Annotated in this window: 95 protein-coding genes, 2 tRNA genes and 2 pseudogenes (1 of these 99 cut by a window edge); 56 read left to right on the top strand and 43 right to left on the bottom strand. The window is 68.9% G+C overall.

What is annotated here, in order from left to right:
* From CIW48_RS13045 to CIW48_RS13080, 8 genes are all read left to right on the top strand, one after another.
* On the top strand, positions 1 to 2156 hold the 3' portion of the coding sequence (locus CIW48_RS13045) for a DUF4132 domain-containing protein (RefSeq protein WP_149311163.1). Its footprint begins 1744 nt before the window's first position; the window shows 2156 of its 3900 coding nt (coding positions 1745-3900); its start codon lies beyond the left edge, outside the window; it ends in the stop codon at positions 2154 to 2156.
* A complete protein-coding gene (locus tag CIW48_RS13050; protein ID WP_149311164.1) occupies positions 2153 to 3283 on the top strand; it encodes a VWA domain-containing protein in 1131 nt (376 codons plus the stop codon). Before CIW48_RS13045 ends, CIW48_RS13050 begins: the two co-directional genes overlap by 4 nt.
* Before the next feature lie 9 nt (positions 3284 to 3292).
* On the top strand, positions 3293 to 5236 hold the full coding sequence (locus CIW48_RS13055; protein WP_149311165.1) for an SWIM zinc finger family protein: 1944 nt from the start codon (positions 3293 to 3295) through the stop codon (positions 5234 to 5236).
* Between the two features lie 186 nt (positions 5237 to 5422).
* Positions 5423 to 8548 (top strand): hypothetical protein, encoded by a 3126-nt coding sequence (locus CIW48_RS13060; protein ID WP_149311166.1) that lies wholly within the window; start codon positions 5423 to 5425, stop codon positions 8546 to 8548.
* On the top strand, positions 8545 to 10209 hold the full coding sequence (locus CIW48_RS13065; RefSeq protein WP_149311167.1) for an SWIM zinc finger family protein: 1665 nt from the start codon (positions 8545 to 8547) through the stop codon (positions 10207 to 10209). The genes CIW48_RS13060 and CIW48_RS13065 overlap by 4 nt, the downstream gene beginning before the upstream one ends.
* 313 nt (positions 10210 to 10522) lie before the next feature.
* Positions 10523 to 12394 (top strand): reverse transcriptase family protein, encoded by a 1872-nt coding sequence (locus CIW48_RS13070; RefSeq protein ID WP_149311168.1) that lies wholly within the window; start codon positions 10523 to 10525, stop codon positions 12392 to 12394.
* The gene (locus CIW48_RS13075) at positions 12391 to 13140 is read left to right on the top strand and encodes a hypothetical protein (protein WP_149311169.1); all 750 of its coding nucleotides are present in this window, start codon (positions 12391 to 12393) and stop codon (positions 13138 to 13140) included. The genes CIW48_RS13070 and CIW48_RS13075 overlap by 4 nt, the downstream gene beginning before the upstream one ends.
* On the top strand, positions 13137 to 13517 hold the full coding sequence (locus tag CIW48_RS13080) for a hypothetical protein (protein WP_149311170.1): 381 nt from the start codon (positions 13137 to 13139) through the stop codon (positions 13515 to 13517). Before CIW48_RS13075 ends, CIW48_RS13080 begins: the two co-directional genes overlap by 4 nt.
* Here the strand turns inward: CIW48_RS13080 and CIW48_RS13085 are convergent.
* The 3 genes from CIW48_RS13085 to CIW48_RS13095 all read right to left on the bottom strand — a co-directional run bounded on the left by CIW48_RS13085 (position 13514) and on the right by CIW48_RS13095 (position 15675).
* On the bottom strand, positions 13514 to 14617 hold the full coding sequence (locus CIW48_RS13085) for an adenylate/guanylate cyclase domain-containing protein (RefSeq protein WP_149311171.1): 1104 nt from the start codon (positions 14615 to 14617) through the stop codon (positions 13514 to 13516). The two genes, CIW48_RS13080 and CIW48_RS13085, sit on opposite strands and share 4 nt — an antisense overlap.
* Before the next feature lie 252 nt (positions 14618 to 14869).
* Positions 14870 to 14945, bottom strand: a tRNA-Ile gene (locus tag CIW48_RS13090).
* Positions 14946 to 14982: 37 nt separating this feature from the next.
* Positions 14983 to 15675, bottom strand: a complete 693-nt coding sequence (locus CIW48_RS13095) for a DNA-3-methyladenine glycosylase 2 family protein (RefSeq protein ID WP_149311172.1) — start codon at positions 15673 to 15675, stop codon at positions 14983 to 14985.
* Positions 15676 to 15856: 181 nt separating this feature from the next.
* On the opposite strand from CIW48_RS13095, the gene CIW48_RS13100 reads away from it, so the two are divergent.
* The 3 genes from CIW48_RS13100 to CIW48_RS13110 all read left to right on the top strand — a co-directional run bounded on the left by CIW48_RS13100 (position 15857) and on the right by CIW48_RS13110 (position 17127).
* Positions 15857 to 16414: a metallophosphoesterase gene (locus tag CIW48_RS13100; protein WP_149311173.1), complete on the top strand. Its 558-nt coding sequence runs from the start codon at positions 15857 to 15859 to the stop codon at positions 16412 to 16414.
* Positions 16415 to 16481: 67 nt separating this feature from the next.
* Complete coding sequence (locus CIW48_RS13105; RefSeq protein ID WP_149311174.1) at positions 16482 to 16784, top strand: hypothetical protein; 303 nt, start codon at positions 16482 to 16484, stop codon at positions 16782 to 16784.
* Positions 16777 to 17127, top strand: a complete 351-nt coding sequence (locus CIW48_RS13110) for a hypothetical protein (protein WP_246695225.1) — start codon at positions 16777 to 16779, stop codon at positions 17125 to 17127. The genes CIW48_RS13105 and CIW48_RS13110 overlap by 8 nt, the downstream gene beginning before the upstream one ends.
* A 238-nt stretch (positions 17128 to 17365) precedes the next feature.
* On the opposite strand, the gene CIW48_RS13115 is transcribed toward CIW48_RS13110, so the two are convergent.
* Both CIW48_RS13115 and CIW48_RS13120 read right to left on the bottom strand, forming a co-directional pair.
* On the bottom strand, positions 17366 to 18127 hold the full coding sequence (locus CIW48_RS13115; RefSeq protein WP_149311175.1) for a sigma-70 family RNA polymerase sigma factor: 762 nt from the start codon (positions 18125 to 18127) through the stop codon (positions 17366 to 17368).
* Positions 18128 to 18233: 106 nt separating this feature from the next.
* The gene (locus CIW48_RS13120) at positions 18234 to 19226 is read right to left on the bottom strand and encodes an SDR family oxidoreductase (protein ID WP_149311176.1); all 993 of its coding nucleotides are present in this window, start codon (positions 19224 to 19226) and stop codon (positions 18234 to 18236) included.
* A gap of 150 nt (positions 19227 to 19376) precedes the next feature.
* On the opposite strand from CIW48_RS13120, the gene CIW48_RS13125 reads away from it, so the two are divergent.
* The 6 genes from CIW48_RS13125 (at position 19377) to CIW48_RS13150 (ending at position 25821) form a co-directional block, all read left to right on the top strand.
* Complete coding sequence (locus tag CIW48_RS13125; RefSeq protein WP_149311177.1) at positions 19377 to 20549, top strand: YihY/virulence factor BrkB family protein; 1173 nt, start codon at positions 19377 to 19379, stop codon at positions 20547 to 20549.
* A gap of 456 nt (positions 20550 to 21005) precedes the next feature.
* Positions 21006 to 21716: a Crp/Fnr family transcriptional regulator gene (locus CIW48_RS13130; RefSeq protein WP_149311178.1), complete on the top strand. Its 711-nt coding sequence runs from the start codon at positions 21006 to 21008 to the stop codon at positions 21714 to 21716.
* Between the two features lie 110 nt (positions 21717 to 21826).
* A complete protein-coding gene (locus CIW48_RS13135) occupies positions 21827 to 23149 on the top strand; it encodes a LarC family nickel insertion protein (RefSeq protein ID WP_149311179.1) in 1323 nt (440 codons plus the stop codon).
* The gene (locus tag CIW48_RS13140; protein ID WP_149311180.1) at positions 23146 to 23964 is read left to right on the top strand and encodes an adenine nucleotide alpha hydrolase; all 819 of its coding nucleotides are present in this window, start codon (positions 23146 to 23148) and stop codon (positions 23962 to 23964) included. The genes CIW48_RS13135 and CIW48_RS13140 overlap by 4 nt, the downstream gene beginning before the upstream one ends.
* Complete coding sequence (gene larB, locus CIW48_RS13145; RefSeq protein WP_149311181.1) at positions 23961 to 24641, top strand: nickel pincer cofactor biosynthesis protein LarB; 681 nt, start codon at positions 23961 to 23963, stop codon at positions 24639 to 24641. Before CIW48_RS13140 ends, larB begins: the two co-directional genes overlap by 4 nt.
* A 55-nt stretch (positions 24642 to 24696) precedes the next feature.
* Entirely contained in the window at positions 24697 to 25821 is a 1125-nt protein-coding gene (locus CIW48_RS13150) for an aldo/keto reductase (protein ID WP_149311182.1), read from the top strand.
* A gap of 48 nt (positions 25822 to 25869) precedes the next feature.
* On the opposite strand, the gene CIW48_RS13155 is transcribed toward CIW48_RS13150, so the two are convergent.
* Both CIW48_RS13155 and CIW48_RS13160 read right to left on the bottom strand, forming a co-directional pair.
* Complete coding sequence (locus CIW48_RS13155) at positions 25870 to 28146, bottom strand: xanthine dehydrogenase family protein molybdopterin-binding subunit (RefSeq protein WP_149311254.1); 2277 nt, start codon at positions 28144 to 28146, stop codon at positions 25870 to 25872.
* Positions 28147 to 28332: 186 nt separating this feature from the next.
* Complete coding sequence (locus CIW48_RS13160; protein ID WP_149311183.1) at positions 28333 to 28902, bottom strand: PepSY domain-containing protein; 570 nt, start codon at positions 28900 to 28902, stop codon at positions 28333 to 28335.
* Positions 28903 to 29125: 223 nt separating this feature from the next.
* On the opposite strand from CIW48_RS13160, the gene CIW48_RS13165 reads away from it, so the two are divergent.
* Complete coding sequence (locus tag CIW48_RS13165; RefSeq protein WP_149311184.1) at positions 29126 to 29374, top strand: hypothetical protein; 249 nt, start codon at positions 29126 to 29128, stop codon at positions 29372 to 29374.
* A 6-nt stretch (positions 29375 to 29380) separates the two neighbouring features.
* Here the strand turns inward: CIW48_RS13165 and CIW48_RS13170 are convergent, their stop codons facing one another.
* On the bottom strand, positions 29381 to 30145 hold the full coding sequence (locus CIW48_RS13170) for a 3-hydroxyacyl-CoA dehydrogenase (RefSeq protein ID WP_244513974.1): 765 nt from the start codon (positions 30143 to 30145) through the stop codon (positions 29381 to 29383).
* A gap of 353 nt (positions 30146 to 30498) precedes the next feature.
* On the opposite strand from CIW48_RS13170, the gene CIW48_RS13175 reads away from it, so the two are divergent.
* Complete coding sequence (locus CIW48_RS13175; RefSeq protein ID WP_149311185.1) at positions 30499 to 31263, top strand: SGNH/GDSL hydrolase family protein; 765 nt, start codon at positions 30499 to 30501, stop codon at positions 31261 to 31263.
* The gene (locus CIW48_RS13180; RefSeq protein ID WP_149311186.1) at positions 31260 to 31577 is read left to right on the top strand and encodes a hypothetical protein; all 318 of its coding nucleotides are present in this window, start codon (positions 31260 to 31262) and stop codon (positions 31575 to 31577) included. The genes CIW48_RS13175 and CIW48_RS13180 overlap by 4 nt, the downstream gene beginning before the upstream one ends.
* Positions 31578 to 31588: 11 nt before the next feature.
* Here CIW48_RS13180 and CIW48_RS13185 read toward each other — a convergent pair whose 3' ends face one another.
* A complete protein-coding gene (locus CIW48_RS13185) occupies positions 31589 to 32362 on the bottom strand; it encodes a GNAT family N-acetyltransferase (protein ID WP_149311187.1) in 774 nt (257 codons plus the stop codon).
* A 355-nt stretch (positions 32363 to 32717) separates the two neighbouring features.
* Here CIW48_RS13185 and CIW48_RS13190 point away from each other — a divergent pair, with 355 nt between their 5' ends.
* Complete coding sequence (locus tag CIW48_RS13190; protein WP_246695227.1) at positions 32718 to 33761, top strand: GNAT family N-acetyltransferase; 1044 nt, start codon at positions 32718 to 32720, stop codon at positions 33759 to 33761.
* Here the strand turns inward: CIW48_RS13190 and CIW48_RS13195 are convergent.
* Positions 33758 to 34474, bottom strand: coding sequence for a sigma-70 family RNA polymerase sigma factor (locus CIW48_RS13195; RefSeq protein ID WP_149311188.1), 717 nt, complete (start codon positions 34472 to 34474; stop codon positions 33758 to 33760). The genes CIW48_RS13190 and CIW48_RS13195 overlap by 4 nt on opposite strands.
* Positions 34475 to 34810: 336 nt before the next feature.
* Between CIW48_RS13195 and CIW48_RS13200 the strand changes: the two genes are divergently transcribed.
* On the top strand, positions 34811 to 35206 hold the full coding sequence (locus CIW48_RS13200) for a DUF3307 domain-containing protein (protein WP_149311189.1): 396 nt from the start codon (positions 34811 to 34813) through the stop codon (positions 35204 to 35206).
* Positions 35207 to 35240: 34 nt separating this feature from the next.
* Here CIW48_RS13200 and CIW48_RS13205 read toward each other — a convergent pair whose 3' ends face one another.
* From CIW48_RS13205 to CIW48_RS33940, 15 genes are all read right to left on the bottom strand, one after another.
* Positions 35241 to 37496, bottom strand: coding sequence for a cyclic nucleotide-binding domain-containing protein (locus CIW48_RS13205; protein WP_149311190.1), 2256 nt, complete (start codon positions 37494 to 37496; stop codon positions 35241 to 35243).
* 653 nt (positions 37497 to 38149) lie between these two features.
* Complete coding sequence (locus tag CIW48_RS13210; RefSeq protein WP_091780851.1) at positions 38150 to 38419, bottom strand: hypothetical protein; 270 nt, start codon at positions 38417 to 38419, stop codon at positions 38150 to 38152.
* Positions 38420 to 38566: 147 nt separating this feature from the next.
* Positions 38567 to 39742: an FMNH2-dependent alkanesulfonate monooxygenase gene (ssuD, locus tag CIW48_RS13215; RefSeq protein WP_149311191.1), complete on the bottom strand. Its 1176-nt coding sequence runs from the start codon at positions 39740 to 39742 to the stop codon at positions 38567 to 38569.
* Between the two features lie 296 nt (positions 39743 to 40038).
* Positions 40039 to 40914: an ATP-binding cassette domain-containing protein gene (locus CIW48_RS13220; protein WP_091780688.1), complete on the bottom strand. Its 876-nt coding sequence runs from the start codon at positions 40912 to 40914 to the stop codon at positions 40039 to 40041.
* Positions 40914 to 41696 (bottom strand): aliphatic sulfonate ABC transporter permease SsuC, encoded by a 783-nt coding sequence (gene ssuC / locus CIW48_RS13225; protein ID WP_149311192.1) that lies wholly within the window; start codon positions 41694 to 41696, stop codon positions 40914 to 40916. The genes CIW48_RS13220 and ssuC overlap by 1 nt, the downstream gene beginning before the upstream one ends.
* Positions 41696 to 42733 (bottom strand): sulfonate ABC transporter substrate-binding protein, encoded by a 1038-nt coding sequence (locus tag CIW48_RS13230; RefSeq protein WP_149311193.1) that lies wholly within the window; start codon positions 42731 to 42733, stop codon positions 41696 to 41698. The genes ssuC and CIW48_RS13230 overlap by 1 nt, the downstream gene beginning before the upstream one ends.
* A gap of 18 nt (positions 42734 to 42751) precedes the next feature.
* The gene (locus CIW48_RS13235) at positions 42752 to 43711 is read right to left on the bottom strand and encodes an aliphatic sulfonate ABC transporter substrate-binding protein (protein WP_149311194.1); all 960 of its coding nucleotides are present in this window, start codon (positions 43709 to 43711) and stop codon (positions 42752 to 42754) included.
* Between the two features lie 8 nt (positions 43712 to 43719).
* Positions 43720 to 44307: an FMN reductase gene (gene msuE / locus CIW48_RS13240; protein WP_149311195.1), complete on the bottom strand. Its 588-nt coding sequence runs from the start codon at positions 44305 to 44307 to the stop codon at positions 43720 to 43722.
* A 448-nt stretch (positions 44308 to 44755) separates the two neighbouring features.
* The gene (locus CIW48_RS13245; protein WP_091780698.1) at positions 44756 to 45118 is read right to left on the bottom strand and encodes a hypothetical protein; all 363 of its coding nucleotides are present in this window, start codon (positions 45116 to 45118) and stop codon (positions 44756 to 44758) included.
* Between the two features lie 162 nt (positions 45119 to 45280).
* A complete protein-coding gene (locus CIW48_RS13250) occupies positions 45281 to 46321 on the bottom strand; it encodes a sensor histidine kinase (protein ID WP_149311196.1) in 1041 nt (346 codons plus the stop codon).
* A complete protein-coding gene (locus CIW48_RS13255; RefSeq protein WP_149311197.1) occupies positions 46314 to 47816 on the bottom strand; it encodes an ATPase domain-containing protein in 1503 nt (500 codons plus the stop codon). The genes CIW48_RS13250 and CIW48_RS13255 overlap by 8 nt, the downstream gene beginning before the upstream one ends.
* 269 nt (positions 47817 to 48085) lie before the next feature.
* Positions 48086 to 49612 (bottom strand): carbohydrate porin, encoded by a 1527-nt coding sequence (locus tag CIW48_RS13260; RefSeq protein WP_149311198.1) that lies wholly within the window; start codon positions 49610 to 49612, stop codon positions 48086 to 48088.
* A gap of 71 nt (positions 49613 to 49683) precedes the next feature.
* A complete protein-coding gene (locus CIW48_RS13265; protein ID WP_197739351.1) occupies positions 49684 to 50607 on the bottom strand; it encodes a Gfo/Idh/MocA family oxidoreductase in 924 nt (307 codons plus the stop codon).
* A 5-nt stretch (positions 50608 to 50612) separates the two neighbouring features.
* A complete protein-coding gene (araD1, locus tag CIW48_RS13270; RefSeq protein WP_246695236.1) occupies positions 50613 to 51536 on the bottom strand; it encodes an AraD1 family protein in 924 nt (307 codons plus the stop codon).
* Positions 51537 to 51662: 126 nt separating this feature from the next.
* Positions 51663 to 52076, bottom strand: a complete 414-nt coding sequence (locus CIW48_RS33940) for a hypothetical protein (protein ID WP_348645126.1) — start codon at positions 52074 to 52076, stop codon at positions 51663 to 51665.
* A 557-nt stretch (positions 52077 to 52633) separates the two neighbouring features.
* On the opposite strand from CIW48_RS33940, the pseudogene CIW48_RS34495 reads away from it, so the two are divergent.
* Positions 52634 to 53026: pseudogene (locus CIW48_RS34495) on the top strand (FCD domain-containing protein); the annotation flags it as partial.
* Between the two features lie 265 nt (positions 53027 to 53291).
* On the opposite strand, the gene CIW48_RS13285 reads toward CIW48_RS34495, so the two are convergent.
* Positions 53292 to 55091, bottom strand: a complete 1800-nt coding sequence (locus CIW48_RS13285; protein WP_149311201.1) for an IlvD/Edd family dehydratase — start codon at positions 55089 to 55091, stop codon at positions 53292 to 53294.
* Positions 55088 to 56251, bottom strand: a complete 1164-nt coding sequence (locus CIW48_RS13290; RefSeq protein WP_173009260.1) for an aldose epimerase family protein — start codon at positions 56249 to 56251, stop codon at positions 55088 to 55090. The genes CIW48_RS13285 and CIW48_RS13290 overlap by 4 nt, the downstream gene beginning before the upstream one ends.
* Before the next feature lie 160 nt (positions 56252 to 56411).
* On the opposite strand from CIW48_RS13290, the gene CIW48_RS13295 reads away from it, so the two are divergent.
* The 14 genes from CIW48_RS13295 (at position 56412) to CIW48_RS13360 (ending at position 71720) form a co-directional block, all read left to right on the top strand.
* A complete protein-coding gene (locus tag CIW48_RS13295; RefSeq protein WP_149311202.1) occupies positions 56412 to 57740 on the top strand; it encodes a sugar MFS transporter in 1329 nt (442 codons plus the stop codon).
* 27 nt (positions 57741 to 57767) lie between these two features.
* The gene (locus CIW48_RS13300) at positions 57768 to 58631 is read left to right on the top strand and encodes an SMP-30/gluconolactonase/LRE family protein (protein WP_149311203.1); all 864 of its coding nucleotides are present in this window, start codon (positions 57768 to 57770) and stop codon (positions 58629 to 58631) included.
* A 436-nt stretch (positions 58632 to 59067) separates the two neighbouring features.
* Entirely contained in the window at positions 59068 to 60180 is a 1113-nt protein-coding gene (locus CIW48_RS13305; protein WP_149311204.1) for an SDR family NAD(P)-dependent oxidoreductase, read from the top strand.
* Positions 60177 to 61241, top strand: a complete 1065-nt coding sequence (locus CIW48_RS13310) for an SDR family NAD(P)-dependent oxidoreductase (protein ID WP_149311205.1) — start codon at positions 60177 to 60179, stop codon at positions 61239 to 61241. The genes CIW48_RS13305 and CIW48_RS13310 overlap by 4 nt, the downstream gene beginning before the upstream one ends.
* Positions 61238 to 62575 carry a TIGR04295 family B12-binding domain-containing radical SAM protein gene (locus CIW48_RS13315; RefSeq protein WP_149311206.1) on the top strand — a complete coding sequence of 446 codons (1338 nt, stop codon included), beginning with the start codon at positions 61238 to 61240 and terminating at the stop codon, positions 62573 to 62575. The genes CIW48_RS13310 and CIW48_RS13315 overlap by 4 nt, the downstream gene beginning before the upstream one ends.
* On the top strand, positions 62560 to 63693 hold the full coding sequence (locus CIW48_RS13320; RefSeq protein WP_149311207.1) for a glycosyltransferase family 4 protein: 1134 nt from the start codon (positions 62560 to 62562) through the stop codon (positions 63691 to 63693). The genes CIW48_RS13315 and CIW48_RS13320 overlap by 16 nt, the downstream gene beginning before the upstream one ends.
* Entirely contained in the window at positions 63690 to 64802 is a 1113-nt protein-coding gene (locus CIW48_RS13325) for a glycosyltransferase (protein WP_149311208.1), read from the top strand. Before CIW48_RS13320 ends, CIW48_RS13325 begins: the two co-directional genes overlap by 4 nt.
* The gene (locus CIW48_RS13330; protein ID WP_149311209.1) at positions 64799 to 65914 is read left to right on the top strand and encodes a glycosyltransferase; all 1116 of its coding nucleotides are present in this window, start codon (positions 64799 to 64801) and stop codon (positions 65912 to 65914) included. The genes CIW48_RS13325 and CIW48_RS13330 overlap by 4 nt, the downstream gene beginning before the upstream one ends.
* Entirely contained in the window at positions 65911 to 67035 is a 1125-nt protein-coding gene (locus CIW48_RS13335; RefSeq protein ID WP_149311210.1) for a glycosyltransferase, read from the top strand. Before CIW48_RS13330 ends, CIW48_RS13335 begins: the two co-directional genes overlap by 4 nt.
* Positions 67036 to 67050: 15 nt before the next feature.
* A complete protein-coding gene (locus tag CIW48_RS13340) occupies positions 67051 to 68058 on the top strand; it encodes a UDP-glucuronic acid decarboxylase family protein (protein ID WP_149311211.1) in 1008 nt (335 codons plus the stop codon).
* 27 nt (positions 68059 to 68085) lie between these two features.
* Positions 68086 to 69168, top strand: a complete 1083-nt coding sequence (locus tag CIW48_RS13345) for an inositol-3-phosphate synthase (protein ID WP_149311212.1) — start codon at positions 68086 to 68088, stop codon at positions 69166 to 69168.
* Between the two features lie 271 nt (positions 69169 to 69439).
* Positions 69440 to 70042 (top strand): histidine phosphatase family protein, encoded by a 603-nt coding sequence (locus CIW48_RS13350; protein WP_149311213.1) that lies wholly within the window; start codon positions 69440 to 69442, stop codon positions 70040 to 70042.
* Complete coding sequence (locus CIW48_RS13355; protein WP_149311214.1) at positions 70039 to 70812, top strand: TIGR04290 family methyltransferase; 774 nt, start codon at positions 70039 to 70041, stop codon at positions 70810 to 70812. The genes CIW48_RS13350 and CIW48_RS13355 overlap by 4 nt, the downstream gene beginning before the upstream one ends.
* Entirely contained in the window at positions 70809 to 71720 is a 912-nt protein-coding gene (locus tag CIW48_RS13360; RefSeq protein ID WP_091780750.1) for a beta-xylosidase, read from the top strand. Before CIW48_RS13355 ends, CIW48_RS13360 begins: the two co-directional genes overlap by 4 nt.
* Positions 71721 to 71876: 156 nt before the next feature.
* Here CIW48_RS13360 and CIW48_RS13365 read toward each other — a convergent pair whose 3' ends face one another.
* Together CIW48_RS13365 and CIW48_RS13375 are read right to left on the bottom strand one after the other, a co-directional pair.
* The gene (locus CIW48_RS13365; RefSeq protein ID WP_091780753.1) at positions 71877 to 72098 is read right to left on the bottom strand and encodes a hypothetical protein; all 222 of its coding nucleotides are present in this window, start codon (positions 72096 to 72098) and stop codon (positions 71877 to 71879) included.
* A gap of 680 nt (positions 72099 to 72778) precedes the next feature.
* Positions 72779 to 73447 carry a DUF4142 domain-containing protein gene (locus CIW48_RS13375; RefSeq protein WP_149311257.1) on the bottom strand — a complete coding sequence of 223 codons (669 nt, stop codon included), beginning with the start codon at positions 73445 to 73447 and terminating at the stop codon, positions 72779 to 72781.
* 267 nt (positions 73448 to 73714) lie between these two features.
* On the opposite strand from CIW48_RS13375, the gene CIW48_RS13380 reads away from it, so the two are divergent.
* Complete coding sequence (locus tag CIW48_RS13380) at positions 73715 to 74833, top strand: LacI family DNA-binding transcriptional regulator (protein WP_246695228.1); 1119 nt, start codon at positions 73715 to 73717, stop codon at positions 74831 to 74833.
* 37 nt (positions 74834 to 74870) lie between these two features.
* Here CIW48_RS13380 and CIW48_RS13385 read toward each other — a convergent pair whose 3' ends face one another.
* From CIW48_RS13385 to CIW48_RS13395, 3 genes are read right to left on the bottom strand one after another with little or no spacing between them, the layout of a single operon-like run.
* Positions 74871 to 76622, bottom strand: a complete 1752-nt coding sequence (locus CIW48_RS13385; protein ID WP_149311215.1) for an ABC transporter ATP-binding protein — start codon at positions 76620 to 76622, stop codon at positions 74871 to 74873.
* Between the two features lie 11 nt (positions 76623 to 76633).
* A complete protein-coding gene (gene fhuF / locus CIW48_RS13390; RefSeq protein ID WP_149311216.1) occupies positions 76634 to 77386 on the bottom strand; it encodes a siderophore-iron reductase FhuF in 753 nt (250 codons plus the stop codon).
* Entirely contained in the window at positions 77383 to 78642 is a 1260-nt protein-coding gene (locus tag CIW48_RS13395; protein WP_149311217.1) for an MFS transporter, read from the bottom strand. Before CIW48_RS13395 ends, fhuF begins: the two co-directional genes overlap by 4 nt.
* A 224-nt stretch (positions 78643 to 78866) precedes the next feature.
* Between CIW48_RS13395 and CIW48_RS13400 the strand changes: the two genes are divergently transcribed.
* The 3 genes from CIW48_RS13400 to CIW48_RS13410 all read left to right on the top strand — a co-directional run bounded on the left by CIW48_RS13400 (position 78867) and on the right by CIW48_RS13410 (position 81312).
* Positions 78867 to 79085, top strand: a complete 219-nt coding sequence (locus tag CIW48_RS13400) for a hypothetical protein (protein ID WP_149311218.1) — start codon at positions 78867 to 78869, stop codon at positions 79083 to 79085.
* 118 nt (positions 79086 to 79203) lie between these two features.
* The gene (locus CIW48_RS13405) at positions 79204 to 79581 is read left to right on the top strand and encodes a response regulator (RefSeq protein ID WP_149311219.1); all 378 of its coding nucleotides are present in this window, start codon (positions 79204 to 79206) and stop codon (positions 79579 to 79581) included.
* A gap of 6 nt (positions 79582 to 79587) precedes the next feature.
* Positions 79588 to 81312 (top strand): HWE histidine kinase domain-containing protein, encoded by a 1725-nt coding sequence (locus CIW48_RS13410; protein WP_149311220.1) that lies wholly within the window; start codon positions 79588 to 79590, stop codon positions 81310 to 81312.
* 228 nt (positions 81313 to 81540) lie between these two features.
* Here CIW48_RS13410 and CIW48_RS13415 read toward each other — a convergent pair whose 3' ends face one another.
* From CIW48_RS13415 to CIW48_RS13425, 3 genes are all read right to left on the bottom strand, one after another.
* The gene (locus CIW48_RS13415) at positions 81541 to 81930 is read right to left on the bottom strand and encodes a phage holin family protein (RefSeq protein ID WP_149311221.1); all 390 of its coding nucleotides are present in this window, start codon (positions 81928 to 81930) and stop codon (positions 81541 to 81543) included.
* Between the two features lie 79 nt (positions 81931 to 82009).
* Positions 82010 to 82432 carry an RNA polymerase sigma factor region1.1 domain-containing protein gene (locus CIW48_RS13420; protein ID WP_149311222.1) on the bottom strand — a complete coding sequence of 141 codons (423 nt, stop codon included), beginning with the start codon at positions 82430 to 82432 and terminating at the stop codon, positions 82010 to 82012.
* Between the two features lie 86 nt (positions 82433 to 82518).
* A complete protein-coding gene (locus CIW48_RS13425) occupies positions 82519 to 83613 on the bottom strand; it encodes an acyltransferase (RefSeq protein WP_246695229.1) in 1095 nt (364 codons plus the stop codon).
* A 178-nt stretch (positions 83614 to 83791) separates the two neighbouring features.
* Here CIW48_RS13425 and CIW48_RS13430 point away from each other — a divergent pair.
* From CIW48_RS13430 to CIW48_RS13445, 4 genes are all read left to right on the top strand, one after another.
* A tRNA-Arg gene (locus CIW48_RS13430) sits at positions 83792 to 83868 on the top strand.
* A 632-nt stretch (positions 83869 to 84500) separates the two neighbouring features.
* The gene (locus tag CIW48_RS33950; protein ID WP_281407340.1) at positions 84501 to 84980 is read left to right on the top strand and encodes a site-specific integrase; all 480 of its coding nucleotides are present in this window, start codon (positions 84501 to 84503) and stop codon (positions 84978 to 84980) included.
* A gap of 350 nt (positions 84981 to 85330) precedes the next feature.
* Positions 85331 to 87472 carry a phage/plasmid primase, P4 family gene (locus tag CIW48_RS13440; protein ID WP_149311224.1) on the top strand — a complete coding sequence of 714 codons (2142 nt, stop codon included), beginning with the start codon at positions 85331 to 85333 and terminating at the stop codon, positions 87470 to 87472.
* 281 nt (positions 87473 to 87753) lie between these two features.
* A complete protein-coding gene (locus CIW48_RS13445) occupies positions 87754 to 88152 on the top strand; it encodes a hypothetical protein (protein WP_149311225.1) in 399 nt (132 codons plus the stop codon).
* Positions 88153 to 90334: 2182 nt separating this feature from the next.
* Here the strand turns inward: CIW48_RS13445 and CIW48_RS13455 are convergent.
* The gene (locus CIW48_RS13455) at positions 90335 to 91207 is read right to left on the bottom strand and encodes an ABC transporter substrate-binding protein (protein WP_173009261.1); all 873 of its coding nucleotides are present in this window, start codon (positions 91205 to 91207) and stop codon (positions 90335 to 90337) included.
* A gap of 353 nt (positions 91208 to 91560) precedes the next feature.
* Between CIW48_RS13455 and CIW48_RS13460 the strand changes: the two genes are divergently transcribed.
* From CIW48_RS13460 to CIW48_RS13480, 4 genes are all read left to right on the top strand, one after another.
* A complete protein-coding gene (locus CIW48_RS13460; protein WP_149311228.1) occupies positions 91561 to 93552 on the top strand; it encodes an adenylate/guanylate cyclase domain-containing protein in 1992 nt (663 codons plus the stop codon).
* 1042 nt (positions 93553 to 94594) lie between these two features.
* A complete protein-coding gene (locus CIW48_RS13470) occupies positions 94595 to 95377 on the top strand; it encodes a hypothetical protein (RefSeq protein ID WP_149311230.1) in 783 nt (260 codons plus the stop codon).
* A 554-nt stretch (positions 95378 to 95931) separates the two neighbouring features.
* The gene (locus CIW48_RS13475; protein WP_173009262.1) at positions 95932 to 97002 is read left to right on the top strand and encodes a dsDNA nuclease domain-containing protein; all 1071 of its coding nucleotides are present in this window, start codon (positions 95932 to 95934) and stop codon (positions 97000 to 97002) included.
* Positions 97003 to 97049: 47 nt separating this feature from the next.
* Positions 97050 to 98741 (top strand): hypothetical protein, encoded by a 1692-nt coding sequence (locus tag CIW48_RS13480; RefSeq protein ID WP_149311232.1) that lies wholly within the window; start codon positions 97050 to 97052, stop codon positions 98739 to 98741.
* Positions 98742 to 99718: 977 nt separating this feature from the next.
* Here CIW48_RS13480 and CIW48_RS13490 read toward each other — a convergent pair.
* Positions 99719 to 99928: pseudogene (locus CIW48_RS13490) on the bottom strand (transposase); the annotation flags it as partial.
* Positions 99929 to 100247: 319 nt separating this feature from the next.
* Here CIW48_RS13490 and CIW48_RS13495 point away from each other — a divergent pair.
* The gene (locus CIW48_RS13495; protein ID WP_149311233.1) at positions 100248 to 101225 is read left to right on the top strand and encodes a transporter; all 978 of its coding nucleotides are present in this window, start codon (positions 100248 to 100250) and stop codon (positions 101223 to 101225) included.
* A gap of 395 nt (positions 101226 to 101620) precedes the next feature.
* On the opposite strand, the gene CIW48_RS13500 is transcribed toward CIW48_RS13495, so the two are convergent.
* Positions 101621 to 102778: an FAD-dependent monooxygenase gene (locus CIW48_RS13500; RefSeq protein WP_149311234.1), complete on the bottom strand. Its 1158-nt coding sequence runs from the start codon at positions 102776 to 102778 to the stop codon at positions 101621 to 101623.
* 73 nt (positions 102779 to 102851) lie between these two features.
* Here CIW48_RS13500 and CIW48_RS13505 point away from each other — a divergent pair, with 73 nt between their 5' ends.
* Positions 102852 to 103490: a TetR/AcrR family transcriptional regulator gene (locus CIW48_RS13505; protein ID WP_149311235.1), complete on the top strand. Its 639-nt coding sequence runs from the start codon at positions 102852 to 102854 to the stop codon at positions 103488 to 103490.
* Between the two features lie 241 nt (positions 103491 to 103731).
* Here CIW48_RS13505 and CIW48_RS13510 read toward each other — a convergent pair whose 3' ends face one another.
* Positions 103732 to 104646, bottom strand: a complete 915-nt coding sequence (locus CIW48_RS13510; protein WP_149311236.1) for a LysR substrate-binding domain-containing protein — start codon at positions 104644 to 104646, stop codon at positions 103732 to 103734.
* A gap of 120 nt (positions 104647 to 104766) precedes the next feature.
* Here CIW48_RS13510 and CIW48_RS13515 point away from each other — a divergent pair, with 120 nt between their 5' ends.
* Genes CIW48_RS13515 through CIW48_RS13530 form a run of 4 tightly spaced genes read left to right on the top strand, consistent with a single transcriptional unit; the run spans position 104767 to position 108293 of the window.
* Positions 104767 to 105924, top strand: coding sequence for a DSD1 family PLP-dependent enzyme (locus CIW48_RS13515; protein WP_149311259.1), 1158 nt, complete (start codon positions 104767 to 104769; stop codon positions 105922 to 105924).
* 12 nt (positions 105925 to 105936) lie between these two features.
* Positions 105937 to 106329, top strand: coding sequence for a RidA family protein (locus tag CIW48_RS13520; RefSeq protein WP_149311237.1), 393 nt, complete (start codon positions 105937 to 105939; stop codon positions 106327 to 106329).
* 28 nt (positions 106330 to 106357) lie between these two features.
* A complete protein-coding gene (locus CIW48_RS13525) occupies positions 106358 to 107644 on the top strand; it encodes a dicarboxylate/amino acid:cation symporter (protein ID WP_149311238.1) in 1287 nt (428 codons plus the stop codon).
* Positions 107645 to 107651: 7 nt separating this feature from the next.
* A complete protein-coding gene (locus CIW48_RS13530; protein ID WP_246695231.1) occupies positions 107652 to 108293 on the top strand; it encodes an HAD-IA family hydrolase in 642 nt (213 codons plus the stop codon).
* Positions 108294 to 109219: 926 nt separating this feature from the next.
* On the opposite strand, the gene CIW48_RS13535 is transcribed toward CIW48_RS13530, so the two are convergent.
* Positions 109220 to 110107, bottom strand: a complete 888-nt coding sequence (locus CIW48_RS13535; RefSeq protein ID WP_149311239.1) for a LysR family transcriptional regulator — start codon at positions 110105 to 110107, stop codon at positions 109220 to 109222.
* A 105-nt stretch (positions 110108 to 110212) separates the two neighbouring features.
* Here CIW48_RS13535 and CIW48_RS13540 point away from each other — a divergent pair, with 105 nt between their 5' ends.
* Entirely contained in the window at positions 110213 to 111094 is an 882-nt protein-coding gene (locus CIW48_RS13540; protein WP_149311240.1) for an NmrA/HSCARG family protein, read from the top strand.
* Positions 111095 to 111237: 143 nt separating this feature from the next.
* Here CIW48_RS13540 and CIW48_RS13545 read toward each other — a convergent pair whose 3' ends face one another.
* Genes CIW48_RS13545 through CIW48_RS13555 form a run of 3 tightly spaced genes read right to left on the bottom strand, consistent with a single transcriptional unit; the run spans position 111238 to position 114334 of the window.
* Positions 111238 to 113004: an SDR family oxidoreductase gene (locus CIW48_RS13545; protein ID WP_246695232.1), complete on the bottom strand. Its 1767-nt coding sequence runs from the start codon at positions 113002 to 113004 to the stop codon at positions 111238 to 111240.
* A complete protein-coding gene (locus CIW48_RS13550) occupies positions 113001 to 113720 on the bottom strand; it encodes a DUF4166 domain-containing protein (RefSeq protein WP_246695233.1) in 720 nt (239 codons plus the stop codon). Before CIW48_RS13550 ends, CIW48_RS13545 begins: the two co-directional genes overlap by 4 nt.
* 56 nt (positions 113721 to 113776) lie before the next feature.
* Positions 113777 to 114334, bottom strand: coding sequence for a MarR family transcriptional regulator (locus CIW48_RS13555; protein WP_149311241.1), 558 nt, complete (start codon positions 114332 to 114334; stop codon positions 113777 to 113779).
* Positions 114335 to 114734: the final 400 nt, after the last annotated feature.

Raw genomic sequence — 114734 nt, forward strand, 5'->3', positions numbered from 1 at the left:
CACACCCGACGCAGGGCTGGAGCCGGATCCCGCCTCCGCTTTCCGAGCCGCCGCGCGACGACCTGCCGGCCCTGATCGACTGGGTGGCCACGCGTGTCGCCCAGATCGACGGGACCTGCCATTACTGGGCGAACTCGCCCTATCACAAGTTGGTCGGTAGCCTTGAGCGGCAGCCCGAGCCCCTCGCGCTTGCCCTCTGGGCCCAGTCCCGCGTCGTTGCGGGATGCTTCCATGTCTCGCAATGGCCGGAGATCGTGTGGGCGACGCTGTCGCGTTTCGGCGAGCGGGCAATGCCGGGCCTCGTCGACCTGGTCGAGACGGATCCGGTCGGGCTCCTGCCGGCGGTCCTGGTGGTGGACGATGCCCGCCTCGCCGTGCCCGCCGCCCGCGCCCTCACGAAGCTCAAGAAGGCCCGTGAGCCGGCCCTGGCGTGGCTGCGCCGCCATCCCGAGACCGCCCTCACCCGCCTGTTGCCCGACGCCGTGGGCCGGCCCGGATCGCTGCGCGACGCCGCCGAGCACGCCCTGCGCGTGCTGGCGCAGGACCGGGCGGACGGCCGCGCCATCATCGTGTCCGTGGCCGCGCGCTACGCGGACCAGGCACCGGAAGTGACCGAGGCGGTCGCGCAGGTGCTCGACCGTGACCCCCTCGCGCGGGTTCCCGCCAAGGTCGGCAAGCCGCCCGTCTGGCTCGTGCCGGCGATGCTGACCCGGCCGCGGCTGCGGGACGGGACCGCCCTGCCGGACGCCGCGATCCTCACCCTCTGCGAGATGCTGTCCTTCACCAATCCGGACGCCGTCTATGCCGGCGTGCCGATGGTCCGCGAGGCCTGCACCGAGGCGAGCCTCGCGGCCTTCGCGTGGGACCTGTTCTCCGCCTGGATCGCCGCCGGGACGCCCTCTAAGGATGGCTGGGCCTTGCGCGCGCTGGGCTGGTTCGGCACCGACGCCACGGCCCGCGACCTGACCCGCCTGATCCGCCGCTGGCCCGGCGAGGCCGCCCATGCCCGCGCGGTCACCGGCCTCGACGTGCTGGTCGATATCGGCACCGATGTCGCGCTGATGAACCTCAACGGCATCGCCGAGAAACTGAAGTTCAAGGGCCTTCAGGAGAAGGCCCGGCAGAAGATCGCCCAGCTCGCCGAGGCCCGCGGCCTCACTCCCGAGGAGCTAGCCGACCGGCTCGCCCCCGACCTCGACCTCGACGAGCGCGGCGGCCTCGATCTCGATTTCGGCCCCCGCGGGTTCCGGGTCGGGTTCGACGAGACCCTGAAGCCCTGGGTGCGGGACGCCGCCGGCCAGAGGCTCAAGGACCTGCCCAAGCCCGCCAAGGCCGACGATGCCGGCAAGGCCGCGGCGGCGGTGGCCCGCTGGGGTGCCCTGAAGAAGGACGCGCGGGCCGTGGCAAGCCTGCAGGTGGCCCGCCTGGAGGCGATGCTCGCCGGCGCCCGCCGGGTCCAGCCGACATTGTTCGGCCCCTGCTTCGCCGCCCATCCGCTCGTGCGCCACCTCGCCCAGCGCCTCGTCTGGGCGACCTTCGCGGATGCCGACCCGCGGACCGGCCCGGGGCTGACCTTCCGGGTGGCCGAGGACCTGACCTTCACGGATGCCGACGACGCGCCGCTCGACCTCGACCTGACCGGGGCGGCCCCGGGCCTGATCGGCCTCGTCCATCCCCTGCAGCTCGACGCCGGAGCGCTGGCCGCCTGGGGGGTGCTGTTCGGCGATTACGAGATCGTCCAGCCCTTCCCGCAGCTCGGCCGCGAGACCTACGCCTTCACGGAGGCCGAGGCGGCCGCCGCCACGACCGACCGCTTCGCCGGGACCGTGGTGGAGGCCAACCGGCTGCGCGGCATGGCCGCCCGCGGCTGGCCCCTCGGGGCGCCCCAAGATGGCGGGGTGGTGTGGTGGATCGAGCGCGCCGTGACCTTCCCGGGCGGCGCCACCGGCCAGGCGTCGCTGACCTTCTCGGAGGGCCTGTTCACCGGCGCGGTGGAGTTCGAGGACCGGGAGCAGACCCTCGGCGAGCTGACCCTCGGCTCGCCCTGGAGCAACCGGACGGATCCGGGCCAGCGGACCTTCGGCGCGCTCGCGCCGGTCACGGCGAGCGAGCTCCTGCGGGGACCGAGCCTCCTCGCCGGGACGCGGCTGCGGTGAGCCTCGACCCGGTCACGCGCTGGCGGCTCATCCTGGGCGAGGCGGCGGACTCGGCCTGCGCGGGGGCCGGCTGCGCCCTGTCGGGGGAGGCGGCCGCCATGGATCGGGCGCTCGACTGGCTCTACGGCCGCGACGCCGAGGGCGCGGCGCGGGGGGAGCGGCGCCAGGGCGGCCGCGAGGGCTCGACCCTGACGGTGCCGGGCTGGATCAACACGGTCCACACGCTCTTCCCCCGCGAGACGATCGAGCGGCTGGAGCGCGACGCGATCGAGCTCTACGCCATCGACGACGTGGTCACGAATCCCGAGGTGCTGGCCCGGGTCGAGCCGAACGAGACCCTGCTGAAGGCGGTCCTGCGCACCAAGCACCTGATGACGCCCGACGTGCTGGTGATGGCCCGCAAGCTCGTCCAGGAGGTGGTGCGGCGGCTGATGGAGCGGCTGGCCCGGGACCTCGCGGTGGCGTTCTCAGGGGTGCTCGACCGGCGGCGGCACACGCGCCTGCCCGGCGCCCGCGACCTCGACCTGAACCGGACGATCCGCGACAACCTGCGCCACTACGATCCCGAGAGCCGGCGGATCACCGTCGAGCGGCTGCACTTCTTCGCCCGGAACCGGCGGCAGATGCGGCCCTGGCAGGTGATCCTGCTCGTCGACCAGAGCGGCTCGATGCTCGATTCGGTGATCCACGCCTCGGTGATGGCCGCCTGCCTGTGGAAGCTCCCCGGCATCCGCACGCACCTCGTCGCCTTCGACACGGCGGTGGTGGACCTGACCCGCGACTGCGACGACGCCTGCGAGATGCTCATGAAGGTCCAGCTCGGTGGCGGCACCGATATCGGCGGTGCCGTGCGCTACGCGGCCGGCCTGATCGCGGCGCCGGAGCGGGCGATCGTGGTGCTGGTCTCCGACTTCTTCGAGGGCGCGAGCGAGGCCGCCCTGGTCGATCAGGTGCGGGCGCTCGCCGGCCAGCGGACCCGGGTGCTCGGCCTCGCGGCCCTCGATTCGGCGGCGCGGCCCGCCTACGACCGGGCGATGGCCCAGCGGCTCGTGGCGGCCGGCGCCGAGATCGGCGCGATGACGCCCGGCGAACTCGCCGGCTGGCTCGCCGCCGCGATCCGGAGCTGAGCGGCGTCGATGGCCCGCCCCGACCTCCGCGCCCTCACGGATGACGGCCTCGTCCAGCTCGCCAATGCCGGGCTGGTGAAGCGCGCGCTGCGCGAGGTGGCCGCCGGCGCGGGGCCGGACCTCGCGGAGGCCGAGGACGGCACCGTCGAGGCGCGCTTCGCCGACGGCACGGTCACGCGGCTCGGCTCCGGCCGGCCCCCCAATGAGGCCACCTGCACTTGCCCGGCGAGCGGGATGTGCCGCCACCGGGTCGCCCTCGTCGTCGCCTACCGCGCCGCTTCGGTCGCGGACGCGCCGGCCAACGGGACGGCCGCCCCGGCCGCGGGCGCGGTCGCCTGGGATCCCGGCACCCTCGACGGCGCCGCCTTGGAGGCAGGATTCGGCGGCGCGGCGGCGGCGGAGCTGCGGCGCCTCCTGGCGGCCGGGATCACGGTCGGGCTTGAGCGGGGCGCCGTCCCGGCCGCGCGGCTCCCGACCGCGACGGTGCGCTTCCTCGTGCCCGACGCGGTCGGCTACGCCCGCTGCGACTGCGCGGCCGGGGGCGGCTGCGCCCACGTCGCCCTGGCGATCCGCGCCTTCCGGGCGGCCGCGGGCGCCGCCGAAATCCGCCTGGGCGGCGCGGCGCCGGCCGGAGCGGCCACGGGAGCGGGGCCGGCGGAGGCGGGACTCGCGGAGGTCGCCGACCAGGTGGTCGCCGGCCTGCTGGAGGCCGGAGTCGTGTCTGGGCCGGAGGCCCACGACGCCGCTCTCGTCCGGCTGCGGCGGGCGGCCGAGGCGCGGGGCGCCACCCAGATCCTGCTGGCGGAGGCGGACCTCGCCGGGCAGCTCGCGGCCTATGCCGGGCGCCACGCCGCCTACGACGCGGCCGTCGTCCTGGCGCTCGCCACGGAACTCCTCGGCCGTGTCCGGGGCGGGGAAGCCGCCCTCGGCCTCGGCCAGCCCTACGAGACCGCCATGGGCAAGACCCGCCTCGTCTCCCTGGGCGCCCGGCTCCACGCCCGCGGGCGCGGCGCCAGTGTCCGGGTGGCCCTGGCCGACACCGATACCGGGGCGCTCTTGGCCCTGGAGCGCGATTTCGCGCCGGGCGAGACCGAGGCGGACGTCGTGGCCGGCCTGCCCGGGCGTCTCCTGAGCTCGGGCCTGTCCGTCTCGGGCACCGGCCAGGGCCAGATCCTGACCAGCGTCGCCCGGCGCCGGGCCGACGGGCTCCTCGCCCTCGGCCAGGGCGCGCGGGGCCGCACGGCGCTGCTGCCGCGGGACGCCCGCGTGAGCCTGCCGGCCCCCCTGGCGGCGCGGGACGTCCCGTCGATCCTGCACCGCCTCGCCGACCGGCCGCCTTCCTTCCTGCGCCCGCGGGACCGGCTGGAGGCCTTCCACGTCTTCCCCGTCGGCGCCGTGCTGGGCCAGGCCTGGGTGCCGGGCGCCCAGACGTGGCAGGCCGCCGTCGAACTGCCGGAGGCGGGCGGCACGCTGCATCTCGTCCGCGCCTACGATCCCGCCGCGCCGCACGCGCTGGACGCCCTCGCGGGCGCCTGCTCGGGGCGCTGGGGACCCGTGCGGCAGATTGCCGGTCCGGTGCGGATCGAGGACGGGGCCCTGGTCTGCGATCCCTGGTCGGTGTCGGTCGACCGGCTCGTCGTGCCCGACCTCGCCGCCCCGGACGACGCCGGCCACCCGATCCCGCCGGCGCCGGATCTGGGGCCGGCCTCGCTCGTCGACGAGGCCGCCGCGCTCCTGGCGAACGCCCTCCATGCCGGGCGGCGGGCCTACGCGGCGAACGCCCGCGCCGGCGGTGCCGATCTGGTCGCACGCCTCGCCGCGGCGGGGCATCCGGCCACCGCCGCGCGGCTCTCGGCCTTCCTCGCCGCCACCGGCGCGGAGCCCGGCCCCTTCGCCCAAGCCGCCCTCTGGATCGCCGCCATGCGGGACGATCCCGGGCCGGCGGAGACCTGATCACGGAATCGTGCGACTGCGGTTGCCCCCTCGGCCCCGCTGGGGCAGGTTGCCGCAGCTTCGGGCGCCGCGATTCGCCGGCCGGCCCGTCCCGGTCGTTTCGCGAGGAGCCCGGATGCCAGGACCCGTCGATTGTCGCGCGCGCGCGACGCACCCTCGCCCGGCCGCGCGTGCCGGCGTGGTGGCATGAGGGTCGTCCGCGCGGCGCGCCTCCACCTGCGGGACGCCACCTCAGACAAGGTCTACGACGTCGACCTGATCGAGAACGAGGCCCTCGGGACGCCCGAGCGCTACTTCGTCAACACGCGCTACGGCCGGCGCGGCGCGACCCTGCGCGAGGGCTCCAGGACGCCCGAGCCCCTGACCGCCGAGGCGGCGGCCCGGGTGTTCGACAGCGTGGTCGTGTCCAAGATCAACGGCGGCTACCGGCGGGTCGACGGACCGGAGACGTCCGCCGCGCCCGAGGCGACGGCCGACGGCCGTGCCGCGGTGCTGCGGGCGCGGCTCTCCGCCTGCCTGCACCAGAGCTGGGCCGAGCGCGACCGCGACCGCCTGCTCTGGCGCATCGGCGAGCTGCGGCTGGCCGCGGCCGCCCCGGACCTGATCGCCCTGGCGCGGGCCCTCGGCCCGGCGCGGGCGAGCTACGCCCTGGTCTGGGCGCTCGCCCGGGCGGCGGGCGCGGAGGCGGGGCCGGTCCTGGCGACGATCGCCGCCGACGCGCCGGGAAGCGTGGTCCGCGACCTCGCCCGCTTCGCTCTCGCCGCCCCGCTCACCGGAGCCTACCGCCCGCCGGAGACCGAGCCGGACCTGCCCGGCATGGTCGCCCGGCCGGCCGAGGCGGGCGACGTCGACGGCCTGTGCGGCGCGCTCGACGGCCTCGCCCGGCACGATCCCGGCCGGGTCGGGCCGACGCTGGTGGCGCTGGGCCGGCGGGCGCAGGGATCGCCCGGGCTGCACGCGACGCTCTGCGCCGCCCTCCTCCGGCTGCCGGCGCGGCCGCCCTACCTCATCGGCCTGCGGCGCCTGTTCAAGCACGCCGAGATGGCCGACGACCCTGCCCTGTTCGGCGCCACCGCGCGGCGCTTCGAGACCGCGCAGGCGATGTACCGGGCCGGCCGGAGTCACGCCTACGTCCCGGACCTCCGGCGCTACGTCGCGGTGGACTCGGCGCGCCGCGGACCGGAGGCGCGGCTCGGCCTGTCCACGGCCACCCGCGCCTACATGAAGCGGCGGATCTGGCGCGCCCTGCGCAAGCGCGGCGCCGCCGGCGACCCGGCCTTCGCCGCGCTGGCGACGGGCTTCCTGCTGGCCCTCGGGCCGGAGGATCTCGATTCCCCGACCCGCTGGACCGCCTGGGGGCGGCAGCCGGACGGGACCTGGGGCCGGCAGGCGCGGGCGCGGGGGCCGCTCGCCCGCAATTGGACGGCGAGCCAGCTCCTGTACCGCCACGCCCCGGAAGCGCGGCCGCGGGCGGGATCGCTGACCTTCCTGGAGACCGGCGCCATCGATCCCGACCGGCGCGACGAGGCCTTCCCGGATCTCTGGAGCGCCCGCCCGGATCTGGCGCTCCGCCTCGCCGCGGAGGGGCGGATCGAGCCGGTGGCACGGCTCGGCCTGCGGGTGCTGCGCGCGGATCCGCGGTCCTGCGCGGCCCTGAACGCCGCCGAGATCGGGCGCCTGCTGGCGGCGCCGCACGACCCCGTGCGGACCTTCGCATTCGGGATCGCGCAGGCCCGCCTCGCCGCCGGGATCGCCGATCCCGCGGAACTCGCGGCCCTGGTGGCGGCGCTGCTGGCCGCGGCGTTGCCGGAGGCGCGGGCGCTGGCCCTGCGGCGCCTCGCGGCCGGGGCGCCGGTCGGCTGGTCGAATCCCGACCTCGCCGCCGCGCTGCTCACGAGCCCGGAACCGGACGTGCAGGCGGCCCTCCCCGACCTCGCCCGGGCGCGGGCGCTGCCCCCCGGGCTCGCGGCGCCGCTGGTCGCGCGGCTGGTGGCGTGGCTGCGGGCGATGCCGCCGGAGCCCGACGCGGCCGCGACGGCCGCGATCCGAGGCCTGCGCGCCGCCCTGCCCCTCCTGTGGCCGGACCGCGACATGCCGGTCGCGTCCGAGACCGCCGCCGCCCTGATCGCCCACCCGGCCGCCGCGGTCAGGTCCGCCGGCCTCGCGCTCCTGGGGCAGTCCGAAGCCGGGGCCGCCGGCCTGCCGCCGGAGAGCTGGGACGCGCTGATCGGCGCTGAATCCGAGGACATCCGGATCGCCGCCCTCTTCCTGCTGGCGCGCCTCGACGACGCGCGGCTCGGGCCCTACGCGGACCGGGTCGTCGCCTTCGCCAGCGGGCCCGACAGCGCCGTCCGGCAGGCCGCCCGGCCCCTGGTCGCGCGCCTCGCGGCGGCGGATCCGGGTCTCGCCCCCCGCCTCGCCCGCGAGCTGATCGGCAGCCTGTTCCGCGCGGCGCCCGACGACGCCTACGCCGCCGACGTCGTGGCCCTGCTGCGTGAGGCCCTGCCGGGGGAATGCGCCGCCCTCGACGACGGCACCCTATGGCGCCTGCTGCAGGCCCGCGCCGACGGCGCCCGCCGCCTCGGCGCCGCCCTCCTGCTCGACCGGCGCGCCGAGGCCCTCAGCGTCCGCCAGATCGCCCGGCTCGGCGGCCACCCGTATCGGGCGGTGCGGGACTGGGCGATGGCGGCCTTCGCGGCCGATCCGGCCCGGTTCCAGGCCGCGGCGGCCGAGGCCGTGCTCCTCGTGGAGAGCGACTGGCCCGACACCCTCGCCTTCGCCCGCGGCCTGTTCGATTCCTGGCCGGACACCGCCTGGACGCCGGAGGCGCTCGCCGTCGTCACCGACAGCGTCAAGCCCGAGGTCCTGGCCTTCGCCCGCCACCTCCTGCGCGGCCGGCTCCGGCCCGAGGACGCGGAGGCGCAGGTCCTGCGCCTCCTGGAGCACCCCGCCCCATCGATGCACCTCCTGCTCACCGAACTCCTGACCGAGCAGGCCGTGGCGAGCGAGGCGGCCTTCGTACGGCTGATCCCCCTCGCCCGCATCGTGATGCTGCAGGTGCTGCGGGGCCGGGTCGCCAAGGACCGGATGGCCGCCTTCCTCCGGGCCGAGGCGCTGCGCAGCCGCGCCCGCGCCGAGGCGCTGCTGCCGCTCTTCGCCGACCTCACCCTGAGCGGCACGGCCCGGGACCGCAGCGCCGCGATCCTGGCCCTGCGCGACGTCGCCGACGCGCATCCTGGCCTCGCCGTGCCCCTCGTCTGGCGCCCGCCGGAGACGCGGGGAACCGTCTCCGTCTCGGAAGGGGCTCGATGAATTTCGTCCATCGCTACCTCGGCGAGAGTCGCGCCGTCTCGGACGCGGACGCGACCCGGCTCGGCTTCGTCCCCGATACCTTACGCGAGCCGACCTACTTCGCCGGGACGGTGGCGCGGCACCTGCCGTTTCGAGAGGCGATCTCGGCCCTGCACCACGTCGTCGTGTCGGACCTGCGCTTCAAGCCGAAGGACCGCACCGCCTATCTCGCGTGGCTCCAGACCCACGAGCAGGAACTCCTGGCCGAGGCCCTCGCCGAGAAGGACAGCCTGCGCGCCGAGATCGAGGCGCTGCGCGCCGAGAGCCGGGACATCGCGGCCCGCTCCGACGCCGTGATGCGGCCGTTCTACGACGCGCGGAAGCGGTACTTCGACTATCTCTACCGCGAGAACCTCGACGCCTGGATCGTGCTCGACCCAGTCATCACGGTCCATCCCGACGAGATCTTCTTCGAAGCGTTCAGCCTCGACGAATCGAGCTACGGGCGCCTGTCCTGCGACCACGACACGTTCGCGCGGATCGGCGACATGGCCTACGGCACGACCAATATCGACTACAGCCACGCCCTCTACGACGAGTTCCAGAAGATCCGCAGCTACCGCGACACCGAGCTGGCGATCGATCCGACCGGCTTCGCGGTGCAGACCTCCGGCGAGGCCGCCTATCGCGAGGACAAGATCGAGCTGCCCGATTCCTGGATGCGGGGCTTCCTGCAGGTGTCGAGCGCCATGGCGCAGCCCGCCCACGTGGTGGATCTGCACCCGGTCGACGTGCACGCGATCCTGACCCGCCTCGCCGCGCGCCGGGAGCGCCACGGCCCGCGTTCCCTGCGGTTCCTGCTCGAGCCCGACCGGCCGGTGAGCGTGCTGATCGAGCCCTGGAACGAGCGGCTGACCTTCCGGCGCTCGCTCTACCGCGGCACGCAGGGCGCGGAGATCCGCCTGTGGGGCCGGCGCCGCCTCGCGATCCTGGCCCGGACCCTGCCGCTCACCCGGTCGGTGCGGCTGCACCTCCTCGGCACCGGGCTACCGAGCTTCGCGGTGGTGGATTTCGGGGGTCTGCGCTTCACCCTCGGCCTGTCGGGCTGGACCGCCAACGACTGGTCCCGGGCCGGGCAGTTCGACCTGCTCGCCCCCCGGGCGGAGGTCGACGCCGACAGCGCGGCCCGCGTCTTCGCGGCGCTCCGGCGCCACCACGCCGCCGACACGGGGCATCTCGCCGCCAAGACCGGCCTCGACCGGGCGACCGTGGAGGCCGCGCTCGGCGGCTACGTGCAGGCCGGCCGCGCCATGTTCGACCTGGACAAGCGGGTCTACCGCCTGCGGGAGCTGACCCGGGAGCCCCTGGCGCCGGGCGCCCTGCGCTTCGCCTCCGAGCAGGAGGCCAAGGCCGACCGGTTCCTGGCGGCCGGGCTCGTCACCCTCGGGCCCGTCGAGCAGGCGGGCGACAGGCGGCGCCTGAGCGGGACCGTGCTGGACGACGGCCGGAGCCTGACGCCCGCGGTGGAACTCGATCTCGACGACCGCATGGTCGGGGGCACCTGCCAGTGCGGCTTCTACACCCATAACCGGCTGACCCGCGGCCCCTGCGAGCACATGCTGGCCGTGCGCCGCCTCGTCCACGCCCAGGTCGAGGGCAAGCCGACGCGGTGGCAGGCGTGAGCCGTTCCCGATTGATGCGGCCGCAAGCCTGGCCTATCCTGACCGCGACGAGGGGCGTCGGCCGGGGCGGACCTTGCATTTCGGGCGGCGATTCGCCGTCCCTGCACCCTGCCCGGCAAAGCGTCACTGGCCCACTCTTCACTGGGCCGGCACTGACCACCGGTGCGCGTTCGCGGTTTGGGTTCGCTGAACCCAAACGCGCACCGGTGGTCGTGCCGGCGTCGAGTGGACCGGGCCAGTCCCGAGACTTGACGAAGGCATCCCGGCCGACGTCCCCCGTCACGCCTCCCGCCGCCCGCGACGGAGGCCGCCGATGAGCCCGCAGCCCGGCAGCCTGACCCGCCAGCAGCTCTACGACCGGATCCGCGAGAGCTCGAAGGACGAGGTCATCCTCGAGGAGATGATCCGGCTCGGCTTCTGGCCGGACGGGGCGGCACAGCCCAACCCGCCTGACGACCTGATCCGCCGCCGCGGCGAGATCGCCCGCGCCCTCGCCGACCTGCACCGGCGGGAGGCGGCGTGGCGCGACCCGGAGGCCGCCCTCAAGGAGATGCACCGCCGCCGCAAGACGGCGGCGCTGGAGCGGCGGCGCGAGACGAAGCTGCGCAACGCCCGCGACCGCTACGCGCGGGCGCAGGCGTGGCACGCGCGCCGGGAGGCGGAGATCCTCCATCTCGGCGACGGCGTCTCGGCCGGCCTCGCGAACGCCGACATGCCCGCGCGGGGGCCCGCCCCCGGTCTCCCGGTCCTGGCGAGCCCGAAGGCGCTGGCCGAGGCCATGGGGATCGGCCTCGGCGAGCTGCGCTTCCTCGCCTACGACCGGGCGCTCAGTACGGTGAGTCATTACCGGCGCTTCACCATCCCCAAGAAGGCGGGCGGGCTGCGCAGCATCTCGGCGCCGATGCCGCGCCTAAAGCGGGCGCAGTACTGGATCCTCGACGCGCTCCTCGCCCACGCCCCCGTGCACGCGGCGGCTCACGGCTTCGTGCCCGGCCGCTCGATCGTCACCAACGCCGCCGCCCATGTCGGGCAGGAGGTCGTGGTCAATCTCGACCTCAAGGACTTCTTCCCGAGCCTCGACTACCGGCGGATCAAGGGGAAGTTCCGCGGCCTGGGCTACGCCGAGCCGGTGGCGACCGTGCTGGCGCTGCTCTGCACCGAGCCGGACGTGGACGCGGTCGAGATCGACGGCGCTTGCCTCTACGCCGCCCGGGGCCCCCGCCGGCTGCCGCAGGGCGCGCCGACGAGCCCCGCGCTTACCAACCTCGTCTGCACCCGGCTCGACGCCCGGCTCTCCGGCCTCGCCAGCAGCCTCGGCTTCACCTACACGCGCTACGCCGACGACCTGACCTTTTCGGCCTCCGGCGAGGCCGCCGGGAAGGTCGGCGCGCTGCTCAAGTACGTCCACGCCATCGTCGCCGGGGAGGGCTTCACCGTCCATCCGGATAAGACCCGGGTGATGCGCCGCGGCCGGCACCAGGAGGTGACCGGGCTGACCGTCAACGAGCGGGTCGGCGTCCCCCGCGAGACCCTGCGCCGCTTCCGCGCCCTCCTGCACGGGCTCGAGCGGCACGGGCCGGCCGGGCGCCGCTGGGGCGCAGCCGGCGAGGCGGGCGTGCTCCGCGCCGCGATCGGCTTCGCGCAGTTCGTCCGGATGGTCACGCCGGAGACCGGCGCGCCGCTGCTCGCGCAGGCCCGCGCCCTCGCGGAACGCCACGCGGATTCCCGCTCGGCCCGTCCTGAGGCCCGGCCGCTGCCGGATTTCCGCGCCCGGTCCGCTCGGGGCGAGGTGCCGCTCGCCCGCTGGTGGGCGCCGGCCTCCCGCCCCGCGCCCGCGCCGGACCCGATCCTGGCCGAGGCCGAGGCGGCCGCCGCGCGGGAGGCGGAGGCGGCCGCGGCCAAGGCTGCGGCCCGCGCGGCCGCGCCCGTGCCGGGCCGCAGCGGCGTGCCGGTCTCCGGCCGCCCGCGTCTCGGCGCCGAAACGGCTGCCTGCGCGGAGGCCGTGCCGGACCCGGGCGCCGCGTCCGACGACGCGCCGATGAAGCCCTGGAAGGTCGTCCTGGGGATCTTCGTCCTGTTCCAGGCGGCCGCCCTGTTGCACCCGGCGCTCGGGCTGCTCGTCCTCGCGGTCGCCCTGCTGCTCGGCCTCCGCCGCCTGCTGCGCCGCTGGCGCCGCCGCCGATGATCCCGGCCCGGCGCCTCGCCGGGTGCCTCCTGTCCTGCGGCGCCGCGGCCTTCGCGCTGCTGCCCGGACCGGCAGCGCCCCGGGCCGACGAGGCGCCTGCCGCCGCCCCGTTCAACGCCGCCGAGGCGGCCGCGTTCGCCGGGCCGCTGCGGCAGGACCTAGCGCTGCTGCGCAGCTTTGGGACCTGCCCGGCCGATACCTTCGCGCGGGAGCGCCCGTTCTGGCGGTGGGCGTTCGCGCCCCGGCGACCCACCGAGCGCCGCTGCGCGCGCGAGCCCGCGGCCTGCTTCGCGCTCTGCACCCGGTGGTCGAACGCGCCGGCCTGCTTCGACCTCGCCCTCGCCCTCGAGCACCACGCCCTCGACGTCGCCGACATCCTCGACAAGGAGCGCCTCTACGCCCTCGCCTGCGCGGGCGGGTTTCCGGCGGGCTGCACCAACCGGGCGGCCGGGATCCGCAACGGCGACTACGCGGGGGATCCCTTCCGCGCGGCGCCGCGCGCCGACACGGACGCCTGCCTGGCCCGGAGCTTCCGCCTCGATTGCGACCGCCGCGGCGCCTGGGGCTGCGCCATGCTCGGCCAGGCCCATCGCCTCGGCGAGGGCGTCGCCGCCGAGGCGTCCCGCGCCCGGGCGGCGTTCGAGATGGCCTGCGCGATCAACCCGGACTTCGCGGCCTGCGCCTTCGCCAAGCGGCAGCTGGCCGAGATGGACGCGCCGTCGGGCAGGGACGGCAACGCGCCGTGAGTTCCGGCGATTCCGGGCCGGATGCCGACGCCCTGCGGGCCCTCTACGGGCGGTTCGATCCGCGGCCGGACGGTCCCCCGGCCCCGGGCCTCCGGCGCGCCTGCCTCTGCGTGGACGTGGGCGACGCGGACGACGTCGCCGCCGCGGAGCGCTGGATGCTGGCCCATGCCGGCCAACTGACCTGCGTGCGTAGCACCGGATGCGGCTGCTGCGTGATCGGCTGGGACATCGAGGGGCCGACGGCGCTCATCGACACCCTGCCGGCGGCGCTCGGGGCGGCCTCCGACTGGTCCAGCCCGACCGCGGCCCCGCCGCGCGCGCCGATCGCGTGGTGCCGGCGCCTCTGGCGCCGCTGCGTCCGAGACGCGGGAGCCTAACGCGTTTCCGCGACGACCTCCGCGCGCTCCAGCGCCAGCGGCGCCGACCTCCGCTCCGGGATCAGCCGGTCCGGGACCACCGAGCCGCGCTCGAGGGTGGCGACCGCCAGGGGGGCGCCCCGGCCGCGCAGGGCGTGTGTCCCCAGCGAGCGCGCGCGGACGCCGTCGGGCAGTCGGTCCAGCCGGTCGAGAAGATCCTGTGAGATCAGGATGTCGACGCCGAGGGGGCGGCACAGGGCCTCGATCCGCGCGGTGACGTTCACGGCGTCGCCGAAATACGCGATCTTGTGGCGGTCGACCCCGACTTCGGCCGTGACCACCGGGCCGCCGTGCAGCGCCGCCCGCAGCCGCGGCACCGTCCCGAACCGCGCGGTCCAGGCCGCGGCGTGCGCGTCGATCCGGTCGAGCACCTCGAACACGCAGGTCACGCAGCGCGCATCCTTCAGGCCGCGCTTCATCGGCCACGTGATCATCGCGAGGTCGCCGATGAAGTCGTCCGTGGAGCCGGCATTGCGCCGCACCGGTTCGGCCAGAGTCGCGAAGACGGCGCTGAGATAGTCCTGCGCGCGCAGGTCGCCGTGGGTCTCCGCGAAGGCGGTGGAGCCGACGACGTCGAGGAACAGGAAGATCCGCTCCTCCTGCACCGGCCTGTGGTAGCGCCCGATCATGAAGTTCACGAACACCTCGCCGCCGATCAGGTCGCGCATGCGCATGACGAAGACCAGCAGGGCCGAAACGGCCAGCGAGTAGGCGAGGAACCGCGGCGTGATCCGCACCGCCGTGGACAGGCTGTCGCCGGTGAGGCCGAACGCCCAGACGACCAGCCCGCCGAGGGCGCAGCCGAGCGTGATCAGCACCACGTAGAGCAGCTCGGCCGCCAGCATGTAGACCAGTGCCGGCAGGCGGCGCAGCCGCGTCTGGAGACCCGACAGGCTCAGGCCGGGCACGAAGGCCAGCACCGTCCCGCCCACCGCCAGGGCGTAGACGAGCCCGGCGAGCATCGAGGCCCCGCCGACGAAGAGCAGGTTGTAGAGGAGGCCCGCCGCGCCGGAGGCGAGAAGGAGGGCCAGGGCCCAGAGCCATCGGTACTGTGGAAGCATGGACAGTCGGCGCAGGAGAGCGTGGCGGCGGGCACGGCGGGACGTACGCGATGGCCCGGGACGAAGATCGTAGGGCGAACGAACACGACGAAGACGGCGCTGGATCGGCGCGCTGCAGACTGGCCGCTCAACCTTGACCAATGAGGAACGATTCGCGCCGTCCACAGGATGTCGTCAGCCGGTGTCGCCGCGCTGCCACAGCAGGCGGATCAGCCGCGCCATCGTCAGCGGTTCTGCGACCGCCCGGGATGCTGGTGGGCCCGGCAGGACTTGAACCTGCAACCAGACCGTTATGAGCGGCCGGCTCTAACCATTGAGCTACGGGCCCGGGAGCCGCCGACGGATAGCTGATCCCCGGCCGCCCGTCATCCGGATTTCGCCGCGCCGCGGGGGTGCCGGGTCCGGGAGGGCAGATCCTGTCGGGGCGGATCCTGTTCGGCCTTTGCGTCCACCGGCACGGGCGCCGTGTCCTTGATGCGCCACAGGTAGCGGGCCAGGATCGAGCGGTACGGCGCGAAGGCGGCCGCCACCGCGCCGGTATCGTCCCGTCCGGTGAGGCGGTGCAGGCAGCCCACCGCCGCCACGTCGCCTGCGGGCCAGATGTCGGGATCGTGGAAATGGAAGATGCCGACCATGTCGGCCGTCCAGGGCCCGACGCCGCGGATGCTGCACAGGATCGCTGCCCGCTCGGCATGCGGCAGGCCGGCAAGGCCGGGCCCGAGGAGGCCCGCCGTCTCGGCCGTCACGATCGCCTGGAGGGCGCGCACCTTGTTGCCCGAGATGCCGCAGGCCCGCAGCATTGCCGCGTCCCCGGCCTCGAACAGGGCTCGGGGGCTGGAAGCCGCCGCCGCGGCGGCGGCCTCGATCCGGGCCCAGATCGCGGCCGCCGCCCGGGTCGAGAGCTGCTGGTTGACCACCTCGACGAACAGGCGGTCGGCGACGCGCGGATGCGCTGGCGGCTCGATCCGGATCGGACCGGCCTGCACGAGGGCGGCCCGCAGCGGTGGATGCGCGCGCGCCGCGTCCAGAAGGTGAGCGTAGATATCGGGATCGAGCATCGGCTAGCCCATCCGGCCCGCGCGGCGCTCCGCCCGTCGGAGCCGCGACCGCGCGCGGCGTCCGCATCCTAACCACCGCTCAGGCTCCGGTCCGGGAGACAGGATGCCGCGCAGCCCCGCCGGGTCCGGATGCTCTCGGCCGGTCTGGACGGAATGCGATGGCGGCCCAGGTCTCGACGGCATGGCGATCCTCTTCACCGCAGATACGCATTTCGGCGACCCGCACATCCTCTGCCATCGCGGGGTGCGGTTCGGCAGCATCGAGGCCCACGACGAGGCGCTGGTCGCGGGCTGGAACGCGGTGGTCGACCCGGAGGATGCCGTCTGGCACCTCGGCGACTTCGCCGCCCATGCCAGCCGAACGCATTGCGCGGCGATCTTCGCGCGCCTGAACGGCACCAAGCGGCTGGTCCGGGGCAATCACGATTCGAATCGCGTCCTGGATCTGCCCTGGGCCGAGCCGCCGGTGGAAAGCGCCCGCCTCTCTGTCGCGGATGCGCAAGGGCGACCGCACCGCCTGTTCCTGTCGCATTACGCGCATCGGGCCTGGCCGGGCTTGTGGCGGGAGACGCGCCACCTCTACGGGCACAGCCACGGCTGGCTCGCCGACACCACGCGCTCCTGCGATGTCGGTGTGGATTCCTGGAGCGACCGCCCGGTCACCCTCGACGCGATCCTCCTCCGCCAGGACGCGGCCGACGGCGTGCCGGAGGAACTCGCAGCCCACGGCCTGCGCTGATGGCGGTCCGCCGGCGCGCTATATCGTCTGCGGGCTCATCGAGATCCCGGCAGGAGGCCGCATCGCCATGACCGACATCCCCTCCCCGCCACCGGGCTGGACCGAGGCAGCAAAGGAGGCCGCGGCCGATCTCGGCCTCGAGACCGATTGGTCCGCGCTCGACGCGCCGGACTGGGCGCGGCTCTGCCGCCGGGCCGGCGAGATCCTCGGCGGGCAAGGCCACGCACTTGCGCCCGGCTGGGACGGCGCCCTAGCGCGCGCCCTTGGCCGCCTCGACCCGGTGGCCGTCCCGGACGAGCTGGCTCGCGATACGGCGAACACCGTGCTGGCCGAGAAGGGCGAGGTGTTCGCGCCCGAGGACGATGCCTGAGACGGGTGCCCAGGATGAGACTTCGCGCAAGCGGGTGGTTGCCGTCACGGGGGGGCGGGCCGATGTAGAAGGCATGCCTCATCCCGAACAACGCCCCGAACACCGGCGCGCCGCCCTGAGACCGACCGAACGCTATGCCCCTGGCGCGGCACCGTCCGCCCTGCGGGTGGTTCCCATCGTGGGCGGCCCGGTTCTCGACGCGCAGACGCGCACACGGCTCGGCCATCAGATGCGAGCGATGTACGATCCGGTGATCGATGAGGCGCTGGATCCCCGACTGGCGGAGCTGCTCCAGCAGCTCGACGCGGATCGGGGCGGCGATTCGACTGCAGATCCGAAGTGAGGTCCGAAGCGGGCGCGGCCGGCCCTCACAATCCGGTGCGGCTTCCGGAAAGGGGGCTCCCATCGGTGGATCGGGGGGATGTCACACCGATGGGAGCTGAGCCGAGTCGACGGATCGACCCAACCCGCTCCATATCGCCCAGGCGCCGGCTCGGGCGCTTTTACCTAAGTCAAATTCGCCGCCGAATAGAGCCGTTGAAGTGTCGAATTGGCGTAGTCGACCTGTAAAATCGACACGTTCAGGCTGAGGTGCCGGTTACCGACAGCATGACCCCGTCGCTGCCGATCTCGGCCCCATTGTAGCCGAGCATCCGCGCGAGCTGCTCGCGGGCGCGCCAGACCCGGCTCTTCACGGTGCCGATCCGGCAGTTCATCACGACGGCGGCTTCCTCGTAGCTCAAGTTCTCGATCGCCACGAGGACCAGCGCCTCCCGCATCACCGGCGCAAGGCGGTCGAGGGCCGCGCGCACGTCCTGCAGGTCGAGATGGCCCCCCTGCTCGGGGATGCTGGTCAGCCGCTCGGCGTAGTTGCCGTCGGTATCGGCGACCTCGCGACCCTGCTTGCGGTGCTGGCTGTAGAAGACGTTGCGGAGGATCGTGAACAGCCACGCCTCCAGGTTGGTGCCGGGGGTGAAGCCGCCGCGACCGCGCCAGCCGCGCAGCAGCGTGTCCTGCACGAGGTCGTCCGCCGCAGCCGGATCGCGCGTCAGCGAGACCGCGAAGCGGTGCAGCGCCGGCACCACGTCCAGGAGGCCGGCGCGGAAGGTCCTGTCCCGTTCGCCCTCGGCCTGCGCGAGGGCGGATTCCAGTCGCGCCAGCAGGTCGGCGAAGGGGTCCGTGATGGCGCCCGCTTCCAGGCCGATCCGGTCGTAGGTGCGGCCGAGCAGGGTGCCGAGATGGGCCCGCACGGCCTCCGGCAGGCCGTGACGGGTCTCCTCCCCGGCCTCCTCGGCGAGATCCGCCATGGGATCGAGGAGCGATGAGCCTTCGGTGTCGGGCATACGGTCCGGTCGTCGGCGAGTGGGCCGGTTGAGCCCAGAAGGTCGGTTGTGGCGTGCTCGAGGCGCCCATGCCGCAACATGGGTTAGCGGTTTTCCCGAACGGGGCTCAGCCGCGGGGGCCGAAACGGCGCGCCACGGCAAGGCCTGCGAAGACGGCCGCGCAGGCCCCCGCCGCGGCGAGCGCCGTGCTCAGCGTCCCGGCATCGGGGACATTCTTGCGGGCGCGCCAGCCGCCGTCGGCCCGCCTTCCGTGCTGCGTCGGTGCAAGCAGGGCCCCGTGCGTGCGCGGCCCCGGCTCGGCCCGGTCGAGGGCCCACCGGAAGCCTGCGCCCATCAGATGCTCGGTCGGGTATGGGGCCAGCGCGTAGCCGACCTGCGCGAGGCGGGCCGGCCAGCCGACCGCGACCTCGTCGCGCGGGTGGCGCACGAGGCGGATATAGGTCTCGGCCACGGCCTCGGGCGCGTAATACAGGTGCCCGGGATTGAGCCGTCGGCCGCTCACATTGGCCCCATGCTCCAAGCCCGGCGTGTCGACGATGGCGGGGAATACGCCGCAGACGTGGATGTGCCGATGCCGGGCGAGTTCCTGGCGCAGGCTCGCCGAGAAGCCGCGTAGGCCGAACTTGCTCGCCGTGTAGGCGGCGGCGAAGGGCGTCGGCGCCCAACCGCCCATGGAGACCGTGTTGATCAGGGTCCCCCGGCCGCGGTCGAGGAAGTGCGGCAGCACCGCGTAGGCCCCGTGCACGGCCCCCAGCAGGTTCACCGCGATCGTCTGCCGGTGCAGGTCCAGGGGGGCGTCCAGCAAGGGGCCGAATACGCCGACCCCCGCATTGTTGATCCAGACATCGATGCCGCCGAAGGCTTGGAGCGCGGCCCCGGCCAGGACCTCCACGGCATTCGGGTCGGTGACATCGGTGGGCACCGCGACGGCCTCCGCCCCCGCCGCGCGCATCTCGCGAACGAGCCCGTCGAGGATGGCCGCCCGCCGCGCCGCCAGGACCACGCGGGCCCCCCGCGCCGCGAAAGCCTCGGCCGCGGCCCGGCCGATGCCGCTCGAGGCCCCGGTGATGACCACCGTGCTGCCGTTCAGGCGCGCCATGCCGGTTCTCCACGAGGCTGCAACTATACGGCGAACCGTTGCGCGTGCCGCGGCGTTCCCCATCGCAGCTGCGGCCATTCGGACGCGCCGTCGCGCGCGGCTCTGAGGGCTTGCGCCGACGTGTCTGCCTGAACCCTGCCGAGGTCGCCGATGTCAGCCCCCGATCCAGCCCCCGTCGAGGCCGCCGCTCCGGAGGGGGGCGCCTCGACAGTCTGGACGCTCGCCCTCGCGACTGCACTGATCGGCCTCGTCGCCCTCCCGCGCCGTCGGACTCGAAGCTCGGCCGATCGTTCCGCCGGCCGATCCGCCGACCGGGACGGGGCACGCCGGCCGTCGCCCTCGCATGCGGGCGGAGAGGCGCAGGCCGTTGCCCAGACCGAGGCCGATCGCGGCCGGAGGGCCTCGACGCCGACCGAGATTCCCGCCAAGGGCTGGAAGGACATCGCGCTGCGCGCCTATCACGACATCGGCGAGAACCGCCTGTCGCTGATCGCGGCCGGCGTCACCTTCTTCACGCTCCTGGCGATCTTCCCGGCGGTGGCGGCGCTGGTCTCCTGCTACGGCCTCGTGGCCGATGCCTCGACCATCAACGACCAGCTCGCCAGCCTCCAGGGCATCCTGCCCCAGGGCGCTCTGGAGATCGTCGGCGACCAGGTGAAGCGGCTGAACGAGCAGGGTAACACCACCCTCGGGCTCAGCCTGCTCATCAGCATCGCCCTGTCGGTGTGGAGCGCCAATGGCGGCATGAAGCACGTCTTCGATGCCCTCAACCTCGTTTACAATGAGCGCGAGAAGCGCAACTTCTTCGTGCTCAATCTGGTCTCCCTCGCCTTCACGGCGGGCGCGCTGCTGTTCCTCATCCTGGCGCTGACCGCAGTTGTGGTGGTGCCAGTGGTTCTCGAGTTTGTCGGGCTCGGCGCGGATGCATGGTGGCTGTCGCTGCTGCGGTGGCCGGTCCTGCTCCTGGCGGTCCTGCTCGGGCTCGCCATGCTCTATCGCTACGGGCCGAGCCGGGACGCGCCGCGCTGGCGCTGGGTCACACCCGGAGGCGCCCTGGCAGCCGTGCTGTGGATCGCCGCGTCGCTGCTGTTCTCCTGGTACGTCGCCCATTTCGGCAGCTACAACAAGACCTATGGCTCGCTCGGCGCCGCGATCGGCTTCATGACCTGGATCTGGCTCTCGACCATGATCGTGCTGGCCGGGGCCCAGGTGAATGCCGAGATGGAGCATCAGACCGCCGAGGACACGACGGTCGGCAAGCCGCAGCCGCTGGGCACGCGCCGGGCACGTATGGCCGATACGGTGGGCGCTGCCGCGGAGTAGCGCCGCTGCCGGGGAGTAGCGCCGCTGCCGGCCCGGGACGCGCCGAGCGAGAGGCCGGCGCGGACCCGCCCTCGGGCCGCCGGATCGGCGCGTCTCGTCATCCGCACACCGGGGAACGACGCCTTAACACAGGTTGGCGCGCGTTTTTCTGCTGCAGGCACAAGCCGATCAAGAAGATCCGGACTTCGAAGTCCGGATTATGGTTTGCCCTCTGCCGATTGAAATATCCGTGCCTAATTCTTTCACCGATACCCTCGGCGGCGCTGTCGTACGGGACGCTTCGGGCTGCCATGCGGGACGCTTCGGACGGCCGCGCCTTTCCCCGATCCTGTGCCACCGATCGCGGCGTCTCAGGGCCGTCCATCCCGGTGGCGCCTCGTCTGACGGCCGGCGGGCCGGCGTCATGAGCCCGCCCGCCGGCATCCCAGCGTCGCGGTGATCCGACCGGAGGGGGCCGTGGAGAACCCGTTCGTACGGAAGATGGAGCGGCATGTCCGGCTCGCGCCCGAGGACCGCGCAGTCCTCGACGGGCTGGGGCGCCTGCATGTCCGCCATATCGCGGCCCGCCAGGACATCGAAGGGCAGCAGAGCGATCCATACCATACGCACCTCATCCTCGACGGCTGGGCCTGCCGGTACAAGCAGTTCCCGGACGGGCGGCGGGCGATCGTCGCGCTGCTCCTGCCGGGCGATCTGTGTGATCCGTTCGCCTTCCGCCGGGCACGCATGGACCACGCCATCGGTGCGCTGACGCCGGTCACCGTCGCCCGGATCGCGCCGGAGCAGATCGGCGACGCGATCCGCGAGCGACCGGCCGTCGAGGAATGTCTGTGGCGGGAAATGCTCGCCACCACGGCCATCCACCGCGAGTGGATCGCCAGCGTCGGCCGGCGCTCGGCGATCGAACGGCTGGCGCACCTGTTCTGCGAGCTGCACCTGCGGCTGACGCGCGTCGGCCTCGCTGACGGGATGACGCTGCCGATGCCTGTGACCCAGCCCGACCTCGCCGATGCCCTCGGTCAGACGAGCGTGCATATCAACCGCACCCTGAAGGAGCTGCGGACCAGCGGCCTCGTCGCCCTGCGCAGCCGGCGCCTGACGATCCGCGACCTCAGCGGGTTGATGGAGCGGGGCCTGTTCGATCCGGCCTACTTGCAGCTCTCCTGAACGGCGCGGGCGATACGCCGCGGCACCGGAGGCCGATCATGCCTTGCCCCGGGGCGGCCGCGGCCGATCTGAGGCGAACCTCCCTTCCGGCGCGGGCCCCGCGAGACACGATGCACATCCACCTCGACGCGCTCGGTGGCGTGGCTGGCGACATGTTCGCCGCCGCTCTGCTGGACGCCTTTCCCGAGCATCAGGCCGGCGTCTCCGCCAGCATCCGGGCGGTCGATGGGCGCATCGCCTGCGCGGTCCGGGCGCATAATGACGGGATTCTCCGCGGCGCCCGCTTCTCCGTGTGGGCCCCCGGGACGGAGCCCCGGCCTGCGCCGCACCGGCACGAACACGATCACCGCGCGCACCACGACCATCTGCATCCCCATGATCCCGGCCATGATCCCGGCCATCGGCATGGCCCTACGCACGGCGCCGACCACGGCCACCGACCCTGGTCTGAGATCCGCACCGCGCTGGAGGAGGCGGATCTCGCGCCGCCGGTGCGGGCGCACGCGCTGGGCATCTTCGGCCATCTCGCCGACGCCGAGGCGCGAGTCCACGGCATCGCGGTCGAGGCGGTGGCGTTCCACGAGGTCGGGGCCTTCGACTCGATCGCCGACGTCGTGGCCGCCGCTCATCTGATCGCCGCGCTGGAGGTGCGGAGCTGGAGCGTCTCGGCCCTGCCGGTGGGTTCCGGCCGGGTGCGGACCCAGCATGGCCCCCTTCCCGTCCCGGCCCCCGCCACGACACTGCTGCTCGAAGGCTTCTCTACCCTCGATGACGGCGTAGCCGGCGAGCGCGTCACCCCCACCGGCGCGGCGATCCTGCGCCATCTCTGCGGTGACGATCCTGGGCGGGGCCGCCCCCGGGGGATCCTAGGACGCACCGGCATCGGCTTCGGCACGAAGGTGCTGCCGGGCCTGAGCAACTGCTTGCGCGCCCTCGTGCTGGAGGATGCAGCCGCATCCGGGCCGGGCCGGCGGGACCTCGCGGTGATCGCCTTCGAGGTCGACGACCAGTCCGGCGAGGACCTCGCCATGGGCCTCGACCGGCTGCGCGCGGACCCCGGCGTGCTCGACGTCGTGCAGGCGCCGGTCCTCGGCAAGAAGGGCCGGATGATGGCCCATATCCAGATCCTGGCGCGCCCGGAGAGCCTGGAGGCGGTGATCGCGGCCTGCTTCCGGGAGACCACCACGATCGGCCTGCGGTATCACCCGGTGGAGGGCGCGGTGCTCGAGCGCGCGGCCCGCACGGTGGCGCAGGACGGCCGGTCGGTGCGCGTGAAGGTGGTCGACCGGCCGGGCGGGCGCACCGCCAAGGCCGAGGCCGACGACGCGCGCGACGCGGCGGGCCACGCCGCGCGGGCGGCCCTGCGCCGGGAGGCCGAGCGCCTCGCCCTGGAACCGCAGCCGGCGGGGACGCCGGAGGAGGAGAAGCGATGACGCGCCAGCATCTCGAATCCGTCCTGGCGGGGCTCGGGCCCGTCGCAGTGGCGGTGAGCGGCGGGGTCGACAGCCTGACGCTCGCCACCCTCGCCCACCGGCGGGCGCCGGGGACGGCCCTGATGGTCCACGCGGTCTCGCCGGCCGTGCCCGACGAGGCGACCGCGCGGGTCCGGGCCGAGGGCGTCCGCGAGGGCTGGGACCTGCGGGTGATCGAGGCCGGCGAGTTCGCCGACCCGGCCTACCGGGCGAACCCGGTCAACCGCTGCTTCTTCTGCAAGACCAACCTGTACGGGGCAGTCCGGCGCGTCACCGACCGGCAGATCCTGTCGGGCGCCAACCGCGACGACCTCGGCGAGTACCGCCCCGGCCTCGACGCCGCCCAGGAGCACGGCGTGCGCCACCCCTACGTGGAGGCGGGCTTCGACAAGGCGGCGGTCCGTGCGCTCGCCCGCGACCTCGGCCTCGGGACCGTGGCCGAATTGCCGGCGGCGCCCTGCCTGTCGAGCCGGGTCGAGACCGGCATCCCGATCGAGCCCGAGACCCTGGGCTTCATCCACGCCGTCGAGCGGCTGGTGGGCGGGGCGCTGGCCGGGGGCGGCGTCGGGCGCGCGGTCCGCTGCCGGGTGCGCGCCGAGGGCGTGGTGGTGGAACTCGATCCCGGGAGCCTCGCCGCCCTCGACGCGGAGCGCCGCGCCGCCCTCGGGGCCGGCATCCGCACCCTCGCGCCGGCGCGCCTCGACGGCCCGGTCCGGTTCGCCCCCTACCGGGTCGGCAGCGCCTTCCTGGTCGGACAGCGGGAGGCCCGGCCGTGAGCGTGGCGGAGGAATTCACCCTCGACTTCGCCCGGTCCGAGCGGATCGGCCTAGAGGAGGCGATCTTCTGCGCCGGCAAGAGCCCCGAGCAGATCGACGCGATCCTGGAGGCCGCCCGGGCGCGCGGCGCCTCGCTCCTCCTCACCCGCCTCGACCCGGAGAAGCGCGACCGGCTCAGCGCAGCGGCGCGGCTCGACTATTGCGCGGTCTCGCGCACGGCGGTGTTCGGCGCGGCGCCGCGGATCGCCGGCCCGGCCCGGGTCGCCGTGGTGGCGGCCGGCACCTCGGACGTGCCGGTCGCCCGCGAGGCCCTGCGGGTGCTGGGCTATGCCGGCCGGGCCGCGACGCTCTTCGCCGATGTCGGCGTCGCCGGTCTGTGGCGGCTGACCACGCGGATCGAGGAGATCCGGGCGCATCCGGTGGTGATCGTCGCCGCCGGCATGGACGCGGCGCTACCCAGCGTCGTCGGCGGCCTCGTGGCCGGGGCGGTGATCGCGGTCCCGACCTCCGTGGGCTACGGCGTCGCCGCGGGCGGGCGCGCCGCCCTCGACGCCGTGCTGGCGAGCTGCGCGCCCGGCATCACGGTGGTCAACATCGACAACGGCTACGGCGCCGCCTGCGCGGCCCTGCGCCTGCTCCACGCGGCAGGGCGCCTCGCCGAGGAGATCGAACGATGACCCGGTGCGAACCGTTACCTGCCCTCACCCAGACATCCTCGAACGGAGACAGCCGATGGAACGCCGCAGCTTCCTTCAGGGCGCCGTGCTCGGCGCAGGGCTTTCAGGCGCCGGCCTCGCGGGCGCCGGCAGCGCGGGTGCGGCCGTGAACGCCCCCGCGCTCCCCGGCAACCGGCCGCAGGACCCGGCGGACCTGCCCTTCGTCACCGAGCCCGGCGAATTGCGGGGCGAGATGCTCTACCGGCCCTTCGGCCGGACGTCGGAGATGATCTCGGCGATCGGCATGGGCGGGTTCCATCTCGGCAAGAGCGCCGTGACCGACGACGAGGCGACGCGGCTGATCCATGCCGGGATCGACCGCGGCATCACCTTCATGGACAATTGCTGGGACTACAACGAGGGCCGCTCCGAGCTGCGCATGGGTGCCGCCCTCGCCCAGGGCGGCTACCGCGACAAGGTCTTCCTGATGTCCAAGATGGACGGGCGGACCAAGGAGGAGGCGCTCAAGCAGATCGACCAGTCGCTCCTGCGCCTGCGCACGGACCGGATCGACCTCGTCCAGCACCACGAGATCCTGCGCTACGACGACCCCGACCGGGTCTTCGCCGAGGGCGGGGCGATGGAAGGCTTTCTGGAGGCCAGGAAGCAGGGCAAGCTGCGCTACATCGGCTTCACCGGCCACAAGGACCCGCGCATCCACCTGCAGATGCTGGAGGTCGCCGCCGAGCGCGGCTTCCACTTCGATTCCGTGCAGATGCCCGTCAACGTGATGGACGCGCATTTCCGCTCGTTCAGCCACCTCGTCCTGCCGTACCTCGTGCAGAACGGCATCGCGCCGCTCGCCATGAAGACCTTCGGCGACGGGGTGATCCTGAAGGCGGACGCGCCGATCAAGCCGCTTGAGTACCTGCACTTCTCGCTGAACCTGCCGGTCTCGGTGGTGATCACCGGCATCCAGAACCAGCGCGACCTCGACCAGGCCTTCGAGGCGGTGAAGACCTTCAAGCCGATGGACAAGGCGGCGGTGGCCGAGCTGCTGTCGCGCTCGAAGCCCTACGCGCTGGAGGGCAAGTACGAGCTGTTCAAGACGAGCGCGACCTTCGACGGCACCGCCAAGAACGCGGCGTGGCTCGGCGAGGACGTGCAGGGCGTGAAGAAGCTGGCGCCGACGATGGAGTAGGGCGCACCCGCGCCCTCCCCCTCTGCGGGGCGGGAGACGGCGGCCCCCTCAGGCCATGTCCTCCAGCCGGATCGGCAGGCTCCGGATGCGGCGGCCGGTGGCGTGGTGGACGGCGTTGGCGATGGCCGCGTTCATCCCGATGATGCCGAGCTCCCCCAGCCCCTTCAGGCCCAGGGCGTCGACCTGATCGTCGGGGTCGGGCACCAGCAGCGCCTCCACCTCGGGCGCGTCGGCCGCCGTCGGCACGAGGTACTCGGCGAGGTCCGGGTTGCGGTAGGTGGCGCCGTCGAGCACCGTCTCCTCCAGGAGCGCCGAGCCGAGGCCCCAGATCATCCCGCCCATGAGCTGGCTCTTCGCGGTCAGCGGGTTGAGGATCCGCCCCGCCGCGAAGGCGCCGGTGAGCCGCGCCACCCGGATCTCCCCGGTCTCGGCATGGACGTGGACCTCCGCGAACTGCGCCCCGAAGCCCCAGGACACCGCTTTCCCCGCGCCGCCGAGCGCCAGCCCGATATGGCCACCGCGCAGGCCCCTGAGCGCCGTCTCCCGGTCGCTGCCCTCGGGCACGAACTCCGCGACCGTCGCGACCCCCTCGGGTCCGACCGCTTCCGCGAGGGCGATCCCGGTCCCGTCCGGGGCGACGAGCCGCCCGCCCGCGAGGCGCAGGGAACCCGGATCCTGGCCGGCGAGGCGGCCGCCCTGCCCGGTCGCGGCCTGCGCCAGCACAGCGCGGAGCTGCCCGCAGCCCAGCGCCAGGGCGTTCATCAGGCTGGTCGTCGTGCTCGAGCCGCCGGAGATGCCCGCCGCCGGCAGGTCCGTGTCGCCGAGCCGGACCGTGACCCGCTCGACCGCCACGCCGAGCCCGTCCGCCGCGCCCAGGGCGAGCAGCGTGGTGATGCCGTTGCCGATCTCGTGGTGCGCGCAGGCCACCTCGGCGGCGCCGTCCGGGCCGAGCCGGACCCGCATCGTGGCGGCGGCGATCTTCACGGGTCGCATCGAGGCGGCGCAGCCGAGGCCCACCCGCCAGGGTCCGTCGCGCATCGTGCCCGGGCGCGGGGCCCGGCGCGACCAGCTGAAGGCCCGCGCCCCGGCGTCGAAGCAGGCCATCAGCGGCCGGGTCGAGAACGGTTTTCCGGTGACCGGATCGACCGCGGTGTCGTTGAGCCGACGCAACGCGATCGGGTCCATGTTGAGCGCCGCCGCCATCTCGTCGACGGCGCTCTCCAGGGCGAACAGGAACGGCACCTCCGGGGGCGCCCGCATTGGCCCCGGCGTGTTGCGGTCGACCCGCACGGCCCGCTCCTCGGTGCGGATGTTCGGGCAGGCGTAGAGGCTGGCGGTCACCTCAGCGCCCTCCATGACGAACGGATCGAAGCGCGACGTCACGGTCTCGGCCTCGTGCACCAGGGCGGTGAACCGGCCGGTCCGGTCGGCGCCGAGCCGGATGCGGTGGCGCGATTCCGGCCGGTAATTGGCGATGGTGAAGCAATGCTGCCGGCTCGGCACCAGGGAGACCGGTCGGCCGAGGCGCCGCGCCGCCAGGGCGACCAGCGCCGTGTGCTGCGACAGCGCGAATTTCGAGCCGAAATGGCCGCCGATCAGACCGGCCACCACCCGCACCTGCGCGGGATCCAGCCCGAGCTGCGCGGCGAGCCCGTGCTGGACGGCGCCGACGTAGCGGGTCGGCTCGTGCACGGTGAGCCGGTCGCCGTCCCAGGCGGCCCGGGTGGTGAACAGCTCGATCGGGTTGTGGTGCTGGACCGGCGTCGCGTAGCGCGCCTCGACGCGGACGGCCGCGTCCGCCAAGCCCGCCTCGGCGTCGCCCCGGGCGATGTCCGCGTGGTGGGGCTTCAGGTCGGCGAGGCGCAGCGTCTCGGCGCCGGGCGCGTCGAATCCGCCGGCGGCGGGCTCCTCCGCGTAGGAGACCCTGACCGCACCGGCGGCCGCCGCAGCGGCCTCCAGGGTCTCGGCGACGACCAGCGCCACGATCTGGCCGGCATAGGCGACGACGTCGGAATCGAGGGGCCGGTGCGAGCTGTTGGCGAAGCCGCCGGCCATCAGGTGCTTCACCGGCGCCACCGCGCCCGCGAAGTCCCGGTGGGTGAAGATCCCCAGAAGGCCCGGCACCCGCTCGGCGGCCGCGAGGTCGAACCCGGTGATGCGGCCCCGGGCGACCGTGCTGGTCACCAGGGCCGCGTGGGCCGTGCCGGTCTCCGGCCCGGTGAGGTCGGAGCTGTAGAGGGCCCGGCCGGTGACCTTGTCGGGGCCCTCGACCCGGGTGTGGGCCCGTCCGAGATGGGCGTCGATCTCCAGCGCACCCGCGTCCATGCCGCCCTCCCCGTCCGCGGCCATCGGGGCCGCATCGCGAAATGGGAAGTGCCGTGGGGGCGCTTCGGCTCCGCGGGTGGTGGGGTGACAGGATGCAGCGGCCGGTCCGACCCGGCCGTCACCGCTGCGCTCCGCCCGCAGGGACGGAGGGGCTTGCGGCGGCCTGCGCCGCCGCAGCCCTCGGCCTCAGTTCTGGACCTTGCCGTCCGGTCCGACCTTGACCTCCTGCTCCTTGTCGGCGCCGGCCACCTTGATCTCGTACTGGACCGAGGCGCCGTCCTTCTCGACCTCGGCCTCGTAGGCCTTGCCGCCGCCGGCCTTCTGCTCGGCGATGGCGAGCGCGTCCTTCAGCGAGGTCTTGGCGTTCTGGAAGTCGGAGGCCTTCAGCCGGGTGAAGTAGCGCTCGAACGGCTGGTTCTCGGTCTTGTAGAGGACGCCGGTATCGGCGTTGATGCCGTACTCGACCAGCTTGCCGCTCGGGTAGACGACCTTGACGCTGTAATGGGCCGGATCCTTGCTGTCGGCCTTCTCGAAGTCGGCGTCGATGGCGCGGCCGCCCTTCTCCTCGCCCTGCGCCTCGGCGGTGGTGAGCGCCTGGGCGAGGCCGACCTTGGCGATCTTGGCGACCTGCCACTCCTTCAGATTGCTGTCGGCCTTCGTGGCGGTCTCGGCAGGTGTCGCGGTGGGGGTCTGGGCCACGGCGAGGCTGGCGGAGAGTGCGAGCAGGCCGGCTGCGGCGGTGAGGCGGGTGATCATGGCGAGCTGTCCCTTTGCGGGTTCATTCACGGGAGCGTGAAACGTCGGGTCCGGAAAACCGGTTGCCCGCAATCGGGAAAAATTCGGCTGCCGTCCCGAGCGGAGAAGCCGGAAGGCGCGGGATCGACCGCCCGGCGAGACGGACGGCCGGCGCGCCTATATGACACGCGGACGATCCGGCGTGCCCTGGGCGACGGCGGATTTCCCTTCGATGGAGCAGGTCATGACCGCGAACGAGCCCGAGCCGCTGGACGAGTTCACGCGCCTGCACGCCAAGCTCTCGGCGCTGGAGATCGTGCTCGGGGTCCTGATCGGGCGGCTTTCCGAGGAGAACCCGGAGATCCGCGAGGACGTGAAGCGCGACGTGGCGGCGATCCTGTCCGACATGCCGATCGACGGACCGAGCGAGGAAATGATCGCCGATGAGGTCCGCCGGGCCGCCGGGGTCCTGACCAGCATGTCGATCGGCTGACGCGGCTCAGCGGGGCGGCATCCGCAGCGCCCCGTCGAGGCGGATCGTCTCGCCGTTGAGCATCGGATTCTCGCAGATGTGGCGGACGAGGTCGGCGTATTCCGACGGGCGGCCGAGCCGTGGCGGGAACGGCACGCTCCGGCCGAGCGTCTCCTGCACGTCTTGGGGCAGCCCCGCCATCATGGGCGTCTCGAAGATGCCCGGCGCGATGGTGACGACCCGGATGCCGTGGCGGGCGAGTTCCCGGGCGATCGGCAGGGTCATCGAGACGATGCCGCCCTTCGAGGCCGCGTAGGCGGCCTGCCCGATCTGGCCGTCGAAGGCCGCGATCGAGGCGGTGTTGACGATCACGCCCCGGGCGCCGGCCGCGTCCGGCACCTCGCGGGCGATGGCCTCGGCCGCCAGCCGGATCATATTGAAGGTGCCGACGAGGTTGATCGAGACCGCCCGCGCGAAGGTCTCGAGCCGATGCGGCCCGTCGCGCCCCACCACCTTCTCGCCCGGGGCGATGCCGGCGCAGTTCACGAGCCCGTGCAAGTGCCCGAACGCGTCCAGCGCCGCCCGGACTGCCGCCGCGCCATCCGCCTCGCGGGTGACGTCGGTCTCGGCGAAGCGGGCCTGCGCCCCGAGATCCGCCGCCACGCGCGCACCGGCCTCCCGGGCGATGTCGGCGACGACCACTCGGGCGCCCGCTGCCACGAGGCCGCGCGCCGTCGCCTCGCCCAGGCCCGAGCCCGCGCCCGTGACGATGAAGACCCGATCCCTGATCATCGCGCTGACCATCCTGGCTCCCCGACGGTTCCGGGCGGCCGACGGCGCCCCGCAACCACCGACCTAGCGCGGCGCCGCGACGGCCGGAAGGCGTGCCGGTTCCGATCCGAAACTGATGCACCACGCCTCCCGATTGACGTGTGAAATTTTCCCACATATATACCGGAACGGTGATCCGCTGTCTCGGATCGTCTTTCCAAGTGTTCCCGGTGCTTCATCGCGCGGCGGCAAGTCGTCCGGCCACGCGCAGCGTGTTGCGGTCTGTATCCGGCCGATAGGCCTGCCCGCATCCATTGCCCTCCGGTCCCGGCCGTCCGGGAGCGGCCGATTCCCCACGCCTGATCAGGACAGCCATGGGCGCCCATTGGATCGAGACCGCCGCCCGGCACTGGCGACACGGGCGCATCGTCGGGCGCCGCTTCGCGGAACGGCGTCCCGGCATCCACGCGGCACTCGGGGCGGCCGCGCCCGACAGCGTGCTGCTGGCCGGCAATTCCCACGCCGAGTTCGTCGGAGCGCCGGATTTCGATGGCCGGCCCTGCATCAACATCGCCGTCGGTGGCAGCACTGCGGCCGATTGCGGCCGCCATCTCGGCGCGCTGCGCATTCCGGCCCGCTGCGCGGCGGCGGTGCTGATCATCGGCACCAACGACATCCAGCGCTGGCGGCATCCCGAGCGAGGCCGCGCCGTCGACCGGTTCGAGGCGGATGTCCGGCGCATCCTGCGCAGCCTGGAGGCGTGGTCGGCGCAGATCTTCGTCGCCGCCGTCCCGCCGATCGGTATCGAGGCGACCGGCCGGGATCCCGCGGCCGTCGCGGTTTTCTCCGAGCGCTTGGCGGCGCTGTGCGCGGACGGGGGCCACACCTATTTCGACCCGTTCGCGGCGTGGCGCGCCGGCGCCGGAGGGCTCGCCGGCCCGGGTCTCCACCGGGACGGCGTGCATCTGGCCGATTACGCTCCCCTGGCCGCGGCGCTCGCCCGCACGGTGGCAATCGACGCGGTCCCGTCCACGGGGCGGCCGCATCACCCGAACGCGCCCCGTCGCGCGCCGGCCAGGACGGCCTCTCCGTCGGCGCCCCTCCGGGTCCTGCGCGCGGCCCGGGTCGCCCCGCCGTGAGGATCCGGCCGTTCCTGGCCGCTCCTGTGCGGCGGCTTTCGCGCGGCACCCGCGACACCCTGCCCCTGCGGGTCTGGCCCGCCGACGAGGTGGTCTGGCTCGACGAGAACGGCGTTCGCCGCCCGCGGGCGGCGCGGCGCGCCCTCGCGGCATTGGCGACGGTCGGGTCTCGCGGTCGATACGCGGCCCGGTCGGAGGGCGGGGGCAAGATCGTGGTCGGGCCGGCCAGCGCGCTGGTCCTCGGCGACGCAGAGGCGGAGATCGGATTCGTCCTCAGTCTGACACCCTACGGGTATGGTGCGCAGCCGTTCTGAGCGGATCCCGATCAGGGCGGGCTCGTGCACAGCAGGGTGGGCGTGCAAACCGTCTGGAACCCCGCCCGGGCGTAGAGCGCCTCGATCCTGCCGCCGGCCGGGCATTGCAGGAAGACCTGCGCGGCCCCGCGCGCCCGCGCCTCGCGGAGGGCCGCAACGATCACGGCGGTGCCGAGGCCGCGGCGCTGCCGGTCGGCCCGCGTGCTGACATTGTACAGCCCTGCCGTGTCGCCGCGCAGATAAAGGCTGGCGCAGGCCGCGGGACCGGCGGCGTCGCGCAGGACGAGGTGCAGCGCCGCGAGGCCGGGCCGGCCCCGGGCCGCGCGCAGCGCCGGGATGTAGAAGCGGCGCAGATGCGTCCGCACGCCCGGCGCGTCGGACAGATGGGCGAAGACCCGCTCGAAATCCGGCCCCGGTGCGGGCGTCGCCTGCACGGTGACGGCGCGGCAGGACGCGGATGGCGCCGGCAGCACCCGGGCCACCATCCAGCTCGCCCGGTAGAGGATGGCGGGCTCGAACAGGGCGCGCAGCAGCGCGACCTCCGCCTCGTCCCGGGCCAGGAAGGCGGGTGCCCGGGCGCGCCCGAGGGCTGCCGCTCCCGCCCAGGCGAACTGGTCGGGCTCGTGCACCCCGAAGGCGAAGTTCAGGGTCGGGTCCGGGATGCTCCGCGACCAGACGTAGCCCGCGCCCCCGGGCCCGTCCGCGAGGCCGTCGATCAGGGAGCCGGTGAGCGCCGCCACGTGGGCGTCGCGCAGGGTCTCGAAGGTCGGTTCGGGATCGCGCATGGTCAGGCGGCGATCCGAGGGGCAGCTTGAGCGGCCTGTTCGAAGACGTGCCGATCCGCAACCCGGACCATCCGTCGGACGCGGGCGGCCGCACAGGCGAAGGCCACCGCCGGCCGTCGGATCCAGTCCGCGGTCGCGTCTGCGGCCATGTCCGCCCCCGGTATCGCCCCCTGGCCGGCCGGCCTGTCCATCCGCTCGCTCCTGCACCGTTTCAGGCTTCGGCGGAGTGACGGTTGAGGCGGGGCGCCGTTCACGGCCGCGCCCCTCGGGATCGCCGGGGCAGCGACCGCACGAAACCGCTGAACGCCGGGCGGCCCCATCCGTCAGGGAGGTGCCGGCGACACGCGGAGGACCGATGACGGACGCTTCGAGGGCCCCGATGCGGGACGCGCGCGCGCATCCTGCATGGATCGAGGATGAACGGGCGCACGCGGTCGCGCAGGTGCCGCTCGCCCTGGACGGCCCCCCGGAGGCCCCGGTGATCCGCGTCGCCGAACCGGTCGAGCCGGCGGCGGCCGTGGAGGCGATCCTGGCGCGCGCCGAGGCGCTGACCGCCCAGGACGTGCGCGTTCTGCGCATCGCCGTCGCGGCGGATTCTGCGACGTCCAGGCGCCTGCTCGAGCTCGGCGCGGCCCGGCGCGTCGGCCACGGCGTCGAGATCCTGCCGGGGCTCCTCTGGCAATGCGCCGCCCGCTGGCTCCCGGCGGCTCGGCCGCCCTTCCCTGAGCTGTTCACCGCAACGGCTGGCCGCCGCCACCCGCTGCGGCCCGAGACGCCTGCCGGCACCGTCTACGCGCGGGTGATCCCATGGCTCGGCCGATGCTTGAGCTTCCGCACGATGACGGAGCCCGGGGACGTCGCCCTGTTCTCGGCCTGGATGAACGACCCCCGGGTCGCCGCGATCTGGCAGGAGGCCGGCACCCTCGCGACGCACGCCGCCGCCATCGCCAAGCTTCAGGCCGACCCCGCGATCCTGCCGCTGTTCGGCTGCCTCGACGGGAAGCCGTTCGGCTATTTCGAATTGTACTGGGCGCGGGAGAGCCGCCTCGGGCCGCTCTATGAGTCCGGCCCCTACGATCGCGGCTGGCACGTGGCGATCGGCGACGAAGCCGTGCGCGGGCGCCCCTATCTCTCGGCCTGGCTGCCGTCGCTGATGCACTACCTGTTCCTCGACGAGCCGCGCACGCAGCGCATTGTCGGCGAGCCGCGGGCCGATCACGCCCAGCAGATCCGGAACCTCCACGCCTCCGGCTTCGCGACGGTCGCCACCATCGATTTCCCCCACAAGCGCGCGGCCCTGGTCGCCCTGTCGCGCGAGCACTTCGTCCGTGACCGGCTGTGGGTGCCGGGGGCGGCAGCCGCCGACGCCGTGCCGCGACCCCCCGCCCTACCGGCCTAGGCATGGGGATGCTCGCCAACCGGGTCGCGGCCCCGTTCCCGGCCGCGTTTCCGGCCGATGGGCTCGGCCTGGCGCTGAAGCTCGCGTGGTGCGTCGGTGCGCGCCGGACAGGCGCCGCAACGCCGGTCGAGGGCCGCGAGGCAGTGCAGGTGACCCCGGTGGACGAGGCCGCACACCAGGGCGCGTGAGACCCCCAGCCGGGCCGCGATCTCGATCTGCGGAACCCCCTCGACCCGGTGGAGCTGGAAGGCCGTGCGCACCGGCTCCGGCATCTCGGCGACCGCGACCTCCACCTGCCGCAGGGATTCGCGCGAGGCCGCGGCCGCCTCGGGGGTCCCCGTGCCGGGATCGGACGGGTCCGGCGCGGCGTCGAGGCCGGTGAACAGGCGCCGCTCGAAACCCTGCCGCCGCGCCCGGTCGAGGGCGAGATTGCGCACCATCCGCCCGACATAGGCGGCCTGGATGACCGTCTCGGCTCTGGGCGGATCAGCGATGAGCCGGAGCACCACGTCCTGGACCACGTCCTCCGCCTGCGCCGGGCAGCCGAGGATGCGGCGCGCATGCGCAAGGTAGGCGGCGCGGTGACGCTCGAACGCCGCGAGGTTCCAAGATTCGCCCGGCGGCTGCCGGCCGGGCTCGCGCGCCGGGGCCGCGGCGCTCGTCTGGCCGGAGAGGCCGAGGTCGCTCGTCCGGCCCGCCCCTGTCCCGCTCACGATATCCCACCCTCTTGGTTCATGCAGGCAGGACAGCTATCATGCTGTTGAATCGTGTAACAACGTCTATCTTTGTGGATTGGAATGATTAAAATTTGCTCGGGCAATCATTGTTCGGGGAAATAGACTGAATATCTGTGCGCCGGAAGGCGAATAGCCGATCCGGATCCTGAATTTCGCGGCGGAGCTCCCGGGGGGAGGCTCGGCCACCGGGCCGGATTTCGGCGCGCGCCAGGGTCGGTCGGCGCGTGTATGCTGGCGCTTCCTCGATTCGGGGCGCGGAGCGCGCATCCGAACCCCTCCGCGCAGGATCGCGGCAGGAGAGCCTGAGCCGCGATGCCGTCCGTCGATACGCTTGTCCCGGTTGGTGCCTTCGCGCTGCTGGTCCTCGCATTCGCCGTGAAGCACCTCGTGGCGGATTTCTTCTTTCAGACCAACTGGATGGCGCAGGGAAAGCAGCACCCTTCCGTCTGGCTCGCCCCCCTCTGCGCCCATACCGGCCTGCACGGCCTCGGCACGCTGATGATCGCGCTCACGGTGCAACCGGCCCTGTGGTGGCTGGCGCTCGTCGATTTCGCGATCCATACGGGGGTCGACCGCGGCAAGGTGCTGGTCGGTCAGCGGACCCGCTTGCCGATCACGGATGCCCGGTTCTGGTGGCTGATCGGCATCGACCAGTTCCTGCACCAAGTCACCCATCTCGGGCTCGCCGTGGTGCTGGCGGCGGCCTGACCCGCAATCGGGACGGCGAGCGCCGCCAGGCGCGTCACTGCATCTCCGCCTCAAGCAGCCGGTTCGTGTCGGAGACCTTGCCGGCCAGTTCCAGGATCAGGAAGCGCTGGAAGGTGAGCGCGAGGTCCGGGCGCTCCCGCTCCATCCGGGCGAGGGCGGCGCGGTCGATGCCGACCACCCGGCAGGGGCTCTCGGCGATCGCGGTGGCGGTGCGCCGTCCGCCCTGAACCAGCGCGATCTCGCCGATGACCGTGCCCGCCGTGGTGGTGCGCAGGCGCAGGTTGCCGCGGCCGGCCACCTCCATCTCGATGGAAACCAAGCCCTGCTCCAGGAAGTAGAGCGCATCGGCCGCCTCCCCCTGGCGCATCAGCGCCTCGCCCGCCGCCAGCGCGCGGACCGTGAGATACGGGGCGAAGTCCTCCGGTCCGACCGTGCGGCCCAGCCGGTCGGCCATGTGCCGGGCGAAGAGGGCGACCTCCCCCGGGCCGGCGCCCCCGGCTTCCGCCAGCAGCGTCGACTCGGCGGCGCGCAGAGCCTCGTCCAGCGTGTCGAGGATCCGGACATGCGCGCCGACGGCGAGATCGTTGCGGGTGATCTGCAGGCGCGTTGTTGGATCGAGATGGACCAGCAGCACGTCGAAGTGCCGCTGCTCGGCGAGCTGGCCGACCTTGCGGAACGCGATCAGCGCCGAGCTGTCGAGCCCCACGGTCTCGCGGAAATCCAGGATCAGGACGCGCAGATCCCCGGCCTCCGCCGCGGCCCGGCGGTAGATCGCCTGCGCGTTGAGGAAGAACAGGTAGCCCTGCAGGGTGTAGATCCGGGTCCGGCCGCCGGCCGCCTCGAGCCGCGCGGCCGCGTCGGGACCGCGGATGACGCTGCTGCGCCGTTCCGCCCCGGAGAGCGACCGGCGGATTGCGCCGATCTGCCCGTACTGGACCCCGAAGATCAGGATCGCCAGCAGGACGCCGACGAGGAAGCCCGTGGTGGCCCCGAAGACCGCGGTGGCGGCGCACACGACCAGCGCGATGGCGATCTCCCAACCCGGCAGGGTCCGGGTGGCGACGCCGAGGTTGAACAGAAGCCCGATGCCGATGGCGATCAGGGCGCCGCCGGCCAGCGGGCGGGGCAGCAGCGCCAGGGGGCTCGCGCCGACGATGAGCAGAGCCGCCATGACCGCGAGGGTCAGCCACCAGCCGAGCCAGTGGCCGCCGCCGATATTGTGCAGCAGCAGCGTCGAGGTCCGGCCGAAGCCCATCGCGGAACTGCCGAACAGGCTGCCGACCAAGTTGGTGGCGCCCGAGGCGACGAACATCCGGTCGATGTCGAGGTCGCGCCGGATCTCCAGCTCGACGCTCACCACGTAGAGGATCTGGATGATCACCGCGACGACGACCAGGGTGGCGATCTTGGGCCAGATCGGCAGGAGCAGGTGCGGATCGAAGGCCAGCAGGCTGCCGATGGCGGGCGGCCGCAGCAGCGATCCCGCCGGCAGCGGCTCGATCAGCCATCCCGATGCCTGCCCGGCGGCGACGCTCGTGCCCGTCCAGGCCAGCCCGAGATGGACCACAGCGAGGCTCGACAGGATGACCGTGGGATAGGTGCCCCAGTGCCGGACGATCCGGGGCAGGTAGAAGGCGCAGAACCCGATGCCGAGGGTCAGGGCGATGCGCGCGAGCGCGCCGGCCTCGATCCGGCCCGGATCGAGGTTCGCCGGGTCGATGGCGCGGAGCAAGGCCGCGAGCGGATCGTCGACATGGCCGCCGATCTGCACGCCGCTGCGCAGGAACAGCAGCCCGACGCCGCCGAGGAAGCCGGCGAGCACCGGATAGGGCAGAAGCTGCACCAGCAGGGAGGCCCGCAGGGTGCCGAGCAGCGCGAAGATCACGCCGGTGGCGAAGGTCGAGACGCCGCAGGCGACGAGGACGAGCTGACCGACCGTCTCCGGATCGGTGATGCCGGCCGCCTCGAGCTGCCCGGCGACCGCCGCGGCGATCGCCGCCTGCACGATCGCGGCCGCGCCGATGAAGGACAGCGAGATCCGCGCGGTCCGCCGAAGCGCGATGAAGACGAGGCTGCCGAGCACGTAGGCCGCGAGCAGCGCCGAAAGGCCGGCCGCGCGGCTCTCCGCCAGCGGTCCCGAGAAGATCAGCTGAGAGTAGCTGATGAGGTCGAGCAGCAGCACCATCACGGTGACAGACGCGGCGGCGGCGATGCGCGCCCCGCGTAGCACGGCCTCGCGGCCGCCGGCCCGGGAGGCGGTCCCGGCGGACGTCAGGTTGGATGTCGTCATCGGCACGGTACCCGCGTCTCGAAATCCCGATGGGGCGGACCTTGCAGATCCCATGCAATCACGCGCACGGATCGTCGCCGAATCGCAGGACCTGAACTGAGCCGCGCCAGTCCTTACCCGATGGCAGTTGCGGGCTTAAATTATCGTGCAGGTCGCTTCCAGGTCGCTTCGGCCCGGCGATATTGGCGGGGATCGCCGGGGACGGACCGCCCGTCACCGGCACCGCTTCCGATCGCGATGCGACATGGACCGGGACAGGCGTCGCTGGTCACCCGCGCTCGTGCGGGCCAAGGGCTACCCGGGGAGCCGGTTCTACCTGTCGCTCCGGGGGAGGTCTCAATCCGCGGCCTTGCGTGGCCGCAGCACAGGCTTCGCCCCGTCATCCCGGCGCCGCGCAGCGGAGACCAGGATGCAGAAGCGCCGACATGCCAGGGACTTGCGCCAACTGCGCTTCTGGATTCCAGGCTCGCCTCCGGCGCCCTGGAAAGACGGAGCTGATCAGCGCGTGTAGGCCATCGACACGGCGATGACAGTGCTGCCGACACGTCCCGAGCCTGAACGGGAAAGCGGATCCTGTCCCGACGTGATCGTAAACGGCTCGCGCTGGCAGCGGTCCCGGGATCAGCGTGCGCTGACGCGACGGGCTCCGGTGCTCAGCGCGCCTCGCTGACCCGCTTGGTTGCCCGCTGCTCCTTCTTGTAGGCGGTGATCGCCGCCGAGCAATTGGCCGAGAGCTTCTTGAGATTGGCCTTGAAACAGGCCTCGACTTCCGGACCGCCCGGCGCATAGGCGCTGCAGTAATCCATGTAGTCGCCGGTGCAGTATTGCTTGAGCGCTTCCCGGGCTGGGGATTGCTCCGCGAAGGCCGCGGCGGGGCCGAGGCACAGACCGATGGCCAGGAAGGCCGTCTTGGTCGCAGTCATCGAAATCCTTCGCTCGTCCAGACCGCGCGAGCGCGTCGCGTGGCGATGGGCGGGGCGGATGGGCGCCAAGCATGGCATGACGATGACGCCCGGACCGGCCGAACGCAGATCAGCCATGCCCTGAACCGTCGGCGGGGCCGCCTCCGGTCAATGCGCGCCGATGCGGTGGGCCGGCATGAGGTCGTTGGCGATGATTTCGCCGAACGGGCCGTCGTTGCGGGCATTGCCGGCCGGCCGGCCCGTGGTGGCGCGGAGCGGCAGCTTCGGGAAGACCAGCTCGGCGAAGCGATAGGCCTCCTCCAGGTGCGGGTAGCCCGAGAGGATGAAGCGGTCGATCCCGAGATCGATATACTCCTTCATCCGGTCGGCGACCTGATCGGCCGAGCCAACCAGGGCCGTTCCGGCGCCGCCGCGGACCAGGCCGACGCCGGCCCAGAGGTTCGGCGCTACCACGAGCTTGTCGCGATTGCCGCCGTGGAGCGCCATCATCCGGCTCTGGCCCACGGAATCCTGCCGCTTCAGGGTCTCCTGCGCCTTGGCGATGGTGGCGTCGTCGAGCTTCGAGATCAGCTTCTCGGCGGCGTCCCAGGCCTCGGCCTCGGTCTCGCGGGCGATGACGTGCAGGCGGATACCGTACGAGAAGATCTTTCCGTGCTCCTCGGCGGCGCGGCGTGCGGCAGAAATCTTCTCGGCGACCTGAGCCGGGGGCTCGCCCCAGGTGAGGTAGACGTCGCAATGTTCGGCCGCCACCGCCATGCCGGGCGCCGACGAGCCGCCGAAATAAAGCGGCGGATAGGGCTTCTGCACCGGCGGGAAGATCACCCGGCCGTTCTCGGTGCGCAGGTGCTTCCCCTCGAACGTCACGGTCTCGCCCGCGAGCAGGCCGCGCCAGATCGTCAGGAACTCGTCGGTGACGGCGTAGCGCTCGTCGTGGGACAGGAACACGCCGTCGCCGGCGAGTTCCACCGGATCGCCGCCAGTGACGACGTTGATCAGGAGGCGCCCGTCCGAGATCCGGTCGAGGGTCGCGGTCATGCGGGCGGCCGCGGAGGGCTCCATCAGGCCCGGCCGCACCGCCACGAGGAAGCGCAGGCGCTTGGTCAGCGGCGCCAGCGCCGAGGCGACGATCCAGGAATCCTCGCAGGAGCGCCCGGTCGGCAGCAGCACGCCGTAATAGCCGAGCTCATCGGCGCCTTGAGCGATCTGCCGGAGATAGTCGATCGAGACCTCGCGGGCCCCCTCCTGAGCGCCGAGATAGCGCCCGTCGCCGTGGGTTGGCAGGAACCAGAGGACGTCGGCGCGCCCGTCGGTCGATGCGGTCATCGGAATCTCCGTTGCGGTTCAGAGCATGGGGCGAACATCGGAAGCCCGTTTCTTCGACATCACGCGCTTCTACAAAAGCCCGTGCCTGCCATTGCTGCCGTGATGGATGAGAACGAATGGTAGCGTCCTTCCGGAGCCGCGCAGCGGAGCCCGGAATCCAGAGCTTCCACAGGAGCCAGGATGAGGCATGCCATCCGGATGGGCCTGCAAGTCCGGATTTCGGGCTCTCGCCTGCGGCGAGCCCCGGAAGGACGGAGGATCGGGGTCCGGATGCGGCACAGCACCTGTGAGGCCTCTTAGAGGGCCTGCGGGGTGCCGAGCAGGTGATCGAGGATGCGGCCTTCGAGGCGTGCGAGATCCGGGTCTCCGCGCCGGCGCGGACGCGGCACCTCGACCCGCAGGTCGAGGGCGATGCGGCCGTCCTCGACCACGAGGATCCGGTCGGCGAGCGCCACCGCCTCGGCGACGTCGTGGGTGACCAGGAGCGCGGTGAACCCCTGCGCCCGCCAGATCCGCTCGATCAGGTCCTGCATGTCGATCCGGGTCAGGGCATCGAGGGCGCCGAGCGGCTCGTCGAGGGCGAGCAGGCCCGGCCGGCTCACCAGCGCCCGGGCCAGCGCCACGCGCTGCCGCTGGCCGCCCGACAGGGTCGCGGGCCACTGCCCGGCCTTGTCGGCGAGGCCGACCTCGGCGAGCGCGGCGCGCGCCCGCTCCCGCCGTTCGGCCCGGGAGCCGTGGCCGGACAGGCCGACCGCGACGTTGTCGACGACCCGCGCCCAGGGCAGGAGGCGCGGCTCCTGGAACATGATCCGCTTCGGCGGCTCGGACCGGCGGGCGCTGCCGGCCGGCCCTTCGAGATCGATCCGGCCGCCGGTGGGCGTCTCCAGTCCGAGGATCAGGCGGAGCAGGGTGCTCTTGCCGCAGCCGGAGCGGCCGACCACGGCGGTGAAGCCGCCGGCCGGCAGGAACAGGTTCAGCCCCTCGATGACGGCGTTGCCGTCGAAGCTCTTGTGCAGGTCGCGGACGGTGACGGCGATCCCGCGCCCGGCGGGCTCCGCGGCAGCGCGCCCCGATGCGGGGCTGCCGACGTGGTGGCCCGCCTCGCCGCCCGCATGCCGCGGATCGGAGCTCTGGTCGGGAAGCGCCTCGCGGCGGACGGCGTCGAGCAGCATCAGGCGCTCCTGTAGGCGGGGTTCCAGGCGAGGCAGGCGCGCTCGAGCTGGCGGGTCAGGGCGTCGGCGAGCTTGCCGAGGGCGGCGTAGATCAGGATCGCCAGCACGACGACGTCGACCAGCATGAATTCGCGGGCCTGCATGGCCATGTAGCCCAGTCCCGACGAGGCGGAGATCGTCTCGGCGACGATCAGCGTCAGCCACATGATGCCCAGCGCGTAACGCAGGCCCACGAAGATCGACGGCAGGGCGCCGGGTAGCACCACCCGGGTGAACAGCTCGGTGCGCGACATGCCGTAGACCCGGCCCATCTCGACGAGGCCCGGATCCACCGAGCGGATGCCGTGCAGGGTGTTGGCGTAGATCGGGAAGAACACGCCCAGCGCCACCAGGAACAGCTTGGCCTCCTCGCCGATGCCGAACCACAGGATCACCAGCGGGATCAGCGACAGGTGGGGCACGTTGCGCACCATCTGCACCGAGGTGTCGGTCAGCCGCTCCGACAGGCGCGACAGGCCGTTGGCGAGGCCGAGCGCGAAGCCGATGCCGCCGCCGAACACGAAGCCCGCGAGGGCCCGCAGGGTGCTGACGCCGAGATTGGTCCAGAGTTCCCCGGTCCGCCCGGCTTCCCAGCCGGCCCGGACCACGTCGAGGGGTGCCGGCATGAACCGGTTGGAGACGAGGCCGGATGAGACCGCGGCCTGCCACCCGAGGAGGATCACGGCTGGCACCAGCCAGGGCAGGGCCGTGTCGCGCAGGCGCTCGAACTTGGAGGGGCGCATCAGCGGCTCTCCGCCCTGTTGTCGGCCTTGCGCGCGGGCGGGGTCCACACCGCATCCGCGACCCGGATCGGCTTCGGCAGGAGTCCGAGCCCGTGGAAGGCATCCGCGACCTTCTGCTGGTCGGCGATCGCGGCCGCGTCGAGGGGTGCGACGCCGTAGGACAGGCGGCCGAGCGCCACGCTGAGGACCGGCGCAGGAATGCCGATCGAGGGGGCGAGTTCCGCCGCCACGGCGTCGGCGTGGCCCTCGGCCCAGGCATCGACCTCCCCGATCGCCGTGAGCACGGCCGAGACGATCTCGGGACTCGTCTCGGTGAAGCCGCGCCGGGACAGGTAGAACTGGCGGTTGGGGGCGAGCGCCTGCCCGCCGATTCCCCGCCCGTCGACTAGGACCCGAGCACCCGTGGCGCGCTCGGCGGCTGCCTGGAACGGGTCCCAGATCACCCAGGCATCGACGGATCCGCGCACGAAGGCGGCATTGGCATCCGAGGGCGCCAGGAACGCGAGCTTCACCGCGTCGTACGGGACGCCCGCCTGCTCCAAGGCGCGCACCAGAAGGTAGTGAACGTTCGACCCCTTGTTGAGGGCGATGGTCCTGCCGCGCAGGTCGGCGACGCTGCGGATCAGGCTGTCCTTGGGCACGAGGATCGCCTCGCCCCGCGGGGCCGGCGGCTCGGTGGCGACGTAGCGCAGGTCCGCGCTCGCGGCCTGGGCGAAGATCGGCGGCGCCTCGCCGGCCGAGCCGAAATCGATCGCCCCGGCATTCAGCGCTTCCAGGAGCGGCGGGCCGGAGGGGAACTCGGACCACAACACTGTGGTGCCCAAAGGCTGGAGCGCCTTCTCGAGGGTGCCACGGCCCTTCAGCAGCACGAGGGAGCCGTATTTCTGGTAGCCGATCCGGATGCTGCCCGCCGCCCGGGCCGGGCGCAGAGCCGCGGTCGCGGCGAGGCCGAGGCCGGCGGACAGGAGCAGGCGGCGGCTCGGGGCGGGGCCGCTCACGGGCGACAGGGGCAGGGCGCGGGGCGTTCGGTCGGTCATGGCTCTCAGCGGTCGTTCTCAGCCGTTGCGGGCGGGCGCCGTCCAGACCGCGTCGGCGATCCGGATCGGCTTCGGGATCAGCTTCAGGGCGTGGAAGCGGTCGGCGACCCGCTGCTGCGCGGCGATCACCCGGTCGGTCATCGGTCCGATCACGTAATCGGTCCGGTCCACCGCGCGGCGGGTCGCGGCCAGGGGCACGCCGGTGCCCTGCGACAGGAGGTCGGCGACGGCGCCGCGGTTCTGCGTGCACCACGCCGCCACCTCGGCGAGAGCGTCGATGGTGGCGGCCAGCGCGGCGCCCCGGCTCTCCGCGAAGGGCCGGCTCGCCAGGAAGAAGTTGTTCTGCAGGGCGATGTTGGTGGCGAGCGCCAGGACGCGGACCCCCTCCCCCGCCTCGGCGATGGCGAAGTACGGATCCCAGATCGTCCAGGCATCGATGCTGCCCCGGGCGAAGGCTGCCGCAGCATCGGCCGGCGCCAGGGTCACCGGCTCGATATCGGTGTAGGTCAGGCCCGCCTTCTCGAGGGCCGCGATGGTCAGGTTGTGGGCGCTTGACGCCTTGGCGAAGGCGACGCGCTTGCCCTTGAGGTCGGCCAGGGTGCGGATCTCCGAGCCCTTCGGCAGCAGGATCCCGAGCCCAGAGCCGCCGGCCTCCTGAGCGGCCGCGTAGACGAGGTTGGACCGCGCGGCCTGGGCGAAGATCGGCGGCGCGTCGCCGGTCTGCCCGAAATCGATCCCGTCCAGCGACAAGGCTTCGAGCAGCGGCGGCCCAAACGAGAACTCGGTCCAGCGTACCGTCTGCCCGAGCGGTTCAAGGCGCTTCTCGATCAGGCCCTGCTGCTTGGCGACGACCAGGATGCCGTTCTTCTGGTAGCCGATCCGCATCACGCCGGGCTCGGCCGCGCGGGCATCCGGAGCCAGGGCCGGCGCGAGGGGCAGGCCCGCGAGGGCGGCCAGCAGGGCGCGGCGGTCGACCATCACCCGGTTCACTCGGCGGCGGCGAGGGCGAGGGGCGCGGTGGAGGGAGCGGCGGACCCCGCCCGGTGCACGAGCAGCGCGGCGAGCTGTCCACCAGCTTCCGCGGCGCGGGCGCGCACGCCGGCCTCCGTCAGGGCGCCATCGCTGAAATCGGGATCGGAGGCGTAGACCGCGGTGGGGATCTGGAGCGCGCCGAAGAAGCCGAAGAGCGGCCGGAAGGCGTGCTCGACCACGAGCGCGTGGCGCGCGCCGCCGCCCGTGGCCACGATCGCCACGGGCTTACCGGCCAGCGCCCCCGGATCGGCCAGATCGAACAGGTGCTTGAACAGGCCGGTATAGGCGCCCTTGTAGACCGGCGAGCCGACCACCAGTCCGTCCGCGTCCTCGATGGCCGCGAGCACGCCGCGCGCCGCCGGCGAGAGCTGATCGCGGGTCCAGGCAGCGCCGAGGCCGGTTCCGGCATCAACGAAGTCGAGGATGCGCGCGTCTAGGGGGGCCCGGGCGCTGGCCTCGCGCAGCACGGCATCCACCAGCGTGCGGGTCTTGGAGGGCCGCTGCACGTTCGCGCTCAGCCCGACGAGTCTCGGTCGTGTCATTCCGGATGCCTTGCTGTGGAACAGGATGACGGACCGCCCCGATCGCGAGGAGCGGGGAGTGCGCGGCCGGACATCCGAACAGGCCTCTAGAATTGATGGTCGGGTGTCCGGCCGTCAATGAAATGACGTTCCCAATTCTACTGTGAAGGAAAAACGTTCTCCTCGAAATCTTGCGTCCGGCATGCGCTTTGATCTCGCCCGCCGCGCGAACGGGCGATGATTTCTTGCGCTTCGGCGGCTTGGTCTGGCGAAAACCGGAGGTTCAGTCTCTCGTTCGGCGAAACGGGAGAAGACGGACCTCGGAACGCGGGAAGCCTTGGAACCGAATCGCCGCCCCGGATCTGCGTAGCGGCGAGGAGAGCCGAGGCGGCCGGATGGACCTCCAGCGCCGGATGCGCTGTTGCCGACGGTGCGCGTCCGGCAGGGTCCGAAGCGGCCGGCTGGGCGCCTACTTGCGGGCGAGGAGAGGCAGCACGGTTCCGTCGTCGCCGTACTTGGTCCACATCTGCGCGCAGGCCTCCTCGGGGCGCTCGCGGAACTGCGCCAGCTCCGCATCGAGTTCCTGCTGCAAGGCAACCGAGCGCTTCTTCGTGAAGAAGTCGGCGTGGTTGAGGTGGTTCTCTCGCGAGAACTGGCGGAACCGCTCCGTATCGATCCGGACGTTCGGGCAGTTGCGCGCGGCCAGATCGGCCTCGATCCCTGGACGCAGCGCCGGGATGTCCTTCTGGAGCGCCGAGCGCCGGGCCTCAGCCCAGGTTCCGAAGGCGGCCCATGCCAGGATGGCTGCCACGAGAGGTGCGAACTTATTCATCGAACGACATGCCGCTGAGATGCGACAACCCAAATCTCGCACCTGCGATAAGTTCGAACTGAGCCGCACGTTGCAACACACATCTGTGTGTAAGCGCACATGGTGAGGGCGCGTATGCCGCGGTCGGCCCGCGACGCACCCGAATCCGGAATGGCGGTGCTCTCAATAGGCCGGAACGACGCGCGTCTCGGGCAGTGGCGCCCGCATCGTGAAACGCAGTCCCGAGGGCTGGAAGTCGAAGGCGATCTCCGCCTGACACTGGACCTTCAGCACGCGCTGCAGCAGCGTCGAGCCGAAGCCCTTCCGCGTCGGAGGCTCCGTGGCCGGCCCGCCCCGCTCGGTCCAGTCCAGGTGGAGCATGCGCGCGGCCGGCGTCCGTTCGATATCCCAGCGGATCGCGATCCGGCCTTCCGGAACGGACAGTGCGCCGTGCTTGGCCGCGTTGGTCGTCAGCTCGTGGATGGCCATGCCGGTCGGGACCGCGAGGTCGCCCATCAGGTCGATCGCGGGGCCGTCCAGCTGGATGCGGGACCCCTCGACGTCGTTGTAGGGGCCCAGTTCGTTCATCAGCATCTCGCGCAGGGGCGCCTGCTGCCAGTAATCCTCGGTCAGGAGATTGTGGGTCTTGGCCAGCGAGATCACCCGCGCCGAGAACGCCGCGTAGAACGCGTCGACGCTGGTGGCGGACCGGGCCGAGGCCCCGAGCAGCGCCTGCACGGTCGCCAGCGTGTTCTTCACCCGGTGATGCAATTCGCGGATCAGGAGCGCCTGCCGCTCGGTCGTGCGCTCGCGCTCCTCGAGGTGGGCCCGCGCCTCGAGCTGCCGGCGCTTGGCGCGATGCGCGGAGCGGGCGGCCATGATCAGCGTCGCCGGATGGAACGGACGTTCCAGCACGCTCACGTTGCCCAGCATGTCGGTCAGCTGCGCGTTGGGCTCTGCGCCTCGCAGCCGCAGGAGGATGAACGGGAAATCGGACCAGGGCGGCTGCGCGGCGATCCAGTCCGCCAGGGCGTGGCGATTCGAGGACAGCAGCGCCTCCTCGGTGAGGATCGCGCAGGCGGCCGTGTCGAGCCGGGAGACCACCTCGGCGAGGCTGGCGCACACCTGTGCCGCGATCCGCGCTTCGCCGAGGATGGTCGCGGCGACGACGGCGTCGCGGCCACCCGGCGTGAAGATGAGAACCGGCAGTTCAGCCTCACTCATCAGCCGCGCGGGTTGGCAGGAGCGACGACCGCTCACCCTCGAATGTCGGAACGCCGGTCATGATACCTCGGAATGCGCTGAGCGGATCGCCAACGCGGATCCCGCTGGAGTCGATCCGCAATTCGCGGATCGTGTCCTCGTGGCTGCCGGTCCGCTTCTTCACGACCGAGATCGCGCGGCGCAGCCGCCCGTGGGCCTCGAAGGTGCGGAACAGCAGGATCGTGTCGCTGAGGTAGGTGAGATCCACGTTCGTGCCCATCGCCCCGATCATGCCGTGCTGGGCCAGGACGAGGAGCGAGAGCACGCCCTGCTGGTTCAGGTAGGTCAGCAACTCGTGCATCTGCAGGAGCAGAAAATTCTCCTCCGGCATGGCGTTGTGATAGCCGGTCAGGGAGTCGATCACGACCATCGTCACGCGCTCGTGCTCGACCGCGTTCTGGACGATGTCGGCGAGTTCGCCGGGCGAGACCTCGGCCGGGTCGATCTGCTCGACGATGAGCGCTCCGGCGGCGATCGCGTCGTCGACCGGCATGGCGAGGCCGCGGGCCCGGCGACTGAGGACGCCGGTGGTCTCGTCGAAGCTGAGGATCAGCGCCCGCTCGCCGCGGGCGATCGCCGCGGTGACGCAGGTGAGCGCCACCGTGGACTTGCCGACGCCGGACGGGCCGATCAGCATCGTGCTGGTGCCCCGGTCGAGGCCGCCGCCGAGCAGTTGGTCCAGTTCGGGGCTGCCCGTGCCGCACTGGTCGTCGGCGAAGGTGCCGAGATGGTCGGCCGCGACGAGGCGTGGGAACACCGTGAGCCCGCCGCGCCGGATGATGTAGTCGTGGAACCCGCCCCGGAACGGCGTGCCGCGCATCTTGATCACGCGCAGGCGCCGGCGCTCGCCGCCGTACAGAGGCGCGAGCTGCTCCAGCCGGACCACGGCATGGCTGAGACTGTGCAGGTTCAGGTCGTCCGTCTCGGCGGTGAGATCGTCGAGGAGCAGCGCCGTGGTGTTCTGGATGAGCAGGAAGCTGCGCAGGGCGTGGACCTGCCTGCGGTAGCGCAGTGATCCCTGCGAGAGCGCCCGGATCTCCGAGAGGCTATCGAACACGACGCGCTGCGGCTTGAGACGCTCGATCTCGGCGATCGCCATCCGGACGGTCTCGCCGAGTTCGAGGTCGGACGAGTGGACGAGGCTCTGCTGCTGCCCGGGATCGAGGCTGAGTTCCGGCGCGACGAGCTCGCAGATCTCGATGCCGTCGAGGGACCAGCCGTGGCGCTCCGCGACGTTCAGGAGTTCGCGCCGGCTCTCCGAGAGCGTGATGTACAGGCAGCGCTCGCCCCGGCGCACGCCGTCGAGGAGGAACTGCATCGCCAGCGTCGTCTTGCCGGATCCGGGCCGCCCCTCGATGAGGTGCGAGCGCTGGGACGCGTAGCCGCCAGCGAGGATGTGGTCGAGGCCGGTCACCCCGGTGGAGACCGGTGCCGCGTCGTGATCGGTCTCTGCCATGTCGAGGTCTCTGCCGTCGTCCCACGGGCCCGGCCCGTCGACCGCGCGACGGAACGCGGAGCCCGGTCTCGTACACGAAGGCGCGCGCAGCGCGAAACGCCGCCGCGCCGCCGGCACAGCGATCCGGCCCGACGGGCGCGGCGCGACCGCCGGCCTCGGCAGATGCGAGGGCCGGCGTGCACGGGCCCGCGGTTGCAGGCCGGCCCCTCCCCCGACCGGGTCCGAGGGCCCGGCGCCCGCAGGGAACCGGCGCCGGGGTGAGCGGACCGCTACTGGCTGCCCGGGCCATTCGCGAGGCCCGCCAGGGTGAACAGGGCCACCGACAGCTTCGCGCCGATCACGAAGGCGTCCGGGATCGGCTTCGGGCGGAACGGGAAGCGGGTCTGGTCCGGGTCGATCACGTATTGCAGGTTCGGCATCAGCCGCACCGCCGGGGTGAGCTGGATGCCGTAGCTCAGCTCCAGGATGGTCTGCAGGGACTCGACGTTCCGGGTGCCGAGCCCCAACGACCTGCGCGCTGCCTGGATGTTGGCCGCGCCCAGCGGCGAGAGCTTCTCCATGGCGAAGACGAAGCCAAGGGTGTCGTAGGGCCGGCCCGGGAAGGTGCCGGTCAGCACGGCGCCACCCTCCATGAAGTAATCCTGGGTCTGCCGGCCGCCAGTGCCGCCCATCACGACACCGAACAGCGACAGGCCCTGGACTCCGTTCGGGTCCGGTCGCCAGACCATCTGGTCGAAGCGGGCATAGACCGCAGACCGACCGAACCGGGTCAGCGGATCGAGACCGCTCAAGACCTGGGCGCTGCCCCGCTGGTCGAGCACGGGATCCTTGTAGTCCGACCGGTCGAAGACGACGCCGACGCTGTAGTTGCGCGGCAGCGGGTCGTTGCCGAAATTGGTCGAATAGCCGACCTCCACCGGCACCAGGAATCCGGTGGCGCCGCTGGTCGACCAGTCGATCCCGTTCTGGGTCGGCAGCTGGTCGCGCGGGTTCACCTCGTAGATGCCGGCATGCAGGAACACCTTGTCGCTGACCCAGGCTTTGGCATGGCCACCCCAAGTGGCGATCGGCCAGTAGGTGAAGTTCGTCAGCTTGAAGATGGATTTCGGCGCGCCGCAGGTCGCGTTGTTCTGGAAATTGCAGTAGAGCGGCGAGCCCAGGAAGTTGGGATTGGCGAGAATTCGGCCGACCTCGATGTCGAGCCGGTTGTCGAGCAGCTTCTGCTCGTAGGACAGCATGGTGAGATGGGCGGTCTGGCCGCCACCATAGATCTCCTGCACGCTGCCGTTGAAGCCGATGTCATCCTGCGCCAGGCTCCGGCCGTGGCGCTGGGTGACGATTGTGTGGACCGAGCCGCCGTCGAATCCGGTGAGGCGGCCGAGATCGGCGTCGAGGCCGAAGGCGATCTGGCCCGCATAGGCCGATCCCTGCCGGATGCCGCCGGACGGGTTGGCGGCGAACTCGCCCGTGTAGTTCAGGATCATGCTGATCCCGTTGCCGAGATCGAGGGTGCCCGGCGGCAGGCTGGGCGGCGCCGCGCTGCTGCCCTGCACGTCGAGGCTGGCCGCAGCGCTGCTGGCGCCCGAGAAGCTCCGCGCCTCCCGGATGACCCGCCGCCGGGCGCGGTTCGCCCGGTACCTCGCCTTCTGCGCCGGGCTCGCCTTCGGCCCCGGATTGACCAGGGAGGGGCCTCCGTCCGGAGCCGTCGCTTCAACCTGCGCGACCGCCGGGCGTGCGCCCGCCGTGACCGTCGCGGCGCAGAATGCGAGCGCGGCCCATCGCCAATGCTTTCTCATGTGTGACTCCCCCTTATCCGCGCGGCCTTGCCTGGCTCTGTCGCGTTCGTGTCCCGCAGGGGGCCTCCCGGTCAGTCCGTGAAGGCCTCCACCGTGCGTCGCTCGCCGCGCAGGAAGGCGTCGGCAGCGTGGATCAGCGGATTCAGGTCGACGTCGCTGGCGCCGGAGCGGACCAGGACGGCGAATCTTTCGTAGAGGCCGCGGTACTCCGCCTCGGGCGGGAGCGGCTGGTCGCGGTCGCCGATCGTGAGGACGGCCCCGCCCTGCGACAGGACCAGCGGACCGTCATCGGTCTCGACCCGGATGTCCCAGGTTTGCGGCCCGGTCTGGCGCCAGTCGAACAGCGCCCGGATCGGGGTGCCGGCGGCATCCGCGAAATGCAGGTCGGCGGCGATCGGCGCCTGCCGGTTCTCCGGCACCGACAGGGTCGCGCCGGTGAGGAAGAACGGCGGCAGGATGTGGGTGGCGATCGACAGGGCGTTGATCCCCGGATCGAACACGCCCATCCCGCCGGCGTCCCAGATCCAGTCCTGGCCCGGGTGCCAGTGCCGGACATCCTCCAGCCAGGCGATCGCCACCGACCTGATCCTGCGGCCCGACAGCCATCGGCGGGCGGGCTCCACCCCCGGCGCGAAGCGGGAATGCCAACTCGCGAACAGGCTCACGCCCCGGTCCCGCGCGGCCGCGACCAGGAGCCCGACCTCGGCCAGCGTCGCCCCCGGGGGCTTTTCGAGGAAGACGTGGCGGCCCGAAGCGATCCCCGCCAGGGCGGCCGCGAACCGCGCCTGGGGCGGCTGGCACAGGGCGATGGCGTCGAGATCGCTGTGCGCCGCCAGCATATCCTGCAGTCTGCGGTAGCTCGGTACCCCGTCGAGGCCGCCCTGCCGGCTCGCTACCGCCACGAGGCTGTAATCCGGCGAGGCGGCGATGACCGGCAGATGCTGGTCGCGGGCGATTTTGCCGACGCCCACGAGGCCGATGCGGATCGGGTTCACCATGGTCAGAGCACCCGCACGATCGGGTCGGCGGCCGGAGCCACCACCAGGGGATTGCGCGGGGGCAGCCCGAACGGTGCGGCCTCGATCTCGAACACGTCGCCGGGCCGAGTCGCGACGTCGTCGCTGAACGACAGGGTCGCGGTCCCGAAGAAGTGGGCATGCACGTCGCCGGCCCGCCGGAAGGGTGCGTATTTGAAGTGGTGCCGCTCTAGGTTGGCGATGCTGTGGGACATGTTGGCCTCCCCGGAGAGGAACGGCTTTTCCCAGAGCACGGTGCCGTCCCGCAGGACGCGGCTGGTCCCGCGCACGTCCGACGGCAGGGCTCCGAGCCAGAGCTCCGCGCCGAGGGCGGCCGGGCGAAGCTTGGAATGGGCGAGCCACAGATAATTGCCGCGCTCGGTCACGTGGTCGGAGAACTCGTTCGCCAGGGCGAAGCCGAGGCGCGCCGGGGTTCCGTCGCCGTCGATCAGGTAGATCCCGGCGGTCTCCGGCTCCTCGCCGCCGTCGCGGGCGAAGGCGGGCGAGACCAGCGGCTCGCCGGAGGCGACCAGGCAGGAGCCGTCGCCCTTGTAGAACCATTCGGGCTGGGCCCCGGCCTCGCCCGGTGCCGGCTTGCCGCCCTCGACCCCCATCCGGAATGGGCGCATCGAATCGGTCGGCGCCGAATCGGCCGCCGCGCGGTGCATCGCGTCGCGGCCCTCCGCGGAGCCGAGATGGGTCAGGCCGGTACCGCTCAGCAGCAGATGGGCGGGATCCGCGTGGTCGATGGGCGGCAGGAGCCGGACCGCGTCGAGATCGACCGGCGCGCCGAGCCCCGCCCGATCGGCTGTCGTGGCCAGATCGTCTCCCGCCGCGAGGGCCTGGCGCGCCAGGGTAAGCACGCTGTCCACACCGAGCACCCGCCGCGCCCGTCCGCCGGTGATCATCGCGACGCCCCGCTGCCCGTCGACGGCTCGGAACTGTAGGAGTGATCGTGGCATCTGTGTCCTCCCGGGGACGACCGCTTCGGGCCGTCCTGAACGCGCGGCCGTCGACGGTCGCGCGGCGGCCTGTCAGCGGCCGGGTTGCGGAGCGAGAACGCCGTCGATCCGGCGTGCGCGGCGCCAGGGATTGTCCGGGCGCAGGAGGGACGGCAGGAGCGCGTCGGGCCGCTCCTGATGGCAGACCGGCCGGAGGAACCGCTCGATTGCCAGCGTGTCCAACGAGCTGCAGCGGCCGTCCGAGGTCGCCGGGAAGGGCCCGCCATGCAGCATCGCGGGGGCGACCTCCGCGCCGGTCGGCCAGCCATTCGCCAGGACCCGGCCGGCTTTGCGGGCCAGCCGCGGCACGAGCCCGGCGGCGAGATGCTCACCCGGCCGGTCGAGGTGCGGCGTCGCGGTGAGGAGATCGGCGAACAGGCGCAGCTGACCGACCGTGCGGGCGCGCTCGCCCTCCAGCGGCGTGCGCGGCGGTCCGGTCTCGGACATCGCCGGCTCGATGAGGGGGCGCCCAGATCCATGATGCCTTCGGCCACAGCTTCGAGGCAGGACGCGCGTGTATCTGGAGCCGTCCCCGAGACGTGCGGGAACGCCGCCTCAGCCAGTCCGCAGGCGGCCGCGAACTCCGCGGGCCCAGCGGCCGAGAAGGTCGGCTCCAGGGCCGCCCCGATGGCCGGATAGACGGCCTTGAAGGCCTCGGCCGTGGCCACGCCGGCGGCGCCGATCAGGACGCTGCCTCGGATCGTGACGGACCCAGGCGATTCAATACTCATACAATTAAACTAGAGCGGTTCGCCTCCCTCCGCAAGCGTGGCCGCGATCGCGGCGCAAGGGGTGTTCCCCTTTGCGCTCCTACAACTTCAGGATACGATCACATCCATCCTGCCCCGACCCGGTGGCCCGGACTGAAGGTGGACGAGGTGAGGCAGGATCGCGGTCTGGAGAACATCACGCTGCCCCTCGCCTCGGGCTCGCGCCGCATCCACGGCTCGGTCGCCCGCGATCTGGGTGTGGCGATCCTCGGCGGCCGCTACGCGCCCGGGGACGTGCTGCCCGGGGAGATTGAGTTCTCGGAGAAGCTGAACGTCTCGCGCACCGCCTATCGCGAGGCGATTCGCATCCTGAGCGCCAAGGGGCTCGTCGAGAGCCGCCCGCGCACCGGGACGCGCGTGACTCAGCGCAGCCGCTGGAACCTGCTCGATCCCGACATCCTCGCCTGGGCCTTCGAGTCGGAGCCGAGCGAGGCGTTCATCCGCGACCTGTTCGAGCTGCGGATGATCGTCGAGCCGGCCGCGGCCGCGCTCGCGGCCGAGCGGCGCTCGGGCCTTGACATCGCCCGGATGGGCCACGCCCTGGAGGAGATGGGTCGCCACGGCCTCGCCACCGAGGCCGGACGGGCCGCCGACCAGGCCTTCCACAACACCATCCTGGAAGCGGCCCGCAACGGGGCGCTGATGGCCCTGTCCAGCTCCATCGCCGCTGCGGTGACCTGGACGACGATCTTCAAACATCGCCGCCAGGGCCCTGCCCCGGGACCCGCTGCCGGATCACCGCGCCCTCTACGACGCGATCGTGGCGGGCGACCCGGCGGCCGCCCGCGCGACCATGACCGAACTCGTCCGCCTCGCCCTCGCCGATACCAAGATGGCGCTGCGGCCCTGACGGCGGTCGGCGGCGCCCGCGCCGCCGACCCGGGATCCGGCCTCAGTGATTGTCGCGCGGCACGCCCCGCGTCTGCGCGATGCGCTGGAACGCCTCGGCGCCCTCCAGGATGGCCCCGGTGTGCATCTGCCCCACCGCGGCGCGCTGCATCGCCTGCCAGGGCGTCTGCGAGGCCGGGTAGGCGTAGCCGCCCGCCGCCTCGAGGGCGCTGCGGCGGCGGGCGATCTCGTCGGCGTCGACCAGCATGTCGGCGGTGCCGCGGCGCAGGTCGATCCGCACCCGGTCGCCCGTGCGCAGGAGCGCGAGGCCACCGCCGGCCGCAGCCTCGGGCGAGGCGTTGAGGATCGAGGGCGAGCCCGAGGTGCCGGATTGGCGCCCGTCGCCGAGGCAGGGCAGCGCGTGCACACCCGCCCGGATCAGCTGCGCGGGCGGGCGCATGTTCACCACCTCCGCAGCCCCCGGGTAGCCCACCGGCCCGGCCCCGCGCATGACGAGGAGGGTCTCCTCGGTGATGCCGAGGCTCGGGTCGTCGATCCGGGCGTGGTAATCCTCCGGCCCGTCGAAGACCACGACCGGGCCCTCGAAAGCGTCCGGATCCTCCGGGCTCGACAGATAGCGGCTGCGGAACTCTTCGCCGATGACGCTGGTCTTCATCACCGCGGCGTCGAACAGGTTGCCGCGCAGGACTAGGAAGCCGGCCGCCTCCTTGAGCGGCCGGTCGATCGGCCGGATCACGTCCTCGTCCTCGATCGCGGCGCCCCGGCAATTGTCGCCGAGGCTGCGCCCGTTGACCGTCAGCGCGCCCTCGCGGATCAGGTTGCGGCGCATGAGCTGCGCCACCACCGCCGGGAGGCTGCCGGCACGGTAGTAATCCTCGCCGAGATAGGTGCCCGCCGGCTGCAGGTTGACGAGGAGCGGGACGTCGAGACCGTGGGCCTGCCAGTCCGTGATGTCGAGTTCGACGCCCATGTGGCGGGCGATCGCCGCGAGGTGGATCGGCGCGTTGGTCGAGCCGCCGATCGCGGAATTGACCGCGATGGCGTTGAGGAAGGCGTCGCGGGTCAGGATGTCGGAGGGCTTCAGGTCCTCGGCCACCATGGCGACGATGCGCTTGCCGGTCTGGTAGGCGGCCTCCTGCCGGTCGCGATAGGGCGCCGGGATCGCGGCCGAGCCGGGCAGCATCATGCCCAGGGCCTCGGCGAGCGTGTTCATCGTGGTGGCGGTGCCCATCGTGTTGCAGAAGCCGGTCGAGGGCGCCGACGAGGTCACCAGCTTGATGAAGCCGTCATGGTCGATCTCGCCGGCCGCAAGCATCTCGCGGGCCTTCCAGACGATCGTGCCGGAGCCCGTGCGCTGGCCCTTGAACCAGCCGTTGAGCATCGGTCCCACCGACAGGGCGATGGCCGGGATGTTCACGGTGGCGGCCGCCATCAGGCAGGCCGGGGTGGTCTTGTCGCAGCCCGTGGTCAGCACGACCCCGTCCAGCGGGTAGCCGTAGAGCAGTTCCACGAGGCCCAGATAGGCGAGGTTGCGGTCGAGGCCGGCGGTCGGCCGCTTGCCGGTCTCCTGGATCGGGTGAACGGGGAATTCCAGGACGATCCCGCCCGCCCCGCGGATGCCCTCGCGGATCCGCTCCGCGAGGACGAGGTGGTGGCGATTGCACGGGGACAGGTCCGAGCCGGTCTGGGCGATGCCGATGATCGGCTTGCCCGAGCGCAGCTCCTCCAGGCTGAGGCCGAAGTTCAGGTAGCGCTCCAAATAGAGCGCCGTCATGTCGATATTGTCGGGGTTGTCGAACCATGCGCGCGAGCGCAGGGGCCGTGCAATCGGTTGGTCGGTCATTTCTGGGTCCGATGGGCGGGGCTGGTCGAGAAGCGGTAGGTGATCACGTTCCGGTAGGTGTTGCCGGGTTCGAGCCGGGCGGAGCCGAAGGCCGGCTGGTTCGGCGTGTCGGGGAAGAGTTCCGGCTCCAGCGCCAGGGCGTCCGATTGCCGGTAGGCGAGGCCGGATTTACCGACCGCGGTCGCGTTGAGGAAGTTGCCGGCATAGAACTGGAGCCCGGGCTGGTTGCTCGCCACGTCGAGGATGCGGCCCGATTCCGGATCCTCGACCCGCGCCACGGGGTGCGGCTCGGCCGTGGGGGCGTCGGTCACCACCCAGTTGTGGTCGTAGCCGCGCCCGCGCACGATCTGCTCGTCCCGCCCGTCGCGGATGCGCGCGCCGATCACAGTAGGCTTGCGGAAGTCGAAGGGCGTGCCGGCCACCGGCAGATGCGCGCCGGTCGGGATCAGGGTGGCGTCGACCGGCGTGAAGCGCTCCGCCGGGATGGTCAGGGTCTGGTCGAGGATCGTGCGGCCCGAACCCTCGCCCGCGAGGTTGAAGAAGCTGTGGTTGGTCAGGTTGACGATCGTCGGCTTGTCGGTGGTCGCCTCGTAGGTGATCGTGAGCGTGTTCGTGTCGTCCAGCGTGTAGGTGACGGTCGCCGTCAGCGTCCCCGGATAGCCCTCCTCGCCGTCCGGGCTGACGTAGCGCAGGGTGACCGAAGGGCTCGCGCCGCCCGTGACCGCGGTGATCGTCCAGAGCCGCTTGTCGAAGCCGGCCGCGCCGCCGTGCAGCGCGTTCGGGCCGTCGTTGGTGGCCAGCGTGTAGGTCTGGCCGTCGAGGGTGAAGCGCCCGGCGCGGATGCGGTTGGCGTAGCGCCCGACGCTCACGCCGAAATAGTTGCCCTTGGTCAGGTAGGAGGCGAGGTCGTTGTAGCCGAGCACTACATCCGCGGCCTTGCCGGACCGGTCCGGCACGTCGAGGCTCCGCAGGAGCGCGCCCCAGGACAGGATTCGCGCCGTGATCCCCTTGCCGTTCATCAGCGTGACCTCCTCGACCGTCCGGCCATCCGGCAGCGTGCCGAACACCGTCCGGGCCGGCTCGGCCGCCCAGGCCGGGGCCGGGGTCAGGCCTGGTATGGCCGCGCAGGCGCACAGCGCCAGTGATCCCACTCCACGCATCGCGTTCTCCCCCCTTAGTGAATCCGCCCGTCCCGCCGTTCCTGAGCCGGCCCGTGACGGCGCTTGCGGTTGACGCCCGCAAAGCCGATATATACTCAGACAAATAAAATCGACAACATGGGCACCGGCAAGGCGGCCCGAAGGCAGAGGACAACGCTGTATGGCAGGACCGATCGCGGCCGTCGGGACGGCGGCGCCCCGGACGGGGGCGGAGGCCGCACGCGAGCGGGGCGGCTACCGCCCGGCCGTGTCGCTAGTGGCGAGCCTGTTCTTCATGTGGGGCTTCATCACGGTCATCAACAACACGCTGCTGCCGCACCTGCGCAGCGTGTTCGACCTCGACTACACGCAGACGACGCTGATCGAGTCCGTCTGGTTCATCGCCTATTTCGTCGCCTCGATCCCGGCGGCCAAGCTGATCGCGCGGGTTGGCTACCAGCGCGCCCTGGTGACGGGGCTGGGCATCATGGCGCTGGGCACCCTCGGGATGATCCTGGCCGCCCACCAAGTCTCGTACGCGGTCACGCTCACGGCCCTGTTCGTGATCGCCAGCGGCATCACCCTGCTGCAGGTCGCCGCGAACCCCTACGTGGCGGTGGTCGGCCCGGCCGAGAGCGCCCCGGCGCGGCTCAACCTCGTGCAGGCGTTCAACTCCCTCGGGACGACCCTGGCGCCGCTGTTCGGCGGCTACCTGATCCTTGGCCGCTCCGCCTCGGGCAACGCCGCGGCCGGGGCCACTCTGACCCCGGCCGAGCGCCTGGCCGACGCGCAGTCGGTGCAGCTGCCCTACCTAATCGTGGCGGTGATCCTCGTCGTCCTCGCGGTGATCATCGCCCGCTTCCCGCTCCCCGCGATGAGCGGTTCCGGCGGCGCGACCGCCCGGGCCGCCAAGGCCGAGCGCGCAGGCCTGTCGCTCTGGCGCCACCGCAACCTCGTGCTCGGCGTGCCGGCGATCTTCATCTACCTGATCGCCGAGATCGGGGTGTCGAACCTGTTCATCAACTTCGTGTCGCAGCCCGAGATCGGCGACCTGACCCACGCCCAGGCCTCGCGCTACCTGTTCCTGCTCTGGGGCGGCATGATGGTCGGGCGCTTCGTCGGCAGCTACCTGATGCAGGTGTGGGCCGCCGAGACCGTTCTGGCCGGCGCGGCGATCGGCGCCTGCGCGGTGATGCTGGTGGCGGCCTTCGCGACCGGCCACTTGGCGATGTGGGCGCTGATCTCGGTCGGCCTGTTCCACGCGATCATGTTCCCGACGATCTTCACCCTGGGGATCCGCGGCCTCGGCCCGCTCACCGAGGAGGGCGCCGGGCTGCTGATCATGGCGATCGCGGGCGGTTCCCTGGTGGTGGTTCAGGGCTGGGCGGCGGACCGGTTCGGGCTGCAGCGCTCCTTCCTGATCACCGCCGGCTGCGAAGTCTACGTCCTCTTCTACGCGCTCTGGGGCTGCCGGATCGGCGCTGCCGCGCCGCGTCCGGCGACCGCCTGAGCGCCGGCCGGACCGGAGCACGCCGCCATGGACCCGCGAATCCGCATCCTCGATCGGCCCCGACGCGACCGGCTCGGCGAGGGCCCGGTCTGGGTTCCGGAGCGGGGCCTGCTGTTCTGGGTCGACATCGAGGCTCCGACCCTGAGCTGGCTCGACCTCGCCGACGGCGCGACCGGCACGCGCCCGTTCCCGGAACCCTTGGGCTGGATCATCCCGCGCGCCGGCCGGCGGGACTTCATCGTCGGGCTGAAGAGCGGCTTCGCGACCTACGACCTGGAGGCCGATCGCCTCGTGCCGATCGGTGATCCCGAGCCGGACGATCCGGACAACCGCCTGAACGACGCCAAGGTCGACGGCGCCGGCCGGATCTGGGCCGGGAGCATGCACCAGGGCGAGACCGCATTGTCGGGCTCCCTGCACCGGCTCGATCCGGACCTGACGTGGCGGCGGATGGATACCCGCTACGGCGTCGCCAACGGGCCGACCTTCAGCCGCGACGGGCGGATCCTCTATCACAGCGACAGCGCCGCCCGGACGGTCTACGCCTTCGACCTCGCCCCGGACGGGACGCTGTCGGGTAAGCGAACCTTCCTGCGCTTCCCGGACGCGTGGGGCTGGCCCGACGGGATGACGACGGATGAAGAGGGCTGCCTCTGGATCGCCCATTGGGGCGGCGGCCGGCTCAGCCGCGTCGATCCCGACGGGCGCCTGATGCGCGCGATCCCCTTGCCCGCCCCCAACATCACGAGCTGCGCCTTCGCGGGCCCCGGCCTGGACCGGCTGTTCGTCACCTCGGCCTCGCGGGGCGCCGAGCACGTGCCGGAGGCCGGCGCCCTGTTCGAACTCGATGTCGGCGTGATCGGCCTGCCGACCCGTGCCTTCAGGGGCTGACGGGCCCGGCGGGTCGGGAAAATAGTCCCCTGCGGCGATCTTCCCGGTCGACCGGCGGGATCGGTCATCCGGCGCCCGGATTGCGGGATGCCGGAGCCTCGCATGGCAACGGGCCCTGCGGATCCCGTACCAGGGGTGCCGTTCCCCGCGACCGCGCGGTCCCGGCGAGACCCGGCCAGTACAGCCCCTGAGGGTTTGCTGAAGGAATAGGGCGCGGGTCCCCGCCCGCAGGGCTGCGCATACTGGCAGCCTCGCGGATCGACTGCTGTGTGATGATCCGTTGTTGCCGATAAAGAAGCGGCCGTATTTTTTCGTCTTCGCTGTTATAGCCGCGCTTACGGCCTGACAAACCCGGCTCTTAACTTGAGTTATTTCATCAAGACCGGATTCCCGATCTACATAGCTTTAAGTCCTTGCAGGGGAGTTTCCACACCTCGTGCCGGAATCCGTGCTCATTACCGGTGGTGCTGGCTTCATCGGCCGCCACCTCTCCACCGAACTGCTGCGCCGCGGCTATCGCGTGCGCGTGCTCGACAGCCTGATCGAGCAGGTCCACGGCGGCAAAAGCGGCGCCGAGGCGCTGCCGCCGGAGGTCGAGTTCCAGGTCGGCGACGTCCGCGACGGTGCAGCGGTGGCCCGCGCCCTGTCGGGTATTGACCGGGTCGTGCATCTCGCGGCCGAGGTCGGCGTCGGCCAGAGCATGTATGCGGTCGAGCGCTATGTCTCGGTCAACGATTGCGGGACGGCGGTGCTGTTCCAGCAGCTCATCGACGCGCCGGTGAAGCGCGTGGTCGTGGCCTCCTCGATGAGCATCTACGGCGAGGGGCTCTACCGCACCTCCGACGGGACGACCGCCGAGGAGGTGGTGCGCCGCCCGCGTCGGCCCGGTGAGCCCTGGGATCCCCTCGATTCCCACGGGCAGCCCATGCGGCCGATCCCGACCCCGGAATCGAAGCGCCCGGCGCTGGCCTCCGTCTATGCCCTCACCAAGTACACGCAGGAGCGCCTGACGCTGACGCTCGCCCCCGCCTACGGCATGGAAGGCGTGGCGCTGCGGCTGTGGAACGCCTACGGTCCGGGGCAGGCGCTGTCGAACCCCTATACCGGCGTGCTGGCGATCTTCGCGGCGCGCCTGCACAACGGCCAGCCGCCGATGATCTTCGAGGACGGCGCGCAGCGGCGCGACTTCGTCCACGTGGAGGACGTGGCCCGGGCCTTCGCGCTGGCCCTGGAGCACCCGGCCGCGGCCGGCCAGGTCTACAATGTCGGCAGCGGCCAGGACCGGACGGTCAGCGAGGTCGCCCGCCTGCTGGCCCATGCCATGGGCCGCGACGGAATCGAGCCGGAAGTGACCGGCCAGGCGCGGCTCGGCGACATCCGCCATTGCATCGCCGATATCGGCAAGATCCAGCGGGAACTCGGCTACGCGCCGCGCCGCGACTTCGCGGAGGGGCTCGCCGAACTCGCCGCCTGGGTGGCCGAGCAGCAGGCCATCGACCGCGTCGCCGAGGCGCGGCGCGAACTCGAAGCACGCGGTCTCGTCGCGTGAGCGGCCGGCCGATCCTCGTCACCGGTGGGGCCGGATTCATCGGCGCCAACCTGTCCGACAGCCTCGCGGCGGACGGCCACACGGTGATCGTCTACGACATCCTCTCGCGCCCCGGCGTCGAGGCCAACCTCGCATGGCTCCGGCAGCGCCACGGAAGCCGGATCATCGCGGTCGTCGCCGACATCCGGGACATCCAGGAACTCGGCCGCGCGGTGGCGGAGGCCGGCGCGGTGTTCCACTTCGCCGCGCAGGTCGCGGTGACGACGAGCCTCGTCGCCCCGCGGGCCGACATGGAGATCAACCTCCTCGGCACCGTGAACCTGCTGGAGGCCATCCGGACGCTGCCGCGGCCGGTGCCCCTGCTCTACGCCTCGACCAACAAGGTCTACGGCGACCTGCCCGACATCGCCCTCGAGCCGATCGGCGACGCTTACCTGCCGGCCGATCCGGAGCTGCGCCGGCGCGGCATCGGCGAGGCGCGGCCCCTCGATTTCCACACGCCCTACGGTTGCTCGAAGGGCGCGGCCGACCAGTACGTCCTCGACTACGCCCGCAGCTTCGGCATCCCGGCGGCGGTGATGCGGATGAGCTGCATCTACGGTCCGCGCCAGATGGGCAACGAGGACCAGGGCTGGGTCGCCCATTTCCTGATCCGGGCGCTCGCCGGCGAGGCGGTCACGCTCTACGGCGATGGTCGGCAGGTGCGCGACATCCTGCACGTGCGCGATGTGGTGGCGGTCTACCGGGCAGCGCTCGCCCGCATCGACGATGCGGCGGGCCGGGCCTTCAATATTGGTGGTGGCCCCGGCAACGCGGTGAGCCTGCTGCAGCTCCTCGACCATGTCGGGGCGCTGCTGGGACACCCCGTGGCGCGCAGCTTCCAGGCCTGGCGTCCGGGCGACCAGCGCTACTACGTCTCCGACACGAGCCGGGCCGTCGAGCGGCTCGGCCTCGTGCCCTTCACGGGCTGGCGCGACGGGGTCGCCGACCTCGCCGAGTGGCTGGCCGGCGCGCGCGCCCAGTCCGAGGGCGCCGGTCCGATCGCAGGAGCGGCCGCATGAGAGTCGCTCTGGTCAACCCGCCCTGGGACTACCGCAACAGCATCTATTTCGGCTGCCGCGAGCCGCACCTGCCGCTCGAACTCGGCTATTCCGCCGCGCTCCTCGCGGCCTCCGGTCACGAGGTGCTGCTCGTGGACGCGCATCTCGAGGGCCTGACCGCCGAGACCGCCGCCGACCGCGTGGTCGCCTTCGCCCCCGGCATGACCGTGGTGGCGACTGCCCCCACCTACCTGTTCTGGCGCTGCGCCCCCCCGGAGCTGCGGGTGCCGCGAGCCTTCCTCGACACTTTGGCGGGCCGGGGCGGGACCAGTGTGGCGGTCGGCCCCCACGGCTCGGCGACGCCGCGGCCGGTCCTCGACAAGCTCGGCTGCGACATCGTCGTGCGCGGCGAGTGCGAGGAGGTCGTCGCCCGGCTCGCCGGCCTCGGCGACCTGCGCACCGAGACCCTGCGAACCGAGACCCTGCGAACCGAGACCCTCCGGTCCGTGCCCGCCCTCGCCTTCCGCGACGGTGAGAGCGCCCACGTCACCGGCGCGCCCCATGCCGGTCGCTTCACCGACCTTCCGGCCCTGCGCTGGCCGGAGGGCTGGATCGCGCGGCACCGGCACCACCACCACCGGTTCGACGCCGCGCCGGACGGGCCGGGGGCCGAGGTCGAGGCCTCGCGCGGCTGCCCCTACACCTGCTCGTTCTGCGCGAAGATCGATTTCCGTGATGCCTATCGTCGCCGCGACCTCGTCCACGTCCTCGACGAGATCGACGGGCTGATCGCGCAGGGTGTCACCTACGTCTACTTCGTCGACGAGATTTTCCTGCCGCAGAAGCCGCTGCTGGAGGCCCTCGTCGCCCGGGACCTGCGCTTCGGGATCCAGACCCGGATCGACCTGTGGAAGCCCGACATGCTCGACCTCCTCGGGGCAGCGGGTTGTGTCTCCATCGAGGCCGGGATCGAGAGCCTCACGGAAGCCGGCCGCGCCGCCCTCGACAAGCGCTGCCGCGCCTCGACGGATGACCTCGCCGAGCGCCTGATCCACGCCCGCCGCTCGGTGCCCTTCGTGCAGGCGAACCTCATCGCCATGGCGGGGGACGATCCCGACCTCGTGGCCACGTGGCGCGACCGCCTGCGCGGCCAGGGCGTTTGGGCGAATGACCCGGTGCCGCTCTACCCCTATCCGAGTTCCCCCGATTACCGGCGCCTCTGGGGCGCACCCGACGACCAGGCCTGGGAGCGGGCGCACGCGCATTATCTCGGCCAGTTCGCGCAGTTCAGCGACATCCAGGACGAGCGCCCCCTGCCGCTGTCCGAGCTGGAGGCCGCATGCGGGTGCTGCTGAGCCCCTCTCGGACACCGGCGCCGCATGTCCTGATGAGCGCGGATGCGGTGGGCGGCGTCTGGCAGTACAGCCTCGACCTCGCGGCCGGCCTGATCCGGCAGGGCTTGGCCGTGACCGTCGCGGTTCTGGGGCCTGCGCCGTCCGAGGCTCGGATCGCGGCGGCTCAGGCTGACACGGGTGCGTGCATCCGCGTCACCGGGCTGCCCCTGGACTGGACCGCCGAGACGCCCGGGGCCGTGCTGGACGCCGCGGCAGCGCTCGCGAGGCTCGCCCGCGAGATCGGGGCCGACCTCGTCCACCTGCATAGCCCCGCCATGGCGCTCGCTGATTTCTCCGTTCCAGTGGCGGCCGTGTGCCATTCCTGCGTGGCGACGTGGTGGGATGCCGTCGAGACCGGGCCGCTCCCGGCCGATCTCGCGTGGCGCCACGACCTCACCGCGCGGGGCTGCCGCGCCGCCGACGCCCTCCTCGCCCCCACCCGGGCGCACGCGCTGGCGACCGCCCGGGTCTGCGGCCTCGCGCAGCCACCCGTCGTCGTCCGCAACGGCCGCGCCCCGCGCTCGGTGCCGCAGCGGGCAGCCGTGCCCGTCGCCTTCACGGCCGGCCGCCTCTGGGATCGGGCGAAGAACGCCACCGCTCTCGACCGCCTCGCCGGGCGCCTGTCGGTCCCGCTGCGCGCCGCCGGCTCCGTGGGCGGGCCGAACGGCGCGCGGGTCGAGACGCGCCACCTCCAGCTTCTCGGGCGGCTCGACGATGCCGGGATCGCCGCGGAGCTCGCCGGCCGCCCGGTCTTCGTGTCGCTCGCCCGCTACGAGCCGTTCGGTCTCGCCGCGCTGGAGGCCGCCGCTTCGGGCTGCGCCCTCGTCCTGTCCGACAGGCCGGGTTTTCGGGAATTGTGGGACGGCGCCGCCGCCTTCGTGGGTGCGGACGACGATGCCGCAGCGGCGAAGGCCGTGCAGGCTCTTCTGGACGATCCCGCCCGGCGCGAAGCCGCCGGGGCCGCGGCTGCCGATCGCGCTGCCCGCTACGGCGTCGAGGCGATGACCGAGGGTGTGCTCGGCGTCTTGCACGGCCTCCTCGCCGGGGGGCCGGCGCGGCTCGGCGGAGCCGCCGCATGAGGATCGCCTATTTCACCCACTCGCTGGCCTCGTGCTGGAACCACGGCAACGCGCATTTCCTGCGCGGCGTCCTGCGGGAGCTGATGGCGCAGGGCCACAGCGTCGCGGCTTACGAGCCGCAGAGCGCCTGGAGCCTCGAGAATCTCCTGCGCGATCACGGCGCGGCCGGCCTCGACGCCTACCGGACGGCCTATCCGGAGCTCGGCTCCGAGCGCTACGCGGCGATCGACGCGGTGGTCGAGCGCGTGGCCGAGTGCGACCTCGTGCTGGTCCATGAATGGAGCGAGCCGGCCCTGGTGGCGGCCCTGGCCGCCGCCCGGCGCCGCGGGGCGCGCTACACGCTCCTGTTCCACGACACACACCACCGGGCGGTGAGCGCGCCGGAGGAGATGAAGCGCTTCGACCTCGACGGCTACGACGGCGTGCTCGCCTTTGGTGAGACCCTCGCCGCCGTCTACCGGGCGAAAGGGTGGGGCCGCCGCGCCTTCGTCTGGCACGAGGCGGCCGATACCCGCCTGTTCCACCCGCCCGTCGAGGAAGGCGCCCGCGCCGGCCTCATCTGGATCGGCAATTGGGGCGACGACGAGCGCAGCGCGGAGCTCGAGACCTACCTGTTCCGCCCGGCCGCGCAGGTCGGCCTGCCCCTCGACGTCTACGGGGTGCGCTATCCCGAGGCGGCGCTCGCGACCCTGAAGCGCTACGGCGCGGTCTATCACGGCTGGGCCGCGAACGCCGCCGCGCCCGGACTGTTCGCCCGCCATCTCGCCACGGTCCACGTGCCCCGGCGCTTCTACGTGGAGCGCCTGCCGGGCATCCCGACGATCCGGGTGTTCGAGGCCCTGGCCTGCGGCATTCCCCTGGTCTGCGCCCCCTGGGACGACGCCGAAGCGCTGTTCCGTCCGGGCCAGGACTATCGCGTGGCCCGCACCGGTGCCGAGATGGAGAGCCACTTGCGCGCCCTGGGGGCCGATCCCGGCCTGCGGCAGGCGCTTGCGGCCTCCGGCCTCGCCACGATCCGGGCACGCCACACCTGCGCGCACCGGGCCGAGGAACTTCTGTCCATCGCCGAGAGCCTGCGGGCGCCCGCCACCCTGGAGGCCACCGCGTGAGAATCGCCTTCTACGGCTCCTCCCTGCTGTCGTCCTACTGGAACGGCGCCGCGACCTATTACCGGGGCATGCTCGCCGCCCTGGCGCAGCATGGCCACACGATCACATTCTACGAGCCGGATGCCTTCGACCGACAGCAGCACAGGGACATCGAGTCCCCGCCCTACGCGGCCGTGACGGTCTACCCGGCGACCATCGAGGCGGCGCGCGCGGTCATCGCCGAGGCGGCGCAAGCCGACGTGGTCGTGAAGGCGAGCGGCGTCGGCGTGTTCGACGATGAATTGCTCGCGGGCGTGATCGCCGCCTCCCGCCCCGAGGCAGTGCGGATCTTCTGGGACGTGGACGCCCCGGCGACGCTTGCCGAGATGCGCGCCAACCCGGACCATGCCCTGCGCCGCGCCCTGCCGGATCTCGACCTCGTGCTCACCTACGGAGGCGGGCCGCCGGTGGTCTCGGCCTATGCGGGGTTCGGCGCCCGCGCCTGCATCCCGATCTACAACGCCCTGGACCCGGAGACGCATTTTCCGGTGCCGCCGGAGCCGCGCTTTTCCGCCGACCTCGCCTTCCTGGGCAACCGCCTGCCGGACCGCGAGGCCCGCGTCGAAAAGTTCTTTCTGGCCGCGGCGGCCCGGCTGCCGGAGCGGAGCTTCCTGATCGGCGGCAACGGCTGGGAGAGCCGTGGCCTGCCGCTGAATGTCCGGCATCTCGGCCACGTCTACACGCGCGAGCACAACGCCTTCAACACGACGCCCTTGGCAGTCCTGAACATCGCCCGCGACAGCATGGCGGCGGTGGGCTTCTCCCCCGCCACCCGGGTGTTCGAGGCCGCCGGCGCCGGCGCCTGCCTGATCACCGATGCCTGGGAGGGCCTCGGCCTGTTCCTCGACGCGGGCACCGAGGTGCTGGTCGCCCGGGACGGCCGCGACGTCGCCGACCACGTCGCCGCCCTTACCCCGGAGCGGGCCCGCGCCATCGGCGAGGCCGCGCGCCGGCGCATCGTTGCCGAGCACACCTATGCGCGCCGGGCCGTCGAGGTCGACGCGACCCTGCGCGAGACGGCGGCCCGCAAGGCCGAGACCGCGGCGGACGCCACCCGACGGAGCGTCGCGTGAGCGCGGTCCCGATGCGCTTGGTCGTCCTGGGGCTCAGCCTGTCCTCCTCCTGGGGGAACGGTCATGCGACCACCTACCGGGCGCTGCTCAGAGCCTTCGCGGCTCGCGGTCACGACGTGCTGTTCCTGGAGCGCGACGTGCCCTGGTACGCCGCCCACCGCGACCTGCCCGATCCGGGCTTCTGCAACCTCGCCCTGTACGCCGATCTCGACGGGCTCGAGCAGCAGCGCGCCGCGATCGCCGGAGCGGATGCCGTGATCGTCGGCTCCTACGTGCCGGACGGCATTGCGGTCGGCGCGCGGGTGCTCGACTGGGCGCGGGGCGTCCGCGCCTTCTACGACATCGACACGCCGGTGACCCTGGCGGCCCTGGAGGCCGGCACCTGCGCGTATCTCGCGGCCGAGCAGATCCGCGCCTACGACCGCTACCTGTCCTTCACGGGCGGCCCGACCCTCCGGTGCCTGGAGCGGGTCTACGGGGCACCGGCCGCCCGGGCCCTCTACTGCTCGGTCGATCCCGAAGCCTATCCGATCCTCGACCGACCGGCGCGCTACGATCTGAGCTATCTCGGGACCTACAGCCCGGACCGGCAGCCCACGCTGGAGCGCCTGCTGCTCGAGCCGGCCCGCCGCGCCCCGGACCTGCGCTTCGCGGTTGCCGGCCCGCAATACCCCGCGGACATCGACTGGCCCGCCAATGTCGAGCGCATCGAGCACCTGCCGCCGGACCGGCACCCGGATTTCTATGCGGCGAGCCGCTACACGCTGAACGTCACCCGCGCCGACATGGTCCGGGCCGGCTGGAGCCCGAGCGTACGGCTGTTCGAGGCAGGCGCCTGCGGCACGCCGGTGATCTCCGACCGCTGGGACGGGCTCGACACACTGCTGGTGCCGGAGCGCGAGATCCTCTTGCCCGGCGGCTCGGACGAGGTCCTGGCCATCCTGCGCGGGCGCGCCGAGGCGGATCGGCGGAGCCTCGGTGCGGCCGCTCGCGCGGCGATCCTCGCGCGGCACACCGCCGCCGCCCGCGCCGAGGAACTCGAACGTTTCCTCGGCGAGGCGCGCGCGCGGCCCGGATCCGCGCGTTCCGCCGCGCCCGATCTCGCGATCATCGGTCACTAGGCACTCGGGAGAATGATGGTGGAAACCAGGAGCGGCATCCGAGTCCTCGTCGCCGGCGGCGCTGGGTTCATCGGCTCGCATCTGATCGACGCGCTCCTCGCCGACGGCGCGCGGGTCACCTGCGTCGACAGCCTGCTGACCGGCCGGCGCGCGAACCTCGCACATCTCGTCCAGGAGCCGCGCTTCGACTTCATCGACGCGGACGTGACGGAGCCGCTGCCGTCGCTGCCGCGGGTCGATTGGGTGTTCAACCTCGCCTGCGCGGCCTCGCCGCCGCATTACCAGGCCGACCCGGTCCACACGATGATGACCAGCGTGCTGGGCACCGGCCGGCTGCTGGAATTCGCCCGGGATGCCGGGGCGCGCTTCCTCCAGGCCTCGACCAGCGAGGTCTATGGCGATCCGGAGCGGCACCCGCAGCAGGAATCCTACTGGGGCAACGTGAACCCGACCGGGCCGCGGGCCTGCTACGACGAGGGCAAGCGCTCCGCCGAGACGCTGACCTTCGATTTCGAGCGGCGGCACAGCCTCGACATCCGGGTAGCGCGGATCTTCAACACCTACGGGCCGCGGATGCGCGCCGATGACGGCCGCGTCGTCTCCAACGTGATCTGCCAAGCGCTCGCGGGCGACGACATCACGGTCTACGGCAACGGCGAGCAGACCCGCTCCTTCTGCTACGTCAGCGACCTCGTGGACGGACTCCTCCGGCTGATGGCGGCCGAGACGCCCCTCGACGGGCCGGTCAATCTCGGCAATCCCCGCGAGATGACGGTCGGCGAGCTGGTCGACCTCGTCGTGCGCATGACCGAGACCCCATCCCGGATCGTGCGCCGGCCGCTCCCGGTGGACGATCCCCAGCGCCGCCGCCCGGACATCACCCGCGCCGAGACCCTGCTCGGCTGGTCTCCCAAGGTGCCGCTCGAGGCAGGTCTGGAGGCGACGATCGCGTGGTTCTCCCGCGAGATCGCCCCGCGCCGGGCTCGGCCCGCGATCGAGGAGCGCGCCGTTGTCGCCGGCTGAGCCACGCCCCAGGCGGCCGAGGCGCTGATGGCCGCCTCCCCCATCCGCGTCGGCCTCGTCGGGATCGGCAACTGCGCCTCGTCCTTCGTGCAGGGGCTGCACCATTACCGCGACGCGGCTCCCGACGAGACCGTGCCGGGCCTGATGTCGCCGGATCTCGGCGGCTACCGGGTGCGCGACATCACGGTCGTCGCGGCCTTCGACGTCAGCGCCGCCAAGGTGGGACGGGATCTCGCCGCCGCGATCCTGGCCGAGCCCAACAACACGCAGGTCTTCGCCGCTGTGCCGGAGGCCGGCGTCACGGTGCGGCGCGGGCCGACCCATGACGGTATCGGCCGCTACCTGGAGGGCGTGATCGCGGAATCGCCTGAGCCCGTGGCCGACGTGGTCGCCGAATTGCGGCGCACCGGAACGCAGGTGCTCGTCTCCTACCTGCCGGTGGGCTCCCAGGCGGCCACCGAATTCTACGCGGAATGCGCCCTGCAGGCCGGCTGCGCCTTCGTGAACTGCATCCCGGTCTTCATCGCGTCCAACCCGGAATGGGCGGAGCGCTTCGCCGCCAGAGGGCTGCCGATCGTCGGCGACGACATCAAGAGCCAGGTCGGCGCCACCATCGTGCACCGGGTGCTGGCGAACCTGATGCGCGAGCGGGGCGTGCGGCTCGACCGGACCTACCAGCTCAATTTCGGCGGCAATGCCGACTTCCTGAACATGCTCGAGCGCGAGCGGCTGGAATCGAAGAAGCTCTCCAAGACCCGGGCGGTGACGAGCCAGCTCGATGCGCCGCTGGCGCCGGGCGACGTCCATGTCGGCCCCAGCGACCACGTTCCGTGGCTGACCGACCGGAAATGGGCGCATATCCGGCTGGAGGGCACCGCCTTCGGCGGCGTGCCGCTCAACATCGAACTGAAGCTCGAAGTGTGGGATTCGCCGAACTCCGCCGGCATCGTGATCGACGCGGTGCGCTGCGCCCGCCTCGCCCTCGACCGGGGTCTCGGCGGTGCGCTCGAGGGTCCGTCCAGCTACTTCATGAAGTCGCCGCCGCGGCAATTCACCGACACGGAGGCGCGGGCGCGGACCCAGCGCTTCGTGGCGGGCGAGGAGGCGTGATGGGGGACCCGGACGGGCGGGGCGCCGCCCCCCTCTCCCCGCATGCCGGGAGAGGCTCGCACGGACCCCGTCGTCCGTGCGGGAAGCGCAGGCGCGGCCGGAGCGGCGGTGAGGGGGAGGCTCCGTACGCGACTCACCCGGCGCCGCTCCCTCACCTTCGGCCGCCGCCTCGCTTCATGCCCCGACAAGGGGGCATGAAGTCCTCTCCCCGCAGGCGGGGAGAGGGGATGAACCCATGGGGTGCGGCGCGTCGCGAAAGCCGGAATGCCGCATGAGGCAGGTCTTCCTTGTCCGCCACGGCAGCCACGACCGGCTCGGGCGGATCCTGTGCGGACGCATGCCGGGCGTGTCCTTGAGCGAGACCGGCCGCGCCGAGGCCCAGACCCTCGCCCGCTCACTCGCCCGCCGCCTCGTCGGGACCGGCGCCGGCACCCTGCTGGCGAGCCCGCGCGACCGCACCGCCGGGACCGCCGCGCCGATCGCCGCGGCCCTCGGGCTCACGGTCGAGGCCGAGCCCGACCTCGACGAGATCGAGACTGGCGCCTGGACGGGCCGCGGCTTCGACGAGCTCGCGGCCGATCCCCTCTGGGCCGCCTGGAACGCGGAGCGCGCTGTCGCCCGCCCGCCGGGCGGCGAGAGCATGGCCGAGGCGCAGATGCGCGTCGGCCGGGTCCTCGACCGCTTCGCCGCGGATGGTGCCCCCGTTATCCTGGTGAGCCACGGTGACGTGATCCGTGCAGCGCTGCTCAAGATCCTCGGCCTCGGCCTCGACGCCTACGACCGGATCGTCATCGATCCGGCCTCCTGCAGCGAACTCGCCCTCTGGCCCGGCGGCGGGCGGGTGGTGTCGATCAACGAACGGACCGCTCCATGACGGCTGCAGACCTGCGCCGGCAGGCCGACGCCCTCGGCCCCTGGTTCCACAACATCGATCTCGGCGACGGGGTCTGGACCGCCCCGGACCATTTCCTCGGCGACTACCCGAATGTGAAGTGGCGGCGCTTCGCCGACGCGCTGCCCGCCGACCTCACCGGTAAGAGCGTCCTCGACATCGGCTGCAACGGCGGCTTCTACGCCATCGCGATGAAGCAGCGCGGCGCGGCCCGCGTGCTCGGCCTCGATTCCGACGTGCGCTACCTCGACCAGGCCCGCTTCGCCGCGGCCCATCTCGGTCACGACATCGAGTTCCGCAACCTCTCCGTCTACGATGTCGGCGCGCTCGGCGAACGGTTCGACGTCGTGCTGTTCATGGGCGTGCTCTACCACCTGCGCCACCCGCTGCTCGCCCTCGACCTGATCCGCGAGCACGTGGCCGGCGACCTGTTGGTGTTCCAGTCCATGCTGCGCGGCAGCCGGGCGGTCGAGCCGGTCGCCGAGGATTACGAGTTCTGGGACATGGACCAGTTCGAGCGGCCCGGTTACCCGCGGATGCACTTCGTCGAGCGCGCCTACGCGCATGACTGGACGAACTGGTGGATCCCCAACCGCGCCTGCATCGAGGCGATGCTGCGGGCGAGCGGCTTCGCCATCGAGGCTCAGCCCGAGGCGGAGGTCTATCTCTGCCGCACCGCGCCGGTCCCTTACGGGCTGGGGGCTGAATACCCCGCGCGGTCGAAATTCGACGCACGCGGGGGAACGCGATGATCGACTCGGTGATGCTCTGGAACGAGCCCAACAACAAGTCGCACTGGGACCCGGAACTCGACCCGGACTGGCTGCTCTTCGCTGAGATGGCCAAGGAGGCGGGCCACGCGGTCCGGGCGGCGAACCCGAACCTGATCCGCGTGCTCGGCGGCATCTCGCCGATCGACCCGGTCTTCATCCGCAACATGGAGAGGCGCGGCGTCCTCGACGCCGTAGACGCCGTGGCGGTGCACGGCTTCCCCCTCGACTGGAACCTGTGGTCGATCCACGACTGGCCGGCCAAGCTGGAGGAGATCCGCGCTGTCACCGACCTGCCGGTCTGGGTCTCGGAGGTCGGCGTCTCGACCTTCGGCGCCGAGGAGGTGCAGGATTGGGGTCTGCGCCGGACCCTCGAACTGCTCGCCGGTCGGGCGCCACGGATCCACTGGTACAGCCTCTACGACCTGCCGCGGGAATGGGAGGCGACCACCCGCCACAAGGAGGCCGAGGGCTCCTCCTACTACCGGCACTTCCACATGGGCCTGCTGCGCCAGGACGGCACTCCGAAGATCGCCCTGGAGAGCTTCGCCCGCCACACTCCCGAGATCGGCCTGTGCCAGTGGTTCCACTTCGAGGATCACCGGCTCGACGACGCGGTGACGTGGATGAAGCGGCTCGGCGTCCGGTATCTCCGCACCGGCCTGTCCTGGGCCGACAGCTTCCGCCCCGGGGCGCTCGACTGGTTCGACCGGCAGATGGCTGCGCTGCAGGATTTCGACGTCACCGTCACCTTCTGCTTCACCCCGGAGCACCGGGGCATCTCGCCCCACCACACCAGTGCGCCGCTGGTCCGCGCCGAGTTCGCGGAATTCTGCGCCGCCATGGTCCGCCGCTACGCCCCCGGACCCATGCCCGGCGCGACCTGGTAGAGCGCGCGGTCGCGGGATCTTGCGCCGGCCTCATCCGGATGGGGGATGCGCGCGCCCCGCTCCGGCTCTAAGATCGAGTCTTCTCCGAGACGAGATCACCTCCAGCCCGCCCGGCCCGGCCGCGGCGGGCTTCTTGTCGGACGCCTCGAAGCGGCGCTACCGCCGGATCGGCAGCCGGTGGACGGAGCGCCCGGAGCTGTCGCGCACGACCAGGCTCCAGGCCCGGGTGGGATCGGCCGCGCAGACCTCATCGGCCATCTCGGCGACGACGCTGCGTGCCTCGGCCAGGGCCTCGTCCAGGCTGATGACCTCCACGCCGTCCTCGTCGCGGATCGTCTCCTCGGCGCTCTCGACGTCGAAGTAGAAGCGCTCGGACACCGACCTCCCCCCTGCTGCCGCCCTGTGGCGGTCGTCCAGATATCACGACGTAGTGCGAAACACGACTGGGACAGGTCTTGGGTCGGATAAACCTTAATGCATTTAAAACATGAATTCACCCGCATCTACGCGAGGCGGATGAGATTTCCCTCAAGTTATCAATTATAGGACTCCGGAACGTCCCCCTGCCGTTGTCCGACGGTTTGGTGCGGTGGCGTTCCTGAGCCGGGGCCCGTGACATGTCGACCTCCGCCAACCCGCCCAACCCGAGCGCCGAGAACGCCACGCTGCGCAAGGACAAGCTGCGCGCGCATATCAGAAGTGTCTTGTCGACGATCCGGCCTCATCATAGGGGCCGCGGGTCCGCGTCGATGCGGGCCTCGGGATACGCCTTTGGAGGGTGGTTCTGCGGCGTGGCTGCGGCATCGGTCCCGCTTTTTAGGTAGCAACGCTCCGTCCAAGGGAGGTGTTTCTTGAGGCGCCGCAATCCGGCGCTTCGAACGGCGTCCCATGGCAGAGAACACCCGACTCCGATCCCATATTCGTGGCGTGCTGCTCAGATTGATGCAGATGCTGCGCGAGCGGGCCGGCTGACGGGGTTCGTCTCGGAGGCCGGGCCCGATTGACCGCGGCCAATATCCGGTCCGCCGCTCGGCGGACCGGATTTTTCGGTCGGCGCCTCAGCCCGCTTGGCCGCCCATCATCGCCTGCATCCGGGAAAGCCGGGCGATGTGCAGGTTGATCAGCGGCAGGGCGCCGCGGGCGATCGCGCGCAGGCCCGGATCCTCGCCCGCCTGGGCGTAGGAGCCGTGGATGCCGAGTGCCTCCTTGTGACCCTGGAGCGAGGCGTTCACGAAGGTGGCGTCGTATTGCGGCCCCGGCGGCATGGCGGAGAGCTGCGCCAGGATCTGCGCCTTCTGCGCGTCGGTGGTCATGCCCTGGGCCGAGGGCGGGACGCCGAGCACGCCGCCGGCGACACCCGTCGCCGCGTTCACTGCGGTGCCAGCCACCGCCACAGGTGCTGCGACGAGGCCGCCGATCAGGCCGCCCGGGCCTGTCGCGGCGGGGCCGGGGACCGGGGCGCCACCCGTATAGGCGTTGATCTTGCGGGCGAGGTTCACCTGTTCGACGACCTCGGCGCGGGCGAATTTCTTGACGCCGGGATTGGCGGTCTTCGCGTGGGCGTCGCGGGCCGTGTTCTCCAGGAACAGGCCGCCGGTGGTGGCCATCTGGAGATAGGCGCCGGTCGGGATCGCGCCGGCCGGCGTGACTTGCGCGATGGCGGTGCGCGTGACCGCCAAGGCGGCGGTGGCGCCCAGCATCGTGGTGAGGAGATCGCGACGGTGCATCATGGGATAGGCTTCCGGATTGGGTGAGGCACCCGACGCCCCGATCATCGCTTGAGGTGCTGCCCGGCGAACCGCACAGGGCGGACAAGGTTCCTGATCGGCGGGCGCGCGGCGCTGCCGAACCGAGCCACGGGCAGTTCGCGGGATGGACCGGAATTCGCACGCCAACGATCGGTCTTTCGCCTTTCGGTGCGGTTTTCGTTGCCTCGCCTGCAGCTTTATCTCCGATCGATACAGATCTAGATTGGCGGACCGCACGAAGCGGCCATGCGTCCGCGCCGGGTTGCGGCCGCCCTCCCGGACGGACCGGCTCTCGAGGTGACGATGGGCCAGACGACGATCAAGGACGTCGCTCGAAGGGCCGGCGTGAGCTTCCAGACGGTCTCGCTGGTCCTGAACCATCCGCAGAAGGTCGCCCGGACGACGCGCGAAACCATCGAGACGGCCATGCGCGACCTGGACTTCGTGCCCAGCCTCGCCGCCCGGTCCCTGCGCAAGAAGCCCAGCCGCAGCATCGCCTGCGTGTTCTCCCTCAGGGGCCACCCCGCCGCCGACGCGTCCCGCCTGAGGGAGGAGGCCGAACAGGGCCTCGTCCTGCAGACCTTCGGCTACGTGACCGACCAGCACGGCTATACCCTGGTCCATCGGTGTCGCCGCGGCGACGATCCGGACGGCCTGAGCCGGATCGCCAGCCTGGTCAGCGAGGCTCGGGTCGACGGCATCGTGGCCTTCGCCGACTGCCAGGACGACCCGCTGATCGGCCTGCTGCAGGCCAAGCGGTTCCCGTTCGTCGTGTTCGGCCTGGATGTTCCCGGCACGCACTACGCCATGCGGGCCGAGCGCGACGCGGTCCGCGACGCCGTCCGCCACCTGATCCTGGCCGGGAGCCGGGCGATCTGCCTGCTCACGGGCGCGGATGACGGAAGGCTGCTGCGCGCCGTCACCGAGCGGGTCCGCGGCTACCGGGACGCGCTCGCCGAGGCGGGGCTGCCGCTGCGCGACGACCTCGTCGTGGCGTGCGACGGGACGTCCGAGGGCGGATATCGGGTGACGCGGGCGCTGCTGGAGCGGCCGGGAGCCCGGCCGGATGCCATCGTGGCCGCCAGCGACCGGGCGGCGTTCGGCGTGCTGAAGGCGCTGCACGAGGGCGGCGTGCAGGTCCCCGCGGAGATCCGCGTGGTCGGCTTCGACAACCTCACGCAGGGAGCCTTCTCGGTCCCGAGCCTGACCTCGGTCGATGTCCCGACCCTCGACATGGTCCGGTTTGCCGTCGCGACGCTGGTCGAGCTAATCGAAGGGACGCGCGGACCGGACAACCTCGCCCAGAGGCTGTTTCCCACGCGCCTCGTCGTCCGCGAGTCGACCGAGGCGCGGACGCAGCGCTAGAGGGCGATGCGGGTATCAATCCGCCCGCATGCGCTCCTCACTCGGCCGCGAGGACGCGCCCCCCGGATTCGCCGCCCTGCCCGAATTGGGCCGCGTGCAGGCGGCTGTAAGGACCGCCGGCGGTGAGCAAGGCCGCGTGTCGGCCTTCCTCGACGACCCCGCCCTCCCCCAGGACCACGATCCGGTCGGCGTCCCGGATGGTGGCGAGGCGATGGGCGATCACCAGGGTCGTGCGCCCGCGGGCGAGCTCGGCGAGCGCCCGCTGGATCTCCCGCTCGGTCTCGGTGTCGAGCGCCGAGGTCGCCTCGTCGAGGATCAGGATCGGCGGGTTCTTGAGGAAGACCCGCGCGATGGCGATGCGCTGCTTCTGCCCGCCCGACAGGCGCACGCCGCGCTCGCCCACCACGGTGTCGAGGCCCTCCGGCAGGCCGTCGATCAGGCCGCCGAGCCGGGCGCGTCGCGCGGCCGCGTCGATCTCGGCCTCGGTGGCGTCGAGGCGGCCATAGGCGATGTTCTCCCGGATCGTGCCGGCGAACAGGAACACGTCCTGCTGCACGATGCCGATCTGGCGGCGCAGGCTCGCCAGGGTGATGGCGCGGATGTCGATGCCGTCCACGGTGATGCGGCCCGCCTCGACCTCGTAGAAGCGCGGCAGCAGGGCGCAGAGGGTGGTCTTGCCGACGCCCGACGGGCCCACGAACGCCACCGTCTCGCCGGCTGCCACCGCGAGGTCGAGGCCGGCGAAGACCGGGCGGCCGGGGCCGTAGCCGAAGCCCACCCCCTCGAAGCGAATGTCGCCGCGCAGGGCCTCGACCGCGCGGGCCTCCGGCCGGTCGGTGATGTCGGGTTCGGTGGCGAGCAGCTCCTGGTAGCGGCGGAAGCCCGCCACGCCCTTCGGATAGGTCTCGACCACGGCGCCGATCTTCTCCAGCGGCCGGTAGAACACGCCGACCAGCAGCAGGAAGCCCACGAAGCCGCCGGGCGTCAGGTCGCCCCGGACCACGAAGGCGGCGCCGCCCAGCAGGACCGCGATCTGGACGAGGCGCAGGCCGAGATAGTTGATCGACAGGCCCGCGGCCATGAGCCGGTAGGCTTCGAGCTTGGTATCGCGGTAGCGGGCGTTGTCGAGGGCGAACAGGGCGCGCTCGTGGGGCTCGTTGGCGAAGGCCTGAACGACCCGCATCCCGCCGACATTCTCCTCGATCCGCGCGTTGAAGGCCCCGACCCGGCCGTACTGGGCCTGCCAATTCCGGGTCATGCGGCCGCCGTAGCGGATCGACACGAAGGCGATCAGCGGCAGGATCGCCCCGGTGATCAGCGCGAGCGGCGCGTGGACGGAGAGCATCAGCGCGAAGGCGCCCAGCAGCGTCATCACGGCGATGAAGAGGTCCTCGGGCCCGTGATGGGCGACCTCGCCGATCTCCTCCAGGTCCTTGGTCACCCGGGCGACGAGATGGCCGGTCTTCTGGCCGTCGTAGAAGCGGAAGGAGAGCTTCTGCAGGTGGTCGAAGGCCCGCGCACGCATGGTGGTTTCGATGTTGATGCCGAGCACGTGGCCCCAATAGGTGACCACCACCATCAGCCCGGCATTGGCGACGTAGACCAGCGCCAGCGCCGCCGCGGCGAGCAGGATCAGGCCCCAATCCTGCCGGGGCAGCAGGCTGTCGATGAAGCCCTTCACGGCGATGGGGAAGCCGAGTTCGAGAAGGCCGGACAGCACCGCGCAGCCGAAATCGACCAAGAACAGCGTCCGGTACGGCCGGTAATAGGCGAGGAAGGCCTTCAGCATCGCGGCTCGGATCAGCGTTGGGCGGCGCACGCGACGGGGCAGAGTGCGCCGCAGGATGGCACCCCCGGCAGGCGGTGGCGCAGGCAGCAGGCGCGCCGCCGCCGGCAGCCCGACGCTCCGGGACAGAGCGCCTGCGCCAGGGGGCTCCTAGCGCAGCCTGGGCCGGCGCGCCATCCGAGGCAGGCGGCGACGTCGTCACAGATGGAGGCGCAGGCGGAGGCCGCGCCGGCCCCCGCCCCGCCTCCGGGCGGCGTCCCGAGTTCCCGGGCGACGTAGTCGAGGATCACCGCGGCGTTGCCCCAGAGGATCCGGGGCGCGATCCCGCAGCGGGCGTGGCACAGCTCCACGAACGGGCGCAGATGCGCCTCCACGAGCCCGGTCAGGCCGGGCGCCGGGCAGGCTGCGCGGCCGGACCCGTCCGCGGGCAGGCGGAAGCGGCATGGGCGGCCGGCCGCGTCGAGTTCGAGACTCACGGCGTCAAAGGCGAGCGGCAGCGGCCGGCCGAGGCGGACCAGGGCGGTCAGCGCCGGCGTCGCCAGGGCCGCGAGGTAGAACTGGCTCCAGTACGAGACCCGGACCCGCGGGTCCGCACTCTGGAAATCCGCGCCGAACCCGGCCCCGAAGGCCGCCAGCGTCGCGTCGAACACGTCCGGGTCGCGCAGGGCTCCGGGGGGCAGCGCCCCCGGGCCGCCGGGGCCCTCGGCGATTCCGTCCCGATATGCCGCGAGCGTGTCGGGAACCTGGGCGGCGACCGCTGCGATCATCGCGCTGCCCCGTCTGCCCGCAGGGTCCGGCTCACTGCGACGGCGAGCCACGCCACCGCGGCGGCGTAGAGTGGCAGGGTGGCGGCGAAGTAGCCCGGCCAGCCGATCCAGCCGGCCACCGCCGGGGCGGCCACCCGCAACGGCATGGCGGCGAAGAAGGCGGCGCCGAACAGCAGCGCGTAGTCGGTGGCAGGTCTCGGTCCCTGCGCCCAGCGGTAGATCATGTTGAAGACCGGCACGCCCAGGAACCCGCCGGCGACGAAGCTCAGCACCGCGGCGGCGATGCCGAGATCGGCCATCCGCCCCGCGCAGGCGACAACCATCAGGCCCCCGGAGGCCAGGACGCCGAGCGCGCCCGCCAAGATCAGCCGGACCGTGCCGAACCGCGCGGCCAGCCCCCCCGCCGCCAGCGCCATGACGAGGTTCACGGCCGGGAGGACGGTGCCGGTGAGCGTCCCGACCTGCACGAGCGAGGCGCCGAGATCGAGGAGCGCCAGGGCGTTGGGCCCGGCCACAAGGTAGGAGGCGGCGAAATAGGCCCCGAGCACCAGCACGCGTCCGGCCAGGCGGCGCAGTCGCGCCAGCGACCCAGACCAGCGCTCGGTGTCTTCCCCTGCTCGGCTCCCCCCTGCCCCGCGCGGGTGCGCCTCCCCGCAGCCCAGGATCGGCAGCAGGCAGAGGGCGTCGAGGGCCGCGCAGGCCAGGGCCGCCCCGCGCCAGCCCAGGCTGTCGTAGGAGCCGACCAGCACGCCGACCCCCAGGATGCCGCCGAGGGAGGCACCGCACAGCTTGGCCGAGGCCACGAAGGCGCGCCGCTCCGCCGGCACGGTCTCGACCACCAGGGCCTCGAGGGCGATGTCCATGGTGGCCACGCAGGCGCAGGCGGCGATCGCCAGGGCGAGGAGCGCCAGGAGCGGCCAGGTCTCGCCGAGGCTCAGGACCACCAGCAGGAGCACCGAGGCGGCCTGCGCGGCCGCGATCCAGCCGGTCCGATGGCTGAAGAACGGCAGGCGGAGCCGGTCGAGGAGGGGCGCCCAGAGGAAGGTAAGCCCGACCGGCAGGTTGATCAGCTGCAGCAGCCCGACCTCGGCTAGCTCCACACCTCGCGCCCGCAGGATCAGCGGCGCCCCGCCGGACAGGAAGCCGAGCGTGGCCCCGAAGGTCACGTACAGGCAGAAGAACGGCGCGAGCGGCCGCAGGCCCGCCAGGGTGTCGATGACCCGGGTGCCGATGGCGGGGCCGGCGGAGCCGGTCACCCTGGCCTGCACGCTACGCCGAGGCCCGTGCTGGCCCGGAGGCTGCAGTTTATAATCACACTAATCTATTGATATCCCTCGGGTTTTGCTGTCTAAAGGGACCGATGCCTTCAATCAAGGTGGGGATCTGCGCCGCCGGCTCCTGTCTCGGCCGCGGGGTCCGGGCTGGCGTTAACCTTTCATCAACGATGTCCCCGACAGAATCTCCGTCGGAGGGCTGAGCCATGACCCGAGGCCGGGATTTCGACGCGCTGAGCGAAGCGCAGATCGCCGCGGGCCGAACGCAGCGGCGCTGGGTCGAGCCGAAGGCGGGGTTCCGTCCGGGAACGCCGCAGGCCGTGTCCGATCTGCTCGACACGATCCAGCACGTGGCCGAAGCCGCCACCGGCGAGCGCAGTTTCCTGCACCTGCGTCCGGAAGGTCGCCGGACCGGCGGACGCTGAGACGATCCGTCCCACGTTCCCGCCGACCTGATCGCGCAGTGCACTGGCAAGGGCCGGCCGGTTCTGCAACAACGCCGGTATGAGACGGCGCCCCGCCCTCACCGCGCTGCATTAGGCGATGCAGGGCGACACCGTGCTGGTGGTGGAGGACGAGCCGGTGGTGCGCGAGCAGACCGTGGAGGTGCTGGCCGACCTCGGCTACACGGCGCTCCAGGCCGCGGCTGCCCGCGCGGGCCTCGCCCGACTGCGCGCGCCGGGTCGGATCGACCTGCTGATCAGCGATGTCGGCCTGCCCGGCGGCCCCAAGGGCCGGGAGATGGTGGAGGCGGCCCGCCCGCACCGGCCGGATCTGAAGGTCCTGTTCATCACCGGCTACGCCGAGAACGCGACCTTCGGCACCGGTCCGCTGGAGCCGGGCATGCGGATGATCACCAAGCCGTTCTCCGTGGAGGCGCAGGCCGCGCGGGTCCGCGCGATGATCGCCGGCCTCGACTGACCGCCGATGTCGCTGCCGCCGTCGCTGCCCTTGTCGTTGACGACCCGCATCCTGCTGCTGGTCCTCCTCGCGCTCGCCCCGGCGCTGGCGATCCAGGGCTACAACGAGGTCGCCCTGAGGGCGAGCCGCGACGCGGCCGTTCGGGCCGACGCCCGCGCCACCGCGCGGGACGTCGCGGAGGATTTCGCGCAGATCTCCGAGCGGATGCAGCAGGCCCTCGACCTGATCTCGGGGGATGCCTCGGTGCAGGCGCGGGAGCCGGCGGCCTGCGCCACCTATCTGCGGAGGGCGGCGGCGCGGCTGCCGCACGTGCTGCTGCTCGCCCTCACCGATCCCGAGGGCGCCGTGATCTGCGACAGTGGCGGCTCGCCCGCGGGCTCCTACTCGAGCCGCAGCCGCGCCTATCACCACCGCGCCCTGGAGCGGGGCGGCTACGCAGTGGGCGGCTATGCGGTCGGCTTCCGGACGAAGCGGCCCTCGATCCACTTCGCCCGGGCCATCCATGCCGGAGATTCGGCGGGCGCCCCCGCCGGCGTCCTCCTCGCCGCCGTAGATCTCGACTGGCTCTCCGATCACCTGGAACAGGCGCTCCACCAAGCGGAGACGGCGATCACCGTGACGGACCGCGACGGGCTGATCATCGCCCGCCGCCCGGACGAGGCGGTCTGGATCGGCAGGCCGATCCCGCCCGACCGGGTCGCCATGCTGACGGCCGCGGGCAGCGACGTCCGCGTCGCCGAGGGGCTCGACGGCCGATTGCGGATCATCGCCACCGCACTGCCGGACGGCCCGCTGGCGGGGGTGCGCGTCGTCGTCGGGCGCGACTACGCGACCGCCTTCGCGGATGTCGACGCCGCCACCCGCCGCGGGCTGGTGCTGATCGCCGTGGGAGCGGCGCTGGCGCTGGCCGCCGCCCTCGTGGCCGGGCGGGTTTTCATCCGTCGTCCGATCGACCGGCTCCTGCGCACCGCGGCAGCCTGGCAGGCCGGTGATCTCGCCGCCCGGACCGGCCTGCACGGCGCCACCGAGTTCGACCGGCTCGGCAGCAAGCTCGACACCATGGCCGGCACGCTCGAGCGCAGCACCGCGGCGCTGCATACGGAGATCCAGCGCGGGCGCGCGCTGCAGGCGCAGCAGGGCACGATGCTGCACGAGCTGAACCACCGGGTGAAGAACACTCTGGCCACCGTCCAGGCCCTGGCCCGCCAGTCCCGCGGCTCTGCGGAGGTCCTGGAGGCGCGGATTCTGGCCCTGTCGAAGACTCACGATCTCTTGACCCGCGAGGACTGGAGTGGCGCCTCCCTGCGCGAGGTGCTGGAGAACGAACTCGGTCCCTACCGGACTGGCGGCGACCAGATCCGCCTCGACGGTCCGGACGTGTCGCTGAGCCCCCGCGAGGTGCTGGCGCTCGGCATGACCATCCACGAACTGACCACCAACGCCGCCAAGTACGGCGCCCTGTCGGTCCGGGAGGGTCGCGTTCGCGTCGCGTGGTCGCTCACCGCCGGCGCGGCGGGGGGGCGGCGCCTGCAGTTCACCTGGCAGGAGAGCGGCGGCCCGCCGGTGCAGCCGCCGACCCGGGTCGGCTTCGGGACGCGGCTGATCGCCGGCGGCGTGCGGCGCGAACTCGCCGGCGCCGTCGAACTCGCCTTCGAGACCGCAGGCCTGCGGTGCGGGATCGACGTGCCCCTGGATCCGGGCCTGGGCGCGATGCTGGCGCCGACGAGTTAGGGGCGCCAGTATTCGGCAGGATCACGAAGCGCGGACAAGAGTTTGGAGCCGAGTCCGGACAGATTGCTTCAACATGGCTGGATCCGCCTCGTGGCGTGTGTCGGCCTGCGCGGGGAAGCCGCAGCGCGAGAAGGCGGCCGGCGAGCGGGCGCGAGCCCGCGCCGCTCACGTCATGCGCGAGAATCCGACCACATCATGTTGTTGAATGGAGGATTTCCGGTCTCACGCTCAGGCGCCGGTGCGGGTCACCTCGCGGATGTCGCGCTTCACTTGCCGCCACGTCCGCCAGGGCTCGAGATTCGAGAGCGCCATCCGGCGGGCGCCCATCCAGCCGAGCCCGAGGGCGACGGCCAGGAACGGCGCTGCGACGATCAGCGCAGCCGGGGCCTCGGCGCCGAACGGCACGGCCAGGAGCTTCACCACGGCGTCCAGACCGAGGAAGAAAGTGACGATCAGGAGCACCGGGATCGTGCCGATGATGGCGATCAGCGATACCAGCGCCCGAATATTGCCGTCGACCTCCGTGCGCGCCAGCGTGAGCAGCGCCTCGATATGCGCTGTTCCCTCGCGCAGGGCCGCGATCAGCAGGGCGAGGGTTCCGTCCGGGGTCTGACGCATGGATACGAGGGTCCTCGGGGCCGTCTCCGGCCGTTTCTGGCCAACGGGGCCGCGGCCCGAAGCGTTCCCCGCCGGACACTCACAGCATCAGGAGTACGGCGCCGAGGATCAGCACGGTCGCCAGACCGGCCAAGAGGACGGCCCGGCCGGCATCGGCGCGGTCGTCCGTGTTCGGCTCCGGCGCGGCCTCCGCGGCGGATGGGGGCGCCGCGAAGGCCGCGCCCGGTCCTCCTTCCGCCGCCCGAACCGGCGGCGCCGTGCCGGGCGGCGGCCCCGGGAGGGTGACCGAGACCGGAAGCGGCCGATCCGCCGGCGGGCCGAAGGCCTCGGGCTCGACGCTCACGCCCGCCGCCTCCAGCTCCAGCATCACCAGGACGAGGGCATCGACATCCATGCGCTCGACGGGCAGCACGGCGCGCAGATCGTTGGCGGTGATCGCGCCCTGGTCCCGCCCGAGGGCGACCAGCCGATCGAGCGTTGCGCGATCCAGAGCCTGCGTCATGACCCGCCTCCGCGGCCGCGTTCCTGCCGTCCCTCAAGAACGCGCCGGGGCGGCACCGGTTACCGGCGGCCGCGTGTGGTCGGGCGCTAGGCGCTGAGCGCGGGATTCGCGCTCGGCACCTCGCTACGCGCGGAATCGGGCGCGGCGCCGGTTCCCGGCCGGAACTGGAGCATCGGCCGCTCGATCAGGTACCAGCTCAGCAGGCCGAGGGGGATGGCGGCCGCGAGCGTCAGGGCCGCGACCGACCAGGGAGAGATCCCGGGGATCCGCGCGACCAGCAGGTTCTGCACCGGCCAAGCGTAGAGATACAGCCCGTAGGACGGGTCGGCCTGGGCGGTGACGCGGCTGAGGGCGGTGGGACGCACCGCGAAGGCGAACCAGAAGATCAGGTAGCCGCCGAGGATCGCGAAGGCCGGCTCGGCCAGCGGCCGGCTGAACATCAGCGGCAGGAGCAGAAGGGCCGCCAGGGCCGCGCCGCGCCCCGTATAGGTGATGCGGTCCGCGAACAGCCGGAAGGCGCCGCCGCAGCAGAACACGAAGGTCAGGCGGATCATCTCCGACAGAGAGCCGAGGGCGTCGCCCGGATGCCCGACGGGCAGGAAGAGCCAGCGCAGGGCGAGCAGGGTGCCGAGCCCGGCGAGCAGGCCGAGATACCGCCCGCGGCGGCGCAGGGCGCGGGCGGTGCCGACGAGGCCGAGCAGCAGGTAGCAGCCGAATTCGCAGGGGATCGTCCACATCGCGCCGTTGAGCAGCGGATAGGGCAGCTCGGCGAAGGCGCCCGGGACCACCGGCATCAGCAGCAGCGACAGCCGCAGCAGGGTCTCCATCGGCGAGGCCGCCGCGAGGTCGCCGCCGCCCAGGGGCGCGACGACGGCGATGCAGAGGAGGGACGCGGCCACGAAGGCCGGGTAGATCCGCAGCGCCCGCCGGGCGAGATAGTCGGCGAAGGAGCGCTTGGCGCGGTAGCTCGCGGTGATCAGGTAGCCGCTCACGAGGAAGAAGCCGTCGACGGCGATCTCTCCGAAGGACAGGGTGCCGAAGGCCTGCGTCAGCAGCTCCCGCGACCGGTTGCCGTCCACGAGTTCGGGGGCGTGGGCGAGGATCACCAGGCCCGCGAACAGGAGACGCAGGGACCCGAAATTGTTCGCCCGGGGATCCCGGCCGCCCGCTGTCTCCGCCACCCCTGCCCGCTCCGCAACCCCTCTGCCTCTGAAGTCAGGGGTCGGGAAACGGCGGCCGAAGGCAAGGACACCGGGGCAACACCTGCCGGGGATCTGGCAGCTTTGCCTGTGACCGCACGTGATGGTGCGGGCGCCGTTGCGCTGGCGGCGCGGTTGGGCTAGGGAATGGCCACGGCCAGCACCCGTAGCTCAGCTGGATAGAGCGTTGCCCTCCGAAGGCAAAGGTCACACGTTCGAATCGTGTCGGGTGCGCCAATCTTAAGTCTCTGATTTACTTCAAGATTTGGCTTCATAGGTCCGGTTGTCGAAGCCCATTTTCGGTCCGTCTGTCACACTGGCGTCACAAGCACGGTGGGACACGGGGTATGGCGACCATTCGAAAGCGCGGACAAGCGTGGCAAGTTCAGGTCCGGCGCGACGGCTTCCCTCCGATCACAAAATCGTTCCGTTCGAAGGCTGATGCGGACGGTTGGGCGCGAGAAACTGAGCGTCAAATCGAGAGAGGCGAACTATCCGGCCAAGGGCGAAGCGCGAATCGGCTAACCGTTGGTGCCTTGTTGCAACGGTATGAGGCCGAAGTGACAAGCCGGAAGCGCGGGCGAAAATTCGAGGCATCTCGCATTCGCACCTTTCTCCGGTCACCACTTGCAAACGTCGCGGCACACCGACTCTCGGCACAGATGGTCGCGGCTTATCGAGATGAACGGCTCAAGACCGTGAGTGGCGAGACAGTCCGCCGGGAACTCACAGTCCTCCGGCACTGCATCGAAATTGGCCGCAAGGAATGGGGTGCGCCATTCGCCGGTAATCCCGTCCGTCAGATCACACTCCCCTCCCCGTCCAAGGTGAGAGGCCATCGGCTGCCGGAGGGAGCCGAAGCGTCCTTGATGACCGCACTGACAAGAACGCGAGTGTGGTATCTTCGGCCTCTCATAATGCTGGCACTCGAAACAGGAATGCGGCGTGGTGAGTTGCTGGCCCTAGAGTGGACTAACATTGATTTGAAGGCAAGGCTAGCCATCCTAACAACCTCAAAGAATGGTCATGGTCGTTCAATTCCACTTACACCTAGAGCAATAGCTATTATTTCAGAAATAGAGGTCCGGGACATTCGGTTATTCCCTGTCAATGCCAACGCGGTCCGACTGTCCTGGGAGCGGTTGCGCAAGCGTGCCGGTCTAGGAAACGTGAAGCTCCATTCGATGAGGCATGAAGCAATAAGCCGGATGTTCGAGCTTGGCCTCAGTATACCGGAGGTATCGTTGGTAAGCGGACACCGAACGTTATCCTGTCTACAGAGATACACTCACATTAAGCCCGAGAACGTGGCGGAGAAACTGGCGCGGCTGTCTGTCCGATCTGAATAACTGTTATATCCGGTGAGGCGGTTTAGAACGGCTGCCTTACCGCAACGCAATAATTTCGGCAAATGAAAATAAAAACAGAACAGATCACATCCGAGCGCCCATTTCTGATTGACTGAGAAACAACAGTTATTCAAAACAAAAATCTATAGCTGCTCAAAATACAACTTAGAATATATTGACAACAGGTTAATATTAGATTATAAGCTTCGACATGCCTGACGAATGAATGCAGGTAGATCCGCGGCTTAGGCGTTCGTCTGAGCCTATTCCCGCATTGCCGCTCATTATCAACGCTCCGATGAAGGCGGGGCTGCCATGTTGCGCGAGTAAAATATCCAAAGAAAACAAACATGAACAACGAATATCTCAAAAATCATTTGATTCCGCTCAAAAAACGACTCAAGAGACCGCTTCAAGAAGGCTGGACTAGATTAGGCACGGACTGGACGGGCATTACAAATTTCGGAAATGTTCCTGATGACGTCAACGTCGGTATTCTGACCGGCGAGGCTTCGGAAGATCTGGTGGACGTTGACTTGGATGGTCCACACACCATTCAAGCCGGTGCGTGGATCCTACCCGAGACCAGTATGGTGACGGGGCGCGATAGCCGACCGGATAGCCACCGATTCTACCGAGTAACCGGAGGCACCCAAACCCTCAAGTTTGAGCACCCACGTTACGGAACCATGCTTGTCGAGTTCAGGGGCAACGGCTGTCAGACGATGATGCCGCCCTCGATCCACCCGGACGATGGGCTAATGGTGCGGTTCGAGCCCGGCAAGGATGGCGAACCGGCACGTTGCGACCGTGAGATGCTCTTGCGCAAGGTCGGCCAAGTTGCGGTTGTCAGCGTTCTTGCCGACTATTGGGTTCAAGAGGGACGCCATAATCTCGCTCTGTGGTTTGCCGGTTTGTGCGCGTGCAATGGCGTGGATCGTGAGGCGTGCGAGACCGTCGTGCAAACCCTCTGTGTAATCTTCAACGACGAAGAACCTGATGATAGGATTAAAGCTGTCGAGGCAACCTACGAGAGATTCGACCGGGGCCTGCCTGTTGAGTGGCATGAAAAGCTAAGTAATATCATCGGCGGATTCGGCGTTATTCGAACCCTAATCAAATGGATGGGCGGACAAACTTCCCAACTGAGGTCGGTGTCAGATCGTAAGGGCCCGCAAACTGTATCTGTAACCATTGATACCAGCACCGACATCTCTACGGCGGAGACTTTTTGCGATTGGGTTGGTGATAGGTTGATCTACGCGGAACATGAAGAGTGTTTTTACGAGAACAGGGCGGACGTTTATGACCCCATCTCGAGTGTTGCGGTTAAGGCCCGCATTATAGAGTTTCTGAAAGCTCCGCCCAACACAGGAACCATCAGCGATCCAACCAAAATCCGTGCTTCTCAGTCAAACGCGCGGATCAAGGCAATCTATGATCTTATCAAATCGTTCATACGGAGGGATGATAGAGAATTCAATCATCACGCGCATCTTATCGGGACTCGCAATGGTGTTCTTGATCTTACGAAACGCGAGTTGGTCGAAACAACCGATATCATCACTCGAAGGATCGGGACTGAGTTCCATCCCCATGCGTGGTGCCCGAAGTTCAAAGCATTTCTAGAGCAAGTGTTTGACGACGATAACGACAAAATCGAGTATGTCAGGCGTGCAATCGGATACACTCTGACCGGAAGCGTCGAAGCTCAGGTCATGTTTATTTTGATCGGCTCCGGTGCCAACGGCAAATCAGTGCTCCTGAATCTATTGCAAGCTTTAATGGGCGACTATGGATCTTCGCTACCGGCTCATTCAATCATGCAGCCAAGGTTCTCAAACGACAAGACCGACGACCTAGCCTCACTGGATCGGAAGCGGTTTGTTTTCGCGACTGAGGGTGAGGCTGGTGACAAGCTTGCTGTGGCTAAAATCAAGCGAATGACCGGCGGCGACATCATGTCGGTCAAGCGTCTCTACAAGGATTATTTCAACCTCAAACCGGAGTTCAAGCTGTGGTTTGCGAGTAACGATCTACCTCAAATCTCGGGTAATGATGATGCGATCTGGCGAAGGATTCACGTCATCAATTTTCCTGTGACGTTCAAGCCTGAGGAACGCGACCCGAAGTTGCTTGAGAGCTTGAAGGGTGAGTTGCCGGGCATCCTGAATTGGGCGCTGGAAGGCTTGCGGCAGATCGGTAAGTTGAAGGGTGACTTTCTAGCACCGCCTGAGTCCGTGAGGCACTCCATCGCTGAATACCGGAGTGACAATGACAACGTGAGCGACTTCGTTGAGGGAGCATGTGTTCGTGATCCCAATGGGCGTGTAATGGTCGGGGATTTGTATAACAGTTATGTAAACTATTGCCAGAACAGTGGCTCGGAACCACAGAGTAACATCACATTTGCCAAGTCCCTCAATCGATTAGGCTTTGGGATTCACAAGCTCAGCAAGGGGAACGCACGAACAGGACTAAGACTCAGATAAGGGTTGACGGGGGCTCTGCTCCCTGTCGCCTCCCTCCGGTCGCGAGTAGTTGTTTCTACACAGAATGGAGGAATGGATGATGGATAGGTAACTATCCATTTATCTATATCTATTTCATATCTTATTTTTAGGTATAGAACCTCCATTCCTCCATCTGTAACCACAACAAATTTCGGAAAAGAACGGAAGCAAGAGACGCATAGAAGCTAAAATGTGTCTAAAATGGCAAACGACAGCGATTCAAAAATAAGTGAAATTTGCAATGATGAAAGGAAACCGTTGTGATTGAACTGAAAGAAACGAACATTGTAGATGAAAAAGTGATATACGACCGGAAGGCGAGTCACAGGATAAGGTATATTTTCAGAGAAGCCCTGGTGATCTTGCGTGAACGGGAAGAAAATCCGCGACGGCCTATCGAGTGGCACAAGATGGATTGGCGCATCAATGAAATGAAGCCAATGGCGGACATCGCACTAGAGGGCACCGATCCCGAAATTTCTGTTCCGGCTGAGTTGCACGAGAATTTTCGGTATCAGTTAGATGAGGCGCTTAAGATAGGATGGGATAGGCTCAAGACCAAAAACATCTATTACATTGAGACTCAGGATCTTGTTCGCCGTGCTAATAAGGAACGGCTCAGCTTCCGCAAGTTGGCGCCGAACTATATTCCGGCCTGAGCGGATTGCCTTGGTGGCACGTCATTCAACCAATCTGATGCAGCCACTAGCATCGAACGAGAGGCTTGCACGGCCTCACATCCGAAAGGGATGGTTCTCACCCACAGAGCTCTCGACGTGTCCTGAGCGCCTGAGCCTGTCCGTCAGAAGCACTATCGCCCCCACGATGGCGTCAGGATCGCTCAGGATCGCTCAGGAGCGTCCATGGTGACATAGAAGCGCGTAGACGGTCCTTCTAAGCCTTGGGAATCTTCGGCCAACCCTAATACGCACCATTCAAGGCCCGTCAGGCGCTAGGGTGCATAACAGTTGTTGTCATTGGGCTGAACGCCCTCCCGCCGTCCCATAAGCCCCACAAGGGAGCATGGAGCGATTCCAGAGGGCACCAGGGGTCTGCATCGGCTAAATAGGAAGGGGATGACCCACAACGGGAGACCTATGAGCGGTCTTGACAGTTTGTCTTGGTCATCCCCAACCCCACCTTTCTTGATCGTCCGTGGTGGCTTCGTGGTCCTGTAGGTCAGGGTTCCTTCCTAAGGGCCGTCAGTCTGAGAGGGCACCATCGCCCCACGATGCATTGGCGATAGCCCAGGATCGTCCGTGACGCCCTCCGAAGCTCATGAGCCGTCCCCCGCCACTTAGGAATCATGGGGAAGTTCTGACGATGCCGGTCTTGGGACCGTTACCCGCCCAGGTTCACAACAGTTGTAGAAAAGGCTTCGGCACCGGCTCTATGCCAAGGGTCCAAGATAGGCGGCGCTGGCATACCCCCTCACCAATGCCGCCTAGCTTATTACGCCTATATCAATCCAAGCTCTGGCATTCTCTGTCGTGTCACTCCTGGGAAAGGCACGACGTTGTACGATGGCGCCGGTTCGCATTCGGCCGTTTGGTGAAATCGCTTATGCTTCATCAGGACGCGAACAGTAGCTTCGCTGATTTTGCCTTTTGCCATGCGTCGCCGAATGCACCGTTTGACCCAGATCGGCGTTCCTTCCCAACTCATGATAGACCTCATGAGAATGGACGACAGCTTGTTTTCTGCGCCGGCCAAGTTTGCCGCCTCTGAATACATAATACCGGCTCGGACCAATAGGCCGGATTCATTCCATTCGTGAAACCCACATAAGTGACAGTTTGTGTCTGAGTGTTTCGGTGTCGCAAATGAGCCACTATGCCGGCCCGGGCCCGACCATCCACCCGCTCTCGTCAGGTGTGAACAGCTATGGAAAGAGTTTGGAGGGCAGCGTCACTCCACGATGGCGCTCAGGATGGCTCAGGATTGTCCGTGGTGGCTTCGAAGCTCACGGACTGTCTACTTCGCCTCAGGGGCATGTACCGGCCTTGGTGATCCCGATCCAAGCGCCTTCACCCGCCATGGCTCTCAGCGGTTGAGGGTTCGCTAGAGCGGCCCTTGCATCGTTTCGCCTGATCCCTGAGGAAGCGCGGATTGTGTCTCAAAGGCAGCGTAGCCCTGGGACGCTCATACGACGGGCCGAATGGGAGTGAGAATGATCAGATCCACGCTGTCCATAAGCGCCGGTCTAGCGGTCATTGCGGTCCTGCTAACCGCCCTGTGGATGGGGTATGGGCCGCGTCCTCAGAATGGTCAGGAGAAACGTGCCGCAGCCGTCGCGCCCCTATCCCAACAGTCACGAACCGGACTGGATACCAAAGGCCAATCCATTCGCACAATCACGCCAGGGTCGGCGTCCAGTTCGGGGATGGTGGCAACGGCTCCCACAGGCTCAGCACCGTCCGCGACCGCTCAGCCCGACCAGCCGGCTATTCCAAAGGCGTCTGTCGAACCTGATGCTCCCGTCAGACAAGGTGGGAGCGCATCTGACCCGAACGAGAGGACTGACGCTGCCCAAAGAGACGCTAAAGGTCCGGCCGCCACGACAGGCGGCACCGTCGACCTGAATACCGCGACCGTAGAGCAGCTAAACGGCTTAGGTGCGGGAATGATCGGTAAGAGGGTCATCGAGTTCCGGCCCTACACGTCACCCGATGAACTTCTTAGCCGTCGTGTCCTGAAACGTGCTGATTACGATGCCATCAAGAACTCGATCACGGTTCAATAGCTTCGGGGGCAAGCTTTCGGGTAAGGATCAAAGGCGATTCAGGGCTTCCCTCATCGTCATCAGCCTGACCCACGTATGGTCGTCAGTGTAGCGTCGTGTTAATCAATCACTTCGTCGGCCCTCGCGAGTAAGTCGGCAGGAACTTTGGCCCCTATCTCATCAGCCGCCTTTAAGTTGATTATCAGTCGGAGGCGAAACGGCTGATAGAACGGCATATCCGCGACGCTTGTTCCCGCAAGCGCCAGCGATGTTTGTCTGGCAAGCTGGGCCCACAGTCCTGGCAAGTCAACGTCGTGTGCGATCAATCCTCCTGCATCAACATACTCCCTGACAGGGTAAATAGATACAAATCTGTGCTCTGTAGCTAGCCGCACAACGAGCTCTTTATTGGACAGGTTCTCAAGTGATGTGCTCACAATGCAAGCCTGTGCTGTTTTTGCTGCCTCAGAGAACGCGGCTTGATACTGCGGCTCCCTGTGGGGGCTTTCTACTGGCGGCCCAACCATCGTGCATCCGCTTTGTTCGATAGCTTCTCTGATGCTCGCGATGGCGGGGCTCTCCCAGAGACTGCGTGCAGAAAGCACAAATATCTGCCTCGTTTCCGGGGCTATATCTTTCAGGTACTCGACCCGTTTCTTCCAGATATCTAGGCTTGGATTGACCATGACACCACTGACGTTTCCGCCGGGGTGCGATATCGAACTGGCGACGCGGTAAGCGACGGGGTCGGTCATAAAACCCAAGATAGGGATGGTTTGCGTCAGCTTTGAAAGGGCAAGGATGATCCTGTCGGAGCTTGTAACAATAACGTCAGGCTTACTTTCGACGGCTTCTTTTGTGATAAGGTCGTACTTTTCTGCTGCGCCCTCTGCGCTGAAACGAGATATCAGAAGATTTTTCCCCTCAACGTAGCCTCGTTTCTCGAGTTCTTCGAGGAAAACCTTAAAATATATATGGCCGCCCTTGTTCATTTGCGCCAGGGCACGGGACGGGTGAACCAACGCGATACGGTATGTCTTTTCCGCTGCTTTCGCTCCATTGCGTTTGGCGAAAAATGTCATACCTGCGGCAAGCGACAGAACTTGGCGACGTTGCATACGTCTCACCCTGATTTCGGTACATTAGCAAAAGCCGACTATCCTGTGGACCTCCGTCAAATCCCACCCCGTGTACGTAAGTTTTTTATGCAGGTGTCTCTATCGCTCTTGGTCTAGCCGCGCGTACCCTACTACTCCGGCGGCCTTGCGTCCCGGGAAAGCTACCGTACTATCATCTCGCCAAAGAAGCACGGTGTTTGAGTGCCATAAGCTTAGGTGGGGCGACCATGAGCAGGCGTCTGGCGGCCATCATGGTGGCCGATATCGTCGGTTACAGCCGACTGATGGGCCTAGATGAAGCGGGCACAATCCGACGCCTAAAGGTCCTGCGCCGCGAAGTAACCGATCCCGCGATCAAAGCCGCCCAGGGCCGCATCGTGAAGACCATGGGCGACGGTCTGTTGGTGGAGTTCCCAAGCCCCTTGAGAGCCGTCTCGTGTGCGATCCGCATTCAGCGGGCGATGGCCGGGTTCGAGTCCGCGTTGCCGGATGACCGGCGGTTCAAGCTGCGCTTCGGGATCAACGTGGGCGACGTGATCGCCCAGCCGGACGGGGACCTGTTCGGGGACGGCGTCAACGTGGCGGCGCGCCTGGAACCTATTTCGGAACCCGGTGGGCTTTGCGTCTCCCGGTCCGTCCACGATCAAGTGCGGGACAAGGTGCCCTACCGATTCGAGGACAAGGGAAAGCTGGAACTCAAGAACATCGCCCGGCCCGTTGGCGTCTTCGCCCTGTCCGCGAACGCCGTTCAAGCTCTTGCAGTGCCTGACGACGAGGAGGACGACGACGCCGAGAACGCACCTGAGCCGAACGTAGCGATGGGACCGCCGGCCTCGCAGGTTGCTCCTGCAACCCGTCGCCGTTTCCGACTTTTCGGGCTGGCCTCGGTGGTTGCGGTCGTGACACTCGCGTCCGTAGGTGCCGTCGCATGGTCCGTGTGGCCGGGCCAAGCACCTAGAGCCGAGAACACGCTTGCTGTCCAAAATGGACTGCCGCCGAAGCCTCTCCCGCCCCTGTCGCTGGTGGTGCTGCCGTTCGCCAACCTGAGCAACGATCCCGAGCAGGATTTCTTCGCCGACGGTTTAACGGAGGATCTGACAACCGACCTTTCGCATCTGGCCGGCAGCTTCGTGATCGCGCGCAACACCGCCTTCACCTACAAGGGAAAGGCTGTTGATGTAAAACAGATCGGGCGAGATTTGGGAGTACGCTATGCTCTCGAAGGAAGTGTCAGAAGAACCGATGAGCATGTCGTCCTGAATGCACAGCTTATCTCTACTGAGACCGGCGCTCACATTTGGGCGGATCGGTTCGAAGGTGAGCGCAACCGACTTGGTGAGTTGCAAGCCGAGTTTGTAGCGCGCCTCGCCCGCTCCCTCGATGTGCAACTAACGGAGGCTGAAAGCTTACGCTCACTTCGAGAGCGGCCGAACAATCCTAATGCCGCTGATCTAGCGATGCTCGGGTGGGCCGACCTTAACAAGCCTAGAAGTGCTAAAAACACAAAGTCCGCCATCGATTATTTCAACAAGTCTCTGACATTGGAGCCGAACAACCTAAAAGCGTTGCAGGGGCTTGCCAGAGGCACCATCCAACTAGTTACAAACCGTTGGAGTGATGATCGGCTGGCTGATATAAAGCGGGCTGAGGACCTTGCAAACAGAGTCATCTCTGTAGCACCGAATTCCGCCATAGCTTATTTCGTCAAGGGTGACGCTTATTCGTCAAAGCACAATTTCGATCTTGCGATCACGATGTACGATGAATCAATCAAGAACGATCCTAACTTTCCTGAGGCTTACGGGAAAGCCGGAAACACCAAAATACTTATGGGCCGAGCCGGCGAGGCGTTTGCTTTGATTGATAGGGCTATCAGGATCAGCCCACAAGATGGACTTATAAACATTTGGTATTATCAGATGTGCCACGCTCATACTCATTTGAGGCACTGGAATGAAACGATAGCTTGGTGTTCGAAGTCGGTAGCGCGGGGTCCATATTGGATAGCTTACGTGGATCTTGCGACAGCTTATGCTTGGACCGGCAAGAGCGCCGAAGCACATGAAGCCATCGAGAAGCTGTTGGAACTGATGCCAGGGTACACAGTACAGAAATGGGCCAATGCAGGCTGGTCAGATAACCCTAAGTTCCTAGAGGAATATGCCTACATCGTTCAGGGTTTGCGTATGGCTGGATTACCTGAGGGTTCAACCAACTAGACGAAAGAGATTTGGTTATACGGAAACGGTGTGAGGTAACAAGCCCGCATAGTCGTTTACGAGGCGGTCCTGTGCTACAATCCCGCTATGCACGTCCACACCGTCATGGCCCGCCTCAAGAATGGTTCGCCGGACCTTTCTGAGGATCCCGCACCCACCCTTCCGCCGGCTCTCATCCAGTGTGAACAGCTATGGAAGGATCGTGGAAGGCGTAGATCGTGGCCGAAGGATCAATGGGCGTTCGTGCGGGCCACCATCGAACCCTTGCTCTACGCTAGGATCGAACCGGAGTCTGAGCATCGTGAGAATGGGTTGCTGCATCCTGAAAGAGCGATCCAGGCGCGATCCATACAACTGTTATCGTGCAGCTTCGAAAACGGTCCGCTCCCCATCATATCGGCCTATGCGGAGTTCCAGCTAAGGTTCGACCGGGCGTTCAACGGCACAGGGGAATTGTACGATTGGATGGAATCGACGGATTGGTTAGATCATGCTCTGTGCTTCGGCTTCCGTACAGAGGACATGAGTGAATGGGATGCGACTTGGGAACACCAGGGTATAGATTTTGAACTAATTGACCCTAGTGATACGCTTACGACTCATTCCGAGTTGATTGGCTCATAATAGTCTCTGTCAAAGCGACGACCAATCTCTTATTTGATAAGCTTAGTTGCGAGAAGACAGCGTTAAGTGTTGCCCGTAGATCGGCTGTGCTTACGTCCTCGCCACTGTCCTCGACAATCGAAGTCATGGGTACTTTGGTCACGTCACAGATCGTCTGGATTGTGTCGAGTCCGGGTAGGCTGACACCCCGCTCAATGTTTGACACGGCTTCTTTCGAACGGTCAATCAACTCTGCCAACCGTTCCTGCGTTAGGCCGGCTGCCTCGCGTGCCCGCTTCACCCGTAACCCTATAGTCTTGTTCAACTCGCGCTTCATAAGTCGGAGTGTGGCTCCGACCGATTCGCTGGAAAACGAAGCAAACTACTATATTATCAGCCGTTGACGGAGTTTGCTTCGTCTGCGCCCCTCGGAGTCATCATGCGGTCCCTATCTCGCATCCTCACCCTCTTTGGCTTCCTCGCCTTGCTGTTCACCGGTCCCGCGCTTGCGCAACAACCCTATGGCTGGTCACGGATGCCTGACGGACGCATGGTGCCGTTCGTCCCACACGTTCTACCCGGAGAGACACATGGGACAGCGAAGGCCACTCAAGCCGGACCACCGTCGAAACAGATCTTCGAGAGCGTGACGAATGAAGCGATCCTGAGGGGACTGAGCATCGCCTTTGTCGTCTTGGCATCCTGCACCGTGATCCTGTTTGTGCTCGGATGCGGCTCCCGGGTAGTCGTGTTCGCTAACGCATCTGACGTGCTGATGTCGGCCAGTATGTTCATCGCACCGGTCGTGACGGCCCTTGCCACCATCGGCCTTGTCCTGCTGTTCACTCCCGACCAACCCAATGCGCACGGTGGGTTCAGCGAGTTCATCCATCAAAACCCGGCACCCGCCTTCGCTATCGTGGTCGGAGCCCTGTGGTGGCTATGGGCGATCCTCGGAACGCTTGTGAGTTCGATCCGGCACAACGGCTTGATCGTCGGAACGCTGGTCGCCGTGATGAAAGTAGGCGCGGTCTTCTCACTCTTAGCCGTCTGGTATGGGATGATCCTGAATGAGGCGAACACCCTGGAAGGCGAGAAGGCACGGTTCTTCCTGTTCCTGATCCTCGCGTGGTTCGCCTCCCGGTTTGTGAACGGTCAGAGAGTCATGGAACGGCGCGAGATGCGGATGCAGTCAGCGGATCTTAGCGTAGCCCAAGCCTGACCAAAGCCCTCTGACGTTCCTCACAACTGTTGTATGGTTGGGCGGCCTTCCTCGCACGGGAAGCCGCCCATTTTTGTTTCCTAGTGCCGAAGGGCGGAGTCCACGGTTTGTCGGCTGCTGTGGGAGCCATAGGGATACCTGTGAGGCACCAGTCGAGGCGGACTGCGAGAGTTGCAGCACGCTCAACCCAATGCCCTCCCTGAGCCTCCTATCACCCGGCAGATCCCGTTGGCGCACCGTTCAGAAGACGATAGGCGGATGCCCGTGCCACGTTCAGTTCCTTAGCAATGGCTTGGCTTCCCTTCCTGCGGGGCCCACCACCGTTGTGAATCAATGGGTTATAGGACGGATTAGCGACATCACCGACAGCGTTTAGCCGTAGCCATATCGCGGAAAAGGTGTACTGCACCGTGCGAATTATCCGCCCGAAACAAGAATGTGACCTCGCCGTTGCCTGAGCGCAACACACACGATCAAGTTAATGGGTATCACTCGATCATAAGGACGGGTCACACCGATGCCTGTCTAAACATGGAAGAACAAGGGGCGGGGAAGTGAGCTTAATCACGGATCTCACGAACATTCCCCAACGAGAAAAAGGCGGCAGTACCGCACTAGATCGGCTGGATTTCCAGACAACTTTTGGCCTGGACGAACTTCTAAGAAGACACGTCGCTCCCGGAAACTATGGAATAGCATTCGAATTCCACGACGATATTGTTGTTTTGGACGACGTCGGCAACCCAGGATCTATAACAACATACCAATTAAAGACCGATAAAAGCAAAAAATGGACAATCGCGCGTTTGACAAGCCGCAAAGCTGAGCCGGGAACTAATAAAAAAGGCCCGTCAATCGCGGCAAAGATGTACGACAACAGAGTAAAGTTTGGACACCGAGTCCAAGAAGTCTATTTCGTAAGCAACCAACCTTGCGATTTCATAGACCAGGACAAATATCCCTGTAGCTTCTCAAACGGAAGCCCCGATTCGGTTTCCGAGTTTGAAGCGGCAATGAAAGCAGAGATACCCGCGTTCAAAGACGTGGATACGAAGCTTTTTCACTATGATCAAACATCATTTGGTCTCAACGAATATAGCAATTACATCCTCGGGAGAATAGTCAATTTCTTAGCCGATCATTGTTCAGTGCAAGAGTGCAATCACCGTGCATTTTATTTGGGAGTGTACGATCAATGCAGAAACAAATCCAAGTTTCTCAAGGATGTAGTCAGCTATGACCAATTAATCGCTGCGAAGTTCGTTGCTCGAAATGATTTCGACCAATGGATTAACGATCTAAAGCTGTCACTGAAAACAAGACCAAAGTGGAGTTCAGTGCAAGCGAGTAACAGCGGATATACTTTTCAGGAACTTGCGCCAATCCGCATTCAGTGGCGCAATTACGAAGCAATGCAATTCTCTACTGATTTCATAAATCTGGCTTTATGGAAAAAGGAGGTTCGCAAGCGGCTAGATCAGCCTAGTGTGGCGTACTCATCGATAAAAATGATGATCGATACAGAGTCGGAAGCTTTGAAGGATACGGCCAAGCTTCGCTTTGGTCATTATGATCGGACGTTCGTTCAAGCCGCATTATTGTATGAGTACCTTGCCAATGAATGACATAGACCGATTCAAGAAACTTGTGCGCAATCTCAGAGTGAAATCCGATGAGAAACTTGGTATTCAGAAGATTATGGTTAATATCGAACAAAGAACGGGCCGCCATCAAGCTATCCTTTCATCCAAAGGCGACGGCACTAATCGGCGGGAATGACGTCGGGAAATCGTCGGTCATTAAGTCAATCTACTGGACCCTAGGTGCCGATCCTGCACGGACGCACGACAAGTGGAAGAAAGCAGTTGTAACCGGTGCATTAGAGTTTGAATTCGGTGGCCGTACCTACGTCATAGTTCGTCGAGGGAGGGAGTTCGGCGTCTTCGACCAAAAACTTGATCTTCTGCATAGATCGACCGGCGTGACCTCCGGCATCGGACCGTTTTTGGCTGAACTTTTGGGCTTTCATCTCTTGCTGGTTTCTCGCCAAAGAAAGTTGACAATACCTCCGCCCGCATACGCTTTCTTGCCCTTCTACGTTGATCAAGACATTGGGTGGCAGCAGCCATGGCAATCTTTTGACAGCTTACAACAGTTTTCCAATTGGAAAAAGGATACGATCCATTTCCACAGCGGCATAAAATCGAATGCGTATTACAATCTAAGGGGACAGGTAATTCAAAATAAGAGCAGAGTAGCTGAATTATCGGCAAGCAAGTCTTCAATAAGCGTCGCGGCATCCCGAGTGGAGCAAGCCTACGTCGTGCGGGGTCTCGGATTTGATCAGAAGACACATCAGGAAGCTATCGAGAAGCTTCTAACCGGTGTAAAGAAGCTTAGGGAAAGGCGGCAAATATATAACGCCTCGCTTGTCAACGCCATCGATCTCCGAACGGCGCTTGATCAGCAGCTACAGATTGCGAAGAACTCTCTACTTGAGCTTGACCGGGATGCGTCGTGGCTTGCAGACCACACAGAGACCGTGATTCAGTGCCCCACCTGCGGGACGGATCACAGTAATTCTTTTGCGTCCAGGTTTGGGGTTATTGATGATCGAGAGTCGTGCAGAGCCTTCATTGATAGCACAATTGATGAAATGTCGTCGCTAAGCGCGCGGATCGATGGTATTTCAGTAAGAATGAACGAAGCCGACGATGAGATTATGACCATCGAAGATGCGCTTAACGAGAAGCACGGAGAGGTTTTGCTGAAAGATGTGATCGAAGCAGAAGGACAGCGGCAAGCGGTACTTACATTCAACGCGCAAATTGAAGAAATTAATACCGAGTTAGATGCGATTGAGTCAGAGATTCGCGACCTTGAAAGGCAGATAAAGGAGCTTGAAGATCCGAAGCGGAAGGAGCAGATTGAAAACTTCTTTGCACAAACAGTTTTGAACTTTTCAAATGCCCTCCGAGTCCAAAATCCAGACTTTGATTCGATAACGCAGCTGGATCGCGTAATTAGAAACACCGGGAGTGACCAGCCACGCGCAGTTCTCGCTTACAATCTTGCTTTTCTCCGTGTAATGCACAAGTACTCTTCTTTTGTTATTGCCCCATTTGTCGTTGACAGCCCCAACCAGCAAGACCAGGACGAAGACAATCTAAAAGTTATGGTCAAAGAGATCATACGCGGCCGACCTGATAACTGCCAACTTATATTGGGCTCTGTAAGTCTTTTCAATGTGGCTTTCGATGGCAAGGTTGTAGAGTTCAGTAATAAAAACAAGGTGCTTAGGCCGGAACAGTACGAAGAAGTTGGAAAGTTCATCGAACCTCTCATCATGAAAATGATTTCATGACGGCCAGTATTTGCTTCAACTTCGCTGCCATTTCTGAGCGATCTCCGCACGGCGAATGGGGTCGTCTAGGATCCTATAGACGACCTGTCTGGACAAACGCAGCTGACGAAATATGCTGGCGTCCGTGCAACCTTGGTTCTTCAATGCCACGGTCATATCTACTTGCCTCTGATCAAAGCTAGGTTTGCGCCCAAGATACGCACCATCTGTTATCTTCGCGTGGGCGATGCCCGCTCTTTGTCCTTCTTTGGTTGCTTGTGCTTGAGCCTCTGCGCTTGCGGCCACGAACCCAATCAGGGCATCGCGAACAGCTTGCTGCATCGGGTCCGTGGTAGCCGTCAAACACCATCCCGTTAATGATCGTTCGCACCACGACGCCACGCCGCATGAACTCGCGAATCGTGGCGCTCACGTCCCTGTAGTCGGGCCCAAGGCGATCCACCCATCATACGAGAGGGGTATCCCACGCCTCAGGATGTCGAAGAGATGCCTTCCCCGAGGACGATTCCAGCTGGCTTCGGCTCATTCTCGGATCGTCGGCTGATGCTCCCTTCCAACGCCCGGTCTGACGCCCGTTCTATCGTGCCCGGATCGTTGACTCAGGCTCCCTGTATGGCCCCTCCCCTGTCACAACGCTGTCACAACGATAGAGCGGATCGTGCGGCTAGGCGGGATTGAGGTTCGCGCAGAGTGAGTGTAGCGTGTCTCGGTAACAGATTGATTGGAAATGGGTATCTGGACCGAACGGCCGTCCAACCGTGATCTTAGCTTAGGTGTAGCGTTGCCCTCCGAAGGCAAAGGTCACACGTTCGAATCGTGTCGGGTGCGCCAATCTTCTCAATGACTTAGCTCAATTGCGAGCTCGGTCGCTAAGTTTTTAGCGACCATATAGCGACCAGCATACCGCAAACCAAAACCCAGCGCGGGAGCGACTGAGGCTTTTGTTCGCGTGGTGTGAATCTGAGGCTTGCGCTGGCCTAGGGCATCTCTGCAAAGTCATCTGAGCCAGAAATGGTCATGCCGAGCGTGACCATGGCGAGGTAGTTTGTGGCTCGCTTCTCGTAGCGGGTGGCAATTCGGCGATACTGCTTGAGCCGGCCGATCTGCCGCTCGACCTTGTTGCGCTCGCGATAGACGGCTTTGTCGAAATCGAGCTGGCGGGGCTGATCCTTGCGGGTGGGGATCAGCATTAACCTCGCAGAAACCATGATTACCGCACCCCTGGCTCGCAGGCGCCGGAGGCGGCTGAGTGCGCGCAAGGATCGGTTCCGCTCGTCACTATCGGCATGGCAGCGCTGCCAGCTACATGTGATCGTTATGCAACATGATTCATGTGGTTACCAGCATCGAAATATATGTCCTAGACAGTAAGTAGAGTTGTGGCAGGATCCAAAACGCTTCGAGCGAAATCGTCCTAAATCGAGCACGGTCAGGACACACCCACGCAGGCGGCACAGCGGACAAAATACCGCGCAGCCTGAGTCGGCGGCAAAAAGGGGAAGTTTTATGAAGAAGATTACTGCAGCATTTGCAGGAGCCGCCGCTCTTACGCTGAGTGCTACCGCATCTTACGCGCAGACCACCACGGTTCCTGGCGAGCAGGTCGGCCTCGCGGTCGGCGCGCCGCTGCCGGAAGGCCTCTACGCGATCAACACGTTCACCTATCGCCGCACTGACGGCCGGAACGATCCCGACACGGCCGTCAACATCCCGGTCCTGGTCTGGTCGACCCCGTTCGTGCCGTTCGGCGGCCGCGTCGAGCTGCTCGTCGCACCCCCGACCGTGTTCGCCTTCACCCGCAACCCGGCGGGCGTGCGCAACAAGGACATCTCGATCAACGTCGGCACCTTCGTCGGCGGCATCTGGGCCTTCGACCTCGGCAGCAACTTCGGCGTCAGCTTGCTCGGCGGTGCCTACCTGAACGACCTGAACGGCGACCGCGGCTCGATCATCACCGCCAATGGCACGACGGCCACCCCGGTCCTGCCGCAGCTCTCCTCCAACACCTACCGCTTCGGCATCGCCGGCAGCTACACGGGTGACGGCTGGAACCTGACCGCCAACCTGACCGCCAACATCTACGACTCGCCCGGCCGCTTCCCCGGTCAGGTCGGCGCCGCCATCGGCCCGCTGCGCCTGTCGGACTCGCTGAACTTCGACCTCACGGCGACCAAGAAGTTCGGCAACTTCGAGATCGGTCCGATCGCCTACGGCACCTACAACTTCGACATCAGCCAGGCCAGCGCGGCGGCGGGCAACCGCGGGCGCTTCGCCCTCGGCGGCCTCATCGGCTACGACTTCAAGATCTTCACCGTCCAGGCCTACGTTGCCCGCGACGTCGTGACGGGTCTGCAGACCACCAACGCGTTCGGCCGCACTCGCAGCGACTACTCCACCGACGGCTGGATCCGGTTCATCGTGCCGCTGTACTCGCCGGCCCCGGCCGCCTCGCCGGTCCCGGCGGCTCTGGTCCGCAAGTACTAAGTGTTGTCACTCTCGCGACTTGACTTGTCGCAGATGGCATTCGACACTTCAGGTATCGGAGATTAAATCCTTCCCAGGGTCTAGCTTCGATTAGGGGGCGAGCAAGCCCGTCTCAACAGCGAAACTTGCTCGCCCCCGCCATCATCGAAATTCCGAATATTCCTGCACCTACCCGATCGCGATTTCCGCGGAGTCCCGGGGGCATTTTTTATTTTAGATCTCCTGCCACTCGACGAGCCGAGGAGCATGACCGCAATAGCAGGCCAACGGCTATCGGCTGACGAGTGGCAACTGCCTTGACGAGTTATCCCGCTCGAACGTCAGCAAGAACTCTCTTCCGCTTTCGACCCAACCCAGCCACTCGGACCGCCGTCGGAGCTTCTCCAAAGCGGCCGTTATACGCCGATGTCACCGATTGCCAGCTTACGATCTCGCTCCGCCATTTCGGCCTCGTCGCCGGGAACCAGCATCTGTACGCTGTCGATAGCGGCCCGTTCTTGCACTTGCTCGACGAACGGCCGTAGCCCTTCCTCATAAGCGTGAAATGCGGCGGCATGGTTGTCTGGATGCCGCGCCAGGGCGTCGGCCAGCCTTCCCGCGCCGATGATGGCCATCGAGCCACCGAGGCCTGCGAACGGGGACACGCAATAGCCGGCGTCGCCGACGAGAGTGATGCGCCCGTGCGACCAAGTCGGCATTCTGATCTGGCTGATACGATCAAAATAGAATTCGTTGTCCTCGTCCATATGAGCGAGCATGTCCGGCACTTTCCACTCCAGGCCGGAAAAATGCTCCCTGATCAGGCGACGTTGCTGATCCTTGTTCCGGTAATCGTATTCGATCTCGCCGGCCGTGCGGAACCCGAAGCCGATATCCGTGCGATCGTCATAGCCGTTCAGCATCGCCATCCGTCCAGGAACGGCAAAAACCTCCGAGCTGTTCGGTGGGAGCAGTCCGGTGTCTGGCACGACTTTGAGGTAGAAATATCCGCCCATGAAATGGGTGAACTGCTCACCGTCGCCGAACACTAGCCTGCGCGTATTAGAGCGGTTTCCATCGCAGCCACATATAAGTGCGAATTCGTGCCGGCTGCCATCGCTGAACGTCGCCGACACCGCCTCCGGACGCTCCTCGATCGCCACGATCGAGCGGTTGAACCGCAGTTCCACATCGCCCTCGATCGCGCCGCACAGAACATCCAACAGGTCGTCGCGGTGGATCTCGTAGCGCGGCCCCGCCTCATCGTTCGGGTGGTGGGCCATATCGCCCAGCGTTGCGTTTTTCGCATCCTTGAAGGCGAAGCGCCGAGGGGGAAGCGTTCTGGCCCGAACAGCCTCCATCAACCCCATGCGTTCGAGGACGGCGATTGTCTCCCCCTCGATGTCGACGGGCGTCCCGCCGCGGCGCAAACCCGGTGCGACCTCGACCATCGTGACAAGGTATCCGAGCCGGTTCAGCCAGAATGCCGTCGCCAAGCCGGCGAAGCTCGCGCCGCTGACGAGTACGGATCGCGGCTCGGTGGAGGCACTGGACATCACGGTTGACGTGGGCATGCCATCACCTCAAAATAATCTCGATACATAACTATACCGGGTATAGTTTTACGTGCAGGAACGGGCAAGCCCCATGTTGGACAGGCGCACACGGAAGCGGCTGGCGACGCGCCAAGCCATCTCCGATGCGGCCACTCGCCTGTTCATGGACCACGGCTTCGATCGCGTGACGGTCGACGAGATCGCGGAGGCTGCCGATGTCGGCCGCATGACCGTGTTCAACCATTTCCCACGCAAGGAGGACATGTTCTTTGATCGTGAGGACGAGGTGCGCGGAATGGTGTCCGCGGCCATCCACGGGCGGGACGAGGGAGCGAGCCCGGTCACGGCGCTGCGCTTGCTCGCTCACCGCTGTATCGAGGACCGAAACCCGCTCCTTCCGCTTTTCGGTGCGCCGCTGAGGTTCGTTGCGACGGCGCTGGCCAGCGAAGCGCTGAAGGCGCGCGCGCGACAGATGTGCAGCGAGTTCACGCGTGTTCTGGCAGCGATGATGGCAGAGGCGGTCGATCGACCCGCGGACGATCCCGACGCGCATCTGGTGGCGGGCTTGCTCGTGGCGACGTGGAGCGTCGCCTTCTTCGAAGGGTACAAGGTGGCTGACACGCCCGGCGACGCCGCGGCTGCCGGTCGCGTCTTTCTTCGTCTTATCGATCGTGGTTTCCAAGCCGCCGCGGGCGCGGCAGCGGGAACTCCCTATGTCGAAGCAGGATGACGATATTTGGCGGCGGATGCGTGGCAGCAGATATCGTGAGGGTTTACTCATGGCTGTGTGCGGTTATTGCAATTTTATCCGCTACAACGCATCCGTTGTCCGGAACAGACCTGCCGAACAAGCGGACGGCCTTCTTTCGACTCAACGTAGTCATTTACGCGCGGCCGAGTGGGACCCAAAAGCGGACGAACGTTTCACCGCTTCTATCGCTGTGATGCGGCGATACTGCTTGTTGGTCGCGTTATGGCCGCCAAGGAACCGGGTTCAGGCTTTGCCTGAGGGCGTCAAGAAACCGCTCGGTCCTCGCCGCCCGTGCGCGTCGCCCGGAGCCGAGCAGGGCGACGACCGGAGCCGATGGCAGAGTATGGCTGTCGAGGAGGCGAAGTAGCCGCCCAGCTCGTAGATCATCTGCCACGTCCCACTCTGAACGTAAGAGCACGCCGAGCCCAGCCAATGCCCAGCAGCGGGCCACCTCACCGTCGTTGCTGGCCAGCTCCGGCTCGACCCGTACGCGTTCTTCGCCACTATCACCCGAGTGGAAGCGCCAGAGCGTCACGTCCTCGTCGTTCTCACGCAGGGCTATGCACGAGTGCTCGCGCAGTTCGAGAGGTGTACGCGGCGCCCCGCGCCGGGCGAGATAGGCGGGCGCCGCACAGAGGATACGCTCGTTCGGCGCGAGATGGCGCACCGTCAGGCTTGGCGTCGTGTCCTTGATCTCGCCCACGTGAATGGCAAGGTCCCACGTCTCCGGCGGCATCCGGCCAAGGCGATCTGAGAGCCGCAGGTCAATCCTGACTCCCGGGTGAGATGCCCGAAACGCCGCCACCACGGGAGCCACGTGGTGGCGTCCGAAACCGAACGGAGCCACGATGCGCAGGTGCCCTGTCACCTGCCCACGGCGCTCGGCCAGGGCCTCGCTGAGATCGTCGAAGGCGCCGAGCAGGTCTCTGCCGCGCTCCGCCAGCAATTCGCCTTCGTCGGTCAGCGTGAGGCCGCGACCGGAGCGATCAACCAAGTAAACGCCCACCCGTTCTTCCAGGGCACGTAGCCGCTGCGTCACCGCCGGTGGCGACACGTTAAGGGCGCGCGCAGCCGCAGCTAGCGACGGGGCCGCGGCGATCGCGACGAAGAAGCGGAGGTCGTTCGCATCAAGCATTAAGTCCAGACTTAATCCAAGATGCAGAAAGCGTTAATAGCGCTTCCCAGCCACTCATGATCATTCTCGCGTCAGTAAGCCATAGGGGCCACGGACGTGCTCACTACCGACTTCAAGGGGATGATTTCATCAGCGGAAAGCAGCTCGGCTTTGAGCGCTTTGCCGACGCCGTGCCTCCTTCTGAATGAGGCGCGCCTGCGTGCAAACATCGCCCGGATGAGGAGGAATCTCGACCGGCTCGGCGTCAGCTTCCGGCCTCACCTCAAGACTGCGAAGTCGCTGGACGTTGCCCACCTAGCGATGACCTCACCATCCGGCCCAGCGACGGTCTCCACCCTGCGCGAGGCGGAATACTTCGCTGAGGGAGGGGTACGGGATATTCTCTACGCGGTGGGCATCGCGCCCACGAAGATCGACCGCATCGGTGCAATCCGGCGGCGCTGGGGAACAGACCTCTCCGTAGTACTCGACTCCGTGGAGCAGGCCGAGGCTGTCGCCGCTTGGAGCCGGCGAGCCGGGGATGCGCTTCCCGCCTTGATCGAGGTCGACGCCGACGGACACCGCTCCGGCGTGAAGCCAGGGGACGCGGAAGCACTTGTCGCGATCAGCGGTGCTCTCGGCGCAGGCGCGGTCCTGCGCGGGGTGTTGCTGCACGCCGGTGACAGCTACGGCCTCGATGACCCCGAGGCGCTCGCGGAGGCCGCCGAGAACGAACGCGCGGCGGCGGTCGCGGCGGCCACCATCCTGCGCGAGGCCGGCTTGCCGTGCCCAATCGTCAGCGTCGGCTCGACCCCAACTGCACGATTTGCGCGGGACCTCACCGGTGTCACCGAAGTGCGAGCCGGTGTGTTCATGTTCGGCGACCTGTTCCAGGCGGGCGTCGGCTCCGTCGCGGTCGACGATATCGCGTTGAGCGTGCTCGCTACCGTCATCGGCCATCGCCGCGACAAGGGATGGATCATCGTCGATGCCGGCTGGATGGCAATGTCGCGCGACCGCGGCACGGCCCGGCAGGCGGTCGACCAGGGCTACGGCGTGGTCTGCGACTGCGCAGGCCGGCCCTATCCGGATCTGATCGTCAGCGACGCCAACCAAGAGCACGGCATCCTCGCCCTACGGCAAGGTTCGAGCGCGCGCCTTCCTGACCTGCCGGTCGGATCACGCGTGCGCATCCTGCCAAACCACGCCTGCGCGACGGGTGCCCAGCACGACCGTTACCACGTGCTCGGCGCCGCAGGCCAAGTCCGCGCGGTGTGGCCGCGCATCAACGGTTGGTAGGAGTTGCAGGCGATGACCACACTGATCGAGCAGATCTCGACCACCCGGGCCCCGGCACCCGCCGGCCACTATGCCCAGGCCACTGCATGGCGTGACCTCGTCTTCGTCTCGGGCCAGCTCCCGCACCACGCTGCCGGCACCCACATGTCCGATGCAAGCTTCGAAATTCAAGCCCGACAGGCGGTCGCCAACCTGCTGGCGGTCGTGACAGAGGCCGGCTCCAATCCAGAACGCGTGCTGCGCGTGACTGCCTACGTCGTCGGCGTCGAGAATTGGCCGGTCTTCAATCGCATCTACGCCGAGCTGTTCGGGGCGGCGAAGCCAGCTCGAGCTGTGGTGCCGGTGCCGGAGCTGCATCACGGCTACCTCGTGGAGATCGAGGCGGTCGCCTCACGCGGGATCTGAGATCTGTATCAACGCGGAGGACGCACGGATGGACCGAGGACAAGCCAAATTAAGACGGCGGCCGCGCGTTCCGCTCGCGCTCTGGATGGCGCTTGGCATCGGGGCGGGGCTCGCCACCGGTGCCTTGTGGCCGGACCTCGGTGCTGCCCTGCAGCCGGTAGGCACGGCGTTTATCGATGCGATCCGGATGGTCGTCATCCCCCTCGTTTTCTGCGCCGTCACGCTCGGCGCAAGCCGCATTGCGGATGACGCCAGCCGCCTGGGTCGCACCGCTCTGGTCGCGTTCGGATGGTTCTACCTGGCCAGTGCCGCCTCCATCGCCATCGCGCTGGTGTTGAACGCGGTGTTCCATCCCGGTCTCGGCGCCGGGCTACTCGCTTCGGGGCACGTCCCTCAGAACCTGCCCCTACGGGTGGATTGGGTGAAGTTCGTGCTCGATCTCATCCCGTCCAACGTCGTCGCCGCCATGGCGGCGCAGAAGGTGTTACCGACACTCGTCTTCGCGATGTTGTTCGGTCTCGCTCTGGGCGCGCTCGGTCAAGAGGCTCGCCCAGTGACGGCCGCGCTCGAAGCGGTGCTCGGTGCGATGTTCCGCATCACGCGATGGGTGGTCACCACGGCTCCTTTGGCGGTGTTCGCCATATCGGCCTGGCTCGCGGCGACGCAGGGCGTGGGCGCGCTAGTTGCCCTCGCGAAGCTGGCTGGCACCCTGTACCTCGGCTACGCGCTCCTGTTCGTGGTGCTCCTCGTCGTCATCCGCGTCGCGGGCGAACGTCCCCTATGGGTGGCCCGCCAAGTCATGGGACCGATGCTGCTCGCGTTCGCGACGCGCTCGTCCGAGGTCGCCCTGCCGCCACACATCGAGCGTCTGGAACAGATAGGCGTGCCGAAACGCGTCGTCGCAGTCGTGCTGCCGCTCGGCTACAGCTTCAACCTCGACGGCTCAGCGCTCTACCTGGGCGCGGCGGTGACGTTCCTGGCCGAAGCTTACGGCCTCCACCTGAGCGGGTCGGCCCTGCTGACCATCCTCGTGACGACGCTGATCGCCAGCAAGGGTGTGGCCAATGTACCAGCCTCCAGCCTCGTCGCACTCGCCACCGTGCTGACCGCAATCGGTCTGCCCGCGGAGGCGATCGCCGTCGTGACCGGCATCGACGCGGTGCTCGACATGGGTCGCGCCGGCATCAACGTCTTCGGCAACACCGCGGCGGTGCTGGTAGTCCGCCATTTCGGTGGCCTACCGGAGAGAACTTCGGCGACCGGCGAGGCACCGGCGCTCGAATTAGTCCCGCAACCATCCTCCTCTGCCGCGTGAACCAGAGATGCCCATCATGACACCCAGTCGATACGACGCCGTCCTGTTCGACCTCCTGACTGCCCTGCTCGACAGCTGGTCCTTGTGGAACGAGGTCGCGGGCAGTGAGGAAGCCGGTCGTCGCTGGCGGGCCGAGTACCTTCGGATCACCTACCGCACGGGGGCATACCGGTCTTACGAAGACCTCGTTGCCGAAGCCGCCGAGGCGGTCGGCATGCCACGCACACTGGCCACCCAATTAGACGAGCGCTATGACGAGTTGCGTCCCTGGCCGGGCGTGACGCAGACCCTACAGGCACTCGCCGCTCGATCCGTGCCCCTCGGGGTCGTGACGAACTGCTCCGAACGGTTAGGACGCATTGCGGCCGATTGCGTGGGCGTCGAGTTCGCCACTGTGATCACCGCGGAGCGCGCCGGGTTCTACAAGCCCGACCCTCGTCCGTACCGGCTTGGGCTGGAAGCCCTCGGCGTGGAAGCGGCGCGATGCCTATTCGTCGCTGGCTCAGCCTACGACCTCGTCGGAACGGCGCAGGTCGGGCTGGCCACGTACTGGCATGACCGCATCGGGATGGTCGCTCCCGAAGGCGCAGCCGCACCGCTGGCGCACGAAAGAACCTTGGACCGGCTACCGACGTTCGTTGGGGACTGATCTCCGGAAGCCGCTCGCCGGAAGTGAGCATGCAACCGGCGGCGAGAAGTTCGCCAACCGACCGGCAGAGGAACCGAGAAGCCATCGTCCTGCGCATCGTCGGTAAGGGTCACCGGGACTGTCGCCATGTTCTCGGTTGCCCCTGTGGGCGACAGCGCCGGCGCGGTCGAGATGAAGATGAGCCTTGCTGCTGACGTGGTCGCTGAAAAATCCTTCGTGGCCGATCAAACCACCGGTAAGTGGATCTGCCGAAGGTCTGAGAAGGGTCGAGGCTGTGTCAAAACTCAGAGCCACTGAAAAGTTGTAGAACAAAATTCTCCGCTGCAGCTGGCATAGGCCTCCGGATCGGCTTTTCGGTGCCGGAAGGTGGTCTGTCTCGCGAATGCTCGGCGCCTTCGAGGAAAGTCCTTCTATAAGGGCTAATGGCACTGGTGTTTTGACACAGCCTCGGTCGTATGCGGTCCGCGCAGCTATGACCGCTTTAGCAAGTCGGCCGCTCAGAAGCGGACCGGCGGATATCCGCCCGTCTGAGACGCTCCGGCAGGCAGTCTGAGGCGGTTGGTGGTGGCCGAAAGCGGCCGGTCAGCTTCGGAGCAGGGCCGCGGCAACAGCGGACGGCCTTCTACCGACCGAGGCTGTGTCAAAACGCGGGGGTATTGCGAAGTCGTAGAGCAAACGTCTCCGCATCAGCCGCCAGAGATCTCCAGAGCGACTGGCTGGTGGCAACAAGAAGCCCCTGGGGCCGATGTCACACCTCTTTGAGAGACTAATTTTCTACGGCTGCCGACAGCATTCGCGTTTTGACACGGCCTCGACCCAACCCGGTCGTTGACGACGTGGCCTTGGCGCTCCAGAAGCGGACGTTCAGATGATGACGAACGCACCGAACCGCTTCCGAATTCACACGGACCCGGCTCGGGACGTCTTTATCCCTCGGCGTAGGATGATAGCTCGTCTGGCGTTCCGTTCGGGAACGCTTGTTTCAGATGGTCGAGGAACGCCGAGACACGCGTGCTGAGCAGTCGGCGCGTTGGGTAGAGCACCCAAAGTGCGATGTCCGGCGCGTCTACGTCGCCCCAGTGAGCCAACGTGCCTTTGGCAAGATCGCGGCTCACAAGCGAGACGGGCAAGCGTCCGGCACCGACGCCTGCGCGCACCGCGTCGCGGACCATGATGAGCGATCCCAAGCTGAGGATTGGCTCGACCGCGATCGCGGCATGACCGGTCGGCGTTCTCACCCGCCATGCCGCGCGGTCGTCGCCCCGCACCACGGCCGGAACGGCCGTGCCGTCGGTCGATCGGGCGACGTCGGGACCTGCCACGACCACAAGACGATGGCGCAAGAACGCTCGGCCGACGAGGCGTTCGTCCGGGTCCGGGTTCACCCGGATCACGAGGTCGATGCCCTCCTCGATCATGTCGACAGCCCGGTCCTCCGTCGTGACCTCCAACCGCACCTCCGGATATCTGTGGGCGAAGCTCGCCGCGAGCCTGCCCATGACGGTCTGGGAGAACAGCAGGGGCGTGCTGACCCGCAGACGCCCACGGGGGCGCTCGCCGCCCGACGCGATCGCCGCGGCGGTCTCCTCCAATTCGGTGAGCAGCGAACCTGCTCGCTCGAACAGCGCCCGTCCTTCCTGCGTCAGCTTCAAATCGCGTGCGCCCCGCTCGAACAGGCGCAAGCTCAGGCTGGCTTCCAACTCGGCCACGCGTCGTGACAACGTCGCCTTCGGGCGTCCGGCAGAACGGGCGGCCTTACCGAACCCACCATGACGAGCAACGAGGGTGAAGTCGGCAAGGGCAAGCAGATCCATCGTTCCCCCAGCGAGACGGAGTGTCCAAATATAGCAGCTATTGGCTTACGTATGGATCGATCATCTTGGGGGCATCCAAACGGCGGAACCCAAAGGAACGACCCCATGACCATCCTCGTCACCGGTGCCACCGGCCGCGTCGGCCGCAACGTTGTTCGGCAACTCACCCAGCGCGGTGCGAGCGTCCGCGTGCTGACCCGCGATCCCGCCAAGGCCGATTTCGGCTCCGGCGTCGAGGTCGTGAAGGGGGATCTGCTCGACATCGACGCGCTGCACGCCGCCTTCTCCGGCATCCGCACGCTGTTCCTGCTGAATGCCGTGACGGGTGACGAGTTCACCCAGGCGATCATCACCCTGAACGTCGCGCGCGCCGCGGGCGTCGAGCGGGTCGTCTACCTGTCGGTGTTCGACGCCGACCGCGCCGTCAACGTCCCGCACTTCGCGGTGAAGTACGGCGCCGAGCGCATGCTGGAGACGATGGGCTTCAGCGCAACAATCCTGCGCCCAAGCTACTTCATCGACAACGAGGTCATGATCAAGGACGTGATCCTGAACCACGCCGTCTACCCGATGCCGATCGGATCCAAGGGCGTCGCCATGGTCGATGCACGCGACATCGCCGAGGTCGCCGCGATCAAGTTGATCCGTCGCGACCAGGCGCCGGGCAAGCTGCCAATCGAGACCATCAACCTCGTCGGTCCCGACACGCTCACCGGCGCGGACGCCGCCGCGATCTGGACTAAGCTTCTCGGCCGCCCGGTCGCCTACGGCGGCGACGATCCGAGCGGGTTCGAGGCGAACATGGCGACGTTCATGCCGAAGTGGATGGCTTACGAGATGCGCGTGATGGCCGAGCGCTACGTCAGCGACGGCATGATCCCGGAGGCGGGCGACCGCGAGCGGCTGACCGGCATCCTGGGCCGCCCGCTGCACACCTACCGCGACTTCGCCGCCGCGCTCGTCACCGAGGGCGCGGCGACACCCTGAGCGCCCGCCTCCCGCGCGGCGACTGTTTGGGAAGGGCGAGGCTCCGGCCTCGCCCCAAGCCCCTGCGCTTCCGTTTCAGTGCGCTGCCACGGCCGGTCGATGGCGGCTTCCCCCTGGATGCGTCCCGAAACCGGTCGGACTGCTCACCACCCTGTCCGGCCATTCCACATACGAGCCAAACAGCCCGTCTGGGCCGCCGTCAGCACTTCCCCATAGCGGTCATTCGTCGGCAGCCCGGCAAAGTCAGCTTGGGGCGTGAAGCCGGATTGTTGGCCTTCCCGATCGCCGGTGCCTAACCAGCCCTGGTAATGCACCACCAGCCCAACGACTGGCAGGGTGATGGAAACGTCGAAGTGAAACAGCTCCGCCTCCTCCCACTCGCGGGCGGTGGCGCGGGGTGCGAGAGCCAGCGGCAGGGGCAGCCGCGCGACGGACCAGCCGCGCAGCACCATGCGCAGTCCGCCGCCCTCGGGCGCGAGGCCGAACCTGAAGCGAAGCGGACCGAACCGCTCCACGACGCAGCCACGCTCTTCGGAGAACTCGCTCGTGAACCGGCGACCGGAGAACGCACGCGTCCAGCGCTCCACCCCGCGCGTCTCGCTGAAGCTGACGTGAAGACCGTGTTCGCCCGCGACCGGCAATCCGAGGAGCGCGGCGAGGCCGCGTGTGACGGGGTGACGGCCCCGCCTCACGACGGCGCGACCGTTCGCCCCCGCCTCGCGCAGTACGCTGTGCAGAGCCGCGACGCTCGGCGCGAGGTCGGCGAAGCGCGGACCCAAGACGCGCGCGTAGAGCGCATCGACCTGTACCGACTCCCGCACGTCGTGGCGGATCGACAGGCGCGCGAAGCTCGGCTCGAAATCGGATAGATCGAGCGCAGTTCCGGCGTCGCGCGCGCCGGGCGCGATCGCACCCGCCAGGATCCGCTCGGCCAGGATCGCCGCCGGCAGCACCGGGATCTCCGGGCCGTGACCGTCGGCCGCGAGGAGGGTCCAGCATCGTTCGACGCGGCGGCCCTCGGCCGAGCCGAACATCCGGACGACCATGCCCGACCGATCCGATCCCCAGCGCGCGGTCAGCCGCTGCGCCAGCAGAAGCCCGCGCGCGAGCCGCTGCAAGGAGGGGATCCAGCCCCACCGCACCGGCCAGCTCGCACACCAGAGACCGACCGTCTGCACCGCGAGTTCGGTCCCGGCCCTGAAGGTGACCGCCGGCCGGCCCGGAAGCCGATCGGGCAGGAGATCGAGGTCCGGGACGTCCGCCAGGGCCAGCCAGCGGCGGCCGAGGGACGCGCCGTCGGCCAGGGTGAAGCGCTCGCGCCGCAACTCCTGCCAGCCGACACCCGCCGACCAGCGCTGTCCGCGCCAGAGCCGGATCGGCTTGCCCACATAGCTCAGGATAGCCGCGGCGACCGACGTCCCGGCGGTCGCACGGTTCGAGGCGCTGATCGCGATCTCCACGGCGGTGACCGCGTCCATCCCCTGCGCCAAGCGCCGGGCGACGGCCCCGGACAGTGCGGGGACGCTCGATGCGCCGGCCAGGATCGTGACGCCGGCCGCGCGTGCGGCAGCGTCGAGCCGGCCGATCCCGGTCACGAACGCCCGGCCATCCGCGAGATCGAGGTAAGGGATCGCCGCCGCGATACAGGCCCGGGGCAGATCGTAGCCGCTGCCCTGGAAGGGGCCGGCCGCATCGATCACGAGGTCGGGACGGACGCGTTCCAGCATGGGCGCGACGGCATCGTTGCGGTCGGCCTGAAGGGGACGGCATGGAGGATGGGCCGCGCAGAACGCCTCGGCGCGCGCGAAGCGGCGACCGGCGACGACCACGTCGTGACCGACCGCCGCCAGCCGCCGCGACAGGCGAGCCCCGAAGCCGCCGTATCCGCCGAAGACTAGGACCGTGCTCACGCCGCCTCTCCCTGCCCCGCCGGCTCGGCGTCCTGGAAGACCGCTTCCTGGTGGATCAGCCGCCCGAACCAGGGGTGGGCGATGTCGAGGATGAAGCGGAAGGCGCCCGGCGTCGCGTCCCCGCCGGCATCGGCGTGGGTGACGGTGAGAGCACCGGGGGTGAGCCATCCCGGCAGGTGCAGGCGGCGCCCGAGGCAGTCGATGAAATAGCGGTGGCTGCGAAACATCAGCGCCCCGTCCTCGACCGCCACGGTGAGGGTCATGCCGACGCCGGCGCCGACATGCTCCTCCAGGCCGGTGGGACCGGCGAAGCGCTTGGCCGAGTGGATTACCTGTGGGAAGCCGGAGGCGCGGGCGTACAGCCGCGTCCAGATCTGACCACCGCCATCCGGGTCCTCGGTGACGGTGACTACGCCGGCACGGCCGGTCTCGCGTTCCAGAGGCAGCGGGCTGCCGACGAGGCGCGTAGCCTGCGCCACGAGCCAGCCGAGGCGGCCGACGTGCATCACGACGACGTGGCCGACATAGACCGCGCTCGCCCCCTGCGCGAGGCGCTTACCGAAGCGACGGCGCACGGCCGGCGACAGGTTCGCCCATTCGCGTTCCGGGATCAGGGCCCTGAAGCGTAGGTCGAAGAGGTCGCCCGGTCCGCCGATCGACCGTGCGGGGCAGAATGCGCGGGACGGCCCCGCATCGTCTCGACGGACGCTTGCCATTGCGGTCACCTGGGCACCTCGCTCGTTCCGGCTTCGTGATCCCGACCCTCGAATCGTCACTCAGTCTTGGCCGGCAGAAACTTCACGATCCGACCGCCCAGCCGGATCAGTTTGGCCAGCGTGCCCCGAGGCACATTGAGCATCTGGCCGTACCAGCGCTCCATCGCCTCGGTGAAATCGAGCATCGCGCGCAGGCGCCGCTTGGCGACCGCCCCGAGCGCGGGGTCCGCGTCCGCCTCGGCAACGCAGGCGCGCAGCGCCGCGATAGCGGGATCGATCTCGCGCTCCTTGCGCCCGGCGGCGATGCGCGTGACCATCTCCCAGAGGTCGGTCTCAGCGGCAAAGTGGTCGCGGCGCTCGCCCATCACCGGTACACGGCGGATCAGGTTCCAGCCGAGCAACTCTCGCAGAGAGTTCGAGACATTCGAGCGCGCGATGCCGAGCATGCCGGCGATGTCCTCGGCGGTGAGAGGACGGTCGGAGAGGTAGAGCAGCGCATGGATCTGCGCGACCGAGCGATTGACGCCCCACTGGCCGCCCAGATCGCCCCAGTGCAGCACGAAGCGCTCGACCGCAGCGGGCAGGGAACTCGGCACGTCTGTTATTTCTGTCATGACAGAACTAACAGACCGAACCGAACCTCATGTCAAGGGGATGGAACCAAAGGGGCGTCGACGCTCAAACGGCATCTCGGGATCGAGGCAGGCGCGTCTGCGCTGACACCCACTGCCAAGGTTTGGGCAATGACGGCGAGGTGGTCGAACCTAAGCATCGTCAATTGCTGGAGGGGACCAAGATCCGCTGTCCATCCCGGGCCGGAATTGTCGGGCTGCTGACGTATGTCCGCCGCGAGGGGGCGCGGATAGCGATCCGCCCGGCCGCTATGTGTCTAGGCTGTGTCAAAACGCGGATGCGCTTTGAAGTCGTAGAACAAACGTCTCCGCAGCCACCACGAAGGATCTCCAAAGCGACCGGCCGATGGCAATAAGAAGCCCGTTAGGCCGGTGCCACCCT

It is taken from the genome of Methylobacterium sp. P1-11, from assembly GCF_008329595.1.
Classification (GTDB): domain Bacteria; phylum Pseudomonadota; class Alphaproteobacteria; order Rhizobiales; family Beijerinckiaceae; genus Methylobacterium.

Coding starts and splice junctions, on each gene's coding strand:
- CIW48_RS13155 (WP_149311254.1), bottom strand. CDS start 28,146: ATGGACGCGGGTGCGCTGGAGATCGACGCCCATCTCGGACGGGCCCAC.
- CIW48_RS13315 (WP_149311206.1), top strand. CDS start 61,238: ATGAGAGTCGCTCTGGTCAACCCGCCCTGGGACTACCGCAACAGCATC.
- CIW48_RS13235 (WP_149311194.1), bottom strand. CDS start 43,711: ATGGTCGACCGCCGCGCCCTGCTGGCCGCCCTCGCGGGCCTGCCCCTC.
- CIW48_RS33950 (WP_281407340.1), top strand. CDS start 84,501: ATGACCGCACTGACAAGAACGCGAGTGTGGTATCTTCGGCCTCTCATA.
- CIW48_RS13340 (WP_149311211.1), top strand. CDS start 67,051: ATGGTGGAAACCAGGAGCGGCATCCGAGTCCTCGTCGCCGGCGGCGCT.
- CIW48_RS13455 (WP_173009261.1), bottom strand. CDS start 91,207: ATGAACAAGGGCGGCCATATATATTTTAAGGTTTTCCTCGAAGAACTC.
- CIW48_RS13060 (WP_149311166.1), top strand. CDS start 5,423: ATGAGGGTCGTCCGCGCGGCGCGCCTCCACCTGCGGGACGCCACCTCA.
- ssuD (WP_149311191.1), bottom strand. CDS start 39,742: ATGACCGCATCGACCGACGGGCGCGCCGACGTCCTCTGGTTCCTGCCA.
- CIW48_RS13440 (WP_149311224.1), top strand. CDS start 85,331: ATGAACAACGAATATCTCAAAAATCATTTGATTCCGCTCAAAAAACGA.
- CIW48_RS13070 (WP_149311168.1), top strand. CDS start 10,523: ATGAGCCCGCAGCCCGGCAGCCTGACCCGCCAGCAGCTCTACGACCGG.
- CIW48_RS13515 (WP_149311259.1), top strand. CDS start 104,767: ATGATTTCATCAGCGGAAAGCAGCTCGGCTTTGAGCGCTTTGCCGACG.
- CIW48_RS13480 (WP_149311232.1), top strand. CDS start 97,050: ATGAGAAACTTGGTATTCAGAAGATTATGGTTAATATCGAACAAAGAA.
- CIW48_RS13350 (WP_149311213.1), top strand. CDS start 69,440: ATGAGGCAGGTCTTCCTTGTCCGCCACGGCAGCCACGACCGGCTCGGG.
- CIW48_RS13220 (WP_091780688.1), bottom strand. CDS start 40,914: ATGCTGCTCGACGCCGTCCGCCGCGAGGCGCTTCCCGACCAGAGCTCC.
- CIW48_RS13230 (WP_149311193.1), bottom strand. CDS start 42,733: ATGACCGACCGAACGCCCCGCGCCCTGCCCCTGTCGCCCGTGAGCGGC.
- CIW48_RS13055 (WP_149311165.1), top strand. CDS start 3,293: ATGGCCCGCCCCGACCTCCGCGCCCTCACGGATGACGGCCTCGTCCAG.
- CIW48_RS13290 (WP_173009260.1), bottom strand. CDS start 56,251: ATGCGTGGAGTGGGATCACTGGCGCTGTGCGCCTGCGCGGCCATACCA.
- CIW48_RS13210 (WP_091780851.1), bottom strand. CDS start 38,419: ATGACTGCGACCAAGACGGCCTTCCTGGCCATCGGTCTGTGCCTCGGC.
- CIW48_RS13520 (WP_149311237.1), top strand. CDS start 105,937: ATGACCACACTGATCGAGCAGATCTCGACCACCCGGGCCCCGGCACCC.
- CIW48_RS13190 (WP_246695227.1), top strand. CDS start 32,718: ATGACGGACGCTTCGAGGGCCCCGATGCGGGACGCGCGCGCGCATCCT.
- CIW48_RS13535 (WP_149311239.1), bottom strand. CDS start 110,107: ATGGATCTGCTTGCCCTTGCCGACTTCACCCTCGTTGCTCGTCATGGT.
- CIW48_RS13140 (WP_149311180.1), top strand. CDS start 23,146: ATGACGCGCCAGCATCTCGAATCCGTCCTGGCGGGGCTCGGGCCCGTC.
- CIW48_RS13255 (WP_149311197.1), bottom strand. CDS start 47,816: ATGGCAGAGACCGATCACGACGCGGCACCGGTCTCCACCGGGGTGACC.
- CIW48_RS13250 (WP_149311196.1), bottom strand. CDS start 46,321: ATGAGTGAGGCTGAACTGCCGGTTCTCATCTTCACGCCGGGTGGCCGC.
- fhuF (WP_149311216.1), bottom strand. CDS start 77,386: ATGATCGCAGCGGTCGCCGCCCAGGTTCCCGACACGCTCGCGGCATAT.
- CIW48_RS13495 (WP_149311233.1), top strand. CDS start 100,248: ATGAAGAAGATTACTGCAGCATTTGCAGGAGCCGCCGCTCTTACGCTG.
- CIW48_RS13065 (WP_149311167.1), top strand. CDS start 8,545: ATGAATTTCGTCCATCGCTACCTCGGCGAGAGTCGCGCCGTCTCGGAC.
- CIW48_RS13400 (WP_149311218.1), top strand. CDS start 78,867: ATGACCCGAGGCCGGGATTTCGACGCGCTGAGCGAAGCGCAGATCGCC.
- CIW48_RS13355 (WP_149311214.1), top strand. CDS start 70,039: ATGACGGCTGCAGACCTGCGCCGGCAGGCCGACGCCCTCGGCCCCTGG.
- CIW48_RS13375 (WP_149311257.1), bottom strand. CDS start 73,447: ATGCACCGTCGCGATCTCCTCACCACGATGCTGGGCGCCACCGCCGCC.
- ssuC (WP_149311192.1), bottom strand. CDS start 41,696: ATGCGCCCCTCCAAGTTCGAGCGCCTGCGCGACACGGCCCTGCCCTGG.
- CIW48_RS13410 (WP_149311220.1), top strand. CDS start 79,588: ATGTCGCTGCCGCCGTCGCTGCCCTTGTCGTTGACGACCCGCATCCTG.
- CIW48_RS13460 (WP_149311228.1), top strand. CDS start 91,561: ATGAGCAGGCGTCTGGCGGCCATCATGGTGGCCGATATCGTCGGTTAC.
- CIW48_RS13110 (WP_246695225.1), top strand. CDS start 16,777: ATGCCTGAGACGGGTGCCCAGGATGAGACTTCGCGCAAGCGGGTGGTT.
- CIW48_RS13510 (WP_149311236.1), bottom strand. CDS start 104,646: ATGCTTGATGCGAACGACCTCCGCTTCTTCGTCGCGATCGCCGCGGCC.
- CIW48_RS13360 (WP_091780750.1), top strand. CDS start 70,809: ATGATCGACTCGGTGATGCTCTGGAACGAGCCCAACAACAAGTCGCAC.
- CIW48_RS13500 (WP_149311234.1), bottom strand. CDS start 102,778: ATGCCCACGTCAACCGTGATGTCCAGTGCCTCCACCGAGCCGCGATCC.
- CIW48_RS13115 (WP_149311175.1), bottom strand. CDS start 18,127: ATGCCCGACACCGAAGGCTCATCGCTCCTCGATCCCATGGCGGATCTC.
- CIW48_RS13105 (WP_149311174.1), top strand. CDS start 16,482: ATGACCGACATCCCCTCCCCGCCACCGGGCTGGACCGAGGCAGCAAAG.
- CIW48_RS13405 (WP_149311219.1), top strand. CDS start 79,204: ATGCAGGGCGACACCGTGCTGGTGGTGGAGGACGAGCCGGTGGTGCGC.
- CIW48_RS13470 (WP_149311230.1), top strand. CDS start 94,595: ATGCGGTCCCTATCTCGCATCCTCACCCTCTTTGGCTTCCTCGCCTTG.
- CIW48_RS13385 (WP_149311215.1), bottom strand. CDS start 76,622: ATGCTGAAGGCCTTCCTCGCCTATTACCGGCCGTACCGGACGCTGTTC.
- CIW48_RS13345 (WP_149311212.1), top strand. CDS start 68,086: ATGGCCGCCTCCCCCATCCGCGTCGGCCTCGTCGGGATCGGCAACTGC.
- CIW48_RS13135 (WP_149311179.1), top strand. CDS start 21,827: ATGCACATCCACCTCGACGCGCTCGGTGGCGTGGCTGGCGACATGTTC.
- CIW48_RS13325 (WP_149311208.1), top strand. CDS start 63,690: ATGAGGATCGCCTATTTCACCCACTCGCTGGCCTCGTGCTGGAACCAC.
- CIW48_RS13165 (WP_149311184.1), top strand. CDS start 29,126: ATGACCGCGAACGAGCCCGAGCCGCTGGACGAGTTCACGCGCCTGCAC.
- CIW48_RS13505 (WP_149311235.1), top strand. CDS start 102,852: ATGTTGGACAGGCGCACACGGAAGCGGCTGGCGACGCGCCAAGCCATC.
- CIW48_RS13285 (WP_149311201.1), bottom strand. CDS start 55,091: ATGACCGACCAACCGATTGCACGGCCCCTGCGCTCGCGCGCATGGTTC.
- CIW48_RS13085 (WP_149311171.1), bottom strand. CDS start 14,617: ATGCTTCCACAGTACCGATGGCTCTGGGCCCTGGCCCTCCTTCTCGCC.
- CIW48_RS13200 (WP_149311189.1), top strand. CDS start 34,811: ATGCCGTCCGTCGATACGCTTGTCCCGGTTGGTGCCTTCGCGCTGCTG.
- CIW48_RS13420 (WP_149311222.1), bottom strand. CDS start 82,432: ATGACGCAGGCTCTGGATCGCGCAACGCTCGATCGGCTGGTCGCCCTC.
- CIW48_RS13555 (WP_149311241.1), bottom strand. CDS start 114,334: ATGACAGAAATAACAGACGTGCCGAGTTCCCTGCCCGCTGCGGTCGAG.
- CIW48_RS13320 (WP_149311207.1), top strand. CDS start 62,560: ATGCGGGTGCTGCTGAGCCCCTCTCGGACACCGGCGCCGCATGTCCTG.
- CIW48_RS33940 (WP_348645126.1), bottom strand. CDS start 52,076: ATGTCCGAGACCGGACCGCCGCGCACGCCGCTGGAGGGCGAGCGCGCC.
- CIW48_RS13295 (WP_149311202.1), top strand. CDS start 56,412: ATGGCAGGACCGATCGCGGCCGTCGGGACGGCGGCGCCCCGGACGGGG.
- CIW48_RS13260 (WP_149311198.1), bottom strand. CDS start 49,612: ATGAGAAAGCATTGGCGATGGGCCGCGCTCGCATTCTGCGCCGCGACG.
- CIW48_RS13175 (WP_149311185.1), top strand. CDS start 30,499: ATGGGCGCCCATTGGATCGAGACCGCCGCCCGGCACTGGCGACACGGG.
- CIW48_RS13095 (WP_149311172.1), bottom strand. CDS start 15,675: ATGCTCGATCCCGATATCTACGCTCACCTTCTGGACGCGGCGCGCGCG.
- CIW48_RS13120 (WP_149311176.1), bottom strand. CDS start 19,226: ATGGCGCGCCTGAACGGCAGCACGGTGGTCATCACCGGGGCCTCGAGC.
- CIW48_RS13550 (WP_246695233.1), bottom strand. CDS start 113,720: ATGGCAAGCGTCCGTCGAGACGATGCGGGGCCGTCCCGCGCATTCTGC.
- CIW48_RS13125 (WP_149311177.1), top strand. CDS start 19,377: ATGTCAGCCCCCGATCCAGCCCCCGTCGAGGCCGCCGCTCCGGAGGGG.
- CIW48_RS13525 (WP_149311238.1), top strand. CDS start 106,358: ATGGACCGAGGACAAGCCAAATTAAGACGGCGGCCGCGCGTTCCGCTC.
- CIW48_RS13245 (WP_091780698.1), bottom strand. CDS start 45,118: ATGAATAAGTTCGCACCTCTCGTGGCAGCCATCCTGGCATGGGCCGCC.
- CIW48_RS13100 (WP_149311173.1), top strand. CDS start 15,857: ATGGCGATCCTCTTCACCGCAGATACGCATTTCGGCGACCCGCACATC.
- msuE (WP_149311195.1), bottom strand. CDS start 44,307: ATGACACGACCGAGACTCGTCGGGCTGAGCGCGAACGTGCAGCGGCCC.
- CIW48_RS13185 (WP_149311187.1), bottom strand. CDS start 32,362: ATGCGCGATCCCGAACCGACCTTCGAGACCCTGCGCGACGCCCACGTG.
- araD1 (WP_246695236.1), bottom strand. CDS start 51,536: ATGATCACCGGCGGACGGGCGCGGCGGGTGCTCGGTGTGGACAGCGTG.
- CIW48_RS13530 (WP_246695231.1), top strand. CDS start 107,652: ATGCCCATCATGACACCCAGTCGATACGACGCCGTCCTGTTCGACCTC.
- CIW48_RS13540 (WP_149311240.1), top strand. CDS start 110,213: ATGACCATCCTCGTCACCGGTGCCACCGGCCGCGTCGGCCGCAACGTT.
- CIW48_RS13380 (WP_246695228.1), top strand. CDS start 73,715: ATGCGTCCGCGCCGGGTTGCGGCCGCCCTCCCGGACGGACCGGCTCTC.
- CIW48_RS13205 (WP_149311190.1), bottom strand. CDS start 37,496: ATGACGACATCCAACCTGACGTCCGCCGGGACCGCCTCCCGGGCCGGC.
- CIW48_RS13415 (WP_149311221.1), bottom strand. CDS start 81,930: ATGCGTCAGACCCCGGACGGAACCCTCGCCCTGCTGATCGCGGCCCTG.
- CIW48_RS13150 (WP_149311182.1), top strand. CDS start 24,697: ATGGAACGCCGCAGCTTCCTTCAGGGCGCCGTGCTCGGCGCAGGGCTT.
- CIW48_RS13300 (WP_149311203.1), top strand. CDS start 57,768: ATGGACCCGCGAATCCGCATCCTCGATCGGCCCCGACGCGACCGGCTC.
- CIW48_RS13160 (WP_149311183.1), bottom strand. CDS start 28,902: ATGATCACCCGCCTCACCGCCGCAGCCGGCCTGCTCGCACTCTCCGCC.
- CIW48_RS13170 (WP_244513974.1), bottom strand. CDS start 30,145: ATGATCAGGGATCGGGTCTTCATCGTCACGGGCGCGGGCTCGGGCCTG.
- CIW48_RS13075 (WP_149311169.1), top strand. CDS start 12,391: ATGATCCCGGCCCGGCGCCTCGCCGGGTGCCTCCTGTCCTGCGGCGCC.